The following is a 115343-nucleotide window of genomic DNA, read 5'->3' on the forward strand; positions in this document are numbered from 1 at the left end:
GTGAAACGATGCATCGCCGATGGTAGTGTGGGGTTTCCCCATGTGAGAGTAGGTCATCGTCAAGATTAAATTCCGAAACCCCTATCTGCGTATGCAGGTAGGGGTTTTGTTTTGTCCGCAGGAAAGTTCGTACAGCATTACCGGACAGCTCCCGGCTGTCACAGTCTCCCGACAATGCTAAGGTTCGGCCCTAGCTTTTGTATTTTTCCAAGGAAGCCTTTATGCCGGACGCGACGTCCCTCAGTGCTGGTTTTATGGTGGTTCACGGTAACCGCCTGGACGAGTTGCGCAGCCTGGTGGTCAGCTGGATGCGGCGATACCCGCTGGCTCCCTTGGAAAATGAAATCGCTCTGGTGCAGAGCAACGGTATCGCCCAGTGGCTAAAGCTGGCACTGGCGGAAGACCCGGAAGAGGACGATATGGGCGGCTGCGGAATCGCTGCAGCCATCGACGTGCAGTTGCCGGGCAGCTTCATGTGGCAGCTCTATCGCATGGTGCTTGGCCGGGACGAAATTCCCGCCAAGTCGTTGCTTGATAAGGCCCCGCTGACCTGGCGACTCATGCGACTGCTTCCGCAGTTGATAGATCAGCCACACTTCGAGCCTCTGCAACGCTTTCTCACCAATGACACCGATTTGCGCAAACGCTATCAATTGGCCGAGCGACTGGCTGACCTGTTCGACCAATATCAGGTGTACCGAGCCGACTGGCTTGAAGACTGGGCTGAAGGTCGTCATCAGTTACGCAACGGTCGGGGTGAAGCGAAACCCTTGACCCCGGCCAACTGCTGGCAAGCGGAATTGTGGCGTGCGTTGTTGCTGGATGTGGGGGAACAAGGCATGGCGCAAAGTCGTGCCGGTGTCCATCAGCGGTTTGTCGAGCGCATCAACAACCTCGATGTAGCGCCCGCCGGATTACCGTCCCGGGTTATCGTTTTCGGGATTTCTTCGCTTCCCGCTCAGGCTCTGGAAGCTCTCGCCGGGTTGGCTCGTTTCAGCCAGGTTTTGCTCTGCGTACACAACCCATGTCGTCACCATTGGGCGGACATCGTCGCCGATAAAGATCTGTTACGGCATCAATACAAACGTCAGGCCCGCAAGAGTGGTATGCCGGTCGTGCTGGATCCGCAAACCCTGCATCAGCATGCCCATCCGCTGCTGGCTGCTTGGGGTAAACAGGGGCGGGACTACATCAACCTGCTGGACAGTTACGACGATCCCAACAGCTATCGCTCGGCGTTTCGTGACGGGCGCATTGACCTGTTCAGTGACAGCGAGCCACAAAACCTGCTGAACCAACTCCAGGACGACATCCTCGAATTGCGTCCTCTGAATGAAACGCGCGAACGCTGGCCAGCAGTCGATCCAGACGCAGATCAATCGATCCGTTTTCACATTGCCCACAGTGCCCAACGAGAAGTAGAGATTCTCCACGATCAGTTGCTCGCACGCTTTAGTGCTGACCCTGACTTAAGACCGCGCGACGTTATCGTGATGGTCCCGGACATCGACAGTTATGCGCCACATATTCGCGCTGTATTCGGCCAGCTTGAACGCCATGACCCACGCTTCATTCCGTTCACGCTCGCCGATCAAGGCCAGCGCGGTCGTGACCCACTGCTGATTGCTGTCGAACACCTGCTAAAACTGCCCGACAGTCGTTTCCCCGTCAGCGAGATCCTCGATCTGCTGGACGTTCCTGCATTGCGTGCTCGCTTTGGTGTGGAAGAGCGAGACCTGCCGACCCTGCATCGCTGGATCGAAGGCGCTGGCATCCGCTGGGGCATGAGCGCCGAGCAACGAGCGGGGCTTGGATTGCCGCAGGAACTGGAGCAAAACAGTTGGCGTTTCGGTTTACGGCGGATGTTGCTGGGGTATGCAGTCGGCAGCGCCAGTGCCTGTCAAGGGATCGAGCCCTACGACGAGATTGGTGGTCTGGATGCCGCGCTGATAGGTCCTTTGGTGGCGCTCCTGGATGCACTTGAAATTGCTCACCAGGAACTCACGCGCCCTGCGCCACCCAACCAATGGGGGATGAGGCTGCAAGCGTTGGTGCAGTTGTTTTTCCAGGCCAGTAACGAGCATGACGACTACTTGCTCGCTCAACTCGAAGAGTTGCGTGAAACCTGGCTTGAGACCTGTGAGTCGGTCGGTTTGCACGATCAGTTGCCGTTGACCGTGGTTCGTGAAGCCTGGCTGGCCGGTCTCGATCAGGGGCGTTTGTCCCAGCGTTTTCTCGCGGGTGCGGTGAACTTCTGCACCTTGATGCCCATGCGCGCGATCCCGTTCAAGCTGGTCTGTCTGCTCGGCATGAATGATGGTGATTATCCGCGTGCGCAACCGCCACTGGACTTCGACCTGATGGGCAGCGATTACCGACCGGGTGATCGCTCACGGCGCGAAGACGATCGCTATCTGTTGTTGGAAGCGCTTCTGTCAGCACGTAATCAGCTCTACATCAGTTGGGTTGGTCGCAGCATTCGCGATAACAGCGAACGCCCGGCTTCTGTGCTGATTGGCCAACTCCGCGATCATCTGGCCAGTGGATGGCGACTGCACAATGCCGATGAGAATTTGCTGGAGGCAATGACTCAAGAGCACCCATTACAGCCTTTCAGTGCCCGCTATTTCCATGAAGGCGACGACTTGTTCAGCTACGCCAGCGAATGGCAGGTGCTTCATCAAGGCATTGAGTTGGTAACCGATAATGGCATCCTCGCCCCCTATGTCCAGGAAGAGCCGCTCAGCCTCGGCCAACTGCAGGATTTTCTGCGTAACCCGGTGCGACACTTCTTCAGCCAGCGGCTGAAGGTATTCTTTGAAGCGGCTGAAGTGCCCTTGGCCGATGAAGAGCCATTTGTCCTCGACGCACTGCAACGTTACAGCCTCAGCGACAGTTTGCTCGGCGCCGCGCTGGAGCACTTGGATCAGTCCGATCAGGCTCTGGCGGCGCAGGCCAAACGTCTGCAAAACAGCGGCCTGTTGCCTATGGCGGGTTTTGGCGAATGTCTGCAGCGGGAGTTGATCGAGCCCTTGCCGGATCTGCTGCAGCGCTATCAACAGCTTCTAGCCTTATGGCCGACACCGCTCACCAGCGCTTTGCCTGTGAGTCTTGAGCTGCAGGGCCTGCGGCTTGAAGGTTGGCTCAGCAGTTTGCATCAGCGAGCTGACGGTGGATTACTGTCGATCACCACGATTCCCAATAGCATCGGTTCTATCAAGTCTCGCAAATGGCATCGTCTGACACGGTCATGGGTCAATCATCTAGTTGCCAGCGCCAGTGGAATGGCGATGACCACTGCACTGGTGGCCAGTGACGACACCCTGCTGCTCGGTCCCATGGAGAAGGACGTTGCATTCCGTACCTTGAGTGACCTGCTGATGGCCTGGCAAACAGGCATGCGCCAACCGCTACCCATTGCAGTCAAAACCGCATTTGCATGGTTAGCCCAGACTGATCCAGCCAAAGCCGACGCCGCCGCTCGCAAAGCCTATGAAGGCGACGGTCTGACCACCGACGGCGAACGCCGCGAAAGTCCTGCGCTCGCGCGTCAGTTCGCTGACTATGACGCATTGATTGCCGATGAGACCTTCGCCGATTGGTGCAACGCCTTGTACAAGCCGATGCTGGAAGCTTCCTGGCGCTCATTGACCCGCGAGGAGGCACGCTCATGACCTCCCAGACACCGTTGGCCCTGGCGTTTCCACTGCGCGGCAGTCAACTGATCGAGGCCAGTGCCGGGACCGGCAAGACCTTCACTATTTCCGCGTTGTACCTGCGACTGGTCTTGGGCCACGGCGGGGAGTCGAGCGGTTTTGGGCGTGAGCTGTTACCACCGCAAATCCTCGTTGTGACCTTCACCGACGCCGCGACCAAAGAGCTGCGCGAACGTATTCGAACGCGTCTTGCCGAAGCTGCACGGTTTTTTCGCGATGAAACACCGTCGCCGGATGCCCTGATTGCAGAACTGCGCGAACAGTACCTTCCCGAGCAGTGGCCCGGATGCGCAAACCGTCTGGACATCGCCGCCCAGTGGATGGACGAAGCGGCTGTCTCGACCATCCACAGTTGGTGTCAGCGCATGTTGCGCGAACACGCGTTCGACAGTGGCAGCCTGTTTACCCAGACCCTGGAAACCGATCACAGTGATTTGCTCGGCGAGGTGCTGCGCGACTACTGGCGATTGTTTTGTTATCCGATGCAAGGTGATGCCCTCAATTGGGTGCGCGGTAATTGGGGCGGTCCGGCGGCCCTGTTGCCGCGAGTTCGTGGTTTGTTCGCCAGTGAGCGCAACAGCGCTGAAGGAAAAGAACCGGTTGAACTGATCACCGAGTGTCTGCAGGAGCGACGGGCTGCGTTGCTCGAACTCAAAATGCCTTGGCGTCAATGGGCGGACGAGTTGCTTGCCATCTGTCATGAGGGCGTCGCGAGCAAAAGCGTCGACGGTCGAAAGATGCAGGCACGCTATTTCGAACCCTGGTTCGAAAAGATAAAAGCCTGGGCTGGAGATGAATTACTCGAGCAGTTGGATATTGGCACCGGTTTCACTCGCCTGACGCCTGACGGAATGGCTGAGGCCTGGAAAAAGGGCGAGGTGCCCAATCACCCGGGGCTGGACGCAATGCCTGGCCTCAAGGCCAGTCTCGATGGTTTGCCGACCCCTGATGCGGCAGTCCTGCAACACGCCGCTCAGTGGGTGGGCGCGCGATTTGAGGAAGAAAAGCGTCGCCGCGCGGAAATGGGTTTCGATGACATGCTGCTGCGCCTCGATGGCGCATTGCAAGCCGAGGGCGGCGAACGTTTGGCAACCCTGATCCGCGAACAATTCCCGGTGGCATTGATCGACGAATTCCAGGATACCGACCCGGTTCAATACCAGATATTCGAAAGCATCTATCGCATCGAGGACAATAATCCTGAATGCGGCCTGTTCCTGATCGGCGACCCGAAGCAGGCGATTTATGCCTTCCGTGGCGCCGACATCTATACCTACCTGCGTGCCCGTCAGGCCACCACTGGCCGGCTGCATACCCTGGGCACCAACTTTCGTTCCAGCCATGGCATGGTCGATGCGGTGAACCATGTGTTCGAGCGCGCCGAGTCGCGGGAAGCGGGGCGGGGTGCATTTCTGTTCCGTGAAAAAAATGGCGAAACCCCCGTGCCGTTCCTGCCGGTCGCCTCCCAGGGACGCAAAGAAGTGCTTCATGTTGATGGTCAGGTTGTACCGGCTCTGAATATCTGGCATCTGTCCGCCGATCAACCATTGTCTGGCGCCGTTTACCGACAACAACTGGCCGCGGCTTGCGCCAGCGAAATCACCGCTCTGCTCAATGGCGGGCAACAAGGCAGGGCGGGTTTCATCCAGGATGGCAAGGATTTCAAAGGCTTGCTGCCCGCGGATATTGCAATCCTGGTGCGCGACGGTAAAGAGGCCCAGGCGGTGCGCGCCGAACTCACGACCCGTGGCGTGCGCAGCGTGTACCTGTCGGACAAGGACTCGGTGTTCGCCGCACAGGAAGCTCACGACCTGCTGAGCTGGCTCAAGGCCTGCGCCGAGCCGGATGTCGAGCGTCCGCTGCGAGCGGCGCTGGCCTGCATCACGCTGAATCTGTCGCTGGCTGAACTGGAGCGCTTGAATCAGGACGAGTTGGCGTGGGAAGCGCGGGTCATGCAGTTCCGCGGTTATCGCGAACTCTGGCGCAAACAGGGTGTGCTGCCAATGCTGCGTCGCTTGCTGCATGACTTCCAGCTACCTCAGGCACTGATCGCGCGAAGCGACGGCGAGCGTGTGCTGACCAACCTGCTGCATCTGTCCGAATTGCTGCAACAAGCGGCTGCCGAACTCGATGGCGAGCAAGCGCTGATCCGCCATTTATCCGAACATCTGGCGTTGTCCGGTCAGGCTGGGGAAGAACAGATCCTGCGTCTGGAGAGCGACGAGCAACTGGTCAAGGTCGTGACCATTCACAAGTCCAAGGGGCTTGAGTATCCGTTGGTGTTCCTGCCGTTCGTGTGTTCGGCGAAGCCGGTCGACGGCAGCCGTTTGCCGCTGCATTACCACGACGAGACCGGCAGGGCTCAAGTGACGTTGAAGCCAACGCCCGAGTTGATCGCACTGGCCGATGATGAGCGACTGGCCGAGGATCTGCGTTTACTTTATGTGGCCCTGACCCGTGCACAACATGCCTGTTGGCTCGGTGTTACGGACCTCAAACGCGGCAATAACAACAGCTCGGTGCTGCACCTTTCGGCATTGGGTTATTTGCTGGGCGGTGGTGCGCCATTGGCTGAATCAGCGGGTTTGACGCGTTGGCTTGAAGACTTGCAGCAGGACTGTCCGGCGCTGGACTGCAGTGAAATGCCTGAAGAAACCGCCGAGCATTACCACCCGCCGCAGAACGATGCGACATTGCTTGCTCCGCTGATCCCCAAGCGCAAGGCCAGCGAAAACTGGTGGATTGCCTCCTACAGCGCCTTGCGCATTGGCGACAGCCTGAGCGTGGGCAGTGGCGAAGCCCCGGAAAATCCGCAAGCGCAAAAGCTGTTTGACGACGAGCGCCTTGATCCGGAGGCGCCGCGAGAAGTGGTCGCCGGCGGTGCCGATATCCATCGCTTTCCTCGGGGGCCGAATCCCGGCACCTTTCTCCATGGCTTGCTGGAATGGGCCGGTAACGAAGGTTTTGCCGCCACGCCACAATCCGTAGAAGACGCCATTGCCCGTCGCTGCAACCGTCGTGGCTGGGAAGGCTGGATCACCACGCTGAGCGATTGGCTGCAGCACCTGCTCAAGTCCCCGCTGCACATCGGCGCCGGAAAGGCGCCCGTGATATTCGAGCAATTGACCCAGTACCGCGTCGAGATGGAATTCTGGTTCGCCAGCCATAAAGTCGATGTGCTCAAACTTGATGAACTGGTCCGCCAATACACCCACAACGGCGTTGCCCGTGTTGCCGCCGAACCGGTGCTGCTCAACGGCATGTTCAAAGGTTTCATCGACCTGACATTCGAGCATGACGGTCGCTACTACGTCGCCGATTACAAATCCAACTGGCTGGGCGTCGATGACATGGCCTATACCGAGCAAGCCATGGAACAGTCGATTCTGGACAACCGCTACGACCTTCAATATGTGCTGTACCTGCTGGCCCTGCACCGCCAGCTCAAGGCACGGCTTGCCGATTACGATTACGACCGGCATGTCGGTGGTGCGCTGTATCTGTTCCTGCGTGGCACCCGCGCATCCAGTCAGGGCGTGTATTTCGCCCGTCCGCCAAGAGCGCTGATCGAGCGTCTGGATCGCCTGTTCCAGGGCAAGCCAGAACCCAAGGCCGAACCCGCCTGGGAACAGGGAGTACTGCTATGAGTCGCACCTTCGCCGATTTGCTGCCGACGCCATTGGCAGCGGAAAGTCTGGCGAGTCTGGCACCGTTGAGTCGCGCCGATGACTTGTTGCTGTTGCTCACCCGCTGGGTCGAACGTGGCTGGTTGCGAGCGCTGGACAAGGCCTTCGTTGCGTTCTTGCACGAACTCGCTCCCGACGATGATCCACTGGTGCTGCTGGCTGCGGCATTGACCAGTCATCAATTGGGCCACGGCCATGTCTGCCTGGACCTGTTCGAGACCCTGAAGGAGCCGGACTTCGCGTTGTCCTTGCCACCGGAAGGCGATCTGCAAAGTGGCGCGATGCTGCTGCCATCACAATTGCTTGAGGCGCTGGACGGCGCCCATTGGTGCAAGGTGCTGGCCGCCAGCAATCTGGTCGCGTTGTCAGCCGATAGCAGTGAAGCAGCCCAACAACGGCCGTTGGTACTTTCAGGAAAACGCCTTTATCTGCGACGCTACTGGACCTATGAGCGGCGTATCGATGATGCCCTGCGTCAGCGTCTGGCCGAACACGAAACAACGCCGGACGATCTGTCCCAACGTCTTGCCGGTCTGTTCGGTCCGGCCAGGCCTGGCGAGGTAATCGACTGGCAGAAACTCGCGTGTGCCTTGGCGACTCGCAGTGCCTTCAGCATCGTCACCGGCGGCCCGGGGACGGGCAAGACCACCACGGTCGTGCGCTTGCTCGCATTGCTTCAGGCGCCAGCGGTGGAGGCTGGCAAACCACTGCGTATCCGTCTCGCTGCCCCCACCGGGAAAGCTGCGGCACGGTTGACGGAATCGATCAGCCAACAAGTCCGGACGCTGGAAGTCGCTGAAGCCGTACGAGATAAAATTCCGTCAGACGTTACCACCGTGCACCGTCTGCTCGGCAGTCGGCCCGGTACGCGACATTTCCGGCATCACGCCGGTAATCGTTTACCGCTGGATGTGCTGGTTGTGGATGAAGCCTCGATGATCGACCTGGAGATGATGGCCAATCTTCTCGACGCGATGCCGGCCCATGCCCGCCTGATTCTGCTGGGTGACAAGGACCAACTGGCCTCGGTGGAAGCCGGCGCCGTGCTGGGGGATCTGTGCCGCGACGCCGAGGCCGGTTGGTACAGCCCGCAGACGCGTCAATGGCTGGAAACAGTCAGTGGTGAAAACCTTGCAGCCAGTGGGTTGCACGAAGACACTCACGGGACTCATCCACTGGCCCAGCAAGTGGTGATGCTGCGCCATTCGCGCCGGTTCGGCGAGGGCAGCGGGATTGGCCAACTGGCGCGCTGGGTCAACCGGCAACAACCCGAAGAAGCTCGCCAATTGCTGGCGGCTCGAAGCCACGGCGATGTATTTTCCCTGCCCCTCAAGGGTGAACAGGACCGGGCGCTGGAGCGCTTGTTGCTCGAAGGCCATGGTGATGGGCCGCAAGGCTACCGGCATTACCTCAGTCTGCTGCGCCACCTGCGGCCACCGCTCGACAGCTCGCTCGATGATTCACGCTGGACCGATTGGGCGCGTCAGGTGTTGCAAGCCTTCGACGCCTTCCAGCTGCTGTGCGCCGTACGCAAAGGGCCGTGGGGTGTGGAGGGCTTGAATCAGCGCGTGACCGACGCGTTGCTCAAGGCCCGATTGATCGACAGCAATCAGCAGTGGTACGAAGGCCGGCCGGTGCTGATGACCCGCAACGACTATGGCTTGGGTTTGATGAACGGCGACATCGGCATTGCCCTCAAGCTGCCTGAGCGCGATGGCCCCGAGGCGGGTCGTCAGGTCTTGCGCGTGGCTTTCCCGCGCAATGATGGCCAGGGTGGCGTGCGCTTTGTCCTGCCGAGCCGTCTCAATGATGTCGAAACCGTGTACGCCATGACCGTGCACAAATCCCAGGGCTCCGAGTTTGCCCATACGGCGTTGATTCTGCCGGACGCCCTGAACCCGGTTCTGACCAAGGAGCTGATCTATACCGGCATAACCCGAGCGAAGGACTGGTTCACGTTGATCGAACCGCGGACGGGAGTGTTTGAAGAGGCGGTGCGGCGCAAGGTCAAGCGGTTGAGCGGGTTGATGCTGGAATTGGACGAGGCTGTCGAGCCGAGGCAATAAAGGGCGACGGCACCGGACGTTGGAAACCGTCCAAAGCGCCGTCGTACGTGGCCTCGCGGGTGTTTCGACGCTGTGCTATCGTTGTGGCACCCTCCCGTTAAGATCGAAGAGAATCCCTGCATGAAGGTGGCTGTCTGGATGACAGAGTGCGTCGCTGGCTGCAAGCAAGCCGTACTTGCAGGCTTTCTCTGTTTGCTGAGCGGCTTCGTTTTCGCTCAACCGCAAACCCCTCCAGGCATGGCCGACCAGCGTGCCAAATCCGTCACACAGGTGGTACTCGGGATACTCAGTTATGCCCGTTGGCCTGTTGAACCCGCACAACTTCGTTTGTGCGTCGTTGGCCCCACCGAATACACCGATGACCTGGTCAAGGGCACCACCCAGGCCACGGGCCGACCTGTTGTCGTACGCCGCCTGCTCGCCGACAACCCATCCATTGTCGGTGAGTGCGACGCGGTGTACATCGGCAAATTGACCCGCGAAGAGCGCAGCCGGCTGTTCGCTTCGCTGACCGGGCACCCCGTGTTGAGCATCAGCGAAAGCGACGATCAATGCACCGTCGGCAGTCTGTTCTGTTTGCGCGTCGGCGATGAACAAGTGTCCTTCGAGGTCAACCTCGATTCCGTGGCCCGCAGCGGCGTGCGAATTCATCCAAGTGTGCTGCAACTGTCCCGCCGCAAGCCGGCGGCGCCATGAGGTTATTCAAGCCGGGCAGTCGCCCGACCTTGCGTTCGGTCATTGGCCGCGGTCATTTGATCGTCGCGCTGGTCGGCGTGGCCATGGCCAGCATCTCGCTGACGCTGCTCGGCGTTCTGGCGTTGCGGGTTTATGCCGACCACAACCTGCACCTGATCGCGCGCTCCATCAACTACACCGTGGAAGCGGCCGTGGTGTTCAACGATAAAGCCGCTGCCACCGAAGCGCTGGCACTGATCGCCTCTACCGAAGAAGTGGCGGATGCCCAAGTGCTGGACGAGCAAGGCAAGTTGTTGGCACGTTGGCAGCGGCCCGAAACCGGATTGTTCTCTGATCTCGAAATGCAGATGGCCAAAGCCTTTCTGGAAAAACCCATCAGCATGCCGATCATCCACCAAGGTCAGGACATCGGCAGCATCCTGTTGATCGGCCACGGTGGCAGCCTGATGCGCTTCTTGCTCAGCGGTCTGGTGGGCATCGTTCTGTGCACCGCCGCCAGTGCCTGGGTGGCGCTTTATCTGGCTCGCCGACAACTGCGCGGGATCACCGGCCCGCTGCGCAGTCTGGCTTCCGTGGCGCACGCCGTGCGCAGCGAACGTGCCTTCGACCTGCGTGTGCCACCCGCCGACATCGCCGAACTCGACAACCTGGGCAATGACTTCAATGCCCTGCTCGATGAACTCGAATCCTGGCAGACTCACCTGCAAAGCGAGAATGAAACCCTCGCCCATCAGGCCAGTCATGACAGCCTCACCGGGTTGCCGAATCGTGCGTTTTTCGAAGGCCGATTGATTCGCGCGCTGCGCAACGCCAACAAGCTCAACGAGCGAGTAGCGGTGCTGTTTCTGGACAGTGACCGGTTCAAGCAAATCAACGACACCTTCGGTCACGCCGCCGGCGACGCAGTGTTGGTCGCGGTCGCCAATCGGGTTCGTGCTCAATTGCGCGAAGAGGATCTGGTGGCGCGTCTGGGGGGGGATGAGTTTGCTGTCCTGCTGACACCGCTGAACAAGACCGAAGACGCCGAGCGGATCGCCGATAAAATCATCGCGAGCATGGACGTGCCGATTCCGTTGCCGGGTCATACTCAGGTTTTGACTACTCTGAGCATTGGCATTGCTGTGTACCCGGATCATGGTGCTACACCGGGTGCTCTGCTCAATGCTGCTGATGCGGCCATGTACCAGGCCAAACGTTTTTCCAGAGGTGCACAGCACACGTCAGGGTCGGAGCACCCTGTCGCCGATGTTCAATCCAGGAGCTGATTTTCGTGTTCTCATTCAATCTGCGATTTCTCTCGATCCCCTTATTCATCGCCTTGCTGGCACTGACCGGTTGCCAGACGGCGCCACAAAAAGGTCTGAGTCCGGCACAGGTCGCAGTACTCAAACAGCAAGGTTTCGAGTTGACCGACGAGGGGTGGGCGTTTGGCTTGTCCGGCAAAGTGTTGTTTGGCAGTGATGTCGAAAGCCTGAACCCGCAGAGCACCGAGATCGTCGAGCGCATTGGCAAGGCGTTGCTGGGGGTCGGAATCGATCGGGTTCGTGTCGATGGTCACACCGACGCCTCGGGCAAAGAGACCTACAACGAACAGCTGTCTCTGCGCCGCTCGAACAGCGTCGGCAAAGTACTGAGCGCGGTCGGCATGAAAGAGCAGAATATCCAGGTACGAGGCCTTGGCAGCAGTGAGCCCGTTGCCTCCAACGACACCGCGACCGGTCGAACCGAGAACCGCCGGGTGTCGATTGTGGTCAGCGCCGATTAGTCGGTGAACACCATGTCCCGCCGTTCACCCATCAACAGCCCCTGATTCAACTCAGTCACCTCCCGGATGTAATCCCACAACAGGGTAATCCGCTTGAGCTTGCGCAGGTCCTCCCGGCAGTACATCCAGAACTTCAAGGAATACAGGTTTCTCCCAATGTTTACGGGGTTAAACCTTTATGAATCGCCTTTTAGAATGCTCTGCTGTTACAAGTCCTGTACCAATTCTTGTAGGTTCTTCGAGACCCACCACGAGACTCGCTAAACCGTATCACTACAGACGCAACGGCATTTACTACATACGCCTCAGGGCTACTGGCAGTACCACTGAGTACGCTTCGGTTTCCCTCAAGACCAGCAATAGGCGTGACGCATTAGACGCTTCAGAACAGCTCGCGGGGTCTGTCAGGACGTTCCATTTGGCAAACCCAGAATCCTCTTGGGGGAAGCTGAAAGAGCATTTCCGTTTGGCCTCAGCGGAGCTGTTTGAGTTTGGACGTGATGGCGACGTCACGCAGGTGTGGGGTGGTCTGCATGACAGCAACACTGGCCCTGTGGGCGGCTCGCTCAGTTACCCCAAGTCCGCAAAGAGCGCTCCGCTATCCCTATCTGTAATCACCCCAGCAGTGACCTTTGAGGCGCTTTCATCGCTCTACTTGGCCGACCGTGGGCAAGATCAGAAAGCATCGACCCTGAAGGAAACCAAGATTTGCCACGGCACCATCTCTGCGGCCCTCGGTGAACTGGATATGCGGACTCATTCACGGGCTGACCTCGTCGCGCTGCGTGATCGTCTTGGAGATGGTCGCATGCCCTCAACGGTCAATAAGCTGATCGTGAAGCTATCAGCTGTCCTCGCATGGTCAGTTGAAAACGGTCACATATCCAAGTCATACGATAAGAAACTGAAGCTCACTAAGGGCCTTGCGTCGAGCCGTAAGGCGTTTACACAGGATCAGGTGAGCATGCTGGTGACTTATTCCAACACGCTCCCTGAGTCCTCATGGAAGCGCTGGCTATTGAGCCTTGGTGCCATCACTGGCGGGCGCCTCAATGAAATCTCACAGTTGACGGTAAGTGACGTGCAGACCCTTGCTTCAGGTATCACGGCTATACACATCAACGAGGTAGGTGAGGGGAAGTCGATCAAGAACAAACGCAGTGAACGGTTGGTGCCACTGACTGACGGTGCCTATGGGTTCAACCTCACAGCATTCTTGCGGTATGTCGATGCGCGCAAGGTCAGTGGGTCGGACTCATTAGCTCAGATTGGCTACAAAACAGCCGGAGAGTGGGCAAATCAACAAGCAATCCCTGCGGCTCTTGGTGACACCTATGGGCCAGGCTTGGTGTTCCATTCGTTGCGCCACTCGTTAGCTTCGCTAATGCAGGTCAAAGGAGTTCCCACTACGCATGCTCAGGCTGTGATGGGTCATGCTTCTGGCACGATTACTTTCGATACATACGGCTCTGGTGTTCCCGTTGAAACCATCGCTGAGGTACTCAGGGGGCTTTTTATCAGTGGCAACCACCGGCCCCGGATCGAAAATGGTTTGCAACCGTGAGGCATATCTCGCGCTCGCGGCGGCGGCTGGTTCCCCCATGCCGGGGGGCAGTGTGTGCCTGTGCAGCAGCGGGGAGGGCAGGAGCATGCCTTACCTCTGGCGCTAGCTGTGGCTGTAGTTGTCTCTGGCTGGAAACGCGCATGCCTCTACGCAACGCCAAGGGTAGGGTCTCTCTCAATGCAGGCGGTGTCTCATGGGGCTTAAGGTCTGTGCGTCCGTGGCTCGCTGTGTTCCTGCCTGCCGGTCGATGCATCGAGCTGGTGTCAGCGGGTCTACCCTCTTGCCCTGTCGTTGGCCGTGCGTTCTCTGGCGGGCTGTACGGCTGACCGTGCCGCTGATGACCGGTCATTTAGTGCCTGTCTATGTGGGTTGTAGGCGGTGACATCAAACGATCGATTGTCGTCACCTGAAAATGAGGTCGTAAAGGGGTGACATCAAAATAGGCTTTGACACTTGTTGGCACCACTCGTATTGTTGTCACCATTACTTGGCACCATATGCCAGCTAGGCAGACCAGAGGTGACACCATGACCGCACGTACTTACGCCTATTGCCGGGTATCCACTACCGAGCAGACCACTGACAACCAGATGCACGCGATCAAGGAGCGGGGATACATCATTCCTGCGAATCGGGTACACAGCGAGACTATCAGCGGCTCAGTGCCAGCCTCAGAACGTCCAGTATTCGCAAGGTTGGTAGATCGTCTAGAGAGTGGCGATACGCTGGTAGTGCTGAAACTTGACCGCCTTGGTCGTGACAGCATCGACGTACAGGCCACCATCGATAAATTGATGGCTCTGGGCATTCGGGTTATCTCGCTCGACCTGCCAGCCTCAGACCTGACCAGCGTAGAAGGTCGATTCATCATGCAGGTAATGGCGGCGCTGGCTGAGATGGAGCGTGGCCGTATCCGGGAACGTACCAGTGAGGGCCTAGCCCGTGCCAAGGCTGCTGGTGTGAAGCTAGGTCGTCCTGTAGCTGATGACGTCACGTCTCAGGTGCGCGAGCTGCGTGCCAAGGGTATGAGTCAATCTGAGGTTGCCGAGGCTCTGGGGCTGTCTCTGCGGACCGTGAAGCGCCATTGCGCCAAGGAGTCTGCCTGAGTCGTAACGCGGGGGCTTGAGCTTGAGACCCAGCATTTACACGCGGGCATGCGATCACTTGCATCACCGGTTATTCCAGTTGCAAGCCGTCTAGCGGGGTTATGTCTTGATCGATCCTATGTTGACCGTGGAAGGCCACCAGAGCGCGCAGACGCTACATCGATCCACGGGGCAGGCCAATACCGATCACCGGCCTTCACGGTTGCGGTATCGCACCTGACAGCGGCTGTCCTACTAGTCGAGGGCTGAGAGGTTCAGGGCAAGCGCCGGGATAGTTATGCGCGATGTGCTGCTAAAGCTCCGGGCAGTGAGCTGTCTGCTTCGCTTGCGGCTGTCACATGAAACCCCAGGACGATGTGACGGGTACGGGCAAACGAGCCTCAGGCGCGCTCTCAGGGCCTCACGGGTTCAAACCGGGTTTAGGCTTTGAATTGCATTATAGGGTGGCCAGTAGCTTAGAGTTGCTGAGTCTCACAGTGTTAGACACTTGAAATCCCACAGTTTTCGAATTCCAGAGCGGCCAGCGGCAAACGTGACCGGATTGCCAATTCTGGTCACAAAGTCTCACAGCGCTACAGCCCTTATAAACCGGGGCTTTCAGAGTCTCACAGCCTTTAAGTTGCATTATAGGAGAATCCCCAAGTAGCAACAGTAGTGTAGTAGTGATGGTAGTTACAGTAGCACTCAGTATTGTCTATTAGGGAGAGTAGGTTAAGTAGTCTACAGTGGGAGATGTAGTGTAGTAGCCCAGTATTGTCTAGTTGCTCAAGTAGTGATAGTTGTTCCCTCCCTTCTTCTCCTTAATGGAGAGAGGGAGAGCTAATAGACGCTATGAGTATCCAACCCAGCCAGCCCCAGACCGCGCGCAGACCGCAACGGGGCAGAGCACTGACCTACGCGTCCCACAAAAAGCTCAGGCGCCCATAGCGAGCCTCAGGGGCTTTCTCGTTTGGGCCGAGAGTCCCAGAAAGTCTCACACCGATAGCCCCGGTAATTAAGTTGCATTATAGAAGAGCGAGTCGAGTATTCGCCAAATCGCGATTTATATAAAAGTTCAAGCGCTTTTTCAATTGCACAGGCCGATGCCCTAGATGAGAATTATTATCTGGTTCATCGGTCTGCGATCCCAATGGAATTGGTAGGACAAGAAGAACAGTAGCAACAGTAGTAACAGTAGCTACAGTATAAATTCTCCTTTTCTCTTATGAGAAAAGACCCGTTAGGGAAGTGACAGTAGCAACCAATAGCAACCCGTTTCTTTAGTGGGGCGTTTATTGCTCTGTCCTCCTATACCCTCTAATCAGCAACTATAGCGAGGTACAGACTATGGCAACCCCTATTGCAGGCGATATGGCATCCACCGTTCCGGTCAAGCAGCAGCAAGGCGTTACCCTGCACAACATGCCGCAAGTTGGCTATAGGGATATCTCAGATGCAAGTCACCCTATTAACCAGAGTAATCTTTCGGGCAAGCGACTAGGTGCTTTGGTTGTAGCTGTGGATGAGGGTGATATCAGTGCAGGCCGTATGAGCTTAATGATTGCTCATGGTAGCGGACCAACTGATGGATGGTCGCCGTTGGTATCACGTTTTATAAGTGAGCCACAGTACCAACCTGTTTACTCTGACATTGATAGCGTTTCAGTTTGAGGATGCGGTGGCAATAGTATTCTAGTAGGTACAAAACAGTGCTGCTTAGGGCACGAGTTCTAGGGCTTGCCACCAGTGCGCATTGATAAGCAGCGGATCGTGAAGCGCAAGCAACCCGTGAAAGCACTATTAAAGGCTGACGACAGCTACGGCTTTTAAGTTGCCTTATAGATAGATCGACTTTCAGTGTCCCATCTAAACCCCGAGTAACCCTGCACCTCTGGCATACGTGCCATGTGTAGTAGTACGCATACAGTAAGCCCATTCCCACCTGTATCAACGGTCTGGTCCCCTTCCTTCACGGGTGGCCGAGTGGGCTTTCTTATGCGTGCCATCCCTGAGTTCCTACAAGTGAGTTACCCGTCTGCCCGGTCCTCTGGGTTTGGTCGCCTGTCATAGCGGGTCGGCTGGTAGCTCACTTGTAGCAATTCATCCCCTTAATGTGAGAGACCTGAAACTATGAACACGACCAATGCATTACCCGTTTTGCTGCAAAATGCAGACGGTAATAAGTATTCCTTTGTCCCCAATGATGAGGGCATGTTTAACCTGACAGAGATGTGGCGGATGCTAGAACTACCTGCATCCAAGAAACCCAGCCAGTGGCGCAATAGTATTGCGCGTGATCTAGAGAGAGATGCAAATTTGCATTTCACTCAAGGTAAGGATGCTTATACCCTCGCAACTGAGACAGCTTGTATTGCTTATGCAATGTGGGTTTCGGTCTCTTTCTATCGTATGGTTGTCTCTACCTTCATCGCTGTGCGAAATGACGACCGGTTGGCGGCAATGGTCTATCGCAACATGGAGTCTGAGTATCAAGAGATGCTTGATAATAACTGCGCTAAGCTTAATGCATACAACCGTCTTGATAAGTCCTATCAAGGTTGGCACAACAGTTGCTGTCTAGCTGGTATCGAAGACTCCCGCAAGGCTCGTTTTTATCTATGGACTAAGTACCTTATGTGGAGTGAGCAGACGATTAAAGGTAAGACAAGTATCACCATGAGAGCTCCGGGCATTGATGCGGGCTTTATAGTTAACCGAGGTAATGGAAAGATAGACGACTCTATCTGCATGAAGGCATATGGGCGTAAATGGCTAATTGAGCATGCCGCTGAGATAAACGCCGCAACCAAGATGATGCGCAAATGTTCCACCTGACGGGATATAACCCATCGTTCAACTACGGCGGGGTAGTGGCCTCAGCAGACGAAGACGACACCGTAAATAGCCTACCGCCTTATCTATCCCACCTAGTCACTAATATCACCAGCAGCTTCAGTCCCGCTCGTGGTTGCCAACTGGCATCTAAGTCCAGACCCAGATAACCCCCCGAAAACCCTAAGTAAGCACCAGCAATTCTGTTGGTGTTTCTGCATGCCGTTAATTCACAACCTGAGAGGTAAAGAGACCATGAACACCGCTACCAGCATCACCCTGCACACGATTTACCAGATGCACGTTCCGACCGCCAATGCGCTGATCGAGAGCTACGGCACCAACAAGATCAAATCCCAGCTCGCCACACAGTCGGTGGGCGCGATCCTTGAGGACGTTACCCTGCTGTTCCGTGCGTATCTTGGCGACCTGATTCCCGGACGTTCGGAGCATGATGCCAAGCTGCGTGAAATCTCCATTTGCAAAGACCTCGTGCGTCAGCATATCGAGAGCCTGCGTGACACTGGCCGCACCATTGGCCAACTGCCTGAGAGCTTGCCGGTTGCCGAGGACTACACGAACGCTTTCACCTACCTGATTGCGCTGGTCGATTCCATCAACACGCAAGCCCCTGATAACACCATGTTGAAGAACTCCTATCACACGATGGGCTGGGATTATCCAGAGTTCCAGACATTCCTGGCTGAACGTCATGGCGCTGACCTACCTGCGTTCCTCGGCGTTTTGGCGGCATCCATTGCTGGTTCTGACTACAGCCGCATGCAAGCCATGACCCCTGCTAACTATCGTAGCTGGACGTCAACCGGCGAAGCTGTCTATGCCCTGCTGTTCAATGCCGAAGGTCGTGGCCCTGCACTGGTCAAGGCGCTGCGTGCCGAACTCGATCTGATCTTGGGTCCGTATTACAGCCGTCGCACCTGCATCGACATGTTGCCGATCATGGCTAACACCCTGCTGCGCATTGAAGACGCTGAAGCCCTTGTAGCTGCTGGATGGACTGAAAAGCACAGTGACTGCATCTATGCTGCGCTCGGTGACTCCGCAATGTTCCGCGAGGGGCGTGGTCGTCGTGTCGCTGCCGTCGAGGTGCAGACCGTGCAGTTCAACCTAGCGCGGCTGGGTGCTGTCATTTGTGATAAGCAATCCAAAGCCAAAGCAGAGACAGCACGCAAGTTGAAGGAAGAGCAGGACGCTATCGATCTGGAAACCCGTAAGGCTCAAGCCGCTGCACGTCTGGCACTGCTGGACAAGATCAAGGCCGGTACTGTCACCGCTGCCGAGTTGGATGCAGCCGGTTACTGAGTCACCCTGTAGCAATCCCCGGTATCACAGTTAGGCCATCGCGCACGCTGTAGGTACTGGGGTAGAGGGCTAGTAGGGAGTTGTAGCACGTCAACTCCCCTTGTCGGGGCTGCATCTGTCTTTTTGCAACCTGGCTCAGCGCTCCGTACTTCGCTATATCCCTTAGCCGCTGATGGTAAGGAGGCACTCGAATGTCTCTTAAACCTCGACCCACCCTGTGCGAGCAATCAGCTACTGGCCGAAACTTCGTTGATATTTCGTCTCGGATTCAAGGGTGATGTTCGATCCTTGGCAGGCGAAGATTTTGGAGGGCTTGGCTACCAGTGGATTTCAAAGGGCGGCTTACGGCCAAAAGCAGTCGTTTGGATGTGTTAGGAAATCAGAGGGTTCAAGAACCCGATAGCGGATAAACCAGATGTCATCCACCTGGCCAGGCATCCAGCGTGGATGAAATGCCAGTAGCAGAATTGGATTTAGGCATAGTAGCGTTGCGCCTCTACGACCCCGAACGGGTGAACGTGCAACGGAGCAGGGAAATGGATTTTGCAGAACGCTTGAACGCAATTTCAGCGAAGGTTAATCAGTTACACGGTCGGTAGTAGAGCGCAGCTTGGAAGATCAGCATTGTGAGATCGATACCACAATATTAAACATAGGGATTGCCTCATGCGACGCGCATGAGCTAATACATTTTATCTTAGTCCGCAGGTGCTTGAGATATGTCTGCTACATGGAAGAACCTTGAAGAATACGTTCGCTCGATCGCCTCTCTAAAGTGGGGCGCACCTTGCAAAGCAGAGCATATTGACGGGGTGGATTTTGATAGTGTTATTCGCATCTCCGATGATGAAGTGATTATTATAGAAGTCACTACTGAAAGAACCCTTCAGAAGGTGCGTGATGACCTCAATAAGATAAAGCCTACGAAAATGAGGCTCGCAGTTGAGGGTATAATTTGCCGAGCTTACATTGTATTGGAGGATGAGCCTACGCTCAGTATGGTTGAAGCTGGCAGAAGCAGCCATATAAAAGTATGTTCGGCCGCTGAGTTTAGCAAAGATTTTTTTGATTTCGCTTCCTACGACGCGTTGCGAAAAAGATCTCCTTTTGGGAGTGCCGTGGATTCAAAGACAGGTGCGAATGATCCTCGCGAATTCATTCATGTTCGGTACTCTGAAACAGATGGCTCAAAAAAATACACGCTAGAAAATATTGCCTCAAGCCTGCAGCGCGGTCAAAACATCGTACTTACCGGAGATTATGGAACTGGTAAAAGCCGGTGCGTCCGTGAGGTGTATGAAATACTTAGAACGCGCACTAGAGAATCAGGCGCTTACCCTCTGGCAATAAACCTACGGGATCACTGGAGCAGTTCAAGCGCGTTAGAAGTTATAGCAGGGCACCTCGGTATAATCGGCATCGGTAGCTCTATAGACAATGTCATTCGTCTTCTGAACTCAGGGAAGCTAATTCTCCTATTGGACGGGTTTGATGAGATCGGCACTCAAGTTCATGACGCGAGAGTTGAAGACAGAAAAAGCCTTCGACGGAGAGCAGTACAAGGCGTTCGCGATTTAATTACTCGTGGAAAAACTGGGATACTAATAACCGGCCGTTCTCATTTTTTCGACAGCAGCGAGGAGATGCTAGAAAGCCTCGGTTTATCCGCCGGGTCAAACACGGAGTGCATTGAGGCGCCGGAAGAATTCTCAGAAGATGAAGGGAATAAATACCTAGAAGCAATTGGTATTAAGTCACTTGTACCTGAGTGGCTACCGAGGAAGCCATTAGTTTTCCAGCTCCTCGTTGAGTTAGACCCAGCAGACGTTGGTACTATATTAAATCGCAAGCATGGCGAGTACGAATTCTGGGGCACCTTCATTCATGCAGTTTGTAGACGAGAATCTAGCGGAGTGGGTGGTTCGATCGCCCCTCAAACCATTCACGCGATTCTTCATAGATTAGCGTCTGTAACCCGTTACTCCGCCACAGCCAATGGCCGGCTTTCCCCTTCTGATATTGATACAGCCTACCAAGCAGTAGTAGGATCAGTTCCAGATCAAAGTGGTCGCCAGCTCCTTTCAAGAATGTGCACTCTCGGCAGGATAGAGCCAGAGTCTCCTGACCGACATTTTCTTGATCTTAATGTTCTTGACATCCTTCGGGCGGAAGCGCTTGTTGTAGACGTGATTAATATGAAGGATATACACGATCAAGTTCAATGGTGCCAATCACTTCGGCATCTTGGTGCATTTCACGCCGCACAAACAATTAGAATTTTTGACTTGGAGCAGCATTGCTTTTCATATATAAAGAAAAATGGCAACAGCCGAAATACAAAAAAGCTTGGCGAGATAGTTTCAATCCTAACAATTTATGGTGGCGACCCTTTGGACTTTCAGTCCCTGCAGCTGTCTGGCTCAGTCTTCCCAGTTTTAAATCTTAGTGCTAGAGTAATAAAAAATCTGGTGGTCAGGGATTCCGAGATTGAACATTTATTTCTTGGCGCAACGCCAATTACAGTACAAGATGGCATGGTGATTGATGGATGCATTGTTTCACAGGTATTTGGAGTTTCAGATTCCCAAGGCTTTCCAGCCTGGGTCACACATACTGAGGCTTTCAACTATGAGCGCATCTCCAATGCTTCAAGAATTAAAGAAAGCATCCTACCTCCAGCTCAAAAATTGTTTCTTTCTATAATTCATAAGATTTTTTTCCAGCCTGGTGGTGGAAGAGAAGAAGCATCCCTTCTAAAAGGAGGCTACGGCCAGAAATTTAGCCCAAAACTAGTAGATTCGATTATCAAAATGCTTTTGCGGGAGGGCCTTATAGATAGGGCCAAGGGAGATGATGGCTGGGTATATAAACCTATTCGAAGATATACAGACAGAATGAACAAAATTCGTTCTGAGCTTACCCTTTCCGAAGACCCGGTCTGGAAAGAGGCGTCTACTCTAAAGCAATAGAGGAGCGATTACCTGTATACCGTGGTGCGCCGGTCGGAAGACGGAATAAGCCCGTCGGTGACTCTGGGACTGCGCAGCCACGCCATGATTTCCAGGCGCAGCAGTTCGGTGAAGTCGCACGGTTTGCCCAGGCAGTCCTCAAAACCGTCGCGTAGGCCGTCAACGCCGTTGCTTGGAGCGTCGTTGACGGACAGGACCGGTCTAGGTAGGCGGGAGTAGCCGTGACTAAATGAGTTTTAATACTGTCCATCCTCAGTAGTATGGGCAGTTTCGGGAAGGGTGGCTGTGCAACTAAGAGTGACAATCACTTGCGGATTTCCGCAGGCGCCTGTCGATTTTTGAAATATCTCGACATCGGCGATACCCACCTTTGCGTGAGTTGTTTCGAAGCCTTTGCTGCCGCCGTTATACGGCAATAATCGGCTACCCAGCCTCTCGGGAAATTCGCCACGATTCTCAGGAGAGTTGATGGGATGTCGCGGCTTCAATGAGTGTTCGTGTCGCAGTCCTTATAGCCTACACACTCTACAGTATTACGATAACAACCAATCTGGCTGACTGCTTGTGGCCGTTGGCTACCGGTCACGGAGGGCCGCACCGCACATAATCAGGAAGCGTGCAGGTCAAATCCGATCCCAAGGAAGGTCAAATCGAACGCAAATGATTGGGCAGGCCTGAGCAGTTACCAGCAAGCCCCAGCCAGCTGTAAGGTGAACTAAGATTCCCGTATTACCACTCAAGGACGATAGCCATGCCGAATGACCCAGAAGCCAAGATCGCAACGGCGGACGCACTCACGTTGCTTTTGCATAACCAGCATGCCATCGCTGCGGCTATAGAAGAATTGACCAAGTGGCTCTCAGAGAATGGAGTATCGAGTGTTGCTGCCAACGCAGTTGGTGCGTTGGAAACGCTGGACACAAATGCTCAAGGGATTACTGACGCCATTATGCGACTACGTCAGTCGTAAACCTGCACTTTGGCTACCCACCGTGTCACCTGCCAATTTCTTGGTCTACTCCTTGTTACTCTTGGAGCTAGTCAAGGTGGTCCTCAGGGCGATGGCTTTTGGGAACGTCGTCTGTCGTCTACTCGGTGACTGTGCTGAGTGACCTCATAACCAGCCTCGCATCATGCGCAGACAGAGGCTCTGATAGACTCGAAGCGAAGCTATGAGCGAGAGCAGGCGTATGAGAATGGACGATGAAGCGTATTACTTTCTACGCATGTACTCGATTGACCTCAACACAGCCCGTCAGGCAATCAAAGTCCTTCGCCGCTACAGACGACCAGATGTCCGTTACGCTCTTCTACGCGACCTAACTGTGGCCTATGTGCGGCCTTTCTCAACGAATAGGGGAAGACAACAAGGCACCCATGCACTGAGTGTCAAGAAGCATGTTCCGAAGGAAATGAAGCGACTTCACCTTGAACTCGTGCGGGTCAGGATGCAGCAGTTTGCCCACACCGATTTGTCTTATTACAACCCAATTGTGTTTAGCCTAAATGGCTCAAACGGTCACGCGATAATCTTTAAGGGCTTCGACTATGAAGCTCTGCTGCGCAAGCTTGACCAAATTGAAGAATTGATTCGTGCGGTTGAAAGCAGCGTAAACGCCGCAATCGCTGATTACGAATCGGAGTCCTCAGTGCTTTCCGAGGCAATCCCGGCTGGGCCCGAAGTTCGAAGGTTTCTTGAAAAATAGACAGAGAAATCTGAATGACCACCTCAATCCGGGTGTGTCCGTGCATCCCCCCCCTCTCCTGAGCCTTATCGCGTGCCTATGTGCGTCTCTGGGTAAGCTGCTTCGAGGCGCTATTCGCTGTTACAAGTCATGTACCAACCCCTGTTACAAATCCTTGGCAAATGCCTGCTGGCCTCGGTACGATTCCGCTACCTGATTCCTTGAAGAACAGTCAGTCGGCGAACAGCATCTCCCGGCTCTCTCCCATCAACAGACCCTGATTCTTCTCGGTGACCGCGCGGATGTAATCCCACAACAGGGTGATCCGCTTGAGCTTGCGCAGGTCCTCGCGGCAGTACATCCAGAACTGCCGGGTGATGTTGATTTCCTCCGGCAACACCGGCAGTAACCGCGGATCCTGCGCGGCGAGGAAGCACGGCAGAATCGCCAGCGAGCGTCCTTGCTGCGCCGCGACGAACTGCGCAATCACGCTGGTGCTGCGCAAGTTGGCGCTGGCGCCGGGCAGCACGTTCGCCAGGTACAACAGCTCGGAGCTGAAGGCCAGGTCGTCGACATAACTGATGAATGAGTGCTTGCCCAAGTCTGTCGGGCGGCGGATCGGTGGATGTTTGTCCAGATAGTCCTGGGTCGCATATAGCTGCAATTTGTAGTCGCAGAGTTTGCAGCAGACATACGGGCCATGCTCCGGGCGCTCCAGGGCGATGACGATGTCCGCCTCGCGTTTGGACAGACTGATGAAGTGCGGCAGCGGCAGGATGTCCACCGAGATCGCCGGGTAGGCGTCGACGAAATGGCTCAGCTGCGGGGTGATGAAAAAGCTGCCGAACCCTTCCGTGCAGCCCATCCGTACGTGGCCGGACAACGCCACGCCGGAGCCGGAAACCTGTTCGCACGCCATGTGCAGCGTGCTCTCGATCGACTCGGCATAACCCAGTAAACGCTGACCTTCCGCCGTCAGGACAAAACCGCTGGTCCGGGACTTCTCGAACAGCAACGTGCCCAATGCCGCTTCCAGCGAACTGATACGCCGCGACACCGTGGTGTAGTCCACCGCCAGGCGCTTGGCCGCGGTGCTGGCCTTGCGGGTGCGAGCGACTTCGAGGAAAAACTTGAGGTCATCCCAATTCAGCGAACCTAAAGACGTGATGTTTTTTTGCATGATGGACCGGCTTTTATGTGCGTTCTTATTAGAAGTTTGCACATCTATACTCCAAAAACAGTCCGACAACCAATTCGCGACACACGCCTCATCTCAAGGCGACTTAGCCGCCTTGGCTCCCTGCATAACAACAAGTCCAGGAGACCAGCATGAACGCATCGCTCACGCCCAACGAAACCACTGTCCAGAACGTCAAGCTGTTGATCGACGGCGAGTGGGTCGAGTCCCAGACCACCGAGTGGCACGACATCGTCAACCCGGCGACTCAGCAAGTGCTGGCCAACGTTCCGTTCGCTACGGCCTCGGAAGTCGACGCCGCGATCAGCGCCGCCCATCGCGCCTTCCAGACCTGGAAGCTGACGCCGATCGGCGCCCGCATGCGCATCATGCTCAAGCTTCAGGCTTTGATCCGCGAGCACTCCAAGCGTATCGCCGTGGTCCTGAGCAACGAACAGGGCAAAACCATTGCCGACGCTGAAGGCGATATTTTCCGAGGCCTGGAAGTCGTCGAACACGCGTGCTCCATCGGCACCCTGCAAATGGGCGAGTTCGCCGAGAACGTCGCGGGCGGCGTCGATACCTACACCCTGCGTCAGCCAATCGGCGTGTGCGCCGGCATCACCCCGTTCAACTTCCCGGCAATGATTCCGCTGTGGATGTTCCCGATGGCCATCGCCTGCGGCAACACCTTCGTACTCAAACCGTCCGAACAGGACCCGATGTCGACCATGTTGTTGGTGGAACTGGCGATCGAGGCCGGTGTTCCGGCGGGCGTGCTCAATGTGGTTCACGGCGGCAAGGACGTGGTGGACGCCCTCTGCACTCATAAAGACATCAAGGCGGTTTCCTTCGTCGGTTCGACCGCCGTCGGTACTCACGTTTATGACCTGGCCGGTAAACACGGCAAGCGTGTGCAATCGATGATGGGCGCGAAAAACCACGCCGTGGTACTGCCGGATGCCAATCGCGAACAAGCGCTGAATGCGCTGGTCGGTGCCGGTTTCGGTGCCGCCGGTCAGCGTTGCATGGCCACCTCGGTGGTGGTGCTGGTGGGCGCGGCCAAGCAATGGCTGCCAGACCTGAAAGCGCTGGCGCAGAAACTCAAGGTCAATGCCGGCAGCGAGCCGGGCACTGACGTCGGTCCAGTGATTTCCAAGCGCGCCAAAGCGCGGATTCTCGATCTGATCGAAAGCGGCATCAAGGAAGGCGCCAAGCTTGAGCTGGATGGTCGCGAGATCACGGTTCCTGGCTACGAGCAGGGTAACTTTGTCGGCCCGACCCTGTTCTCCGGCGTGACCACCGAGATGCAGATCTACACCCAGGAAATCTTCGGCCCGGTGCTGGTAGTGCTGGAAGTGAATACGCTCGATGAAGCCATCGCACTGGTCAACGCCAACCCGTTCGGCAACGGCACCGGCCTGTTCACCCAGAGCGGTGCGGCGGCGCGCAAATTCCAGAGCGAAATCGACGTGGGTCAGGTCGGCATCAACATCCCGATTCCAGTGCCGGTCCCGTTCTTCAGCTTCACCGGTTCGCGCGGTTCCAAACTCGGCGACCTCGGCCCGTATGGCAAGCAAGTGGTGCAGTTCTACACTCAGACCAAGACCGTCACCAGTCGCTGGTTCGATGACGACAGCGTCAACGACGGTGTGAACACCACCATCAACTTGCGTTAAGGAGCCGGACATGAAAATCGCTTTTATCGGTCTCGGCAACATGGGCGCGCCGATGGCGCGCAACCTGATCAAGGCTGGTCACGCACTGCGACTGGTTGATTTGAACAAAACCGTTCTGGCCGAGCTGGAACAACTGGGCGGCAGCATCAGCGCGACAGCCCGTGAAGCCGCTCAAGGCGCAGAACTGGTCATCACCATGCTGCCCGCCGCTGTGCACGTGCGCAGCGTTTGGCTGGGCGAGGACGGCGTGCTGGCGGGGATCGCCAAAGGCGTGCCGGCCGTGGATTGCAGCACCATCGATCCGCAAACGGCGCGTGATGTGGCCGTTGCGGCAGCCAAACAAGGCGTGGCCATGGCCGATGCGCCGGTATCGGGTGGCACGGGCGGCGCGGCGGCCGGGACGCTGACCTTTATGGTCGGTGCCACCCCCGAACTGTTTGCCACCCTGCAACCGGTGCTGGCGCAGATGGGGCGCAACATCGTCCACTGCGGCGAAGTCGGCACCGGGCAAATCGCCAAGATCTGCAACAACCTGCTGCTGGCGATCTCCATGGTCGGCGTCAGCGAAGCCATGGCGCTGGGCGATGCACTGGGGATCGACACTGGCGTGTTGGCCGGGATCATCAACAGTTCTACCGGGCGTTGCTGGAGTTCGGAGATGTACAACCCGTGGCCGGGCATCGTCGAAACGGCGCCGGCATCGCGCGGCTATACCGGTGGTTTTGGTGCCGAGCTGATGCTCAAGGATCTCGGACTTGCCACGGAAGCGGCACGTCAGGCGCACCAACCGGTGGTACTCGGCGCGGTGGCCCAGCAGTTGTATCAGGCGATGAGCCTGCGCGGGGAGGGGGGTAAAGACTTCTCGGCGATCATCAACAGCTATCGCAAACCGCAGTAAAACCTGGGTAAACCCTGTGGGAGCGAGCCTGCTCGCGATAGCGTTTGATCAGTCACCGTCAATGGTGACTGTGCTGATCCAATCGCGAGCAGGTACTGCATGTACGCATCGACATTTACCGGGAAATCACGTCGGGTGATCTCCCGGTTTTTTTGCATCAGGCAAACACGAAATACTTGCGCACGGTTTCAACCACTTCCCATGTGCCTTTCATGCCCGGCTCAATGACGAAAATGTCGCCCGCGCGCAGATGGATCGGCTCTTTGCCTTCCGGGGTGATGATGCAGTAGCCCTCGCGGAAATCGCAGTATTCCCACTTCACGTATTCCACATACCACTTGCCCGGCGTGCAGATCCAGGTGCCCATGATCTTGCTGCCGTCTTCGCTGGTGTAGGCGTTGAGGTTGACGGTGTGCGGGTCGCCTTCGAGTTTTTCCCATTTGCAGGCATCAAGGACCGGCAGGGGGTGAGTGTCGCGAAGAACGGTAATCGGTGCGGACATGATGACTCCGAGCGTGAGGGAGAACTGAAGTCGCACCGTATAGGGCTTGGTGGGGCATCAGTTGTCTGTGCTCGACATCGAGGTATCCAGAAACGCTGGTTCCACTGCGCGCTCAATAAAACGCCCCGGCATTCATCGAATGCCGGGGCGTTTTTTATGCGGTTACTGAGTCACTGACAGCTTTCGGTGCCTGGCCATGCGCAGGCGGTAGCACCCGTAGATGACCAATACCCACACCGGCATGGCGTACACCGAGGCGCGCACGGGTGGAATCATCCAGATGACGCAGATGATCACGGCCATGAACGCCAGGCACAGATAATTGGTGTACGGCGACCAGAACGCCTTGAAGCCAGGCACGACGCCGCGCTGAACCATGGCCTTGCGAAACTTCAGGTGCGTCAGGCTGATCAGCGCCCAGTTGATCATCAGCGAGGCGACCACCAGCGCAAACAACAACTCAAGCGCTTCGTGCGGCGCGACGTAGTTGACCAGCACCGCCAGCATGGTGATCAGCGCCGAGACGCCCAGTGCCAGCAACGGAACGCCTTGCTTGTTCAGTTTCATCAGCACTTTGGGGGCGTCGCCTTGTTCCGCCAGGCCGTAGAGCATGCGGCTGTTGCAGTAGACGCCGCTGTTGTAGACCGAGAGCGCGGCGGTGAGTACCACGAAGTTGAGGATCTGCGCGGCGGTGTCGCTGCCGATCAGGGCGAAAATCTGCACGAACGGACTGCCGCTGTAGGCATCGCCCGAAGCGCCCAGTGTTTGCAGCAGTTGGTCCCACGGGTACAGCGACAGCAACACGGTGAGTGCGCCGACGTAGAAGATCAGCACCCGATAAACCACTTGGTTGATGGCTTTGGGAATGACCTTGCGCGGCTCGCTGGCTTCAGCGGCGGTGATGCCGACCAGTTCCAGGCCGCCGAAGGAGAACATGATGAACGCCATCGCCATCAGCAGACCGCTGTAACCATTGGGAAAGAATCCGCCGTGGCTCCACAGGTTGCTCACCGATGCTTGCGGCCCGCCGGTGCCGCTGAACAGCATGTAGCAGCCGAGGAGGATCATGCCGATGATGGCCACGACCTTGATGATCGCGAACCAGAACTCCATCTCGCCGAAGACTTTGACGTTCAGCGTGTTGATCAGGTTGACCAGCACGAAGAACACCGCTGCGCTGACCCAGGTCGGCACCTCCGGCCACCAGAACTGCACGTACTTGCCGACGGCGGTCAGCTCGGCCATGCCCACCAACACATACAGGACCCAGTAGTTCCAGCCGGACAAGAAACCGGCAAAACCGCCCCAGTAGTTGTGAGCGAAGTGGCTGAAAGAGCCGGCCACGGGTTCCTCGACAATCATCTCGCCCAGTTGGCGCATGATCAGGAATGCGATGAAACCGGCAATCGCATAGCCGAGGATCATCGATGGTCCGGCGGATTTGAGCACTCCGGCAGAGCCCAGGAACAGCCCCGTACCAATGGCTCCGCCCAATGCGATCAGTTGAATGTGACGATTTTTCAACCCCCGCTTGAGCGTTGCCTGTTGCAAGATTTCATCCGCCATCTGGTTCCCTTTTGGTTGTTGTGGTCAGGCCTGATTTGAAAGGGCTGATATTACTCTGCGCGGTCCTCGTCATACAGGTGCCAGTTGGGCCAAACACTGGTGTTCAAGGCGCGCGCAACGCGTGGAGCAAGGCTCTGGCGTAAGCGGGCAGGCCAGTGAATGAGCGGGCGCACAACAACAGTTTGCGCTGCGCCCAGTCTTCCTTCAGGGCGAAGCGCTTGAACGAATGATCGACAGCCCGGCGCTGGATCGCCGCCAGCGGCACAATCGCCAGCCCGGCGCCGCGAGCGACCATGCGCATCACGCCGTCGAAGCCTTCTGCACGGATGCGGATTTGCAAGCGCATCCCCGCGTGCAGCGCCTGTTCTTCGAGGTACACCGCCAGCGCGCTATTGGCGTTCAGGCCCACGTAATCGTGATGCAGGGTGTCGCTGAAGTTGGGTGTCGCGCCGTTCGCCAGGGGATGGTCGGGCGGCATGATCAGCACCAGCGGATCATCGCGAAAGGGCAGGGTTTCGAGGGCGTGGGTGTCCACGGCGTCGGAGACGATGCCAAGGTCGGCCGCGCCCTGGCGCAGGGCGTGAGTGATACGGGCGCTGGGCAATTCCTGCAGGTCAATGTCGAGGTTGGGATGACGGCAGAGGAAGTCCGCCAGCACTTCCGGCAGGTACTCGGTGATTGCCGTGGTATTGCACAGTAAACGCACCTGACCTTTGACGCCTTTGGCGTATTCAGCCAGGTCCTGTTGCAGGCGGTCGGCGTGTTGCAGCAGCAGTCGGGCGTGTTGCGCCAGGGCTGTTCCGGCGGGCGTGGGGGTGACGCCGCGACGACCGCGCTCCAGAAAGTCGATGCCGAGCGAAGCCTCCATCGCACGGATTCGTGCGCTCGCCGCCGCCAGGGATAAATGGCTGCGAGCGGCGCCGGCGGTGATGTTGCCGGTGTCGAGGATGTTCAGGTAGAGGCGCAGGTCGGTGAGGTCGAAGTGCATCGGTACAGCCTCGGGAGGTGCGTTGTCGGGGCGGACGCCATCGCGGGCAAGCCCGCTCCCACAGGTTTTGCGTCGTTTCGCCCATTTTGCGACCCGCACAATACTGGTGGGAGCGGGCTTGCCCGGGATGGCGTCAGTTGCATCAATACATTCTTAAGCCTCTACCAAAACAAGAGGCACCCTCAGTATATGGCAGATTTCCAACCGACCCGTCCGGGCCCACCATAGCCCCATGAATACACTCTCTGCGTTTTACCAAAACCTCGGGTTGACCCTTTCATTGCTGGTCATCGTCACCTTCCTCCTGGCCGGCATGATCAAAGGCGTCATCGGCCTCGGCCTGCCAACCATCGCCATGGGCCTGCTCGGTCTGGCTATGGCACCGTCGCAGGCTGCGGCGTTGCTGATTATTCCCGCGACCCTGACCAACATCTGGCAACTGGCCTTCGGCGGGCATTTGCGCGGGCTGGTCAGACGGCTGTGGCCGATGCTGCTGGCGATCCTCATCGGCACCGGTGCCGGTACGGTGTGGATCGGCATGGCCGGTGGTCATTGGGTGGTGCGAGGGTTGGGCGCGGCGTTGCTGCTCTACGCGTTGAGCGGACTGTTTCTGCCGACCTTGCGTGTCGGCAGTCAGACCGAGCGCTGGCTCGGTCCACTGTGCGGCGTGCTCACCGGCGTCATCACTTCGGCCACCGGCGTTTTCGTGATTCCTGCGGTGCCGTATCTGCAAGCACTGGGTTTGAACAGGGATGAACTGGTGCAGGCGCTGGGCCTGTCGTTCACCGTGTCGACCCTCGCACTCGCCGCCGGCCTGTTGTGGCGTGGGGCGCTGGGCGGTGGTGAGTTGAGCGCGTCATTGCTGGCGCTGATCCCGGCAGTGCTGGGCATGTTGCTTGGGCAATGGCTGCGTCAGCGGATCAGTGCCGTACTGTTCAAACGCGTGTTCTTCATCGGCCTCGGTGTGCTCGGCGGCCACCTGCTGATCAGCGGGTAGCGGACGACGGGCTAAGCATCTCGACGGCGCGGATATCGAAATCACCTTCCAGGTATTCCTCGCGTTGTTCGAGGAACTGCTTCATGTGCGGCAGGTTCGAGTGCACGTCGAGGTGCGCCTGGGATTGCCAGATCTCGAAGAAGATAAACAGCGTCGGGTCCTGTTTGTCGCGCAGCATGTGGTACTCGATGCAGCCGGGCTCGGCACGACTCGCTTCCACATAGCCACGGAAGAACGCTTCGAAGGCGTCGGATTTTTCCGGGCGAGTCTTCGCGTGCAGGATGAAGCCTTGTATTTCACTCATCAAAAAATCTCCTCAAGTTCAGAATCGGCGCAAGTTTATGGCAACAATCGCGTGTCGATTCGTGCGTATGAGTCAAATGAATTTTGCGAGTTCAGGGCTTATTCCGCGCGTGGCTGATCGCTAACCTGCCGCCATGCACTTTCTGACCCTTCCGAGATTTCTCATGAAAAAAGTCTTGTTGCTCAATGGCGGCAAACAGTTTGCTCACTCCGATGGCCGCTACAACACCACCCTGCACGAAGCCGCGTTGAGCGTGCTGGATCGCGGCGGCGTTGATGTGAAAACCACCTTCATCGACGAGGGGTACGACGTCGCCGAAGAGGTCGCCAAATTCCTCTGGGCCGATGTGATCATTTACCAGATGCCGGGCTGGTGGATGGGCGCGCCATGGACCGTGAAGAAGTACATCGACGAAGTCTTCACCGAAGGCCACGGCAGCCTCTACGCCAGCGACGGCCGCACCCGTTCCGATGCCTCGCAAAAGTACGGCAGCGGTGGTCTGGTGCACGGCAAGCAATACCTGTTGTCGTTGACCTGGAACGCGCCGCAGCAAGCCTTCGACGACCCGACCGATTTCTTCGAAGGCAAGGGCGTGGACGCGGTGTACTTCCCGTTCCACAAGGCCAACGAGTTCCTCGGCATGACCGGTTTGCCGACGTTCCTGGCCGTTGACGTGATGAAGCGCCCGAACATCGAAGCCGATGTGGCGCGTTATGAGCAGCATTTGACCGAGGTGTTTGGCCTCAAGGCTTGAGGCTCGGCTACTATCGATACTTCGCGCAAGAACCTGGAGCCCGGCTTGCCGGCGATGGCGATCTTGAATACGCCATCGCCGGCAAGCCGGGCTCCTACGAAAAGCGATTTAAGCGCGGCAATGAATTATCGATAAGGGGCATTCGTGAAAGCCAGATCCGATGAGTTGCAGATTTTCGTCTGCGTGATTGAGTGCGGGTCGATTTCCGCTGCGGCCGAACAAGTCGGCCAGACGCCTTCGGCGGTCAGCCGCACGTTGTCGCGGCTGGAGGCCAAGCTCGATACCACGCTGATCAACCGCACTACGCGGCGCATGGATTTGACGGAGGAGGGCAAGTATTTCTTCGAGCACGCCAAACTGATTCTCGATCAAATGGCGGAGCTTGAAGAGCGCCTCAGTTCACGTCAGCAAACCCCGTCCGGGCGTCTGCGGATCAACGCAGCGTCACCGTTCATGCTGCACGCCATCGTGCCCCACATCGATGAGTTCCGCCGGCTCTACCCGGACATCCAGCTCGAACTCAACAGCAACGACCTGATCATCGACCTGCTCGAACAAAGCACCGACATCGCCATCCGCATCGGCGCCCTGGCCGACTCGACCCTGCACGCCCGTTCACTGGGTTGCAGTCCGCTGCACATCGTCGCCAGCCCGGCCTACCTTGAGCAACATGGCACACCACTGGTGGTCGAGGAGCTGACGGGGCACGCGCTGCTGGGTTTCACGAATAACGAAGGCCTCAACCAATGGCCGCTGCGCTATGTGCATGGCGACCGCTGGCCGATTCAGGCGTCGATCAGCGCGTCCAGCGGCGAGACGATCAGGCAGCTGGCGCTTAAAGGTCAGGGCATTGCCAGCCTGTCGCATTTCATGACCATCGACGACATCCGGGCCGGGCGCCTGAAGGTGCTGCTGGCGGATTTCAACAGCGGTTATCGCCAGCCGATCAACGCGGTCTATTACCGCAACTCGCAATTGGCCCTGCGGATTCAGTGCTTCCTGGACTTTATCCAGAGCAAATTGGCGGTGTATGCGAATGCGGATTTCGAGGGTTGATTCGTGATCCCTGCGCAAGAGTGAATTGGGTCAACGGGGATTTTTCAGCGGTGATGACTGCTTGATACTCGTTGCATCACTTATTCACGCAGGGAGTTTCTCCATGAACGTATTCGTTACCGGCGCTGCAGGTTTCATCGGCGGCTCCATCGCCACCGGCCTGATTCGCGCAGGCCACAAGGTCAACGGCCTGGTGCGCAGCAGCGAGCAAGCCAATGAACTGAGCGCGTTGGGCATCACCCCGGTCATCGGCACTCTTGACGACAGCGCACTACTGGCTGAACAGGCCCGTGCTGCGGACGCGGTGATCAACGCCGCCAGCAGCGACCATCGCGGTGCGGTGGAAGCGTTGCTCAATGCCTTGCGCGGTTCCAACAAAGTGTTCCTGCACACCAGCGGTTCGAGCATCGTCGGCGATGCGTCGGGCGGCAAGTTCAGCGACGTCATCTATCACGAAGACACGCTGCCGGAACCGACGGTCGACAAGGCTGCTCGCGTGGCCATCGACAACCTGATCCTCGCGGCGGCGAACGACGGGGTGAACTCGGCGGTCATCTGCAACACGCTGATCTACGGCCACAGCCTGGGCGTCAAGCGCGACAGCGTGCAGTTGCCGCGCCTGCTGAAGCAGGCACGCAAAAGTGGCGTGGTGCGCCATGTCGGCACCGGCCAGAACATCTGGTCCAACGTGCACATCGAAGACGTTGTTTCCCTGTACCTGCTGGCGCTGAGCAAAAACGTACCGGGCACCTTCTACTTCGTTGAAAGCGGTGAAGCGTCGTTCATCGACATGACCACGGCGATTGCCGAAGCGTTGAAGCTGGGTGAGCCGCAGGACTGGCCGCTGAAAGAGGCCGAAGCCGAGTGGGGTTATGAAATGGCCAACTATGGTTTGGGTTCCAACAGTCGGGTGCGCGGCAAGCATGCGCGGGAACTGTTGGGTTGGGCGCCGAAGCGGACGTCGGTGGTTGAGTGGATTCGGGACGAGATGGTTTGAGTTCGCTCTAGACCGCGTCGCTGCCATCGCGAGCAAGCTCGCTCCCACATTCGACCGTATTCCTCCAGATGGAATGCGGTCGAATGTGGGAGCGGGCTTGCCCGCGAAGGCGTTTCTGGAGTCTCGACAACTGGCCGGGTCGCCCTCAATTCCGTAACATCCGCCCCCTCTTCCCCTGCTGTGTCCTGTTCCCATGAAAGCAAAACGTCTGCGCGCCGATGTCCTGGCCGGACTCACCACCTCGTTTGCCTTATTGCCCGAATGCATCGCCTTCGCGCTGGTGGCCCACCTCAATCCGTTGATGGGGCTTTATGGCGCGTTCATCATTTGCACCCTGACCGCGCTGTTCGGCGGCCGGCCGGGCATGGTGTCGGGTGCGGCCGGTTCGATGGCCGTGGTGATCGTCGCGCTGGTGGTGCAGCACGGTGTGCAATATTTACTTGCGACGGTGTTGCTGGGCGGGTTGATCATGCTGGCGTTCGGGTTGCTGAAGCTCGGCAAACTGGTGCGCATGGTGCCGCACCCGGTGATGCTTGGCTTCGTCAATGGCTTGGCAATCATCATCGCGCTGGCGCAACTGGAACACTTCAAGAACGGTGACAACTGGCTCAGCGGCTCACCGCTGTATGTGATGAGCGGGTTGGTGGCGATGACGATGGCGATTGTCTATCTGCTGCCGCGCCTGACACGTGCCGTACCTCCGGCATTGGTGGCGATTCTGGGCGTAGGACTTGCTGTTTATCTGCTCGGTCTGCCGACCCGAACGCTGGGTGACATGGCGCACATCGCCGGTGGCTTGCCGACGTTTGCCTTGCCGGACATTCCCTGGACGCTGGACACCCTGCGCATCATCGCGCCTTACGCGATCCTGATGGCGCTGGTCGGCTTGCTGGAAACCCTGCTGACCCTGAACCTCACCGATGAAATCACCGAAAGCCGCGGCTTCCCGGATCGCGAATGCGTGGCGCTGGGCGCGGCCAACATGGTTTCTGGCGTCTTTGGCGGCATGGGCGGTTGCGCGATGATCGGCCAGACCGTGATCAACCTCAGCTCCGGTGGTCGTGGTCGGCTGTCTGGCGTGGTGGCCGGCGTGCTGATTCTGCTGTTCATTTTGTTTTTGTCGCCGCTGATCGAGCGTATTCCGCTGGCCGCATTGGTTGGCGTGATGTTTGTGGTGTCGCAGCAGACGTTTGCCTGGGCCTCGTTGCGGGTGGTCAACAAGGTGCCGCTGAACGACGTGCTGGTGATCGTCGCCGTCACGGTCATCACGGTGTTCACCGATCTGGCCACCGCCGTGCTCTGCGGGATCATCATTGCCGCGCTGAACTTCGCCTGGCAGCAGGCCCGCGAGTTGTATGCCGACAGTCACTTCGAAGCCGACGGCAGCAAGCTTTACCTGCTGCATGGCACGCTGTTCTTCGCCTCGACAACACCGTTTCTCAACCAGTTCGATCCCGCGAATGACCCGCCCTTGGTGACGATTGATTGCCGTCACCTGAGCTTCGTCGACTACTCGGCCATCGCCGCGCTCAAGACCCTGCGCGAACGCTACGCCAAGGCTGGCAAGCACCTGCGTGTGCTGCACTTGTCCGAGCGTTGCAAGAAGTTGCTCAAGCGTGCGCGGGTGAGTCACGACTGAATAACACCGGGCAGGCGCGATGAAAGTCAGCCTGCCCGATTTTCATATTGACCGACCTCGCATACCTCTCAGCGACAACCCTTACCCCTCTACGAAAATTACTTTCACCTCGTTTGAAAATCACCTCTCGAAATGTTTTAAGAGTTTCACAACCCATTCGACGTGACCCTTTCGAGGAGTACCGCATGACCCTGTCCTTCGGCTATTGGCTGCTGGTGTATGCCGCCATCGCCATCATTGCCCTGATCGTTCTGATCGCCCGTTACCGACTCAATCCCTTCATCGTGATTACCCTGGTCTCCATCGGCCTGGCGCTGCTGGCCGGCATGCCGCCATCCGGGGTGGTCGGCGCCTACGAGGCCGGCGTGGGCAAAACTTTGGGGCACATTGCGCTGGTGGTGGCGCTGGGGACGATGCTCGGCAAGATGATGGCCGAGTCCGGCGGCGCCGAGCAGGTGGCGCGCACCTTGATCGACCGTTTCGGCGAGAAGAACGCGCACTGGGCGATGGTCTGCATCGCGTTTCTGGTCGGGCTGCCGCTGTTCTTCGAAGTCGGTTTCGTGTTGCTGGTGCCGATCGCCTTTACCGTGGCGCGCCGCGTTGGCGTGTCGATCCTGATGGTCGGTTTGCCGATGGTCGCCGGGCTCTCGGTGGTGCATGCCCTGGTGCCGCCGCACCCGGCGGCGATGCTCGCGGTGCAGGTGTATGGGGCGTCGGTCGGGCAGACCTTGATGTACGCGATTCTGATCGGCATTCCGACCGCGATCATCGCCGGTCCGTTGTACGCCAAGTTCATCGTGCCGCGCATTCAACTGCCGGCGGAAAACCCGCTGGAACGCCAGTTCCTCGACCGTGAACCGCGCGACAGCCTGCCGGGTTTCGGCATCACCATGGCGACCATTCTGTTGCCGGTGGTGCTGATGCTGATCGGCGGCTGGGCCAACCTGATTTCCACGCCGGGCAGCGGCTTCAACCAGTTTTTGCTGTTCATCGGCAACTCGGTGATCGCCTTGCTGCTGGCGACCTTGCTCAGCTTCTGGACCCTCGGCATCGCCCAGGGCTTCAACCGCGAATCGATCCTCAAATTCACCAACGAATGCCTGGCGCCGACCGCCAGCATCACCTTGCTGGTGGGCGCCGGCGGCGGCTTGAACCGGATTCTGGTGGACGCCGGGGTCACCGACCAGATCGTCAGCCTGGCCCATGAGTTTCACTTGTCGCCGCTGATCATGGGCTGGCTGTTCGCCGCGTTGATGCGCATCGCCACCGGTTCCGCCACCGTGGCCATGACCACCGCCTCGGGCATCGTCGCGCCGGTGGCCATTGGTCTGGGTTATCCGCATCCGGAGTTGCTGGTGCTGGCGACCGGCGCGGGGTCGGTTATCTTTTCCCACGTCAACGACGGCGGCTTCTGGTTGATCAAGGAATACTTCAACATGACCGTCGCCCAGACGTTCAAGACCTGGACCGTGCTGGAGACCATTATTTCGCTGGTCGCCTTCGCGTTGACCGTGGGTCTTTCTTACCTGATTTAACCGGAGCCGCCTGCCATGGACATCCTCTACCAGATCCGCGCCCGTCAGGATTCCTTCAGCGCCGGCGAAGGACGCATCGCACGGCTGATGCTCGACGACGTAGGATTTGCCTCTGCCGCCAGCCTTGATGAATTGGCGCTGAGAGCGGAAGTCAGCACCGCCACGCTGTCGCGTTTCGCCCGCACGGTGGGTTGCCGCGACTTGCGCGACCTGCGCCTGCAACTGGCCCAGGCCAGCGGCGTTGGCAGTCGTTTTCTCGACCCGGCGGGCACGCCCGATCAGTCGGCGTTCTACGGGCAGATTGTCGGTGATATCGAGTCGACGTTGCGTCAGCACCTGTCGGCGTTCGACGAGTCGCGCTTCGCCGACGCGGTGAAGCTGTTGGGCAAGGCGCGGATGATTCACGCCTTCGGCATGGGCGGTTGCTCGACCTTGTGCAGCGATGAACTGCAAGTGCGGCTGGTGCGCTTCGGCTACCCGATTTCGGCGTGCCACGACCCGGTGATGATGCGGATCACCGCGGCCAGTCTAGGCGCCGAAAACGCAGTTATCGTCTGTTCGCTGACCGGCATCACTCCCGAATTGCTCGAAGCCGTCGAACTGGCGCGCAACTACGGCGCACGGATTGTCGCCATCACCCGGGCCGACTCGCCGTTGGCGCAATTGGCCGATGTGCTGCTGCCGCTGCAAGGCGTCGAAACCTCGTTCATCTACAAACCTACGGCGGCACGCTACGGCATGTTGCTGGCCATCGACGTGCTCGCTACCGAGCTGGCGCTGGCCAATCCTGAAGACAATCAAGAACGTCTGCGGCGGATCAAACTCGCCCTCGACGATTACCGCGGCGGCGACGATCACTTGCCGCTGGGAGACTGACATGCTGTACGACACGCTGATCCGCAACGCCCTGATCATCGATGGCAGCAACGCCCCCGGTTACCCCGCCGACGTGGCGATTCTGCACGGTCGCATCGAGTGCATCGGCGACCTTCGAGACGCCACCGCCAACGAAGAAATCGACGCTGCCGGCCGAGTGCTGGCACCGGGTTTCATCGACGTGCACACCCACGACGACACGGTGGTGATCCGTCAGCCGCAGATGTTGCCCAAGCTCAGCCAGGGCGTGACCACGGTGATCGTCGGCAATTGCGGGATCAGCGCTTCGCCGGTGAGTTTGAAGGGCGATCCGCCAGACCCGATGAACCTGCTCGGCACCTCGGCGGCCTTCGTTTATCCGACCTTCCGCGATTACCGGGCGGCGGTCGAAGCGGCGAACACCACGCTGAACGTCGCCGCTCTGGTCGGCCACACCGCGTTGCGCAGCAATCATCTTGATGATTTGTTTCGCACTGCTACGGCGGATGAAATCAGCGCGATGCGTGAGCAACTGCGCGAAAGCCTTGAGGCCGGCGCGTTGGGTTTGTCCACCGGCCTGGCATACGCCAGCGCTTACTCGGCGTCCACCGATGAAGTGATGCAATTGACCGAAGAACTGACCGCCTTCGGTGCGGTGTACACCACCCATTTGCGCAGTGAATTCGAGCCCGTGCTGGAGGCCATGGACGAGGCGTTCCAGATCGGCCGCCACGCACAATCCCCCGTGATCATTTCCCACCTCAAATGTGCCGGCGCCGGTAACTGGGGTCGCAGTCCGCAACTGCTGGCGTCGCTTGAAAAGGCCGCGAAAACCCACCCGGTGGGCTGCGATTGCTATCCCTACGCCGCGAGCTCTTCGACCCTGGACCTCAAGCAAGTCACCGACGCCCATCGCATCACCATTACCTGGTCTACGCCACATCCGGAACTCGGTGGCCGCGACCTGATGGACATCGCCGCCGAATGGGGCGTGCCGTTGCTCGAAGCCGCTCGCCGCCTGCAACCGGCGGGCGCGGTGTACTACGGAATGGACGAGGCGGACGTGAGAAGAATCCTCGCGCATCCGCTGTCCATGGTCGGCTCTGACGGCTTGCCGGAAGACCCGTTCCCGCATCCACGCTTGTGGGGCGCTTTCCCACGGGTGCTCGGCCATTTCAGTCGCGATGTCGGGCTGTTTCCGTTGCACACCGCGGTACACAAAATGACCGGTTTGTCCGCAGCGCGATTCGGCTTGAAGCAGCGTGGCGAAATCCGTGAAGGGCACTGGGCGGACCTGGTGTTGTTCGATCCTGCGACCATTCGTGACGTGGCGGATTTCAATGATCCGCAACGGGCGGCTGAAGGCATCGATGGGGTGTGGGTCAACGGTGTGTTGAGTTACAGCGATGGGCAGGCGAACGGCAGAAGGGAAGGGCGGTTTCTGGCGCGGGAAGGGGACTTGCGTGGCGGGTTTCAGTAATGATTCCGAGTGCTGCGTCACAGTGATGGCACATCGCAACTAAAGAAAGCCATCGCCAAGCCGAAGCGCTGACACTAGCCCGGCTACACTCTGGGCCTTTCCAGTCTGGGAGCAACTTCATGAGCTTCGGCAAAACCACCCCGATCCTGCGGATTTTCGACGAACAGAAGGCCATGGAGTTCTACGTCGATTTCCTCGGTTTCAAGATCGACTGGCAGCATCGTTTCGAGCCGAATTTTCCGCTGTACCTGCAAGTCTCCCGTGGCGAATGCGTGCTGCACCTGTCCGAACACCACGGCGATGCCACGCCGGGCTCGGCATTGCGCATAGAGACGGATGAGCTGGAGGCGTTTCAGCAGCAATTGCTGGCCAAGGAATACAAGTTCTCGCACCCGCAGATTCAGGCCATGCCGTGGGGCAGCCAGGACATGACCATTGCCGACCCGTTCGGCAATCGATTGGTGTTTACCAATGCGATCAGTGTGTAAGGCGGCGGGGTCGAGTTAGATCTGCCTTGGCGCCAGGTAGAGCGGTGAATACCAGGCCAGGCGGATCCGAATTATCTGTTGCTTGTTCGAAAGCCATCGCGGGCAAGCCCGCTCCCACAGAGTTTCATGTGTGCCGCAGAATGTGGCATCGACACAAAACCTGTGGGAGCGGGCTTGCCCGCGATGGGGTCAGTGATTCAACGCTGACCGAACGTCAAACCCTGAAATGGCTCACCATCATCTGCAACTGATTGCCCAACCGCGCCAGTTCAACACTGGATTTAGCGGTTTCGTCGCTGGCCGCGGCGGTCTGTTCGGACACGTCGCGCACGTTGATGATGCTGCGGCTGATCTCTTCGGCCACGGCGCTTTGCTGTTCGGCGGCGGCAGCGATCTGCTGGTTCATCGACTGGATGTTGGACACCGTGCGGGTGATGTTTTCCAGTGACACACCCGCCTTGCGGGTCAGGGCGACGCTGCTGTCGGTGAGGACGCGGCTGTTGTTCATCACGGCGGACACTTGTTGCGTGCCGTTCTGCAAACCGGCCACCAGGCCTTCGATTTCTTCGGTAGATTTCTGCGTGCGCTGGGCCAGGCCGCGGACTTCGTCGGCCACCACGGCAAAACCACGACCGGCTTCACCGGCACGCGCTGCTTCGATCGCGGCGTTGAGCGCCAGCAGGTTGGTCTGTTCGGCCACAGCCTTGATCACGTCCATGACGCTGCCGATTTTGTCGCTTTCCTGTTGCAGCACGCTCATGGCTTCGGTGGAACGCACCACTTCGCTGGCCAGACGTTCGATCTGGGCGATGGCTTCGTTGACCACTTTGTCGCCTTCGCGGGCTTCGCCGTCGGCGGCGGCTGCGGCTTGCGAAGCTTCTTCGGCGTTGCGCGCGACTTCCTGCACCGTGGCGGTCATCTCGTGCATGGCGGTGGCCACTTGATCGGTCTCGATCTTCTGGCTGTTAACGCCGGCGCTGGTCTGCCCGGTCACGGCGGACAATTCTTCGGCGGCGCTGGCGATCTGAGTGACGCCGTCGCGGATACCGCTGATCAAGTCACGCAGGGTCACGCCCATGCGTGCGATGCCTTGCTGCAACACGCCGAGTTCATCGCGGCGAGTGACTTTGACGTCTTGGGACAGGTCGCCGCTGGCGATGCGCTCGACCACTGCCAGCGTGTCGCGCAGCGGGCCAGTGATCTGACGGGTGATGATGACGGCGGCAATGATCCCGACCAACAACGCCAGCAAGGTGCTGATCAGTTGCAGGGTGCGAGCCTGGTCGCTTTCGGCGTCGCGGCGGTCGAGCTGGATCTGATACAGCTGCTCGCTGAGGGTCACGATAGCGGCGCCCTGATCGGTCATTTCCTTGCGCGCCTGCACGGCATCGCTGCTCGCGACTTTATAGGCCTGCAAGGCGCTGCGGTAGTTGCCCAAAGCGGTTTCCAACTGACGCAACTCGTCCAGCTGAGTGTCGGCGAATTGCGCATTGAGTTGTTTCAGGCTGGCGATGGCTGCGTCGAGTTGGCCGACGGCTTTCTGCTCGGTCTCGGCGTTGGTGGTCGCGGTGTAGCCGCGCACTTCGTAGCGGGCCAGCATGAACGCTTCCTTGGCGGCGGTGATGGCCTGGAATTGTTCGAAGCGCTGATCGCTCAACGGCATTTGTTGTACGCGGGTACTGATGGCGTTGATCAGCGAGTACGCGGTTTCCGCGTTGGCGCCCATGGCGTCGCGCGCGCTGTTGCCGGCGCGGTAGGCGCTGCGCATTTTGTTCAGGGACGTTTTGTACGCGTCAATTTGCGTACCTTGCTCTTTGAGCAGCTTGAGGTTTTCCGGGCTCTTGAATTTCACCAGCAGCGCTTGTTGCTGAGCGGCAAACGCATCCAGGGTGGTCTGGACGTTCTGCGCAGTGGTTTCATCGCCGTTGGTCAGCATGTATTGCAGGCGAACCACACGCAGCTTGGTCAGGCCGGCATTGAGCTGGGTGATGTCGCTCATCCAGTTGCTGCGGTCAATCAGGCTGCCCAGGCTGGTCCAGCCGGTCAGGGCGAGGATGCAGGTCAGTGCCAGGACCAGGCCAAACCCGAGGCCCAGTTTCATGTTCACGCTGATGTTGCCGAACCAGCTATTCATCAAATTCCTCCAGGAACGTTGCGCTTTCGGTCGTCGGTTGGCTGGAAGATTGTTGTTTTTGGTAGCCAAGGGTGTGTAGCAGGTCTGTATCGGCAGCATTCGCGAGAGCTGAAAGGATTTTGTCAGGCCGTTCTGTAACAAGATTTTTGCGCGGCTTAAGCTTTTTTTCACATGGGTTTCACCGACTGCCGACGCGAGGCTCTCTACCCTCGCGGCATCGAATGTAAGTGATGCATGCCGGTGAGGCGGCCTGATGTGGAATTGAGACTGAGTCTGTTCGGGATCAAACGCTCGATTGATCTGAGCCGTTGGGCCCGCTATCGAAACTCCGCAGTGGTGCTGGCCTCGGCACTGCTGGTCATACCGCTGACCGTCTGGATGTTGCGGCCGGCTGCCGTGCCGGACCTGGCCCATGGCAATGTGGCCGGTGCGCAGGCGTTGCTATCCGGCTGGGCGAAAGGCGAGATGATTGTGCTGGTGCGTCATGTCGAGCGCTGCGATCACTCCAGAGCCGCGTGCCTGGCCGGCAATGACGGCATCACGGATCGTTCGCGCAGCGTCGCGGTGAGTGTCGGCGCGCAGTTTGAACAGCTGGGGCTGGAGAGGGCGGACATCTACAACAGCCCGATGATTCGCACCGCGCAGACCGCCAGCTATATGTTCAACAAGGTGGGTGCCGATGAAGACTGGTTGATCAGTTGCAAGGGCACGATGCTGCGCGATGCTTTGGCGCACAAAGTGGCGGGTCGCAATCTGATTCTGGTGACTCACAGCGAATGCATGGCGCAGATAGAGAAAGACCTCAAGTTGCCAACTGCCTCCCTCGGTTACGGTGCCTCTTTGTTTATCTCCGCCGCCACACCACAAACACCGAAAATGCTCGGTTTCATTGAAGCTTCCGACTGGCGCACGGTGACCACCCGATGAGTAATGCTATGCGTTTTTACGGCTTGAATTTTGGTATCCCCCTGTTTTGCGCGGCGGTGGTGTTCCTGCTGTTCGACATGACCACCATCGATATCGCGTTCAGCAATCTTTTTTTCGATCCGGTCACCCAGACCTTCCCGCTCGATCAAGTGCACTTCTTTGAAAAGCTCACGCACAAATGGGCGCGGATCATTCCGAACTGGACCGGTGAAGTCGCCGTGATCGGCGCGATAGCGTCGTTTGTCTGGCCGCTGATCAACACGACAAGGCATCCGCGTCTAGGGCGCTTCCTTGAGCGCAGCAAAGCTGCACCTGTGCTGCGGTTTGCCAATGACCATCAACGGGATTTTCTGTTTGTGGTGGTTGCGTTTGCCATTTGCACCGGCGTGATCCATTTCCTCAAGTCGCACACCAGCGTGTATTGCCCGATTGAAACGACCCTGTACGGCGGGAAAATTGCCCACATGGAGTGGTACAACAATTTCCAACTGTTCAGGGAAGCCGGCGATGGCCGCTGCTGGCCGGGCGGGCATGCATCGGGCGGGTTCACCATGCTTGCGCTGTACTTCGTCGCGCGCCGTTACCGCTGGCGCTATTCGAAAGCGCTGATGTACGGCTCGCTGCTGCTCGGTTTTGTCTATGGCACGACGCGGGTGCTGCAAGGCTGGCACTACATGTCCCACACGTTCTGGGCGGGGATCTTCGTGTGGCTGGCGTGTTTGCTGACAGCGTTGGCGTTTTATGGGCGAGCGCGGCTTGAAAAACCGCTATCGACTGACCTGCCGTCATCAAGAGCAGGCTCGTTCCTACAGGAGACTGCAGTCGTAAGCGCAATCCGTGAGCAACAATGAACCTATGCAGGAGCACGCTTGCTCGCGATAGCGGTGGGTCAGGCGAAATTGTTGTCGACGGGGGCGCAGTCATCGCGAGCAGGCTCGCTCCCACAAGGGAACGCGGTCCAATGTGAGAGCGAGCCTGCTCGCGATGAACGATGACGCGGTATGCCTGCCTAGTCCTGCGGATCAACGTTATCCAGTGCCTGGTTCACTGCCAGCTCCGCGAGCATGATGATCTGCGCAATGGCCAGCGCGGTGTTGCGCTGCGAACCGTTCAGGTAGGTGGCTAAATCGCTGGTCATGACGCTGGCGGATGCCAGTGACTCGCAGGCATGGGCGAGGAGGTTTTCGGTGCCGATGTCGGGGAGGATCGTGAAAAAGGGGCTGGGGCGGTAGGGTTTGTTGGTGGGGGGATCAGGGATTAGCTTATCCATTTGAAGGTTCCTTTCGTATTCGGAGCCATCAATTCCCGATCTCACTCGGCGAAGAGGTGGCAGCTATGTGCGGAGTGAGATCACCGGCAAAAGGAACCCGGCCAGACCAAAGTCTGCCCGCACACAGCCGCCATAAAGTATTGCGGACAGCGAAAAGCTGGCGGCAATTATGGGGGGACTGGCGCTCGTTTCCAATTGCTGAGCCGGGGATCTCACACCCGATCACTGAGTTTTCAGTGACAAGCAAAGACTAAAGAGCGCGCTTCCGAGCAACAACCCTAAAAATCTGTGGGCGTTTTCTTTGTTTTTGGTAGGACATGTCCTGCAATGAAGACCGCCTCACTGCCCGACAAAGTAGTAATCCTGACGACCCACCCGCATCACTTTCAGCACTTTCAAGGGCGCCACCGGTTCAGTGTCGCCCGCCAGGATCGCCACGTTGGACGCAGAAGTGCTCAGAAACTCATGCAACTGCGCTTCGGTATCCAGTCCCTTCAGTACGCTTTGCGTATAGAACACGCTCGCACCGCCCACGCGTTCATTGGCCTGGAACAGCGCAACGTGCTGCCCGTTGGCCTGCATCGTCTGAATCTGCTCGGTCAGCGGCAGGAAGGACAGTTTGCGATCCGCATGGGGCAGCGCCCATTGTGCGGCCGCCAGGTAGCTGCCGATCACCATGGCCAATGCGCTCATGGCCAGCCCCTGACGATGGCGAGCCAGACGACCCAACAGATTCGAGGCGCCTTCGTAAGCCTTGGCGCGTTCGAACAGAACGCTCGCATACTCCGCCGCAATCACCGCCGCCGCGGGCGTCATGGACATCAGGTAAACCGTGCGCTTGCTCGACGCCAACGTCAGCATGACGAATTGCGCCAGCACCCACAGGCTGAAGAACAACAAGTAACGATTGGCCATCAGGCTTTTGCGGAAATGCCACAGCCCCAGATACACCAGAATATTCCACGGCAAAAAGGCTTGCGGCAGTTTGGCGAGGTAGTAGTAGAACGGTTCGTAATGCCCTGCTTCGACAAACGAACCGCTGAACCGCCCGACACTGTTGGTCAGCAGCACTTGCGCCAGTGCCGGCGCGCCGCCGCGCTGATACAGCACCGCCAGCCAGATCATCAATGGCACCAGCCCCAGCAGCGTCAGCAGCCCGGGGCGTAGCCAGTCCGAAACTTTCAGCTGCCGGTCGAGCACACTCTCGGCCAACAAGTACGCGAAGATCACCACGCCCGGCATCGCCAGGCCCAACACGCCTTTGCTCAACGTCGCGATGGCAATCCCCGCAGCAAACAGCAAGGCGTTGCCGACGCTCGCCTGGCGATGGCCCTGAAAAAATGCGAGCAGCGCCATGCTCACGCCGAGGGCGAGCAACGCGTCTTCGCCAACGCCGCGCACGTTGCTCCAGTAGCTGGCCATGGTTGCCAGCAGGATGCCTGCCATCCAGGCAATCGCATTGGGCCGCCCGAACCGGCGCAGCATCGCGAACAGCAGCATGACACTGAACAATCCGGCAAACGCCGACGCCAGCCGCACGGCCCACGGTGTACTGCCGAATGCGCGGATGGCCCCGGCGTCGAGCCACAGGCTCAGGGGCGGTTTCTCCAGAAACGGTTCGCCGAACAACCGTGGCGTCACCCAGTCATTATCCAGGTGCATTTGCATGGCAATCCCGGCGACCCGCGCCTCGGTGGAGCCTTGCAGTTGGTGATTGCCCAGGGCAAAGAAAAACAGCAGGGCAGTCAGCAGAAACAACGAAGAGGCGGGACGCGACATGGTGTCTGGCTGCCGAGAAGGGATCCCGCGAGCATACGGCGCGAATGCTTAACGAATTGTGAATGCCTTGCGAAAAATTCAGACCGCCAGCGGCAAGGTCACGATGAAGATACTGCCCTGGCCGGTGCCGTCGCTGATGCCGATCACTTGGCCGCCATGGGCTTCGACCAGCTCACGCACCACCGTCAGGCCAATGCCCAGGCCTGCGCCATAGAAGCCCACCGCATGAACATCCTGCACAAAGGGCTCGAAGATAAACGGCAGTGTCTCAGGGGAAATACCGATGCCGTTATCGCCAATGCTTATTTTCAGCCGATCGGCTTCGGTGGTGACCGACAGCGTGACCGTGCCACCCGCCGGCGTGTATTTGGCGGCATTGCCCAGCAGATTGCCGAGAATCTGCGCGAGGCGCGAAGGGTCGCCGTTCACCGCCAACGCACACTCGGGCAGTTCTGCGCTGAATTGCAAATGGTGAGCGGTCATCACCGGATCACAGATTTCTATCGCCTCGTGGATGATCTGCACCATATCGACGAGGCGGCAATCGAGGCGAAACTTGCCGGTGTCGGCGCGGGCGACGTCAAGCAAGTCTTCCACCAGCCGAGACATGTGCTGCACCTGACCTTCGATCAGTTGCTGCATGCGTGGCAATTCCTCACTGGGCACCCGTACCAGTCGACCGGCAATCATGCTGATGGGCGTCAGCGGATTTCGCAATTCGTGGGCCACCAGCGTGAGCACCTTGCGTTGCTGTTCCAGCGCGCGTTCAGCCGCGACCTGCAGGCGTTTGGCGCTCAGTGCGGCGATCACCAGTTGCTCGTTGGCTTCGCGTATCTCCAGGTACAGTCGCTGTTCTGCCTGCGCGAGTTTCGGCCTGTCGGCCTCAGATTGCGCCGACAGAATCGCCAGCACCAATTGCTGATTGGCCTCGATCAGTTGCTCGACCTGTTGGCTATCGACGAGCTGGGTGTTGGCGTCGCTCAGTTCTTTGTTCAACGCCGCCAGCACCGCGCGCGCTTCGACGGTTTTCTGGCCGAGCAGGAACAGTTCGCGTGCCGCAGTGGCTATCGCTTGCTCGTTCCCGCCATTGGCCTCGTTCATGATGTTTGACTCATCCTTGGTCGTTGCCCAGTCGGTGTCGGGTAGGTCGGCCGCCGAGCAGGCCTTCCTGGTCCGGTAGCATTTCGCCGATCTGCAAGCCTTTATCATCGATGCGGTACACGCGCAGTTCATCGGAGTGGGCGCTGGCCCGCACTTTGACCACGGCCATGATGCGCAACAGGCGGCTCTGCACTTCAATGTAGCGCTGAACGATGATCGCGTCGGTGAGAAATGCCGTTCCATAGGGGCTGAAGCGCAAATCGGTGTAGCGGTCTTCCAGCTCCGAGGTCATCAACACGCTGACCCCGACGCTGGTGAGGGCGGTGACCATGCGCGACAGCGACTCGCGAAAGTCTTCGCGGAAGGTCGGGGCCAGCGCCAGTTCGAAACCTGACAAAGAGTCGATCACCACGCGGGTAGCCTTCAGTCGGGCGATTTCACTCAACAGCAACTGCACGATCTCGTCGATGGACAAGTCCGGTGCGCGGCTGTCCACCAGGCCGACCTGTCCGCTCTGAATCAGACCGGCAAGGGTGGCGTTTTGCGAGTGATTGGGCCGTTGCTCGAACACCGCAATCACACCGGTTTCGCCATTGCGCGCGCCTTCAGCGAGGAACGTCGCGGCGAGTATGCTTTTGCCCGAGCCCGAGGGGCCGGCCACCAGCAGCGAATACCCACGCGGCAGGCCACCGCCGAGCATCTCGTCGAGCTGGGGCACGCCCATTTTCAGGCGTTTGATCGGGAACTCCAGCGGCGCTTCAACCGGGTTGAGTGCCGCTGGCGCGAAGACTTTGATCCCCGACGTGGCGATGCGGAACGTGTGCAGCCCCGGCAGCGTCGGCTGGCCACGCATCTTCATGATTTCCATCTTGCGCACCATGGAGTTGCGCTGAACGCTCTGGCGCAGCCAGATCAGGCCGTCGGCCACAGTGAAAATCGGGTTGGTGTCGGTTTCGGTGAAATACTCGCCAATCAGGAAGGTGGTCGCCTGCCAGGTGGTCATCAACATGCCCAGTTGTTGAACAAACTGCGGCAGGTTGTTGTTCGGGTTGTCCTGAGTCTGGCTCGCCAGCACCACGGAGCGGAAGGAATCGACGAACACCAGCGCCGGGGAGTGCGCCTCCACCTCGCTGACGATGCGCCGCAGTACTTCGTCCAGATTCCCGGCGAGGGTGTCGTCGGCCAGGTTGATGTAACGGATCGACTGATTGATCGCTTCGCTGTCGAAAAAGTCGAATTGCTGCTGATAACGCAGCATCTTCAGCGGCGGCTCGCCGAGCACGGTAAAGAACAGCGCCGGACGCTCGGGCGTCGCCAGGGCAAACATCATCTGATGCGCGAGGGTGGTTTTGCCGCAGCCTGGGGGGCCGGCGATCAGGTTGAACGAAAACTCCGGCAAACCTCCGCCCAGCACCTCGTCCAGTCCTGGCACGCCGGTGGCCAGGCGGTTGATAGTTACTTTGGTGCTCATGGCGAATTTTCCTGCGAAGAGGTGTCGCTCAAAGAAGGTTCCCACACGCCACGAAGCAAACGTGCGGTGAGCGAGGGCCCGATCAGCGTGGTCAGTAACTCGTAAAAGGTTGTCAGCAACACTTCACCGAAAAACAACGCATCGGCGTTGCTTTGCTCAACGAGTACGGCCTTGAGGGCGTTCAGATTCGGGAAGGCCTGCACACTGTCATAAGTGCCGGCCAGGTGTGGATGGTTGGAGACGCACAGATGAAGGCTGCGGCGATAAAGCGCGGCTACCCCATGCTGGCCGATGATGGGCGAGAGGGCCGCATCCATGGCCTGCAATATTGACTCGATCGCTTGCGCGACGGTTGCAACGTCAGCGTTGGGGCCAACGCAGTGCGTCAGAGAAGCTACGATCTGACGGCTCTCTTCGCTAAGCGTGGACATGGCTAACTGATATCCGAAGGACTGGCTTTGATGGTACACCCTATGGGCGTCGGGGTAGGGATTTGTGTCAGATGGGCTGGTTTGCCGGAAAACAGACAAAAAAAAGCCCGCGGGAGGGCGGGCAAACCGTAGTTTCTTGAATGAGCGAGCGCAATGTACCGGTTGCCGGGGCGCGATGGGGTGAAGAAAAATTCATCTGCGCCGCGTGCGCTCGCTCGTCTGCTTCTGCTGTGTCAGAAGGTGTGCTTGGGCCTGGTAATCCGAGGCTGGCTGAACGGCTGTCTCGCTTTCAACGGTTTGAATCACACGTCCTTCAGCGTCCTTGGTAACGGCGATCGTCCAGGCACAGGTCTCGCTCAGGGATTGTTCAATACTCCGTCACCCCATCAACCCTCAACACCCACCCGGCCTCCCCAGGCATCAACCTGTACTGAATCTGCCGCATTCGCCCCGTCCTGCCCGCTCCGGCATCACTGCTGTCATACACCGGAAACCGCCGCACCAGTGCGTTCTCCAGCACGGCAAACTCATCCTCGCCTTGATAACCCTCCGCTGTTGTCGCGTTTTCGCTGACATCCGGCAGATAAATCTCGCTGAGTGATTTCTTCCGATTGGCTGCGTAGGCAATCAACTCACCCGGCAACCTGGGGCCAGGTGATCTGGCGAACACGTAAACCTCCGGTGAGCCATCCTGATCAAGGTCTGCGACTTCCGCCCGGACGATGTCGCCGGTCAGCGGGCGAGTAATGTCCGAGTTGTCGATTTCCAGCCCTTGAGGGGAAATACGTAATGCCCGACGTCCACCCACCAGCTCGCTTTTCACCTGAAAGTGAATGCCTTGCAGTTCGAGCGTCTGGTCAAATGGCGCAGCGCCGTGCGTGCTGTCCACGGGGCTGAGGTGCAATGAAAGGCGGTAATTAGCCACTTCATTGCGCCGCGCGGCGTTGCGCATGAGGTAGACCTGGACCGTGTACTCGCCATCGGCGGGCAGCGGTCCGAGGAAGTGATTACCCATGACCGAGCTGTTGAACAGCGCAAAGTCGGCGCCTTTGGCGGTGATGTTGAAGTAGGCCGAGGTGTTGGACGGCTCGAGGTCGACGGTCAGGATCTGGCCCGCCTTTGCGCTCAGACGGTACTGAGCGGTGAGTTGACCTTTGATCGAGTCGGAGCGCTTGACGGTGTCAGAGTCGCTCTTGAAATCGATCTGTTCGACGCGCGTCGCGACCTCGGTGGCGGCGTGTGTCGGCAGGCAAATCATGGTCGCCAGAAGGGCAGTGACCCAGATGTTCATGTTGATCTTCCTGAGTGCTGCAGTTCGCTGTGTCGCCGCTGCATCTGACACATCAGCATAGAGCCTGCGGCGCGGTGGTCAGGTAAAACGTCAATGACCGAAAGACACATCGGTGGACACCGAACCGGGTTTAAGCAAATCCGGTGGTGGGGATTTCAGCTGGCGAAAAAAAAGCCGTGAAGCTTCGATTTCTCGACGCTCTACGGCTTTGTTCAGTCTGCGCAGCAAGAAACTTTACGAGCCAGATTACTTGGCCTTCGCGCTCTTGATGTCGCTGATGATTTGCTGCGCAATCGCCTGAACCTGCTTTTTGGTCATGGCCGACATCACACCTTCCCATGCCGTCGATGACGTGTCATAGGTTCGAGTGCCGATCAGGCTCCCCGACTTCAAGTCAGAAAAATCGGCACTGGAATTGACCCAGGCGTTACCCACCATAATGCCAGCGGCAACACGTGACCCGGTCGTCAGGTAGCGGAAGTTGCTCACGTTGATGGTGATGCCGACGCCATCCTTGGTGTTCGAACTCGAAGTCTGAGCCTCAGTGAGGCCGTAGCCGGCACGAGTGGCTTCTGCTTGCAGAGCCTCATTCCAGTCACGCTGCAAAAGGGGCCAGTCTTCATTCTGCTGGACCTTGCTGTTCCCTTTGAAATTGACCACCAGGTTTTGCTTTGCCGACTCCTGGATCGCCAGTGCTTCAGAGCCGCCACTTTTTACCGACGCTGCGCAACCGCTCAGAAGAGACGCGGCCAGGAGGAGTGAAAGGGAGAGCAAGAACTTTGGATTTTTCATTGAATTTCCATATCCAGAACGATTGGGAGGGCGTTAACGGCGAATGATGTCGATTTGATGGCGAAAGGCGCGATCCTGAGGTGAAGCGAATGATTTCGTCAAGCGACGCGGGAGCAATCAACATATCGACGACAATCATTCAGGCACAAAAAAGGCACTGGCGATCATCACCAAGTGCCTTTTTTCGCCTGCCGGCTTCCGACTGACGTCACTTGAAAGGCCAAGGTGCGCTGCTAACCTTGATCATTCGGAGCTGCCGACGACAGACGATCTGTTCCGGGCCACCTCTTGATGCGAGTGTCACTCGATCGATCAAGCCGCCCCTCGCCCCAACCGCCCATCGACTCCTGGCGATATCTCCGACACGTGTCTTTCGATAGCACTCGATAGCACTCTGGAGATACCCCATGAAACTACAGTTGCTCAGTGTTGCGCTCATGTTCGCGGGTATGGCGACGGCCAGCCTGACCTTCGCCGGTGAAACGGCCCCAGCCACCCCCTCGAAATCAGCCACGCCCGCCGTTAAACAGGAGATCAAACTCACGCGCGTCACGCCGGAGTACTGGCGCGTCACGTTCCACAATCCGCCGTACAACATCTACGGCCCGGAAACCATGCCGCAATTGAATGAGGTCATCACCGCGCTCGAGACCGACCCGAAGGTCAAAGTGGTGGTGTTCGACAGCGATGTTCCGGATTTCTTCCTTACCCACTATGACTTCGTGCCGCCACTGACGGATACGACGAGTCTGCCCAACGGCCCTACCGGGCTTCCGCCGCTGCCCGACATGCTGGTGCGATTGAGCAAGGCGCCAGTTGTCTCGATCGTATCTATTCGCGGTCGCGCCACCGGCGTCGGCAGTGAGTTGTCACTGGCCAGCGACATGCGCTTTGCCAGTCGCGAAAAGGCCATTCTCTCGCAATGGGAGATCGGCGCCGCGCTGGTGCCGGGTGGTGGCCCCATGGCTCGATTGCCTCGGCTGATGGGGCGTGGGCGCGCACTGGAAGTGTTGCTCACCGGTAACGATATCGATGGCGATCTGGCTGAACGCTATGGCTACGTCAATCGTGCGCTACCCGATGCCGAACTCGATGCGTTCGTCGACACCATGGCCCGCCGTATTGCCCGGTTTGACAAGCAGTCGATCACCGAGATCAAACGCCTGGTCGATGCCTCGAGTTTGCCACCCAACGAGGCTATCGCCGCCGAATGGGACGGGTTCATCGGCTCGGTGAAACGCCCGGCGGCGCAGCAACGGATCAAGCAATTGATGGAGCTTGGCTTGCAGAAGAATGCGGATGTTGAAAAACGCCTGGCGCATCACACCGGCACCCTCGGCGACTGATCAACAACCCCCCACCTATCAGGAGTTATTGTCATGAGCACTGCATTGGAAACCGTCCTGTACACCGCAAAAACCCACACCGTCGGCGGCCGAACCGGCACCGGAAAATCAAGCGATGGCGAGCTCGACGTAAAATTCAGCTCCCCCGGCTCGGGCAAACCGGGGACCAACCCGGAGCAACTGTTTGCACTCGGTTATTCAGCCTGCTTTATCGGCGCGATCCAGGTGGCGGCCGGTAAATTGAAAGTCAAATTACCGGAGGATACGTCGGTGGATGCCGAGGTTGATCTGGGCAAAACCAATGGCGGGGATTTTCAGTTGGCGGTCAGATTGAACGTCAATATTCCTGGCCTGGAGGAGGGCGTTAAAAGAGAACTGGCGGAGGCGGCGCATCAGATCTGCCCTTATTCGCGGATGACGCGGGGCCACGTGGCAGTGGAGTTGAAAGTCGTTTGACCGGGCATCTGGAGGAACGAGCGGTGCGTCAGTCGACTCGTTATCGAGTGCTGGCAGCCTTCTCATTACTAACTCCCAGATGCAACAAAACCCGCTTTTGGCGGGTTTTGTTTTGCTTCTTCAGCAAGCTGATGTGGTTGACCGGGCGTTTGATGCCGGACTACGCCTACAACTTGAACGTATCTACCACGTTTCTGAGTCGCCCGACTTCTGAATCCAAATCTGCACAGGCTCTGAGGGTAGAGCCAAGATTGTCAGTGGTCTGGCGATTCAACTGGCTGATCTCATGCACATCCCTTGTCAGTTGATCGACGGCTGTTGTTTGCTCTTCAGTCGCTGCAGCGACTGTAAGGCACATCTCATCAATCTCGCCGATTTTCGAGACTACTTTTACAAGGCTGGCCTTGTACCTGTTAAAACATCGCGTCAGGATAGAAGCGCCCCTGCGGCGGCCAACTTCATGGCGAACCAGATACTTTGACTTGCGTTATTGGTTGGTAAATTTGTAAGACGTCCAGCACAGGTTGTGGCTGAAAGTTGTCTGGGTGTTTTGCCGTTACCACAATGCCAAGGTGTAACTAAGGATCAGGCGTGTTTCATCCAGGTCATTACCAAAGTTTGACCTGACGGTGGCGTTTCTGACTTTCAGGCCGACGTTTTTCAGCGAACCTGACTGTATGACATAACCAATGTCGGTGTTGCGCTCCCACTCTTTACCGGTGTTGCTGCCAGCGACCAACGCGTTGTCTCCCTGGACATAACGACTCATGAACGTCAGCCCCGGGAGGCCCAGCGCGGCGAAGTTGTAGTCATAGCGCAACTGCCAGGAGCGTTCCTGGGTATTGGCGAAGTCATTGATCTGGACGAAGTTGACCAGGTACGGATCGCTATTGGCAATGTAGGGGAAGGGGTCGTCACCGCTCATGCGTTGATAGGCCGCGGTGAATACGTTGGAGCCCAGGGTGTAGGACACCAGGCCGTTCGCTGCCCGGTTATCGAGGGGGCGGAAGTTACCGTCGTCGGTGCTTTTCGAATAGCGCAGGTCGAACTTCAGCGACTGTTGCTCGGCGAGGGGGATCTCGTAGACAACGCCACCAAAGTACTGCCGATAGACGTTTTCCAGGTTGCCGTAGTACAGGCTGGTGCTCAGGGCCTTGTTGAAACTGTAGGTGCCGCCGGCAAAGCGAAAGTCATCGCTGACGCCGCCAATGCGGTTACCCGTGAAGTCTTGATAATTTGAAGAGCTGTTGAACTTGATTTGCTCCAGCTTGCCGCCTTGCAACATGAGCTTGTCGATGTCCTTCGACGTCAGCAGTGCGCCTTCGAACGTCGCCGGCAGTAAGCGCGTGTCATTGCTCGAGACCACGGGCGTACGGAAGGCGAGTGAGCCGACCTTCAGAATGGTTTCCGATACCTTCGCCTTGGCCGTCAGCTCGAGTTTGGAGTATTCGTCCTGTGAGCCTCGGCCGTTTTTCGAACCAAGGTCCGCCGGCAGCAGGCCCGTGCCGCCGGAACCATCACCGCCGTCAAGCTTGATACCGAGCATGCCGACAGCGTCGACGCCCAGGCCCAGAGTACCTGCGGTATAACCCGACTCGAATCGCAACATGGCTCCCTGCGCCCACTCCGCTGCAGAGTCACGTTGGGTGGTGGGCGGTCCGTTACGAAAGTCACGGTTGAAGTAGAAGTTGCGCAGTTCAACGCTAGCCTTGCTGTCGGCAATAAAATCTGCAGATGCCGTGAATGGGAAAACCAACGCGCAAGTACCCGCGACAGCGAAAGTCGTTTTGATCAACATGCTCTTTATGCTCCAGATAACGGCAGATTTATTGGTTGAGTTTTTATCGTTATTTTGAATGCGCAGTTACATCTACAGTTTTCTGCAGGCAGCACGCGGCAACGGAGTTATTACCCCGTTGTGCGTACTACCGGCGAAAAGAAGAGTGTTTAAATCAATTAACGGTCTTGATGCGGCCAATCACGGAGCCGGCTTCAAAATAGTCACCGGCCTGTTTGGCGATCTGCACCTGACCTTCACAAGGTGCCAGGACCGAGGTTTCCATTTTCATGGCTTCTACAACCGCGATCACTTGCCCGACGCTCACCGACTCGCCGTCTTCGACGACCCAGGTATGCAGATTCCCCGCTACGGGCGTCAGTACCGCCTGCGGATCAGTGACCTCGGAGGGGGTCGTGCTTTCGCTGACGGTGTCCGCTGCGTTCAGGCTGACGCCTCGCAGCAGCGCAGCCGGAAGGCCGAGTTCGTGGCGCTTGCCGTCGATCTCGACAAACGTGCGCAGGATGCCAGGGTCGGCCGATACAACGGCACGTGGGGCGAGAGTGATCTGTTCGGCGAAATCGGTCTCGATCCAGCGCGTGTGCACGGCGAATTTATCGGCACCGGTGAAGTCGTCATGGTCCATCACGGCTCGGTGGAACGGCAGCACCGAGGCGATGCCCTCAATGTTGAACTCAGCCAGCGCGCGCCGGGCGCGGACGATAGCCTGTTCGCGGGTGGCGCCGGTGACGATCAGTTTGGCCATCATCGAATCGAAGGTACTGGGCACTCGCGAGCCGCTTATCACGCCGCTGTCCAGACGCACACCCGGGCCAGACGGTGGCAGGAATTCAGTAATCTGACCGGGGGTGGGCAGGAAGCCCTTGCCCGGGTCTTCTGCGTTGATGCGAAATTCGAAGCTGTGGCCACGTGGAGTCGGCGTCTCACTGAAGGACAACGGGAAACCGTCGGCGATCCGCAGTTGTTCGATCACCAGATCGACCCCAGTGGTTTCTTCGGTCACCGGGTGCTCGACCTGCAAACGGGTATTGACCTCAAGGAACGACAGGGTGCCATCCTGGCTAAGCAGGAACTCCACCGTGCCGGCACCGACATAGCCGGCTTTGGCGCAGATATCCTGAGCAGATTGATGAATACGCTGGCGTTGTTCGTCGCTGATAAAGGGCGCTGGCGCTTCCTCCACCAGCTTCTGATTTCGCCTTTGCAAGGAGCAGTCCCGCGTGCCGACGACGACGACCTTGCCGTGCTTGTCGGCGAGGATCTGCGCTTCGATGTGCCGAGGACGGTCGAGGAACTGTTCGACATAGCATTCGCCACGACCAAAGGCCGCTTCCGCTTCGCGCACAGCGGAGGCGAACAATTCAGCCACTTCATCCATGCGCCAGGCGACTTTCATGCCGCGTCCGCCGCCGCCAAAGGCCGCCTTGATGGCAATTGGCAGACCATGCTGTTCGGCAAAGGCCAGTACTTCGGCGGCGCTTTCGACCGGGCCAGGCGTACCGGCCACCAGAGGCGCACCGACCAGTTGGGCAATTTTCCGCGCCTCGACCTTGTCGCCGAGCACGTCGATGGTCTCCGGGTTGGGACCGACCCAGATCAACCCCGCGTCGATCACCGCCCGGGCGAAGTCGGCCCGTTCAGACAAAAAGCCATAACCGGGGTGCACGGCATCGGCGCCGCTGCGTTTGGCGACGGCGATAAGTTTGCCGATATCCAGGTAAGTCTCGGTCGGGCGCTGGCCATTCAGTGAGTAGGCTTCGTCGGCTTGGCGCACATGCAGGGCGTCGATGTCCGCGTCGGCATAGACCGCGACAGACTGCACGCCGTAGTCGCGGCAGGCGCGGGCGATGCGGACGGCAATTTCACCACGGTTGGCAATCAGTAATTTTTTCATGGAAGTTTTTTCACACCGGCAGTTGAAGAAGAGGCTTCCGTAATGGCTTGAATCTCTTTGAAGCCGTCCAAAGGGTTGAAGCGGATCTGCGCGTTGACAGGTATCTGGCCAGCCAGGTCGAGATGGTAGCTGGCGACTGCGGCGATCACCGGATAGCCTCCGGTCAACGGGTGATCGGCGAGAAACAGAACCGGTTGGCCGCTGGCCGGAACCTGAATGGCTCCGACGGAAGTGCCTTCGCTGGGCAACTCTTGGTGGTTGGTGCGCTCCAGCGGGGTTTCACCGGCCAGACGAATACCGACGCGGTTGGACTGTGAGGTGACGCGCCAGAGTTGGCTGCTCAGGCGCTGGATAGCTTCTTCGGTAAACCAGTCGGTGCGCGGCCCCATCACCACGTCAAGGGTGACGATGTTAGCCGCCGTCGGTAGTTCAAAGGCCGGGGCTTCGTTCAGCGATACGCTGGTGCCGGTGGTCAGCGTGGTAAAGCCCAGTCGGTCGCCGACGGCGAGCGCCGGGGGGCCAACCTGGGCCAGTGTGTCTGTGGACAGGCTGCCGAGCACCGGTGTGACCTCAAAGCCGCCTCGAATCGCCAGGTAGCTGCGCAGCCCCGCCAGAGGTGAGCCCAGACTGACACGGTCACCCTCATCCAGCTCGATGGGCTGGTAGTTGCTTGCCTGCCATTGCAGGCCACTCGCGTTGGTGATTGTGACCGGGGTTTGCGCACCGGTGACGGCGATCACGGCACGGCCATGGCAAACGAAGCTCAGGCCGCCGAGTACCGATTCCACACAGGCCATGTCCGAGCGGTTGCCGACAGCGCGGTTGGCTGCCCGCAGGGCGCCCAGGTCCAGCGCGCCGGAACGGGATACGCCTTGGCCGGTCTGGCCGGGACGGCCCATATCCTGCAGTACGCTGTGCAAACCGGGGGTCATGATTTCCAGATAGGCACCGGTGGGCGTAGCGGCACTTGCCGGTACCGAGGGGGCGGGCAGGCCGCCCGCCGGGAGCGGGCCAGCATCGGTGAACCGCACTTTATAGCCTGGGCGCAGCAAGGCCGATTCAGCGCGGTTCAGGTCCCACATCTGCAAAGGCGTTACGCCGATGATCTGCCAACCACCGGGGCTGGCTTGCGGATAAACACCGCTGAATTCCCCCGCCAGAGCAACCGCACCTGCGGGTATGCGGGTGCGTGGAGTTTGTCTGCGAGGCACTTGGAAATCGGCACCGCCGGTGAGGTAGGCGAAGCCCGGAGCGAATCCGCAAAAGGCCACGCTGTAGTCATGGGCGGTGTGGCGTCGGACCACCTCGGCGCGGCTGATCCCCAGCAGCGTGGCGACCTCGTCGAGGTCTTCACCATTGTAGTGGACCGGAATTTCCACCCGGCGATGTTCGATCGCGCGGCGCTGGCTCAGGTCCTGGCCAGCGATACAATTAACGAGCGCCTGCTGCGCAATGGCGCTGGGGCGGAACTGGATCAGCAGGGTTCGTGCGGCAGGAATGATTTCTTCCACGCCCGCAATAGGCTCCGCGATCAGGGCGTCGAACAGCGCCAGGGTCTCGTCGAGGTCTTTCAATTCGACGAGCAGGGCGTCCAGGTTGACCGGTAGAAAGCGCACGGGAGACTCCTAGACGTGGTAAGTGCTGTCGGGCACATCGGTGATGAACATGTGGCCGGGCGCATGAGTGATCGCAAAGGGCACACCCGAAGCCGCTACCGCAGCCTGTGGCGTCACACCGCAGGCCCAGAAAACTGGAACCTCGCCAGGCTCAATGCGCACGGCGTCGCCAAAATCGGGTCGGCTCAGGTCCTGTATGCCGAGCAGCGCAGGCTCACCGATGTGCACCGGGGCGCCGTGGACGGAGGGATAGCGCCCGGAGATTCCACTGGCCTCTGCCACGCGATCGGGCGGGATCGGGCGCATGGACACGACCATTTCTCCCTGTAGGCGTCCCGCCGGACGGCAGGCGCGATTGGTACGGTACATGGGGACGTTACAGCCATCTGCGATATGCCGCACTTCGATGCCCGCTTCTTGCAAGGCGGTTTCAAAGGTGAAGCTGCAGCCAATCAAAAACGCCACCATATCGTCGTGCTCAGCCCAGGCTTGGGTGGCGTCGCTGACTTCCTCGACCATTTTTCCGTCCCTCCAGATGCGATACAGGGGGATATCGGTACGCAGGTCTGCGCCTTCAGCCAGCAGTGTTCTCGGACTGCCCGCATCGCTGACGTCGAGGACCGGGCAAGCTTTCGGATTGCGCTGGGCGTATAGCAGAAAGTCGTAGGCCCATTCGCGCGGCAAGGCGATCAGGTTGGCCTGGGTCATGCCCGGGGCGATACCGGCTGTGGGGGTTACCAGTCCGCCACGGTAGGTTTTGCGTGCTTCCTGGGCGGCGGCAATGGCCGACTGGCGGGCGCGGGCGAAAGCATTCATGGACGATCTCCAGCAAAAGGCCGCAGGGACAGGTTGGCGTGCTCCAGGACTCGGCGCAGTTCGCGAGCCATTTCCACGGCAGCGGGGCTGTCGCCATGAACACAGATTGAGTCAGCCTGGATTCGGGTTCGACTGCCATCAATGGCCTCGATGGTGCCGTCTTCGACCAGGCGGAGCATGCGTTGGGCCACTAGCTGGGGATCGTGCAGCACGGCCCCCGGCTCGCGTCGTGAAACCAGGGTGCCTTGCGGTGTATAGGCACGGTCGGCGAAGGCCTCCGCGACACACTGCAAGCCCTCGTTACGCGCCAACTCAATCAGATCGGAGCCGGCCAAAGCCACCAGTATCAGCGTGGGGTCGATGGCGCGGATAGCTGCGATCACCGCCAGCGCCTGGCGGCGGTCGTGGGCGATGGTGTTGTACAGGGCGCCGTGGGGCTTCACATAGCGCACCGAGGTGCCCGCGGCCTTGGCCAGGCTTTGCAGCGCGCCGATCTGGTAGATCACGTCGGCAGTCAGCTCATCGCTGGCCAGGTCCATGTTTCGTCGGCCAAAGCCCACTTTGTCCGGGTACGCGACATGGGCGCCAATGGTGACGTTTTTGGCTGCTGCGGCTTTCAGTGTCCGCAGGATGCCCGCCGGGTCTCCGGCATGAAAACCGCAGGCGACATTGGCGCTGGTCACGATATCGAGCATCGCGTCATCGTCGCCCATGCTCCAGGCGCCGAAGCTTTCGCCCAGGTCACTATTGATATCTATCGTTGGCATTCACGTGACTCCTTTTTCGTTATCAGGCTCAGACGACGTTGAGGAAGGCAAAGATCGGCCCGACGGATTTGATTGCCATGTACCAGGTCAGCATGCAGGTCAGGACACCCAGCACCAGGAGCCAGCGTGGGTAATGGTAACCGTCCATGAGGTCGGATCGGCGCCAGCCGACGTAGATGAAGATGCTCAGGCCGATTGGCAATATCAGGCCGTTGAAACCGCCTGCGAAGAGCAGCAGTGCGGCAGGAGCAGTACCCATCAGGACAAAGATCAGCAGCGATAGGGCGATGAACACTGTGGTGGCGCGGTTGCGCCCCTGCTCAGTGATGTTCGGCTTGAACACGGTGATAAAGGAGATGGAGGTGTAAGCGGCGCCGATCACGCTGGTGATACTGGCGGCCCAGAGGATGAGACCGAAGACGCGCAGGCCGATCTGCCCGGCCGCTGCCTGAAAGGCTTGTGCGGCCGGATTGGCGCCCTGACCCGAGGTGTCGATGATTACGCCGCTGGCAACAACGCCGAGGATGGCGAGAAACAGGATGTAGCGCATGAGGCCGGTGACCAGGATGCCGCTCAGGGCTGCTTTGGTCACTGCCTGGAGATTTTCAACCCCGGTAGTGCCGCGATCCAGCAGTTTGTGAGCCCCCGCATAGGTGATGTAACCACCCACCGTGCCTCCGACAATGGTGGTAATGGTGGCGAAGTTGATCTGGTCCGGAAGTACGGTCTGGTAGAGGGCTTCACCCAATGGCGGGTTGGAGGCGAAGGCTACGAACAGCGTCAGGCCAATCATCACCAGGCCCAGCACGACGATCAGCCGGTCGACCGCCAGTCCGGCGCGGTGGGAGAGGAAGATGCCGATGGCCAGCAGGGCGCTCAGACTGCCGCCCCATTTTGCATCAAGCCCCAACAGCGCGTTCAGACCCAGCCCGGCACCGGCGATGTTGCCGACGTTGAATACCAGCCCGCCGAAGATCACCAGCACCGCTAGCAGGTAACCACTGCCTGGAATCGCTTTGTTGGCCACATCTGCGGCACGCATTCGGGTCAGGGAGACGATACGCCATACGTTAAGTTGAACCACGAAGTCGATCAGAATCGACGCCAGGATACCGAACGCAAATGCCGCCCCCATCTTGGCTGTGAACGTGGCGGTCTGGGTGATGAATCCAGGACCGATGGCAGAAGTCGCCATCATGAAAATCGCGGCGATCAAAGAAGCGCGCCGCGCTTTTGTAAACTCTTGAGTGGTCTGTGTCACGGCATCCACGGCATCATTCCTACGGTGAGAGATACCTTGACAGAGCAATGAGCATGCCAAGAGTCAAGCAAACCTGGCGCAATGTAGGTGGATCAACGCTTCTTTGTTGAACAATCCTGTTCTTGTGGTTGAGCGAATGGCACCAAATTGTTACCTCACCCTATAAAAGTGCTACTTAATGAAGCGCGCTACCCGTTTCGTCCTTGTGCCATGCACTAAGCTCTGATGGAATAATCGAGCGGTTTTTCTCACCTTGGATTTTTTATGAATGACGCCTCTCCCGCTCTTCCTCGAACACTGGGAGAATCCATCACCCAAGAAATACGCAGAATGCTGGTCGAGGGTGAACTCGTGCCCGGCCAACGCCTTTCAGAAGCCGCACTGGCCGAAAACCTGGACATTTCGCGGAACACCTTGAGAGAGGCATTCAGAGTCCTGACGCGTGAAGGGTTGCTCAAACACGAACCCAACCGTGGAGTAACAGTTGCGGAGCCTGACATGTCGTCGATTATCGACATCTACAGGGTGCGCCGTTTCATCGAATGCAAGGCGATCGCCCAAGGCTACCCCCAACACCCAGGCACCCTGCACATGCAAGAGGCGGTCGAATTAGGCGTCCGCGCGCGCGAAGCGAAAGATTGGGTAGCGGTCGGCACTGCCAACATGATGTTCCACAAATCAATCGTCGAACTGGCCGACAGTCCGCGCCTGCTCGTTTTTTATGGGCAGATATCGGCAGAATTGCGGCTGGCCTTTGGACTGCTCAACGATCCCCAATTCCTGCATTTGCCGTTTCTCGATATGAATGCTTCGATACTTCGATGTGTTGAGGAAGGCCGCTCAGACGAGGCGACTATTATGCTGGATGCCTACCTGGTCCAATCGGAGCGAACTGTCTTGGCAGCCTATGAGCGCAGCAGGAACCGATAGTCGACTTGATATGCGGTGCAGGTAGGCCTGAAACACCTGTATTCACTGGATTTCAGGCACAAAAAAAGACGTCCGTAGACGTCTTTAAATGATTATTTGGTGGAGCCGGGGGGATTTGAACCCCCGTCCGCCAGTACTCCGCTGTCGGTACTACATGCGTAGCCGTGTCTATTAAGTTAACCCTCAGCGACCCGACGGGCAGGGTGCTTTGGGCGAGTTGTGTAAGTTTTAGCCGCTTCGTCCACAACGTACTGCACGGCGATTCTGTTCTATATGACAATCACTTTGGGTTTACAGACATCCCCTGATGATTGCTGGACCCGAAGGTACCAGGAGGGAAGGGCTAAGGCTGCTTACGCAGCGAGAGCGTATTCCCCGTAGGTTTCGTCATTGGCAACTATAGAAAGTTGCAACAGTGGATTTACGAGTTCTGTTACCAACTCGGCATGCACCTAAAGTTTCGCGACCGGCGTCGAATCCTAAACGGCCCCGAGCCTGTTGCTCTGTGAATCAAAGTGAGCAACAAGCCTGCGCAGTGTACGCCAACGCAGCTCAGAAGGCCAACCCGAAGGTTGGCCACCACAAATTATGGGTTGGATTCGTTGCGCTGTTTGTCAGCGAGTGCCGATGCCTGGGTGGCCTCGGTGACGCATTTTTTGTCGTCCCCGGAAGCTTGGGACGCTTCGGCGCTGGACATCAGTCTTTTGACCTCCATTGCGGTGTTGCTGGAGCTCGCCGGCAGTGAATTCACTTTGCTTTTGAGCTCTTGCAGCTTGCTCGTACAAAGGTTGTTGTCCGCAGCAAAGACGGGAGAGGCCAACATTGCAGCAGAAATGAACAGACCAGCGAGTGCGGTACGTTTCATGGATATCTCCTTGAACTGATGGTCTCGGTGCTGCCGTATGAGCGTGCGGCTCGGCCGAGGTCGGAAAATAAGCCACGATTGATCAGGCCTACTTAAAAGACTACGGCGCTGCGCAGGAATTCGGTTTTCGCAAAAAAGGGTATAGGAAAATTTTTTAATAGAACCCAACCCCTGCAGCAACAAAACCCGCACTTGGCGGGTTTTGATGTGCTTCATATGGGGTGACGTCGGGCCGGGTTACTTCCCGCCTTTGTTCGCGTTCTTGATTTGCTGGATAGTCTGTTCGGTCTCGGCGATGCAATCATCAATCCCTTCCTTGGTGCCTTTTGCCTGATGGGCTTGGGCTTTCTTGACGCTGTCCATTACCTGATCAGCCATCTCCGGAGGAGTCTGTGCCTTGGCATTTTCAATGGTCTTCAGATTGCTCGCACAGAGGTCATCAGCGGCAAACGAGGGGGACGCCATCAGTGAGGCAGTAACGAACAAACCAAACAGTACAGAACGTTTCATGAGTATCTCCTTGAACTGAAGGTCCAGGTATCGCTGACCATCAGGACGGGCTGCCGAGTATGGGAAAGTCCCACGTTTGCGGGACTTGATCAGTGGACTGCGGCAACACGGCAGGGTTCTATTTTTCTACGATAGCGCTGTCGATTCCGGCAAGAAGCATTAAAAAGGCGCACAAATTCGCCTTCTTTGAGGTCTTGCTTTCAGGTCACCCTGGCCTTGGTAACGCGATCCACCAGATAGACTAGCCCGTGGTAGTCAATTCCGCCGTGTTGCGTCAGACCGATCTCACACGTGCGGCTGGTAGAAATCCCCTCACTGCATTGCCGAACCGCGTCCTTGAGCGTTCTTAACGAATGAGCGTTCAATTCCGGCGTAGTGAATCCCTTGTCCCCGGCAAATCCGCAACAGTGAATGCCCTCGGGAATGACCACGTTCTTGCTGCATTTACGCGCAAGATCGATCAGCGCCTGGCTTTCCCCCAGATGCTGAGTGCTGCACGTGACGTGCACCGCGATGGGCGCTTCCTGCGGCGTGAAGTCAAGACGATCCATCAAATGCGTACGGATGAAACGCACCGGGTCGTACAGGTCCAGTCGAACATCCCCCAGGTCCTGAACCAGTCGCAGAGTGCATGGGCTGGTGTCGCAGTAGATCGGATCGAGCCCGCCACGGCTGGCGTGCAGTAATGCGCCAATCAGTTCCTGGCGTTTGTGCTCGGCTTGTTCGGCGTAGCCCTTGGAGGCGAACGGCTGGCCGCAGCAGAGGCTGTCCTGATTGTCTGGAAAGACGACCTGGTAACCGGCTTTTTCCAGCAGTCCGCGGGTTTTGTCGTACAGCGACATTTGTTCTTTATCACCGGCTGCCGGGCCCATGACCCGCGACACGCAAGCCGCCAGATACACCACGCGAGGGCGCTCGTCCGACACGCTCGGGCTGAAGCGAATGGCTTTTTCCGGCTGCGGCATGGCGTTGGTCCATTGTGGGACTTGGCCCTTGGACAACTTCGTCAGCGTTGCCGAAAGCTTCGCCAGACGTGGCGCCCCCAGCAGCATCCGCGCGCCGTTGGCCACGTGCAGGGTGAAACGGGCGCCTTGCAGTGCGGTGGCGAAGTTGCCTTCCAGCCAATTGGCGGTTTTCGTATGCGTCGCGTTACGGCTGCGAAGCTTTTTCACCAGCTCGCCGGTGTTGATTCCTACAGGGCAACGTTGTGCGCACAACCCGGTCGCGGCGCAGGTGTCGATGCCTTGGTATTCGTAAGCGGCTTCGAGTTCAGTGGTGTCCACGCCGGCGCGTTTTTTTGCCTGAATGTCTCGCCAGATCACGATGCGCTGGCGCGGGCTCAGGGTCAGGCCTTTCGACGGGCAGACCGGCTCACAAAAGCCGCATTCGATGCACTTATCCACAATCTCGTCGGCGGCCGGCAACGGCTTCAGATGTTTGAGGTGGATCTGCGGATCGTCGCTGAGCACCACGTCCGGATTGAGAATGCCGTTGGGGTCGAGCAGGCGTTTGAGCTGCCACATCAACTGGTAGGCATCGCTGCCCCATTCCAGCTCAACGAACGGCGCCATGTTGCGACCGGTGCCATGCTCGGCTTTCAGCGAACCGCCGAACTCCACCGCGACCAACTGCGCCACGTCATCCATGAACGCCTGGTAGCGTGCGACTTCTTCCGGGTTGTTGAAGCCTTGGGTGAAGACAAAGTGCAGATTACCTTCCAGCGCGTGTCCGAAAAGGATCGCTTCGTCGTAGTGATGCCTGTCGAACAACTCGATCAGACGATTCACGCCGATGGCCAGTTGTTCCACCGGGAAGGTCACGTCTTCGATGATCACCGTAGTGCCGGTTTTACGCACCGCGCCGACCGCAGGAAAGGTGTCCTTGCGAATGGCCCAGAGGCGGGCGTTTTCGATCGGGTCTTCGGTGAAATCGACCTGTTTTTCCACCGGGAACGACGTCAGCGACGCCATGATGTGCGCCAGTTGCTCGTGCAGCAAAGTCGACGACGCGGCGCGGGATTCGATCAGCAGGGCGCAGGCATTGTTCGACAGATGCTGTACGAAATCCGGCATACCGGGTTTGTTCTGCACTGAGCGCAGGCTGCGACGGTCGAGCAGTTCCACGGCGGACACCGGTTGGCTTTTCAGCACGGTGACGGCGTTGCAGCAGGTTTCCACGTCCGGGAACACGATCAGCGCCGAGGCCTTGTTCGGATGGTCGATCACCGTGTCGTAGGTCACCGCGCTGATGAAGCCGAGCGTGCCTTCCGAACCTACGAGCAAGTGGCTCAAGATATCCACAGGCTCGTCGTAATCCACCAAGGCATTGAGTGACAGGCCGGTGGTATTTTTCAGACGGTATTTGTGGCGGATTTTTGCGGCTAATTCGGAATTGTCGCGGGTCTCGCGGCCCAGTGTTGCTAAACGCTCAAGCAACGCTGCGTGGCTTTCACGAAACGCCGCGACACTTGCCGCGTCTTCGGTGTCGAGACGGCTGCCGTCGGCGAGCACCAGGCGAATACCTGCCAGTGTGTGATAGGTGTTTTGCGCCGTGCCGCAGCACATGCCGCTGGCGTTGTTGGCGACGATACCGCCGATTTTGCAGGCGTTGATCGAGGCCGGGTCGGGCCCGATCTTGCGTCCGAACGGCGCCAGCCATGCGTTTGCCTGCGCGCCGATGACGCCGGGCTGCAAACGGATTTGCGTGCCTTGCCCGCGGATTTCGCGCCCGTTCCAGTTATCCCCAAGCACGATCAGCACCGAATCGCTGATGGCCTGGCCGGACAGGCTGGTGCCGGCGGCGCGGAAGGTCACTGGAACCTGATCCCGTTGCGCCAGTTTCAGCAGCGCCACCACTTCATCTTCAGACTCGACGCGGATCACCAGTTGCGGAATCAACCGGTAGAAACTGGCATCGGTGCCGAACGCCAACGTCGACAGCGGGTCATCGAACCGTCGTTCTTGGGGGATCAATTGCTGCGCATCTCGCAGGAAAGCCGCGGGTAGAGTCATTGGTCCTCCAGGATCAATACCACCAGATCTTTCGGGCCGTGGGCACCGTAAGCCAGGACTTGCTCGATGTCGGCCGTTTTCGAAGGGCCGGACACTAACAGCGCGTTGGTCGGCATGCCTTGCGCCCAGTTGAACTCCTGCTGCACCTGATAAAAGTTGTTGCGGATTTCACTGGCCTTGAGCAGGGCGAAATGCACCGGCGGCACCAGGCTCATGAGGCGTGGTTCTTCCCGCGTCGGCCAGAGAATCAGACTACCTGTGGCGGCGATTGCGCCGAGCGTGGTGGTGAGGCTGGCCGGGGTGTCGTTGAACAACTCGGCTTTCCACTCTTCCACCGGACGGTCGTATGACTTAAGCGTCGGCAAACCAGGATTATTCGCCCAGTGCTGAGAGACACGTTGACCGTGCGGCGTCGTCGGCGCGATCAACAGGCTCGGCAATTGGCGATCCCGCAGCAACTGAGCAAGCAACGAGGGCCAGGCTTCGGCGGACGTCAGGTGGATTTCCGTGTGCACCGCTTCCATCAGTTTGCGCAGCTGCGGGATGCGTTGCTCGGGCGCGTAGGTGTAGGGCGCTGTTACCAATTCGACGTCGAACTCGTCAGGCACGGGCGTGGTGCCGGTCAGACTTTTCCGTAACTTGGCGAGGATATTTTGCTTGGCGCTCATCAGCGATCTCCCTGTTTGGCCAGATGCTCGCGGGCCATGTCGTGCAGTGAGCGCGCGGCGGGTTTCGGGGCGCTGTGGTTCTGCGTCCACGGGCCGACGTTGCTCGGTGCGAGGGCGCGCAGGCGCGTGGCGACAAAGCCGAACAGCCGATACAGCGTTGGCGAGCTGTTGAGTTTCGCCCAGGCATTCCAGATAAAACGCTCCTTGCGCGAGTACTTGCTGCCCTGGCCGCGCATCACTTGATGCGGACTGTCCGGAGCTTTGACGTTCTCTTCCCGTAGGCGACGCAGCAATGCGGGGATAGGAATTTTTACCGGGCAGACTTCGCCGCAAGCACCACACAACGATGAGGCACTCGGGTGGTCCGGAACATTCGCCAGACCGACCATGTGCGGGGTGATGATTTTTCCGATAGGCCCAGGGTAAACCTCCCCATAGGCGTGACCGCCAATTCGAGTGTAGACCGGGCAATGATTCATACAGGCGCCGCAGCGAATGCAGTTCAGGGTCTGGCGCAATTCACTGTCGGCGAAGGCCTGGCTGCGACCGTTGTCCAGCAGCACCAGATGCACTTCCTGCGGACCGTCGAGTTCATGGGCCTTGCGCGGGCCGGAGATCATGTTGACGTAGGTGGTGATCGGCTGGCCGAGGGCCGAGCGGGTCAGCAGCGACAACAGCGGCACCACGTCACGCAGGTTTTCCACGACTTTTTCGATGCCGGTAACGGCGATGTGCACCGGCGGCACCGTAGTCGTCATGCGCCCGTTGCCTTCGTTTTCAACCAGCAGCAGGGTGCCGGTTTCGGCCACGGCGAAGTTGACGCCGGAAACGCCGATGTCCGCTTCGAAGAATTTCTGACGCAAGACTTTGCGACCGATCTGAATGAGTTGGTCAACGTCCTTGGTGTACTCCACGCCAAGTTTGTCGTGGAACAAGGACGCGACCTGACCGGCATTCTTGTGGATCGCCGGCATAATAATGTGTGAAGGCTTCTCGTGGTCGAGCTGGACGATGTACTCGCCCATGTCCGATTCCAGGCATTCAATGCCCCGATCAGCGAGGAAATGGTTCATCTCCATTTCTTCACTGACCATCGATTTGCCCTTGATCACTTGCCGCCCCTCGTGAGCGCGGATGATCGAGAGGACGATGCCATTGGCTTCGTCCACCGTTTCCGCCCAGTGCACTGTCACACCGTTGCGGGTCAGGTTCTGTTCAAGTTGCTCGAGCAGGTCGGGCAACTTCGATAGCGCACGGGCGCGGACAGCATTGCCGAGCGCTCGCAAATGTTCTCTTTCGTGGGCATCGCTGAAGGACGCTGCCCGTTTTGTCATCAGTGAGTCCATCGCAGTGCGAAAGTTGTTTCGCAGTTGCTTGTCACCCAACGCGTTGTGCGCACGGGCGCGGAAATCTTCTTCTACGGCAACCGTAGGAATAATCGCGGAAGCGTTCATTGAACACCTCCGGTTCGCTGCCAAAGGAAACTGGCCAGGTGTTGGCCGCGCAACGCTTCCTTCTGTTTTTCCAGCGAGCCGTTGATGTTCATCAGGCAACCGCAATCGGCACTGAGTACCTTGTGCGCACCGGATTCCTTCAACGCCCGGGTCTTGTCAGCCACCATCGCGCCAGAAATGTCTGGCATACGGACGCTGAAAGTCCCACCGAAGCCACAGCATTCACTTTCATGGCTGTGGTCGACTCGCTCCACATTCCCCAACTGCGCCAACAACTCGCGGCCGTGCAAGTGGGTGTTCATCTCGCGACGTGCCGAGCACGAGGTGTGCAGCGCCACTTTGACCGGTTCGCCGCTGTCCTTGAGCTGCACTTTGCAGACGAACAACAGGAATTCGGCCAACTCATAAGTCCGGGCTGCCAGCGCCTGAACCTGTTTCAGTGTTTGCGGCTCGTCCTTGAACAAGTCGGCATAGTGCTCGCGCAGCATGCCGGCACACGATCCCGACGGCACCACCACCGGGTAATCCCCGGCGAACAGCGCCAGTTGCGAGCGCGCCACGGTCCGGGCCTGATCGGTGTAACCGGAGGTGTAGGCCGGTTGCCCGCAGCAGCTCTGCCCTTGCGGGTACTCGACCCGAATGCCTTCGCGCTCCAACAAGTGGATCGCATCCATCCCGGCTTCGGGGTAGAACAAATCCACCACGCAGGTTCCGAACAGGTAGACCTGTTTCGGTTTTTCGCTGGGGTATTGCCGAGGCTCTGGCAGTGGCGGGGCGACGCGGGTCGCGTTCGGCACGGCGTTGTAAAAAAGCTCGCTCATCAGGCGTGTCTCCGGGTGGGCCCGGTTATCCGTCCGCTGAGGCTGCTGAATATAGTGAGTGATGCTTTCAGCAGCCTTACAGACCGGGTTGTGAATAGCTGACGCCGGAATCGTGGTCCGGCGTCGGTTTTTTCGATGCTGCTTGTAGGTCTTAGTGCACCAGCATGCCGGTGAGCCAGTAGGCCTGGACGTAGGTGATCAGGCCGACGATCGTTGCAAAGAACAGGCTGTGCTTGAGGGTGAAGCGGAACAGATCCGATTCCTTGCCCACCAGGCCGGTCGCGGCGCAGGCCACGGCGATCGATTGCGGCGAGATCATCTTGCCGGTCACACCGCCACTGGTGTTTGCCGCTACCAGCAGCACATCGCTGACGCCGATCTGGTGTGCGGTGGTCGCTTGCAACGAACTGAACAGCGCGTTGGACGACGTGTCGGAACCGGTCAGGAACACGCCCAGCCAGCCGAGGAACGGCGAGAAGAATGGGAATGCCGCGCCGGTGCCAGCCAATACCAGCGCCATGGTCGAAGACATGCCCGAGTAGTTGGTGACGAAGGCAAATGCCAAGACCATGCCGATGGACAGAATCGGCCAGCGCAGTTCGTAGAAGGTCTCTTTCAAAGTGGTCAGACCAGTTTTGATATTGATCTTCAGCACCAGCATCGAGATCAGTGCGGAGAAGAAAATCGCCGTGCCGGTCGCGGAAATAGGATCGAGTTTGAACACCGCCGGGATGGCGGTCGGCGCGGTCACGATCGGTGCGACCTTGATCACCATCTGGTCCAGGTGCGGGATGGCGAAGTTGAACACCCAGCTGTACATCGAACCGCCGGCAGCGAACATGGCTTTGAACGGTTTCAGGGTCCAGATGGTGACCAGCACCGTGAGAATCAGGAACGGCGACCAGGCTTTGATGATTTCGAACAGGCTGTAAGGCGACGCCACGCTGGTGCGCGGCTGGCCGAAACCACCGGCGCTGGCAGTTACCACCGAGGCCGAGACGGCACCGGCGATGTGTTGGCCGGCGGCGCGTTTTGGCTGCCAGACTTTCAGGAACAGCGTCAGGGAAATCAGGCTGGCCAGGGCCGAGGTGATGTCCGGCAGTTCAGGGCCGATGAAGTTCGACGTGAAGTATTGGGTGATGGCGAAGCTCAAGCCGGCCACCAGCGCAGCAGGCCAGGTCTCACGAACGCCGCGCAGGCCGTCCATCATGAACACCAGCCAGAACGGCACGAACAGCGACAGCAGCGGCAGTTGGCGGCCGGTCATGGCGCCGATCTTGAACGCGTCGATACCGGTCACTTGGCCGGCCACGATGATCGGAATCCCCAGTGCACCGAACGCCACTGGCGCGGTGTTGGCAATCAGGCACAGGCCCGCTGCGTACAGTGGGTTGAAGCCAAGTCCTACGAGCAGTGCGGCGGTAATCGCTACCGGCGCACCGAAACCGGCTGCACCTTCAAGGAATGCACCGAAGCAGAAGCCGATCAGCAACACCTGCAAACGCTGGTCGTCGGTAATCGACAGGACGGAGCTGCGAATCACTTCGAACTGACCGCTCTTGACCGTCAGCTTGTAGAGGAACACGGCGGCGACGATGATCCACGCAATCGGCCACAGGCCGTAAGCGAAGCCGTACCCGGCGGCGGCGAACGCCATGTCGACCGGCATCTGGAAGGCGAAGATGGCCACGGCGATGGACAGCGCCAGCGTAATGCTGCCGGCCACGTGCCCTTTTAGCCGGAACACGGCCAGCGCCAGGAAGAAAAACACGATGGGGATTACGGCCGCGAGCGCGGAAAAGCCGAGGCTGCCGAGCGGGGTATAGAGCTGTTGCCAGGTTTGCATATGGGGTGGCCCCTAATTGTTGTTGGTCAGGCACTGATCAGCGTTCTTGGGTAATTGGTAATACCAATTTACAATCGCTGTTCGCTAGGGTAAAAGCCTTGTAGGCGGCGTGTCAATTTGTCGCCCTAAAACTTTTGTCGAACATGCGCCGTGGCGCGTGCTTGATCCGCTCGAACAAATGCCGTCTGGTAGGTGCTGGCACAGCGCTGATAGGCCAGAATAGAGAGCCCGGCGAGCCGTCGGGGTCGTGGAGAATTGAGTTATGGGGTTTGATCAAATTCGTCAGCGCCGTTTGTCTGACGATATTGTCGAGCAGCTCGAGGGGATGATCCTCGAGGGAACGCTGAAGGCGGGTGAGCGCTTGCCGGCCGAGCGTGCGCTGGCTGAGCAGTTCGGCGTATCACGCCCTTCGTTGCGCGAAGCGATTCAAAAACTGGCGGCCAAGGGCTTGCTGGTCAGTCGCCAGGGGGGCGGCAACTATGTGGTGGAGTCGCTGGGCACAACCTTCAGTGATCCGCTGCTTCATCTGCTTGAAAGCAACCCCGAGGCTCAGCGCGATCTGCTGGAATTTCGCCATACCCTGGAAGCCTCCTGCGCCTATTACGCGGCATTGCGGGCGACAGATGTCGATCGCGAGCGACTGACTGCAGCCTTCAATGAATTGCAGGACTGCTACACCCGTCACGATGAAGTGAGTCGGGCGGAAGAGGGCGCGGCGGATGCGAAGTTTCACCTGGCCATCGCCGAAGCCAGTCACAACGCGGTATTGCTGCACACCATTCGCGGGCTGTTCGATTTGCTCAAGCGCAACGTGGTGACCAACATTGGCGGCATGTACAAACAGCGCACGGAAACCCGCGACATGCTGATTACGCAGCACCGGGAGTTGTACATGGCGATTATTGAGGGAAGGGCGGAGCAGGCGCGGGAGGTGTCCAGTCGACACATTTTGTATGTGCAGGAAGTGCTGGAAGAGGTGCGTCAGGAAGTGCAGCGCATGGCTCGGGCGGAACGGCGCAAAGGGATGTAGTCAGTGAGGTTTTTGGTGTTGGTTTGATCGCAATCGCCAGCAAGCCGGTTCCTACAGATCCAGTTCGCCACAAAATCCAGTGGCGAGCCGCAAAAACTGTAGGAGCCGGCTTGCCGGCGATTGCGCTCCCAAGGAAAGGAATTACTCTTCCTTGCCCTTGTTGCGCACCGCTCGCTGCAGCTCGCGACCGGCGTCGCGTTCGCGTTCGGTATCACGCTTGTCGTATTCCTTCTTGCCCTTGCCCAGAGCGATCTCGCACTTGACCATGTGCTTGCTCCAGTACCAGGACAGGCACACGCAGGCGTAACCCTTTTGTTGCACGGCGGCGGCCAGCTTTTCCAGCTCGCGGCGGTTGAGCAGCAATTTTCGGGTGCGGGTCGGATCAGCGATGACGTGAGTGCTCGCGGTCATCAGCGGCGTAATGTGGCTGCCAAGCAGCCAGGCTTCGCCATCCTTGAGCAGCACGTAACTGTCAACCAGTTGCAGCTTGCTTGCCCGCAGACTTTTTACTTCCCAGCCGGCCAGGACCAGACCAGCCTCGAACCGATGTTCGATGAAGTAATCGTGTCGCGCCTTTTTATTTTGCGCGATGGTCCCTGTTGGGTGTTTCTTCTGTTTAGCCATAGGGGCGGCATTATAGGGAGTTGCACGCGAGTCGGCTACGGTGATGCTGCGTGCTTGAGCAGGTTGATTGAATCCCGGACAATGCGCCCTCTTTTTTCAATGCTTGGACGTGGTAACGATGTCGACAGACAAGGTTTCTGTCCACGGCAGTTGGGCTAGCCGCTGGGTCTTCATACTCGCCGCGACCGGTTCGGCCGTGGGCCTGGGTAGCATCTGGAAGTTCCCGTACATGGTCGGCGTTTACGGCGGCGGTGCGTTTGTACTGATGTTCCTGGCGTGTATCGCACTGATTGGTGTGCCGGTCATGCTGGCGGAGACCCTGATCGGTCGTCGCGCCCGGCAAAGTCCGGCCAATGCCTTGAAGGTATTGGCGCTGGAGGCCGGGCATTCGGGCAAGTGGTCCTGGGGCGCATTTGCCGGGATGATCACGGCGTTGCTGATTCTGTCTTTCTATAGTGTCGTCGGCGGGTGGTCGCTGGATTACATCATCGACATGGGGCGCGGCGACTTTCAGGGGGTGACCCCAGATCAGGTCGGTGCGTACTTTGGCAAGGTGATTGCTGATCCATGGCGCCTGACACTTTGGCATACGATTTTTATGCTGCTGTCAGCCGTCGTCATCGCCAGAGGTGTCGTCGCCGGCCTTGAGCGCAGCCTGCGCATCATGATGCCGCTGCTGTTTGTGATGATTCTGGTGCTGCTGGGTTACAGCATGACCACCGGCCATTTCATGGAAGGCGTGCATTTCATGTTCGACTTCCATCCGGAAAAGGTCCTCGACGGCTTGTTGCCGGCCATGGGGCACGCGTTCTTTTCCCTTAGCGTAGGCGTTGGTTCGATCATGATCTACGGCGCCTACATGCCGAAACACTCGTCAATCTCTGGCACAGTTGTTGGCGTCGCGCTGCTCGATACCTTTGTTTCGCTGGTAGCGGGTCTGGCATTGTTTCCGATTGTGTTCGCCGCCGGCCTGAATCCGAGCGAAGGCCCTGGCCTGATGTTTGTCAGCCTGCCGTTTGCCTTTGGTAACGTAGTCTTCGGCCAGTTGATGGGGGTAGTGTTCTTCGTCCTGGTCGCGATTGCCGCCTGGAGTTCGGCTATTTCACTGCTCGAACCGATGGTGGCTTACTTGGTTGAGCGCACTAAAGTCAGTCGCGCGTGGGTGACTTTCTGGCTGGCATTCACCTGCTGGTTCGTGGGGCTGGGCACGGTGTTTTCCTTCAATATCTGGAAGGAAGCCAAATTTTTCGTGAACGAAGGCGGGATGTTCCATCTCTATCAATGGGGCGCGGCCGGCGGTCTGGATTTCTTTGGCGTGATCGATTTCTTCACCTCGCGGATCATGTTGCCACTCGGTGGTTTGTGTTTCGTGGTGTTTGCGGGCTGGGTGATGGGGCGTGATGCGGTGCGCGACGAGTTGTCGATCCGCAGCCCCAAGCTGTTCCATCTGTCCCTATTTTTGATGCGCTATGTGGCGCCCATCGGCATTCTTGTAGTGTTTGCCGCCCAGCTGTGGAAGTGACGCTGACATGACGACACACATTCAACGTTCGGCTCTGCTGCCGTATCCGGCGCAAGCGCTGTATGACCTGGTCAATGACGTGGCACGTTACCCGGAGTTTTTACCCTGGTGCTCGTCGGCCGAAGTCCTGGAAAGTTCGCCCGAGCACATGCGGGCCAGCGTTGGTGTGGCCAAGGGCGGGCTTAGTCAGCATTTCGTGACGCGCAACACTCTGGTTCCGGGGCAATCGATCGAGATGAACCTCGAGGAGGGCCCGTTCACTCAGTTGCATGGCATCTGGGTGTTCAAGGCGCTGACCGATAAAGCCTGCAAGATAAGCCTGGACCTTTCGTTCGATTATGCGGGGCCGATTGTTCGAGCGACCTTGGGGCCGTTGTTTAATCAGGCGGCCAATACACTGGTCGATGCGTTCTGCCAGCGCGCCAAACAGATGCATGGTTAAGCCCGTGATCGAAGTCGAGGTGGTGTATGCCGCCGTTGATCGTCAGGTGCTTCGCTGTGTGACGGTGCCCGCAGGCACAACAGTGAGGGCCGCGCTGCTTGATTCGGGAGTAGGCGAAGAGTTTCCAGAGCTGGATCTGGGTGATTGTCCTGTCGGGATATTCGGCAAGGTGATCGCTGATCCAGACACTCATCAGGTTCGGGCAGGGGATCGTATTGAGATTTATCGTCCTTTGCTGGCTGATCCGAAAGAGGTTCGCCGGTTGCGCGCGGCCAAGGCTGCCGAGGCAAAAGCGCGAAATCAGTGACCTGATTAAATGCCAGACAATAAAAAACCCGGACATTCCGGGTTTTTTATTGCGTCGCAAATTATTGCGGCGAGGTTTCCAACGGTTCTGGCGTCGGGACTGGAACGGTTTCTACGCCGTCCACATCCTTCTGGATCTGATCCAGCAACGAACCTGGCTTGACCGGTTTTTCCGGTTTCGGCTTCTCGGCGTTTTCAGCAGGTGCGGTCACGTTAGTGCCACTGTCCTTGCCGAGAATGGCTTCGTCCCGGCTCACGCCTGGCATGAAATCACCTGAGAGGCTGACAAGTTGATCATTTGGGTTGAAGATAACGCTAATGCGTTCCTGTTGGCGTTCACCGCCACCCGGTTGCAGGCTGTACAGATAATCCCAGCGATCGGCATGGAACGTGTCGGTCAGCAGAGGGTTACCCATGATAAACCGTACTTGCCGGCGGGTCATTCCCGGGCGTAACTGGTCTATCATGTCCTGCGTGACGACATTGCCCTGCTGGATGTCGATTTTGTAAACCCCGGGGAATGAACAACCGGCGAGTGCGAGCAGTCCCACAAAGGTGAAACTGGTTAGCAAGAGCTTGGTGTTTTGCATCGGTGGGCGACTTCCACTATCTTGGCTGGGACAACGTAAACGCCGATCATACCCGCATTAAGAGAAGCTGCGAAGCAGCATCGCGAGAAAGCTGACCATGGTTGAAAATAGCGAACTACGCAAAGCCGGCCTCAAAGTGACCCTTCCACGGGTCAAGATTCTGCAAATGCTCGATTCCGCCGAGCAACGCCACATGAGTGCCGAGGATGTATACAAGGCGCTGATGGAGGCTGGTGAGGACGTCGGTCTGGCCACGGTTTACCGTGTACTGACTCAGTTCGAGGCAGCTGGCCTTGTGGTGCGGCACAACTTCGACGGAGGCCATGCGGTCTTCGAGCTGGACGATGGCAAGCATCACGACCATATGGTCAACGTCGAGACCAGTGAGGTGATCGAATTCTTCGACGAAGAAATCGAGCGTCTGCAGAAAGCCATCGTCGACAAGTATGGCTTCGAGATGGTTGATCACAATCTTGTGCTGTACGTACGCAAGAAAAAGTAAGCATGTCGCGCGAACTTCAGGTTCGCGAAACGAGCGAAGGCGACCCCAGGGTCGCCTTCGTGCTTTCTGCCGTTCCTAAATTTTTGCGGTAACGACCATTTTTTTCGCGTGGGCCAGGGATTCCTTGGTCAGGTCGATGCCGCCCAGCATCCGTGCAACTTCTTCGACACGATCATTCTTGCTGAGCTTGGAGACGGCCGTGTGGGTCGCATCCTCGCCACGCACCTTGTGCACAAACAGATGCTGATGCCCTTGCGCCGCCACTTGCGGCAAGTGAGTCACCGTCAGTACCTGTCCGCGTTCACCGAGGCGGCGCAGTAACTGACCGACAATCTCGGCCGTCGGGCCGCCAATGCCTACGTCCACTTCGTCGAACACCAGGGTGGGCACGCGCGAGGTTTGTGCGGTGATCACCTGAATCGCAAGGCTGATCCGCGACAGCTCACCCCCCGAGGCTACTTTGGCCAAGGCTTTCAAGGGTTGGCCGGGGTTGGCGCTGACCAGCAGTTCTACCTGTTCGAGCCCGTTAGGCAGCAACTCATCACTGCTGTTGGGGCGCAGCTCGATGGTGAAACGACCGCCAGGCATGCCCAGGCGCTGGATTTCCTGTTCCACGGCACTGGCCAGGCTGCTGGAGGCTTGGTGGCGCAAATCGCTCAGTTCCCGTGCCTTCTCCTGATAGTGGCGGGCATAGGACGCCAGCTCATCGCTTAGTCGTTCGATGGATTCATCATTGGCGTTCAGGGTTTCGATTTCATCCAGCAAGCGCTGCTGCATCTCCGCGACCTCGGTCGGCTGGATGCGGTGTTTGCGCGCCATGGTGTAGATCGCATCGAGGCGTTCTTCGAGGTACTGCAGGCGCGCCGGGTCGGCATCGAAGTTATCGAGAAAGCGATTGAGCTCACCCACGGCCTCTTCAACCTGGATCTGCGCACTGGTCAGCAAGCTGCTGGCTTCGCCCAGCGCACCAATGGAGTTGTTCACACTCGACAGGCGATTGAGGCTGGCGGTCAGGGCATTCAGCACATTGCCGGAATCACTTTCGCTGCACTGTTCGACCACTTGTCGGCAGATGCCCAGCAAGGTTTCGGCATTGGTCAGGTTCTTGTGTTCCTGTTCCAACTGCTCCAATTCGTTTTCGCCGAGGCCGAGGTTTTCCAGCTCTTCGAGTTGATAGCTGAGCAATTGATGGCGCGCGCGCTGCTCATCGCCAGAGTTGGACAGGCGCTCCAGCTCCTGACGGGTCTGGCGCCAGCGTTGGGCGGCCAATTGCACCTGGCGGGCAAGGTCGGTGGCGCCGGCGTATTCGTCGAGCAGGCGGCGGTGAGTGTCGGTCTTGAGCAGGGATTGGTGCTCGTGCTGGCTGTGGATATCGATCAGCAACTCGCCCAGGGCCTTGAGATCGCCGAGCGGACAGGGGGTGCCATTGATATAGCCGCGAGAACGCCCTTCAGCGGTAATCACCCGGCGCAGGATGCACGGGCCGTCGCTTTCAAGGTCGCGCTCGGCAAGCCAGGCGCTGGCCTCGGGAATATCGACCAGGTCGAAGGTGGCCAGGATGTCAGCCTTGTCGGCGCCGGGACGGACCACGCCACTGTCGGCGCGATCGCCCAGGGTCAGGCCGAGGGCGTCGAGCATGATCGACTTGCCGGCGCCGGTTTCCCCTGTGATCACACTCATCCCGCGATCGAGTTCGAGATCGAGATGTTCAACGATGGCGTAATTGTGTACGGACAGGTGCACCAGCATAAAGGCCGCTCCCAAGCTTTAGGTCTGGTTATTTATACAGTGTTTTCTTTGCGGCTGACAATGCCCTCGCTTAGCTCGATTGGCTTGATCCGACGAAATCGTTAGCGTGTCGAGGAATGACAATGCAGCTGTTTTTTGTAGGGTTAATCACAACCAACCCCTTGAAGCTGATTTTTGCGGCCCCATATAGCTGGGCAGAAGCGCGAGTTGAGCTCGCGGACGATATTGAAAGGAGAAATCTATGGCTGACGAACAGACAGTGGATACGCAAAATCAAGATGCCAACCAGGGCTCCGCTGCGTCGGGTGAAGACCTCGCGGCTCGTGTACAAGTGCTCGAAGAGCAACTGGCAGGCGCGCAGGATCAGGCTTTGCGTGTTGCCGCCGATCTGCAGAACGTCCGCCGTCGCGCCGAGCAGGATGTAGAAAAAGCGCACAAATTCGCCCTGGAAAAATTTGCAGGCGATTTGCTGCCGATCATCGACAGCCTGGAGCGTGGTCTGGAGTTGTCCAACCCGGACGACGAAAGCATCCGCCCAATGCGCGAAGGCATCGAGCTGACCCTGAAAATGTTCCAGGACACCCTGAAGCGTTATCAGCTGGAAGCGATCGATCCGCATGGCGAACCGTTCAATGCCGTTCTTCACCAGGCAATGGCCATGCAGGAAAGCGCTGACGTCGAACCGAACAGTGTGCTCAAGGTGTTCCAGAAGGGCTATCAGCTCAATGGTCGTCTGCTGCGCCCGGCCATGGTCGTGGTCAGCAAGGCCCCGGCACCTGTTTCGCCTTCTATTGACGAGCAGGCTTGAAATTAGCCGCAAGGCCCCCATTTAGAAGTCAAGCGTTTAAGTGCTACCGCAGTTAGCCACCACTGCTGCGGCAACCAAATCCAAAGTTTCGGGAGAGTTAACATGGGCAAAATTATCGGTATCGACCTGGGGACTACCAACTCCTGCGTCTCCGTGCTTGAAAACGGCGTAGCCAAAGTTATTGAAAACGCTGAAGGCGCGCGTACCACGCCGTCGATCATCGCTTACGCCAACGACGGCGAAATCCTCGTTGGTCAGTCGGCCAAGCGTCAGGCAGTGACCAATCCGCACAACACCCTGTATGCGGTGAAGCGTCTGATTGGTCGTAAGTTCGACGAAGAAGTCGTACAGAAAGACATCAAGATGGTCCCTTACAAAATCGCCAAGGCTGATAACGGCGACGCATGGGTAGAAGTGAACGGCCAGAAAATGTCGCCGCCACAGATCTCGGCTGAAATTCTGAAGAAAATGAAGAAGACCGCCGAAGACTACCTCGGCGAGCCAGTGACCGAAGCGGTGATCACCGTTCCGGCCTACTTCAACGACAGCCAGCGCCAGGCGACCAAAGACGCCGGCCGCATCGCGGGCCTGGACGTTAAACGTATCATCAACGAACCAACCGCAGCCGCTCTGGCTTACGGTATGGACAAGGCGAAAGGCGATCACACCGTGATCGTTTACGACCTGGGCGGCGGTACTTTCGACGTTTCCGTGATCGAGATCGCTGAAGTCGATGGCGAGCACCAGTTCGAAGTATTGGCCACCAACGGTGACACGTTCCTGGGCGGTGAAGACTTTGACATTCGTCTGATCGACTACCTCGTCGACGAATTCAAGAAAGAAAGCGGCATGAACCTCAAAGGTGACCCGCTGGCGATGCAGCGCCTGAAAGAAGCCGCTGAGAAAGCCAAGATCGAACTGTCTTCGAGCAATTCGACCGATGTGAATCTGCCGTACATCACTGCAGACGCCACCGGTCCTAAGCACTTGAACGTGAAAATCTCCCGCGCCAAGCTGGAAGCGCTGGTAGAAGACCTGGTTCAACGCACCATCGAACCTTGCCGCATCGCTCTGAAAGACTCCGGCATCGACGTTGGCGCCATCAACGACGTGATCCTGGTCGGCGGTCAGACCCGTATGCCACTGGTTCAGAAGCTGGTGACCGAGTTCTTCGGTAAAGAAGCGCGTAAAGACGTGAACCCGGACGAAGCCGTTGCCATGGGTGCTGCTATCCAGGGCGCCGTATTGGCCGGTGACGTGAAAGACGTTCTGCTGCTCGACGTCAGCCCGCTGACCCTGGGTATCGAAACCATGGGTGGCGTGATGACCGCGCTGATCGAGAAAAACACCACGATTCCTACCAAGAAATCGCAAGTGTTCTCGACTGCCGACGACAACCAGGGCGCCGTGACCATTCACGTGCTGCAAGGCGAGCGTAAGCAAGCTTCCCAGAACAAGTCCCTGGGCAAGTTCGACCTGGCCGAGATTCCACCAGCACCACGTGGCGTGCCACAAATCGAAGTGACCTTCGACATCGACGCCAACGGCATCCTGCACGTAGGCGCCAAAGACAAGGCCACCGGCAAGGCTCAATCGATCGTGATCAAGGCTAACTCCGGTTTGTCTGATGAAGAGATCGAGAAAATGATTCGCGACGCTGAAGCGAACTCCGAGGAAGACCGCAAGTTCGAAGAGCTGGCCGCTGCTCGCAACCAGGGCGATGCGCTGGTTCACTCGACTCGCAAAATGGTCGCAGACGCTGGCGATAAAGTGACTGCTGAAGAGAAGACTGCAATCGAAGCGGCAGTGGTTGCCCTGGAAGCCGCCGTTAAAGGCGACGACAAGGCTGCCATCGAAGCGAAGGTTGAAGAGCTGTCGAAAGTCTCCGCTCCAGTGGCGCAGAAGATGTACGCCGAACAGGCCCAGCCTGCTGAAGGCGCTGCACCGCACGACGAAAAAGCTGAAAAGGCTGACGACGTTGTCGATGCCGAGTTCGAAGAAGTCAAAGACCACAAGTAAGTTAGTGGTCGCCCGGTTGACTGCCTTGAGGCGGTGACTGGTAGGATGTCGCCGCGCGGGAGCTTGCTCCCGCGTTGGCGTGTCTGGAGTACACGAATTTTTACAGCATGCGACAGCGTTCGTGTGTTGGCGGTATGGCCGAAGATGCTCCTGCTTTTCGAGTCGAAAGTACTGCAATGAATCAAAGACCAGGATCGTTGAATTGACGTGAGTTGGGTCCGGGCCTGTATTGGGGCTCAACGAGTTTGGCGAGGCTCAGGAGGGGTTTGCCGAACGTCCTTAAGAGTGCAAAGACTTATGGCAAAGCGTGACTATTACGAAGTATTGGGTGTTGAGCGTGGTTCTAGCGAAGCAGACCTGAAAAAGGCCTACCGTCGCCTGGCGATGAAACACCACCCGGACCGTAATCCCGATGACAAAGCGTCGGAAGAAATGTTCAAAGAGGCCAACGAGGCCTATGAAGTGCTGTCCGATTCCAGCAAACGCGCGGCGTACGACCAGTATGGTCATGCCGGCGTCGACCCAAGCATGGGCGGCGGCGGTGCCGGGTTTGGTGGGCAGAACTTCTCCGACATCTTTGGCGATGTCTTCAGTGACTTCTTCGGTGGCGGTCGCGGCGGTGCTCGTGGCGGCGCTCAGCGCGGCAGCGACCTGCGCTACACCTTGGAACTGAATCTGGAAGAAGCGGTACGCGGCACCACCGTGAATATTCGCGTTCCGACACTGGTCAACTGCAAGCCGTGCGATGGCTCGGGTGCCAAGAAAGGCTCCTCGCCGGTCACCTGCCCGACGTGCGGCGGTATCGGTCAGGTCCGCATGCAACAAGGTTTCTTCTCGGTGCAGCAAACCTGCCCGCGCTGCCATGGTCAGGGCAAGATCATTTCTGATCCATGCACCTCCTGCAATGGTGACGGTCGCGTTGAAGAATACAAAACCCTTTCCGTAAAAGTGCCGGCCGGTGTCGACACCGGTGACCGCATTCGCTTGTCCGGCGAAGGCGAGGCGGGCGCCCAGGGTGGCCCGACGGGCGACCTGTACGTGGTGATCAATGTGCGCGAGCACGCAATCTTCCAGCGCGACGGCAAGCACCTGTTCTGCGAAGTGCCGATCAGCTTCGTCGATGCGGCGCTGGGCGGCGAGCTGGAGATTCCGACCCTTGATGGTCGGGTCAAACTGAAAATCCCCGAGGGGACTCAGACCGGCAAGCAGTTCCGCGTTCGCGGCAAAGGCGTTGCGCCCGTGCGTGGCGGCGGTGCTGGCGACTTGATGTGCCGTGTGGCAGTGGAAACCCCGGTCAATCTGGGTCGTCGTCAGCGCGAATTGCTGGAAGAGTTCCGTAGTTCGCTGGCAGACGACAATAGCCATTCGCCGAAAACCACCGGTTGGTTCGAAGGCGTGAAGCGCTTCTTCGGCGATCTGTAAGGAGTGAGCATGCGACGTATAGCTGTGATGGGCGCTGCTGGCCGCATGGGCAAAATCCTGGTCGAAGCCGTGCAGCAGCGTGCACCGTTGACCGGCCTGACAGCCGCCATCGTGCGCCCCGGCAGCACGCTGATCGGCGTTGATGCCGGTGAGCTGGCTTCGTTAGGGCGTATCGGCGTGCCGCTCTCCAGTCATGTGGACGCGGTGGCTGAAGAATTCGATGTGTTGATCGATTTCACGCTCCCGGAAGTCATGCTGAAAAACCTGGCGTTCTGTCGTAAGGCAGGCAAGGCCATGGTGATCGGTACGACCGGGCTGGACGCTGCGCAGAAGCAATTGCTGGTCGAGGCGGGCAAGGACATTCCTATCGTGTTCGCGGCCAATTTCAGCGTCGGCGTGAACCTGTCGCTGAAGCTGCTCGATATGGCTGCTCGCGTGCTGGGTGATGAGGCGGATATCGAAATCATCGAGGCTCATCATCGGCACAAGATCGACGCGCCTTCAGGCACGGCCCTGCGCATGGGTGAAGTGATTGCCAGCGCGCTGGATCGTGACCTGCAGAAGGTCGCGGTCTACGGGCGTGAAGGTCACACCGGTGCGCGTGAGCGTGAAACGATCGGTTTTGCCACTGTGCGCGGCGGTGATGTGGTGGGTGATCACACCGTGCTGTTCGCCTGTGAGGGCGAGCGCCTGGAAATCACGCACAAGGCGTCGAGTCGTATGACTTTCGCCAAGGGTGCTGTGCGTGCGGCGTTGTGGCTGGAGGGTCGCGAGCCGGGCCTCTACGACATGCAAGACGTGCTCGACCTGCGTTAAGATGCAGCCGAAACCGGGTTCCAGCATTGTGTTTGGGCCCGGTTTTATTACGCCAAGCGACGTCCTGTCGCATTCTCCGGCCTTTAAGGCTCATTGGCGGTAGACCAAAAATGCCTTTTTCTGTAAGCTACAGCTTTAGTGTGTTCACTAAAAGCGCGCAGAATAATTCAGTGAATGAGCGGGGTGACGTGTCCATACGTCACTCCGCTTTTTTACACCTGCGATCGCCCTTTCAGGCTTTATTTACGGGAGGTCTTCTTGACTAAGCCAGCCATACTCGCCCTTGCTGATGGCAGCATTTTTCGCGGCGAAGCCATTGGAGCCGACGGTCAAACCGTTGGTGAGGTGGTGTTTAACACCGCAATGACCGGCTATCAGGAAATCCTTACCGATCCTTCCTACGCCCAACAGATCGTTACCCTGACTTACCCGCACATCGGCAACACCGGCACCACGCCGGAAGACGCCGAGTCCGATCGCGTCTGGTCCGCTGGCCTGGTCATCCGTGACCTGCCACTGGTTGCGAGCAACTGGCGTAACACGATGTCCCTGTCTGACTACCTGAAAGCCAACAACGTTGTGGCCATCGCCGGTATCGACACCCGCCGCCTGACACGCATCCTGCGTGAAAAAGGTGCGCAGAACGGCTGCATCATGGCCGGTGACAACATTTCCGAAGAAGCGGCCATCGCTGCTGCTCAGGGCTTTCCTGGCCTCAAAGGCATGGACCTGGCGAAAGTCGTCAGCACCAAGGAAACCTACGAGTGGCGCTCGACTGTCTGGGACTTGAAAACCGACAGCCACGCGACCATCGAAGCCTCCGAGCTGCCGTACCACGTGGTTGCCTACGACTACGGCGTCAAGCTGAACATCCTGCGCATGCTGGTCGAGCGCGGTTGCCGCGTAACCGTGGTGCCGGCGCAAACGCCTGCCGCTGACGTGCTGGCGATGAAACCGGACGGTGTGTTCCTGTCCAACGGCCCTGGTGATCCGGAGCCTTGCGACTACGCGATCCAGGCGATCAAGGATGTGCTGGAAACCGAGATTCCGGTATTCGGCATCTGCCTCGGTCACCAACTGTTGGCCCTGGCTTCCGGCGCCAAGACCCTGAAAATGGGCCATGGCCACCATGGTGCCAACCACCCGGTTCAGGATCTGGACAGTGGCGTGGTGATGATCACCAGCCAGAACCACGGTTTTGCGGTAGACGAAGCGACCCTGCCAGCCAACGTTCGCGCGATTCACAAATCGCTGTTTGACGGCACCCTGCAAGGCATCGAGCGTACCGACAAGAGCGCCTTCAGCTTCCAGGGTCACCCGGAAGCCAGCCCTGGCCCGAACGACGTAGCGCCTCTGTTCGATCGCTTCATCAACGAAATGGCCAAGCGACGCTGATCGCTAGCCTTGATGCAGCAAAGCTTGAGGGCGGTCCCGACAACGGCGACCCCCTCAAGGCTTCACAGATTGAACAAGACGGCTTGCCGACTGACCTGCGGATTTGAGTGACAAACCCATGCCAAAACGTACAGACATTAAAAGCATCCTGATTCTCGGCGCTGGCCCGATCGTTATCGGCCAGGCCTGCGAATTCGACTACTCCGGCGCCCAGGCCTGCAAAGCCCTGCGCGAGGAGGGTTACCGCGTCATCCTGGTGAACTCTAACCCAGCGACCATCATGACCGACCCGGACATGGCCGACGCCACCTACATCGAGCCGATCAAATGGCAGACCGTTGCCAAGATCATCGAGAAAGAGCGTCCGGACGCGCTGCTGCCAACCATGGGCGGCCAGACCGCGCTGAACTGCGCACTGGACCTGGAGCGCGAAGGCGTCCTGGAGAAATTCGGCGTAGAGATGATCGGCGCCAATGCCGACACCATCGACAAGGCTGAAGACCGTTCGCGCTTCGACAAGGCGATGAAATCCATTGGCCTGGACTGCCCGCGTTCGGGTATCGCCCACAGCATGGAAGAAGCCAACGCAGTGCTCGAGAAGCTTGGCTTCCCGTGCATCATCCGTCCGTCCTTCACCATGGGTGGCACCGGTGGCGGTATCGCTTACAACCGTGAAGAGTTCGAAGAAATCTGCGCCCGCGGCCTGGACCTGTCGCCGACCAAAGAGCTGCTGATTGACGAATCCCTGATCGGCTGGAAAGAGTACGAGATGGAGGTTGTCCGCGATAAGAAGGACAACTGCATCATCGTCTGCTCCATTGAAAACTTTGACCCGATGGGCGTGCACACCGGTGACTCGATCACCGTTGCTCCGGCACAGACCCTGACGGACAAGGAATACCAGATCATGCGTAACGCCTCCCTGGCGGTACTGCGCGAGATCGGCGTGGAAACCGGCGGCTCCAACGTCCAGTTCGGCATCTGCCCGGACACTGGCCGCATGGTGGTCATCGAGATGAACCCGCGGGTATCCCGTTCTTCGGCGCTGGCCTCGAAAGCCACTGGTTTCCCGATTGCGCGTATCGCTGCCAAGCTGGCGATCGGCTACACCCTGGACGAACTGCAGAACGAAATCACCGGCGGCGCTACGCCTGCATCCTTCGAGCCGTCCATCGACTACGTCGTGACCAAGCTGCCACGCTTCGCCTTCGAGAAATTCCCGAAAGCCGACGCACGCCTGACCACTCAAATGAAGTCGGTCGGTGAAGTCATGGCCATCGGCCGGACCTTCCAGGAATCCCTGCAGAAAGCCCTGCGCGGTCTGGAAGTGGGCGTTTGTGGCCTGGACGAGAAGCTCGACCTGAGCAACCCGGAAAGCATGAGCATCCTCAAGCGCGAACTGACCGTGCCGGGTGCCGAGCGTATCTGGTACGTGGCTGACGCGTTCCGCGCCGGCCTGTCGGTCGAAGACATCTTCGGCATGAACATGATCGACCCGTGGTTCCTGGTGCAGATCGAAGATCTGATCAAGGAAGAAGAGAAGGTCAAGACCCTGGGTCTGGCCAGCATCGACAAAGACATGATGTTCCGCCTCAAGCGCAAGGGCTTCTCCGACATGCGTCTGGCCAAGCTGCTGGGCGTGACCGAGAAAAACCTGCGTCGTCACCGTCACAAGCTGGAGATCTTCCCGGTCTACAAGCGCGTTGACACCTGCGCAGCCGAGTTCGCCACCGACACCGCCTACATGTACTCGACTTACGAGGAAGAGTGCGAAGCCGCGCCGTCGGGCCGCGACAAGATCATGATCCTCGGCGGCGGTCCTAACCGTATCGGCCAAGGCATCGAGTTCGACTACTGCTGCGTGCACGCGGCATTGGCTCTGCGCGAAGACGGTTACGAGACCATCATGGTCAACTGCAACCCGGAAACCGTTTCCACCGACTACGACACCTCCGATCGCCTGTACTTCGAACCAGTGACCCTGGAAGACGTGCTGGAAATCTGCCGCGTCGAGAAGCCAAAAGGCGTGATCGTCCAGTACGGCGGCCAGACCCCGCTGAAACTGGCGCGTGCCCTGGAAGAAGCCGGCGTGCCGATCATCGGCACCAGCCCTGACGCCATCGACCGTGCCGAAGACCGTGAGCGCTTCCAGCAGATGGTTGAGCGTCTGAACCTGCGTCAGCCGCCAAACGCCACTGTGCGCAGCGAAGACGAAGCGATTCGTGCCGCGGCCAAGATCGGTTACCCGCTGGTGGTTCGTCCGTCCTACGTACTGGGCGGCCGTGCGATGGAAATCGTCTACGAAGAAGAAGAGCTCAAGCGCTATCTGCGCGACGCAGTGAAAGTTTCCAACGACAGCCCGGTGCTGCTCGACCACTTCCTCAACTGCGCCATCGAAATGGACGTGGATGCAGTTTGCGACGGCACCGACGTGGTGATCGGCGCGATCATGCAGCACATCGAGCAGGCCGGTGTTCACTCCGGTGACTCCGCGTGCTCCCTGCCGCCGTACTCGCTGCCTGCCCACATCCAGGACGAGATGCGCGAACAGGTCAAGAAAATGGCCCTGGAACTGGGCGTAGTCGGCCTGATGAACGTTCAGTTGGCGCTGCAAGGCGAAGACATCTACGTCATCGAAGTCAACCCGCGCGCTTCCCGTACCGTACCGTTCGTGTCGAAGTGCATCGGTGTTTCCCTGGCCATGATCGCGGCTCGCGTGATGGCCGGTAAAACCCTGAAGGAAATCGGCTTCACCAAAGAAATCATTCCGAACTTCTACAGCGTGAAAGAGGCGGTGTTCCCGTTCGCCAAATTCCCTGGTGTGGACCCTATCCTTGGCCCAGAGATGAAGTCCACGGGTGAAGTAATGGGCGTGGGCGACACCTTCGGCGAAGCGTTCGCCAAGGCCCAGATGGGCGCCAGCGAAGTGCTGCCGACCGGCGGTACCGCGTTCATCAGTGTGCGTGACGATGACAAACCGCTGGTTGCAGGCGTGGCCCGTGATCTGATCAACTTGGGCTTCGAAGTGGTTGCCACTGCCGGTACTGCCAAACTGATCGAAGCCGCAGGCCTGAAAGTGCGTCGTGTGAACAAAGTGACTGAGGGTCGTCCGCACGTGGTCGACATGATCAAGAATGACGAAGTCACCCTGATCATCAACACCACCGAAGGTCGCCAGTCGATTGCTGACTCGTACTCCATTCGTCGTAATGCCTTGCAGCACAAGATCTATTGCACCACCACCATTGCTGCTGGCGAAGCCATCTGCGAAGCGCTGAAGTTTGGTCCCGAGAAGACCGTGCGCCGCTTGCAGGATCTACACGCAGGATTGAAGGCATGATCAAGTACCCAATGACCGTCCAGGGCGCGAAAGCCCTGGAAGAAGAACACGCTCACCTGACCAAGGTCGTCCGTCCGAAGCTCAGCCAGGACATCGGCACGGCCCGCGAGTTGGGTGACTTGAAGGAAAACGCCGAATACCACGCTGCTCGCGAGCAGCAAGGTATGGTTGAGGCGCGGATTCGTGACATCGAAGGCCGGATTCAGAATCAGGTCATCATCGACGTCACGACCATTCCCCACACCGGCAAAGTGATTTTCGGCACTACCGTTGAAATCGCTAACGTCGAGACGGATGAGCGCGTTACTTACCACATCGTGGGTGAGGATGAGGCTGACTTCAAACTCGGCAAGATTTCGGTAGGTTCGCCATTGGCCCGTGCCTTGATTGCCAAGGAAGAGGGTGATGTGGTTGCCGTGAAAACGCCGGGTGGCGTTATCGAGTACGAGATTGTCGAAGTCCGCCACATCTAAACGCAGGCACCCGCTTCGTGCGGGTGCCATGCTTTGGCAGTTGACTCAGATGTTGTGGGTAGGCGGCCTGTGGCTGTTACACATTGGTCTGCTGCCGGTGTTGGGCCAAATTGGCCTGGCGCCGCTGCTGATCGACGAAATTGCAGGCATGCTGAATGCGCTGATGGTGGGTTTCGCCTCGGCGTGTGTCATTTTTCAGGCTTTGGTGCTGGTTCAGGCCGAGGGCCTTGTCAGTCTATGGCGCGATATTCGCGGGCAGTTGCTGATGATGGCGCTGTATGCGTGCGCGATGTTTTTCGCGGTTCGTGTCGGCTGGCCGGATGCGGTGCGTTGGCAGGTGTTCAGCTATCTTGTTCTGGGTTTTTCCGGGCTGGTGCTGGTTTTGCAACCGGTGCCAGGATGGAGCGGCAGGGTGCGCGAAGCACACCCTTGACCCTTGTCATCACTTGAAGCGATGCACGTTCGACAGCTGCTTGTTGACGCTGAAGTTCTTGCGGTAAATCAGAGCCATCTTGCCGATGACTTGAACCAGATCCGCTTTGCCGACCTTGCAGAGTTCAGCAATGGACGCCAGTCGCGATTCGCGATCGAGGATGTTGAGCTTGATTTTGATCAGCTCGTGATCCGCCAAAGCGCGTTCAAGTTCGGCTAACACACCTTCAGTCAAACCGTTGTCAGCCACAATCAAAACTGGTTTCAGATGGTGGCCAATGGATTTGTACTGTTTCTTCTGCTCTTGAGTGAGCGGCATAATCTGACCCTTTAGTCTGGATTCTGTAAAATGGCGGCCATTTTACCCGAGGGTTCGTGGATCCGCCCAATTAATCACGACCCTTATCATCGAGGTGCCCAATGGCGCGTTCCAAGACAAGCCTTGGTTGGCTGAAAAGACATGTCAATGATCCCTATGTGAAGCAGGCGCAGAAGGATGGTTACCGCTCGCGTGCGAGTTACAAGCTTCTGGAGGTCCAGGAGAAATACAAGCTGATCCGTCCGGGTATGAGCGTTGTCGACCTGGGCGCGGCGCCCGGCGGCTGGTCGCAGGTCACTAGTCGGCTGATCGGTGGTCAGGGGCGTCTGATCGCCTCGGACATCCTGGAAATGGACAGCATTCCGGACGTGACTTTCATCCAGGGTGACTTCACCCAGGACGAAGTGCTCGCTCAGATCCTTGAAGCCGTGGGTAATTCGCAGGTGGACCTTGTGATTTCCGATATGGCCCCCAATATGAGTGGTACGCCTGAGGTGGATATGCCAAAAGCCATGTTTCTATGTGAGCTGGCTCTCGATCTGGCGGCTCGGATACTGAAGCCGGGTGGTAATTTCGTGATCAAGGTGTTTCAGGGCGAAGGGTTTGATGCTTACGTGAAGGACGCTCGTCAGAAATTCGACAAGGTCCAGATGATCAAGCCGGACTCTTCCCGTGGCAGTTCCCGCGAGCAATACATGCTGGCTTGGGGCTACCGCGGCCGTAGTGAGTAAATCGAGGTTTTTTTGCGGGTCGATAGGATTTTCGTATTTCGCCCTGTGGGAAATAGCGAATATTGTGTAGGAAGTGTTTCACAAAGGGTTACAGACGGCGCCTGCCAGTGTTGTAGGTAATGTAGTAAGTTAGGCCGGTGAATATCATGCGAAGCGCGCGCCATTAGCGGCGCTTGCTTCAGAGGGTAGTTAATTGAACGATATGGCAAAGAATCTGATCCTGTGGTTGATCATCGCGGCTGTCCTCGTGACAGTGATGAACAACTTCTCCAGCCCTAACGAGCCGCAGACCCTCAACTATTCCGACTTCATCCAGCAGGTCAAGGATGGCAAGGTCGAGCGCGTAGCCGTTGATGGCTATGTGATTACCGGTAAGCGCAATGATGGCGACAGCTTCAAGACCATTCGTCCTGCGATCCAGGACAACGGTCTGATCGGCGATCTCGTGGACAACCACGTGGTAGTCGAAGGCAAGCAGCCTGAACAGCAAAGCATCTGGACTCAGCTCCTGGTCGCGAGCTTCCCGATCCTGGTGATCATCGCCGTCTTCATGTTCTTCATGCGGCAGATGCAGGGCGGTGCCGGAGGCAAGGGCGGGCCGATGAGCTTCGGCAAGAGCAAGGCGCGCCTGCTCTCCGAAGATCAGGTGAAAACCACCCTGGCTGACGTTGCCGGTTGCGACGAAGCCAAGGAAGAAGTCGGCGAGCTGGTCGAGTTCCTTCGCGATCCGGGCAAGTTCCAGCGTCTGGGTGGTCGCATTCCTCGTGGCGTGCTGATGGTCGGTCCTCCAGGTACCGGTAAAACCTTGCTGGCCAAGGCGATTGCCGGCGAAGCCAAAGTGCCGTTCTTCACCATTTCCGGTTCCGACTTTGTCGAAATGTTCGTCGGTGTCGGTGCCAGCCGTGTTCGCGACATGTTCGAGCAGGCCAAGAAGCACGCGCCATGCATCATCTTCATCGATGAAATCGACGCCGTCGGTCGCCACCGTGGTGCCGGTATGGGCGGTGGTCACGACGAGCGCGAGCAGACTCTCAACCAGTTGCTGGTGGAGATGGACGGCTTCGAAATGAACGACGGCATCATCGTCATCGCCGCAACCAACCGTCCGGACGTACTGGACCCGGCGTTGCTGCGTCCCGGCCGTTTCGACCGTCAGGTTGTGGTCGGTCTGCCGGATATTCGCGGTCGTGAGCAGATTCTCAAGGTCCACATGCGCAAAGTGCCAATGGGTGACGACGTCGCTCCGGCCGTGATCGCTCGTGGTACGCCTGGCTTCTCCGGTGCCGACCTCGCCAACCTGGTGAACGAGGCGTCGCTGTTCGCTGCCCGCACCGGCAAACGCATCGTCGAGATGAAAGAGTTCGAGCTGGCGAAAGACAAGATCATGATGGGCGCAGAGCGCAAATCCATGGTCATGTCCGAGAAAGAAAAGCAGAACACCGCTTATCACGAAGCAGGCCACGCCATTGTGGGTCGCGTCGTGCCTGAGCATGATCCGGTCTATAAGGTGTCGATCATCCCGCGCGGTCGTGCGCTGGGTGTGACCATGTTCCTGCCGGAAGAAGATCGCTACAGCCTGTCCAAGCGTGCGTTGATCAGCCAGATCTGCTCTCTGTACGGCGGTCGTATCGCTGAAGAAATGACCCTGGGCTTCGACGGTGTGACCACCGGTGCGTCCAACGACATCATGCGCGCCAGCCAGATTGCACGGAACATGGTGACCAAGTGGGGGCTGTCGGAAAAACTCGGTCCGTTGATGTACGCCGAAGAAGAGGGCGAAGTGTTCCTCGGTCGCGGCGGCGGCGGTCAGAGTGCAAGTTTCTCCGGTGAGACAGCCAAGCTGATCGACTCCGAAGTGCGCAGCATCATTGACCAGTGCTACGGCACTGCCAAGCAGATCTTGACGGATAACCGTGACAAGCTCGATGCCATGGCTGATGCCCTGATGAAGTACGAAACGATCGACGCCGATCAGATCGACGACATCATGGCGGGTCGTACGCCTCGCGAACCTCGCGACTGGTCGGGCGGCAACGGTACCTCCGGAACGCCTCCGGTGGTGCAGGACGAGCGTCCGGAAACACCGATCGGCGGTCCGGCTGCTGACGTTTAAGGTTTGAAATGACTTCTGTTCAGTCCTCGACCCGGTTGCCTTGCGGCAACCGGGTTCTTGATTTGGCCCAGACGCATGTCATGGGCATTCTCAATGTCACCCCCGATTCCTTTTCCGATGGCGGCCAATACAGTCAGCTCGATGCGGCCTTGCGCCACGCCGAAGCCATGGTGTTGGCCGGCGCGACGCTGATTGATGTCGGTGGCGAATCGACCCGGCCCGGTGCCAGGGTGGTTTCGCCGCTCGAAGAGTTGGAGCGCGTAGCGCCGATTGTCGAGCGCATCAACCGCGAGCTGGATGTGATTATCTCGGTAGATACCTCCACGCCAGCGGTCATGCGCGAGGCGGCGCGGCTGGGTGCGGGTTTGATCAATGACGTCCGTTCGCTGCGTCGAGAGGGGGCTTTGGATGCGGCGGCTGCCACGGGATTGCCAGTCTGTCTGATGCACATGCTTGGTGAGCCGGGCGACATGCAGGACAATCCGCATTATCAGGACGTCACCCGAGAGGTTGGCGAGTTTCTTTTCGAGCGCATGGCGCAGTGTGCATCTGTCGGAATTCCGGCTGAGCGGATCATTCTGGATCCGGGTTTCGGCTTCGCCAAAACCTTGCAGCACAACCTGAGCTTGTTCAAACATATGGAAGCCCTGCATGTCTTGGGGCGGCCCCTGTTGGTCGGGGTATCGCGAAAGAGCATGATAGGTCAGGCCTTGAATCGCCCGGTCGGAGAGCGACTGCATGGCGGTTTGGCACTCGCGGCGCTGGCTTCATTCAAGGGGGCGCGTATATTGCGCGTCCATGATGTGGCCGAAACCGTCGATGTGGTGCGGATGATCGCCGCAGTGGAATCAGCCGAATAAGAATGATGGAGCACTTATGACTAAGAAATACTTTGGCACCGACGGCATTCGTGGTCGGGTCGGCGAATACCCGATTACTCCTGAATTCATGCTCAAGCTCGGTTGGGCTGCGGGCATGGCGTTCCGCAAAATGGGCGCCTGCAAAGTGTTGGTAGGCAAGGACACCCGGATCTCCGGGTACATGTTCGAATCGGCGCTCGAGGCCGGGCTGACTTCGGCGGGTGCCGACGTGATGCTCCTGGGCCCGATGCCGACGCCGGCCATTGCCTATCTGGCGCGTACGTTCCATGCCGAAGCCGGGATCGTGATCAGTGCTTCGCACAATCCTCATGATGACAATGGCATCAAGTTTTTCTCCGGAAAGGGCACCAAGCTGCCGGATGAAGTCGAGCACATGATCGAAGAATTGCTCGACACCCCGATGACGGTGGTTGAGTCGAGCAAGATCGGCAAGGTGTCGCGAATCAACGACGCCTCGGGCCGCTATATTGAATTCTGCAAGAGCAGCGTGCCGACCGGCACCAGCTTTTCGGGCCTGAAGATCGTGATCGATTGCGCTCACGGTGCGACCTACAAGGTAGCGCCTAGTGTGTTCCGCGAATTGGGCGCCGACGTCGTTGTGCTTTCCGCGCAGCCAAACGGCCTGAACATCAATGAAAACTGCGGTTCGACCCATATGGGTCAGTTGCAGGCTGCCGTTCTGGCCGAGCATGCCGATCTGGGTATTGCTTTCGATGGTGATGGTGACCGGGTCCTGATGGTCGATCACACCGGCGCTATTGTCGATGGGGACGAGCTGCTGTTCATCATTGCCCGCGACTTGCATGAGCGAGACCTGTTGAAAGGCGGTGTGGTCGGGACTTTGATGAGCAACCTGGGGCTGGAGCTGGCCCTCGCGGATCTGTCGATTCCTTTTGTGCGTGCCAACGTCGGTGACCGTTATGTGATCGCGGATCTGCTAGAGCGCAATTGGCTGGTCGGTGGTGAGAACTCGGGTCATATCGTTTGCTTCAATCACACCACCACTGGTGACGCGATCATTGCTGCGTTGCAGGTGCTGATGGCATTGAAGACTCGTTCCGAGGGGCTGGCTCAGGCCCGTCAGTCGCTGCGCAAGTGTCCTCAGGTCTTGATCAACGTGCGTTTCGGTGGTGGTGCGAGCCCGCTGGATCATCCGTCGGTCAAGGAAGCCAGCGAGCGCGTTACCAAGGCCATGGCTGGGCGTGGGCGCGTGCTGTTGCGCAAGTCTGGGACCGAGCCGTTGGTGCGTGTGATGGTCGAAGGCGAGGACGAAACACAGGTTCGAGGCTACGCCGAAGAGCTGGCAAAACTGGTTACTGAAGTTTCTGCCTGAATTCGGCTTGCCAGCCATGATTGTGTTGGGTAACATCTGCGCCCACTTTGACCGACGAGGTACAGCATGCGTCGCCCTATGGTAGCTGGTAACTGGAAGATGCACGGTACCCGCGCCAGCGTCGCTGAGCTGATCGAAGGCTTGCGTAATTTGGCCTTGCCGAGCGGTGTTGATGTAGTGGTATTCCCGTCTTTCTTGCATGTCAATCAAGTGATTGATGGTCTGGAAGGCAAGTCGATCAAGGTCGGCGCGCAGAACGCTGCGGTGGAATCGAAGCAAGGTGCATTGACCGGTGAAGTTGCGCCGAGTCAGTTGGCCGATGAAGGTTGTTCCCTGGTGCTTGTCGGGCATTCCGAACGCCGCCAGATCATCGGTGAGAGTGATGAAACACTGATTCGCAAGTTCGCAGCAGCACAGGAATGTGGCTTGATTCCAGTGCTGTGTATAGGGGAAACCCTCGAGCAGCGAGAAGCCGGTAAAACGCTTGAGGTTGTTGGGCATCAGCTCGGCAGCGTCATCGAGAAGCTGGGTGTCGGTGTTTTTGCAAAGGCAGTAATCGCTTACGAGCCGGTCTGGGCCATTGGCACCGGGCTGACTGCTTCGCCGCAACAGGCGCAGGATGTGCATGCAGCCATTCGCGCTCAGTTGGCGGCAAAGAATTCTGAAGTCGCACAAGGTGTGCGGCTTCTATACGGCGGCAGCGTGAAGGCGGCCAATGCGGTCGAACTGTTCGGCATGCCGGATATCGATGGGGGGCTCATTGGTGGAGCTTCCCTGAATGCAGATGAGTTCGGTGCGATTATTCGCGCCGCGGGAAACTGAAAAAATGCTGGAAACAGTCGTAGTCGTTTTTCATCTGCTGGGTGCATTGGGCGTAGTTGCTCTGGTTTTGCTGCAGCAGGGTAAAGGTGCGGATGCTGGCGCGTCTTTCGGAGCAGGTGCTTCAAATACTGTGTTCGGAAGCCAAGGTTCCTCTACCTTTCTTAGTAAGTTTACTGCTATACTTGCCGCCGGTTTCTTCATAACCAGCTTAGGGTTAGGTTACTTTGCTAAAGAGAAAGCTCACCAGCTGACTCAAGTAGGTTTGCCAAACCCGGCAGTGTTGGAAGTTCCAAAGCAACAACCGGCTTCTGATGATGTCCCGGTGCTTCAAGAGCAAAAGTCGGCTACTCCAGCGACTGACGTGCCTCCAGCTCAAGAGCAAAAGTAAGAAGGGTTTCAAACGTAGTATTGCCGAGGTGGTGGAATTGGTAGACACGCAACCTTGAGGTGGTTGTGCCCATAGGGTGTAGGGGTTCGAGTCCCCTTCTCGGTACCAATTATCAGGAGAGCCCGCTGTTGCGGGCTTTCTTGTAGGTGGAAGGTTACATTGACCCTGTCAGGGATCGGTCGTATACTTCCGCCCCAGCTTTGTCGCGGGGTGGAGCAGTCTGGTAGCTCGTCGGGCTCATAACCCGAAGGTCGTCGGTTCAAATCCGGCCCCCGCAACCAGTTTAAGGAGCCCCTTTTAAGGGGCTTTTTGTTAGCTGGACACTTTCTACGCCGCTGTTCGACGGCGTTTCAAGGATGGGCGTTTCGCCCATTTTTTTATTTTGCATAGCATGCACATACATGCACGAGGGGGTTCAGGTGTCGAGCAAGCTAGAAGAGTTGCAGGCCTTGTTGGCCCCGGTGGTCGTGGCCCTAGGCTATGAATGCTGGGGTATTGAGTTTTCGGCTCAAGGTCGCCACTCAATGTTGCGCGTTTATATTGATAAGGAAGGCGGCGTGTTGGTGGACGATTGCGCCATCGTCAGCCGTCAGATCAGCGGTGTCCTGGATGTTGAAGATCCAATCGCCGTTGAGTACACCCTTGAAGTTTCCTCGCCTGGCATGGAACGCCCGCTGTTCACTATTGAGCAGTTTGCAAAATTTGCCGGTGAACAAGTGAAGATCAAGCTGCGCTCGCCTTTTGAAGGGCGACGCAACTTTCAGGGCCTTCTGCGCGGTGTAGAAGAGCAGGACGTCGTGGTGCAGGTTGAAGACCATGAGTTCCTGTTGCCGATCGATATGATCGACAAGGCCAACATTATTCCCAGTTTTGACTGAGACGCGGATCCCGCGGATCCAATGGCTTGCGAAAGGCGAGGCGTACGATGAGCAAAGAAGTACTGCTGGTTGTTGAGTCGGTATCCAATGAAAAGGGCGTACCGGCAAACGTGATTTTTGAAGCGCTGGAGCTGGCTCTGGCCACTGCTACCAAAAAGCGTTTCGAGGACGAAGTCGATCTGCGTGTGGAAATCAATCGCCACACCGGTGCTTACGAGACATTCCGTCGCTGGACGGTTGTCGAAGAAGCAGACCTGGATGATCCGGCCATCGAAACCTGGCCTAGCAAGGTTGCCGAAACGCACCCTGGCGCCCAGGTTGGTGATGTAGTCGAAGAAAAAATCGAATCCATCGAGTTCGGCCGCATTGCTGCACAGACTGCCAAGCAAGTCATCGTGCAGAAAGTTCGCGAAGCCGAGCGCGCTCAAGTCGTTGACGCCTATCGCGAGCGCCTGGGGGAAATCATCTCCGGCACCGTGAAGAAAGTGACCCGCGACAACGTGATCGTCGACCTGGGCAACAACGCTGAAGGGTTGCTGGCTCGTGAAGACATCATTTCTCGCGAAACCTTCCGTGTTGGCGTGCGTCTGCGTGCGCTGCTCAAGGAAATCCGCACCGAGAACCGCGGCCCGCAGCTGATTCTGTCGCGTACCGCGCCGGAAATGCTGATCGAGTTGTTCCGCATCGAAGTGCCGGAAATCGCTGAAGGCCTGATCGAAGTAATGGCTGCCTCCCGTGACCCGGGTTCGCGCGCCAAGATCGCGGTCCGCTCCAAGGACAAACGCATCGACCCGCAGGGCGCTTGCATTGGTATGCGCGGTTCGCGCGTCCAGGCAGTGTCGGGTGAGTTGGGCGGTGAGCGTGTGGACATAGTCCTGTGGGACGACAACCCGGCTCAGTTCGTAATCAACGCCATGTCCCCGGCTGAGGTTGCGGCAATTATCGTTGACGAAGATGCCCATGCAATGGACATCGCCGTTGGCGCAGACAATCTGGCTCAGGCCATCGGTCGTGGTGGTCAGAACGTGCGTCTGGCCAGCCAATTGACTGGCTGGACCCTGAACGTGATGACCGAATCGGACATCCAGGCTAAGCAGCAAGCAGAAACCGGCGACATCCTGCGCAACTTCATCGACGAGCTGGAAGTCGACGAAGACCTGGCACAGGTGCTGGTAGATGAAGGTTTCACCAGCCTGGAAGAGATTGCCTACGTACCGTTGGAAGAAATGCTCAACATCGACGGCTTTGACGAAGAAACCGTCAACGAGCTTCGCGCTCGTGCCAAGGATCGTTTGTTGACCAAAGCCATCGCTACTGAGGAAAAGCTGGCAGACGCCCATCCGGCCGAAGACCTGCTCTCGCTTGAGGGTATGGACAAGGATTTGGCGATGGAACTGGCGGTGCGCGGCGTAATTACCCGCGAAGACCTGGCCGAGCAGTCTATTGACGACCTGCTCGACATCGACGGCATTGACGATGATCGTGCCGGCAAGTTGATCATGGCCGCCCGAGCCCACTGGTTCGAGTAATTAGGCGCGGCCTGAGGAGAGAAATGCATGACGCAAGTCACGGTGAAACAACTGGCCGATGAGGTCAAAACACCGGTAGAGCGCCTGTTGCAGCAGATGCGTGAGGCAGGTCTGCCGCACACCGCCGCCGAAGAACATGTGACTGACAGTGAGAAGCAATCTTTGCTGACTCACTTGAAAAGCAGCCACAAGGCGAAAGTGGAAGAACCACGCAAGATCACACTGCAGCGTAAAACCACCAGCACTCTGCGTGTTGCTGGCAGCAAAAGCATCAGTGTTGAAGTCCGTAAAAAGAAAGTTTTCGTACAGCGCAGCCCGGAAGAAATCGAAGCCGAGCGCAAACGCGAACTGGACGAACGTCGCGCAGTAGAAAATGCTGCTCGTCAGAAGGCTGAAGAAGAAGCCAAGCGTCGCGCCGAAGAAGAAGCGCGTCGCCAGCCTGCTGCTGCGCAAACCGGTACCAACGACGCTGTTGCGGCGCCGGTTGCCGTTGCCGAACCAGTGCGTGAAAGCGCTCCGGTTGTTGCAGCTGCACCAGCTCCGTCTGCTGACGTTCGCAACAAGCAGAACGAACAGCGCCGTCCGGACAAACCACGTGCCGACGATAACAATCGTCGCAGCGGTGGTGGCGACGGCGAGCGTAAAAACGCTCCGCATCGTGCCTCGGTCAAAGAGAAAGCGCCTGCTCCACGCGTTGCTCCACGTACTACCGACGAAGAAAGCGATGGCTTCCGTCGTGGTGGTCGCGGCAAGGCCAAGCTGAAGAAACGCAACGCTCACGGTTTCCAGAGCCCAACCGGCCCTGTCGTGCGTGATGTGCAGATTGGCGAGACCATCACTGTTGGCGATCTCGCCAATCAGATGTCGGTCAAGGCTGCTGAAATCATCAAGTTCATGTTCAAACTGGGTACTCCAGCGACCATCAACCAGGTGCTTGATCAGGAAACTGCTCAACTGGTAGCCGAAGAACTGGGCCACAAAGTGACCCTGGTCAGCGACACCGCCCTGGAAGATTCCCTGGCCGAGTCCCTGAAGTTTGAAGGCGAGACGTTCTCCCGTGCGCCGGTTGTGACCGTCATGGGCCACGTTGACCACGGTAAAACCTCGCTGCTCGACTACATCCGTCGTGCCAAGGTAGCTGCTGGCGAAGCCGGCGGTATCACCCAGCACATCGGTGCATACCACGTTGAAACTGATCGCGGCATGGTCACTTTCCTCGATACCCCGGGTCACGCCGCGTTTACCGCAATGCGTGCCCGTGGTGCCAAGGCGACCGACATCGTGATCCTGGTGGTTGCAGCGGACGACGGCGTGATGCCGCAGACCATTGAAGCCGTTCAGCACGCCAAGGCTGCCGGTGTTCCACTGGTTGTTGCAGTGAACAAAATCGACAAGCCGGGCGCTGATCTCGATCGCATCCGTAGCGAACTGTCGGTTCACGGCGTGACCTCGGAAGAGTGGGGCGGCGACACCCCGTTCGTATCGGTTTCGGCGAAAGTCGGTACTGGCGTGGACGAGTTGCTCGAAGCTGTTCTGCTGCAAGCCGAAGTTCTGGAGCTGAAAGCAACTCCATCGGCTCCAGGCCGTGGCGTTGTGGTTGAATCGCGTCTCGACAAAGGTCGTGGCCCGGTTGCTACCGTTCTGGTTCAAGACGGTACCCTGCGCCAAGGCGACATGGTCCTGGTCGGTTCGAACTATGGCCGTGTACGTGCCATGCTTGACGAGAACGGCAAGCCAATCAAGGAAGCCGGTCCTTCCATCCCTGTCGAGATCCTCGGCCTGGACGGTACCCCGGACGCTGGCGATGAGATGAGCGTGCTGTCGGACGAGAAGAAAGCCCGTGAAGTGGCTCTGTTCCGTCAAGGCAAGTTCCGCGAAGTCAAACTGGCCCGTGCTCACGCCGGCAAGCTGGAAAACATCTTCGAAAACATGGGCCAGGCAGAGAAGAAGACGCTCAACATCGTCCTCAAATCCGACGTCCGTGGTTCGCTGGAAGCGTTGAACGGTGCCTTGAACGGCCTGGGTAACGACGAAGTGCAAGTGCGTGTTGTCGGTGGCGGTGTCGGTGGTATCACCGAGTCCGACGCCAACCTGGCACTGGCCTCCAACGCTGTACTGTTCGGCTTCAACGTGCGTGCCGATGCCGGCGCTCGCAAGATCGTCGAGCAGGAAGGTCTGGATATGCGTTACTACAACGTGATCTACGACATCATCGAAGACGTCAAGAAAGCCCTCACCGGTATGCTGGGCAGCGATGTTCGCGAGAACATCCTGGGTACCGCTGAAGTGCGTGACGTGTTCCGTTCGCCGAAGTTTGGCGCGATCGCCGGTTGCATGGTTATCGAAGGTGTTGTTCACCGTAACCGTCCAATCCGTGTACTGCGTGATGACATCGTTATCTTCGAAGGCGAGCTGGAATCCCTGCGCCGCTTCAAGGATGACGCTTCCGAAGTACGTGCCGGCATGGAATGCGGTATCGGCGTGAAGAGCTACAACGACGTCAAAGTCGGTGACAAAATCGAAGTCTTCGAGAAGGTGCAGGTTGCTCGCAGCCTCTAACTCGCGCACTTCAAGGGCCACGATGGGCCGCGGCATGCAAATGCGCGGCACAGCGTCAGGACTCTAAACGCAACGCCCGGTCTGGCTTTTGTCAGGCCGGGCGTTTGCCGCTTTCAGACCCCACGGGTTTCACCGTGAGGCAGTAACAGGTAACAAGACATGGCAAAAGAATACAGCCGTACCCAACGTATCGGCGATCAGATGCAGCGTGAGCTGGCACAACTGATCCGTCGTGAAGTCAAAGACCCGCGCGTCGGCCTGGTCACCATTACCGCTGTTGAAGTCAGCCGTGACGTCGGTCACGCCAAGATCTTCATCACCGTGATGGGCCAGGACAACGCCGAGGACATCGCGCAAAGCATCAAGGTGCTCAACTCCGCCGCCGGTTTCCTGCGTATGCAGTTGGCTCGCGAAATGAAGTTGCGCAGCGTTCCTCAGTTGCATTTCCACTACGACGAAAGCGTCGTGCGTGGCGCGCACCTGTCGGCCCTGATCGAGCGTGCGGTGGCTGAAGACAATCAGCACCCGGTTGCGGCAGAAGCCGAAGACACCAAGGAGTAATCGGTGGCTCAGGTCAAACGTATCCGTCGTAACGTCAGCGGCATCATCCTGCTCGACAAACCGCTGGGGTTCACCTCCAACGCGGCGTTGCAGAAGGTTCGCTGGTTGCTGAACGCCGAGAAAGCCGGGCACACCGGCAGTCTCGATCCGCTGGCCACCGGCGTGTTGCCGTTGTGCTTCGGTGAGGCCACCAAGTTCTCGCAATACCTGCTCGATTCCGACAAGGGTTACGAAACCCTGGCTCAACTGGGCAAAACCACCACCACGGCGGATGCCGAAGGTGAAGTTTTGCAGGAGCGGCCGGTGACCGTTGGTCGATCCGATGTCGAAGCAGTACTGCCAAAATTTCGCGGGCAAATCAGTCAGATACCGCCGATGTACTCGGCGCTCAAGCGTGATGGCCAGCCGTTGTACAAGCTGGCGCGTGCAGGCGAAGTAGTGGAGCGCGAACCGCGTTCTGTTACTATTGCGCGCTTGGAATTGCTGGCCTTTGAAGGTGATACTGCGCGGCTTGCGGTGGATTGCAGCAAAGGCACCTATATCCGCACCCTGGTGGAGGATATCGGTGAGCAACTCGGTTGTGGCGCCTACGTTGCAGAATTGCGACGTACCCAGGCCGGGCCTTTCACGCTGGCGCAGACTGTCACGCTCGAAGAGCTGGAAGCGGTACATGCCGAAGGCGGCAATGAAGCGGTTGATCGCTTCCTGATGCCATCGGACAGCGGCCTGCTGGATTGGCCACTGCTGCAGTTCTCGGAAGCGAGCGCGTTCTACTGGCTCAACGGCCAGCCGGTTCGCGCCCCGGATGCTCCGAAGTTCGGCATGGTACGGGTACAGGATCACAATGGTCGCTTCATCGGTATCGGTGAAGTGAGCGAAGACGGGCGCATCGCGCCACGTCGACTGATTCGGTCAGAATGACCGGACGAGGGTGGCTGTTAACAGGCACGGTCACTACTCATTTTTAGATACAGGGATTTGTCCCTGGCCTGTTGAAACTGTTTTTCTGAAACAGTTTCCTGATAAAAGGATTGCCTCATGGCTCTCGACGTTCAAGAAAAAGCTCAAATCGTAGCTGACTACCAGCAAGCTGTTGGTGACACTGGTTCGCCAGAAGTGCAAGTTGCACTGCTGACCCACAACATCAACAAGCTGCAAGGTCACTTCAAGGCCAACGGTAAAGATCACCACTCCCGTCGTGGTCTGATCCGCATGGTAAACCAGCGCCGTAAGCTGCTGGACTACCTGAAAGGCAAGGATCTGGGCCGTTACCAGGCTCTGATCGGTCGCCTGGGTCTGCGTCGCTAATCAGCGATTGCGCTAGAGGTTGGTTGTTTGCCGTGTGTCAGTGGGATTCCCGCTGGCCCATGGCAGGCTCCCAGCCTCAAGTTTTATCTGGATACACGTTTTACCCTGGACAGGCGTTGGGCCGACTCCCGACATTGCCCAAGAATTTCGCAAGAAGACAAGTTCCCCAAGAGCCACAAAAGAAGGTAGGACACCGTGAACCCGGTAATCAAAAAATTCCAGTTCGGTCAGTCGACCGTTACCCTCGAGACTGGCCGCATCGCCCGTCAGGCCTCCGGCGCAGTATTGGTCACCGTTGACGACGACGTCAGCGTGTTGGTGACTGTTGTCGGTGCCAAGCAAGCCGATCCAGGCAAGGGCTTCTTCCCTCTGTCCGTTCACTACCAGGAAAAAACTTACGCTGCCGGTAAGATCCCTGGCGGTTTCTTCAAGCGCGAAGGCCGTCCTTCCGAGAAAGAAACCCTGACTTCCAGACTGATCGACCGTCCGATCCGTCCGTTGTTCCCGGAAGGCTTCATGAACGAAGTGCAGGTTGTCTGCACCGTCGTTTCCACCAGCAAGAAGACCGATCCGGACATCGCTGCGATGATCGGTACCTCGGCTGCGCTGGCCATCTCCGGCATTCCTTTCGATGGCCCGATCGGCGCTGCCCGCGTTGCGTTCCACGAAAGCACCGGCTACCTGCTGAACCCGACTTACGAACAACAGAAAGCTTCGAGCCTGGACATGGTCGTTGCCGGTACTTCGGAAGCCGTTCTGATGGTTGAATCGGAAGCCAAAGAGCTGACCGAAGACCAGATGCTGGGCGCAGTACTGTTTGCTCACGACGAGTTCCAGGTGGTGATCAACGCCGTCAAAGAACTGGCCGCCGAAGCTGCCAAGCCGACCTGGACCTGGGCTCCACAGCCAGAAGCCACCGCTCTGCTGGGCGCTATCCGTGCCGAGTTCGGCGACGCGATCTCCCAGGCTTACACCATCACCATCAAGGCCGACCGTTACGCTCGTCTGGGCGAACTGAAAGACCAAGTGGTTGCCAAGCTGTCCGGTGAAGAAGGCCAGCCTTCTTCCAGCGAAGTCAAAGCCGCTTTCGGCGAAATCGAATACCGCACCGTTCGCGAAAACATCGTTAACGGCAAGCCACGTATCGACGGCCGCGACACCAAGACCGTACGTCCTTTGAACATCGAAGTCGGTGTTCTGCCAAAGACCCACGGTTCGGCGCTGTTCACCCGTGGCGAAACCCAGGCTCTGGTCGTTGCAACACTGGGTACTGCCCGTGACGCACAACTGCTGGATACCCTGGAAGGCGAGAAAAAAGACCCGTTCATGCTGCACTACAACTTCCCTCCGTTCTCGGTAGGTGAGTGTGGTCGCATGGGTGGCGCTGGTCGTCGCGAAATCGGTCACGGCCGTCTGGCCCGTCGTTCGATTGCAGCCATGCTGCCTGCTGCCGACGTGTTCCCGTACACCATCCGTGTTGTATCGGAAATCACCGAGTCCAACGGTTCGAGCTCCATGGCTTCGGTCTGCGGCGCTTCCCTGGCACTGATGGACGCCGGCGTTCCGATGAAGGCACCGGTTGCCGGTATCGCCATGGGTCTGGTTAAAGAAGGCGAGAAGTTCGCCATCCTGACCGACATCCTGGGCGACGAAGATCACCTCGGCGACATGGACTTCAAAGTAGCCGGTACCGCCAAAGGTGTTACCGCGCTGCAGATGGACATCAAGATCAAAGGCATCACCGAAGAAATCATGGAAATCGCTCTGGGCCAAGCCCTGGAAGCGCGCCTGAACATCCTCGGCCAGATGAACCAGATCATTGGCCAGTCGCGTACCGAACTGTCGGAAAACGCTCCGACCATGATCGCGATGAAAATCGACACCGACAAAATCCGTGATGTCATCGGTAAAGGCGGCGCGACCATTCGTGCGATCTGTGAAGAGACCAAGGCTTCGATCGACATCGAAGACGACGGCTCGATCAAGATCTTCGGCGAAACCAAGGAAGCGGCTGAAGCAGCACGTCAGCGCGTTCTGGGCATCACCGCAGAAGCTGAAATCGGCAAAATCTACGTTGGTAAGGTTGAGCGCATCGTCGATTTCGGCGCATTCGTCAACATCCTGCCTGGCAAGGACGGTCTGGTTCACATCTCGATGCTGAGCGACGCTCGCGTTGAGAAAGTGACCGACATCCTGAAAGAAGGCCAGGAAGTGGAAGTTCTGGTACTGGACGTGGACAACCGCGGCCGCATCAAGCTGTCCATCAAAGACGTAGCAGCAGCCAAGGCTTCGGGCGTTTAATCACCCCCCCACGCCTGACCGCTTCAACGTTATGAAAAATGCCCCGCCGTGAAAACGGCGGGGCATTTTTTTGTCTGCGAAAACTGGAAACGGTTCGTGGATTTGCCCGCTGCCAGTCCCGATGCTAGGTTTAGCTCACCGCCCGTGTAGCTCAGCCGGTAGAGCAGCGCACTCGTAACGCGAAGGTCGCAGGTTCGATTCCTGTCTCGGGCACCATTCCCTGTTATTTCACCTTCCTGCTCAGATCATCAACGGTGCGCTTGAGCTGATCAATCGTTCGGTCCTGATCGCTGACTTCCCGCTTCAGGCTGGACAAGTCATTTGAACTCGAGCTGGAACTTGAACCGGCGCTACGCTTCAGGTCTTCCACTTGGCTGGCGAGTTTTTTCAGGTCTTTATCCTGTTCCTCAACGGTACGCTTGAGGCTGGATATTTCGTTGGAGCTCGAACTGGAGCTGCTGCCGCTGTTGCGTTTGAACTCTTCGATGAGGCGTGCCTGGTCGCTAACGGTTTTCTTCAGGGAGTCGATTTCAGCGGTATTGGTTTTAACCGTGCCCTTTAACTTTTCCAGTTCATTGACACCCAGCTGGGTGTTGACCAGCACGCTCTTGCCATACGAGTTGTGGAGGGCGACGAGCGTATCGCCATAGGACGGATTGTCGAAGCTAAGCTCGATGGCTTGAGCCGTAACGGGCAAGGCGAGAGTGCCGAGCAAAAGGGCGGCCATGCCGGTTGCAAACAGGGTAGACGGAAGCTTCGAGAAATTGCGCATCACCTGAGTTCCTTGTGAAGTGCCTGGATGGCACATCGCTATGACGTTGCGTTTTGAGGCTTGTTCCTGTGTGGCGAGGGAATATTTTCAGAAAGACCGCTCAACGGTTTTTTTGTAGATTTGGTGTAAAAGTCCATATAAATCGTCTTCCAAACGTCCTATATTCGGACCTTGCACGAGCATCACCCTGCAGTTTTCAAATGATCCACGAATGGTTCTGAAGGCCAGACAAACCGGGCTTCACACGGTTTTTTGCGTCAGAGAGATCCTTGATGATCCAGATCCATCTTCCATTCCCCCGATCAGCGAGAACGACATGACCGTTAAAGAATTGACCCAGGAAGCCAGGCACGCCGAAGCGCTGAAGAAGTACGTGCTGGACGCGCCCCAACTGCTGGAAGAGATCAAGGACTTGCCCGCCGACGATCAGAAAGACCAGATTCAATGGGCGTTCGAGGATGAAGCAGAAGCCCAGGGCTTGCAGCCGTGGGAACTGACGCTCAAGTACACCTCGAGCCCGGAAGAATTCGAGGTGGCACGCCTGGCGCTGCACAAGGAGGCGGCCGAGGTATTGGGCGTCGAGTGGGAAGAGTACTGCGAGATGAACAATCTGGTGGTCTGACAAAAACGCCAGCCTCAATGAGGCTGGCGTTTTTCATTCAGCAAGGCGTAATCAGAGGCTTAAACGCATCGACAGATCGACAGCCTTCACATCCTTGGTCATCGCACCTATCGAAATGTAATCCACCCCGGTTTCTGCGATCGGCAGCAACGTGCTTTCATTGATGCCGCCGCTGGCCTCCAGTTTTGCCTTGCCGCCATTGAGGCGCACGGCCTCGCGCATGTCATCCAGGCTCAACTCGTCGAGCATGATGATATCGGCGCCGCCCGCCAGTGCTTCCTTCAGCTCGGCCAGGCTTTCCACTTCGATCTCTACCGGTTTGCCCGGGGCAATCTTGTGCGCGGCACTGATCGCCTCAGGGATGCCACCGCAGGCGGCGATGTGGTTTTCCTTGATCAGGAAGGCGTCGTACAAGCCGATGCGGTGGTTGTGGCAGCCGCCGCAGGTTACGGCGTACTTTTGCGCAAGGCGCAGGCCCGGCAGGGTTTTGCGGGTGTCGAGCAGCTTCACCTGCGTCTGGGCGACGAAATCCGCCAGGTATTGCGCGCGAGTGGCCACGCCGGAGAGCAACTGCAGGAAATTCAGGGCGCTGCGTTCGCCTGTGAGCAGCGAACGGGCGGGGCCTTCGAGGTGGAACAGCGCTTGATTGGGCTTCACCCGTTCGCCATCGCGCACCTGCCAATGCACGGCAACGCGCGGGTCCAATTGCCGGAAAACCGCATCAACCCACGCGGTGCCGGCGATGACTGCGGCGTCACGGGTGATGATGGTGGCTTTGGCCAGGCGTTCAGCCGGGATCAGTTGCGCGGTGATGTCGCCGCTGCCGATGTCTTCGAGCAACGCGCGGCGCACGTTGGCTTCGATTTCGGCGGTCAGATCGGCGAGACGTAGATTCGGCATAACGGACTCCACAAACAAAGTGGCCCGATTATAGGGCTATGGCGCGGGGCAACCCAAGGCGCGCGAGACCTTCCGTGCGCTCTGAAACCTGCATTTGGTCGATTCTCTTGGGCCATCGAGGTTAAGCGGCGGTCCTCTACACGCGTCTATTTCAAAGAGAAGCAAAGAGTCTGCTGGCACCCAGGACATCTTTTGCAAGATAATGTGCCTTGCATTTGACGTCATGACTTTGACGTGTCCTTGGTTCGCCGATTATTGAATGACTGCGCACGGGCATTGTCTTCTGTTGCGCGTGGCTGTGAGGCTGCCGTACCCGATTGTTCTAACCGAACCGAAGAATCACCGTTTCAGGAGGCCAGGATGCACAACGACGGGAATGTAGTGCCTTTGCACAAGGCTGCTACCGATAAGGCGAGTCACTCGCCGCTCGCCCGCCTGCCTGTCATTCTGCTTCAGGTTCGCGACAGGGCTGGTCAACAGCTCAGGCATGCTCTGCAGGAACTGTTCGATAACGCCGACGACACGCTGTTCGAAATGGCTGACCGGGCTCGCGATGACGTCGAGCAGAACATCTTTTTTGAAGCCATGCGCGACTTGCGCCTCAAGCGCAAAAATATCGAGCGGGTGTTTCTCGAGCAATTCTTCGAGGCGTTTGTCGGTCTCACAGGTAATATTCAGACGGTTTTGCCCCAGGCATTCGATACCCCGGCGCAACAGTCCGGCGATGACCTGGAGCGTCGCGTAGCGGTGGAGGCCATGGTCAATAAAGTGCTGAGCCGCGACGGTTTTGCGCTTGATCAATTGACCGCCCGACTCAGCACGTTGCTGAGCAAGACGCTGGTGACTGCGCACAATCCGCTGGGCCCGGCGATGCTCTGTGAGTATTTCATGCAGGCTGGCCGCAACCTGGGGGTCGAGATCAAGGTCAAGCTGATCATCCTGAAGCTTTTCGAACGCTATGTGCTCAGCGATGCCGACCAGCTCTACACCGAAGCCAATCAGATATTGATCGCCACCGGGATATTGCCCGACCTGAAGCCTGCTCCGAATCGGCGTGCCATTGATCGTGCGCAGGCCAGTGCCCGTGCCGACCCCGTCGAGGCTGGCAATCGTTGCCACAGCACGCCAATCGACGACAGCGTGCAGGAAGTGTTCGCGGCGTTGCAGGAATTGCTGTTCCACGTGCGTGGCAGTGTCGCGCCAACGCTGGAGACCAGTGCTCAGGCACTGCCGATATCCACCCGCGACCTGCTGCGACTGCTCTCGCACTTGCAGCAGTACGTGCCGGCCCCGGCGGTGCAGGACGACTTCGACCTGCGAAACCAGCTTGAGCAACTGCTGACCCGAGTCAGCGTCAAAAGCGGCAAGTCGCGCGTGGTCGGTGTCGCTGACGAAGATGTGATCAACCTGATCGCCATGCTTTTCGAATGCATCCTCGATGATCGCAATCTGCCGGACTCTCTCAAGGCGCTGATCGCGCGCTTACAGATCCCGATGTTGAAAGTGGCCGTGCTCGACAAGAGTTTCTTCAGCCGTTGCAGTCACCCGGCCCGCCGTCTGCTTAACGAAATTGCCGCCGCGCCCTTGGGCTGGGGCGAGTGCGATGACCATGAGCGCGACAGTTTGTACCTGCGCATCGAGCAAGTGGTGCAGCGTTTGTTGAACGATTTTGTCGACGATCCGGCGATCTTCTCCGAATTGCTGGCGGATTTTCTCGCGTTCACCAGCGACGAACGCCGTCGTAGCGAGTTGTTGGAGCAGCGTACCCGCGACGCCGAAGAAGGCCGCGCCAAAACCGAACTGGCCCGGCAACGCGTCGAGCTGGCCTTGAATCAGGCACTGTTGGGCAAAGTGCTGCCGCAACGGGTGGTGGCGTTTGTTCAGGACGCCTGGAGCCAGGTGCTGCTGCTGACCTGCCTCAAGCACGGCGATCAGTCCGCCGAGTGGCATGCCGATGTGCAAACCATGGAGCAATTGATCTGGAGCGTGCAGCGTCATGACGACGTTGACGCAAGCCTGCGTCTGTTGGCGCTGGTGCCGGGGTTGCTCAAGTCCTTGCGCGAAGGGTTGAACCGTTCGGCGTTCGATCCGTTCGCCACCGGCGAGTTTTTCAGCGAGCTGGAAGGCTTGCACGTTCAACTGTTCGAGCGAGCGGACCAGGCCCCAACCGCCACCAACCCTGCCGATGCGCCGCTGATGGTTGAAGTGCGCGAAGAAATCGTCCTGCTCACCGGCGACGAAGGGCCGTTCGAAACGGCCTCGGTGCACTTGCCGGCGGATGATCCGGGGCTGCTTCAAGTCGATCAGTTGCACACGGGTTGCTGGGTCGAATTTCAGGAAGATGAGGAAAACACCTTGCGCTGCAAGCTCGCCGCGATCATCGAAGCCACGGGCAAGTATATTTTCGTCAACCGCACCGGCATGAAAGTGCTGGAGCGCAGCCGTACCGGGCTGGCGCTGGATTTTCGTCGTGGCGCGGTGCGCACCCTTGACGACACCTTGCTGTTCGATCGGGCCCTGGAGTCGGTGGTCGGCAACCTGCGACGACTCAATCGCGGCAAGTGATCGCGCGCCGAGGGTCTATCGCGGCATACTGGGCGCCAACACAGTCGTCGTTGAAGGAACCTGTATGCAGTTGGACCCCGCGAGCGGTTGGTGTCAGGGCGTGCGTTTATGCCCCTCACCCAACTTCAATGCGCGCCCCACGGGCGAAATTTCCCTGCTGGTGATCCACAACATCAGTCTGCCGCCGGCGCAGTTCGCCACTGGCAAGGTGCAGGAATTTTTCCAGAACCGGCTGGATGTCACAGAGCATCCCTACTTTGAAGGGATCGCTGACCTACGGGTGTCTGCGCATTTTCTGATTGAGCGTGACGGCACCGTCACTCAGTTTGTCTCTTGTCTTGAGCGCGCTTGGCATGCCGGTGTGTCGTGTTTCGATGGCCGGGAAACCTGTAACGATTTTTCCGTGGGTATTGAGCTTGAAGGCACGGATGATCTGCCGTTCACCGATGCTCAATATGACGCGTTGACGGCCCTGACCTTGCAGCTGCAACGCGCCTTTACGGGCATTACCGCGCAGCGCATCTGCGGGCACAGCGACATCGCACCGGGGCGCAAGACTGATCCGGGACCGGCGTTCGACTGGGCGCGTTATCGCGTGGCCCTGGCTAAAGAGGAAGCACAATGAGTTTTCTGGTGTTGCTGTTGGCGGTCTGGATCGAGAAGTTCTCGGCCCTGCGCCATCGGGTTCAGCGTGATGGTGGTTGGGTGCGCGAGTTGCACAAGCTTGAAGCCAGCCCTCGTCTGGTCAATCGTCCGTGGTTGATTCTGCTGATACTGGTGCTGCTGCCGGTGGCGGTGCTGGGGTTGCTGCTGGTGGTGCTGGAGCCGGTTGCTTACGGTCTGTTGGCGTTGCCGGTGCATTTGCTGGTGGTGATTTATAGCCTGGGGCGTGGTGATCTGCTGGCCGGTCTGGGGCCGTTTCGCGATGCCTGGCGCCGGGAAGACCTGCAAGCTGCCGCTCATGTGGCGAAACGTGACCTGGATATTTGTGCCGACAACGGCGAACAGTTGCTGGAACGGGTTCAGGGGCACCTGTTGTGGGAGGCCTACCAGAGCTTTTTTGCAGTGATTTTCTGGTACTTCCTGCTGGGGCCGGTGGCGGCGCTGAGCTATCGATTGCTGGCTCTGGCTGAAGAACACGGGCAAAACCCGGCCGTCGTCGAGCGCGCCGCTCAAATGCGTCACGCGTTCGATTGGGTGCCGGTGCGTCTGCTGGCGGCGAGTTTTGCGCTGGTCGGCAACTTTGTCGCCGTCAGTCGGGTGATGCTGCACGAATTGCTGAACTGGAACATCAGCGCCGCGCAATTGATCGAGAAGGTCGGGCTGGTGGCCGGTGAAATTCCTGCGCCGGTGGTCGGGCCCGATGGCATCAACAGCCTCGACCGGATCTGGGAGCTGCTGCTGCGTGCGGCGGTGCTCTGGTACGCCGGTTTTGCGTTGTGGACGGTTCTTGCCTAAACACCACCTTCTGTAGGAGCCAGCCGGCTCCTACAGGGACAGGGTTGGCATGGCGTCTTTTGAACGGCAGGACCCTCTCGTCCGATAAGCTGCCGTTAACCTTAAGTTACAAAACCCCCCGCCGATTTGAGCTATACAGAGACAGCACTCAATAGTGGCTATCTGCTGCTTGTCTGTGCCTGCCAATAAAAATAAGAAATCCAAGGGAGACTTCCAGTGAAGAGCTTGCTCTATCCCGCCGTCGCGCTAATGAATCGCCTGAGCTTCGGCATGAAGTTCAGCCTGATCAGCGTTCTGTTCCTCGTGCCCATGCTCGTGACCAACTTTTATCTGGTGCGTGATTCCTATCGCGAATTCCAGGGCACTCGAGTGGAACTGCAGAGCCTTGACCTGCTGGGCAGCAGCCTGACTCTACGACGCGACCTGGAAACCCTGAACAACCTGGTGCAGATCAACGTCATCCTTGGCCAGTCCGGCAAGGCAGGCGGTGTCGAACCCAAGATCACTACCTTGGAGCAAAGCGTTCTGGCCCGTCTGGAAGGGCTCGCGGCGATGACCACCGATCCGGAACAGATCACGGTTTTCGATGGCAAGCGCGACGAAATGATCACCGCGTTCAAGGCCCAACAAACGGAAAACTCCTTGCAAAGCAAAAGTGCGCTGATCGGCAAGTTGCTCGGCAACGCGCAAATCTTCAGCCAGATCATCGCCAGCCAGGCGGGGTTGAGCCGAGACAATCAAAGTGACATGCGTCAGCTCACCGAACTCATCACCAACGTCACGCCGTCTGTCACCCAGACCTTGGGCGATGGCCGCGCCATGGGCTCTTACTCGTTGGGGCAAGGGTTTCTCAATTCGTCGTCGAGCACCCGTTTCGATGAGTTGCTGGCGCAGATCGAAAAGCTGCAGGCCGAGTACGGTCTGAAGTTGCAGGATGCGCTGGGCTCAAGCAACGCGGCACGTGGAACCCTGGCGGCGCAGGCCGAGAGCAGCAAGGCGTCGCTGAAAAAGGCCAGTGAACTGTTCGAAGAACAAGTGGTGATGGCCGACACCCTCGATGCGCCGTGGCAGGCCTTTTACGATCAGGTCACCGGCCTGATGGACCAGACTTACCAACTCAACGAAGCCACCCTGAAATTCCTCGATACCCAGTTGCAACAGCGCCTGACCGAGAACCGTACGCACATGGTCTTGCAGGCCGTCGCGTTGTCGGTGGTGTTTGTGTTGATCTTCTACCTCTACGGCGGCTTTTACGCCTCGACCCGCACCACCCTCAAGCGACTTGGCGCGATGATGGACAAGGTGGCGGCCGGCGACATGACCGTGACCTTCAACGCCAACAGCCGTGACGAGCTGGGCGAGTTGGGCGAGGTGTTCAACGGCACCGTGAAGAAAATCCATGACCTGATCGAGCGTGTCGGCCACACCGTCGGAGAAGTCGAGCGTCAGGCCGGTCAGGTCGAAAACGTGTCGGCCCAAAGCAACCAGGCTGTCGCGGGGCAACGCTCGCAGATCGAACAGGTCGCCACGGCGATGAACCAAATGTCGGCCACCTCGCTGGAGGTGGCCCGCAGCGCCGCCGCTGCGGTCAGCAGCGCCCACAGCGTCAATGACGAAACCATCAGTGGTCGCGGGTTGGTGGAGTCGCAGCAGGGCAGCATTGCGGCGCTGGCCAGCGAAATCGATCAGTCGGTGCGGGTGATCAATCAACTGGCCAGTGACAGTCAGTCCATCAGCCGCGTGCTGGAAGTGATCAAAAGCATCGCCGAACAGACCAACCTGCTGGCGCTCAACGCGGCCATCGAGGCGGCGAGGGCAGGCGAACAAGGCCGAGGTTTCGCGGTGGTGGCGGACGAGGTCCGGACCCTGGCCAAACGCACCCAGCAATCGACCGAAGAAATCGAACAGATGATCGCCAAACTGCACAGCGGTGTCGGCGCCGCAGTGAAGGCCATGGGCACCAGCCATCAAATGGCCAATGGCACGGTGGGGCAGTCGGAAAAGGTCCAGCAGGCGCTGGAAAATATCCTCGGCGCGGTGGGCATGATCGTCGATCAGAACCAGCAGATCGCCGCCGCCGTGGAGCAACAGACTGCTGTCGCCCATGACATCGACCAGAACATCGTCGAGATCAACCGGGCTGGCGAGCGCACCGCCGAAGGTGCACACAAGACCGAAGATGCCAGCCGGGCGTTGTCGGCGCAGGTGGTTGAGCTCAAACAGCTGATCAGCGCCTTCCGGGTCTGAAGAATCGCATAGTCCCTGTAGGCGCAAGCTTGTTCCTACAGGTTTGCGCCCTGTCCGTAGTATTTATTACCTCCACGTGTCGGCAATTTCCGGTTTTCCCCAAGACTCTGGCATTTGCTCTTCAATGAAGGATGATCCACAACCCTGACCTACCCTGAGGAGGCTCGGTTATGTCCTTCGCTACAACTGGAATCCAGGGGCACTGTGCCCATTGCGGGAACGTTCGGCTACTCGAACCCTGGCAACTCAATGCCATCGCAATCAACGAAGCATTCTCTTGTTCGCATTGCCACAAAGCCTTGCAACTGAGCGACCCGAAACAGATCAGGCGCATCAAGTCCATCGACTCACTCGCGATGCTGCGAGCCAGCACATTGGTAACGGTCTGCACCGCGCTGCTGGTGGCGTTGGTGATGGAGTGGGTCGGGTTGATCAGCGTCGTCGAACAGCTGAATTTCTCGCTGGTTGCGATTCTGATCTATTGCGTCGTTATTCAATACGCGAGGCATCGGCAGCACATCACGCTGATTCTTGAAGCGGCGAAGGCTCACGCCGACTGACTACCAGTTGAACAGCTCACAGGCATTGGCCGTGCTGACGGCGGCCAATTGTTGCGGACTGACCGCCATGATCCCGGCCAGCGCCTCGCAAATCGCCGGCAAATGCGCCGGGCTGTTGCGTTGGCCGGGAAACATGGCGGGGGCCATGTCCGGTGAGTCGGTTTCCAATACCACAGACTCCAACGGTAACTCGGCGAGCACCCGGTGCATGCGCAACGCCTGCGGCCAGGTCGCCGCGCCGCCAAGGCCCAGTTTGAAACCGAGCCTGATGTACTCGCGGGCCTCTTCCTTGCTGCCGGCGAAGGCGTGAATGATGCCCGCGCGTTTCAACTTGAAGCGCTTGAGCGTGGCAATCACCGCTGCATGGCTGCGTCGCACATGAATCAGCGCCGGCAGATTGAAGTCCGCCGCCAATTGCAGTTGTGCCTCAAACAGCGCTTGCTGGCGCTCACGGTCGAGGGTTTCGATGAAGTAATCGAGGCCGATCTCACCCACCGCGCACAGCTGTCGATGGCCGGCTAAACGGCTGAGCCAATCGCCGAGTGCGGGCAAATCTTCAGGCCGATGCTGGTCCAGAAAAACCGGGTGCAGACCCAACGCGGCATGCAGATCGGGATCGCTTTGCACCAGATCCCAGACCCGCTGCCAATTGGCCTGATAAACCCCCAGCACCACCATCCGCCGCACGCCAAGGGCGCGGCTCTCGGCGAGCAGCGCCTGACGATCCTCGTCGAAATCCGGAAAGTCCAGATGAGTGTGGCTGTCGATCAGCTCCACGGTTCAGTCCTGGCGAATACGCTGCTTGAAGGTCCGCGCGATGGCTTGCACGCCGGGCTGGTAATCCGATTGCTCAATGGCGGCCAGGGCCAGTTGCAGCGCTTTGTCGGCGATCAACTGGTGTTGCTGGGCCATGGCGTTGACCGGCAGCGGCAGGAAGTCCAGCAACTGCGTGTCGCCGAACGTGCCGAGACGCAGCGGGCGGGTTTTCAGCGGGAAGTCGTGCAACGCGTCGAACACGCCCTGAAGCAGCACGTAGGATGTGGTTACCAGCGCATCCGGCAAATGCCCCAGGCGCTGAAGCAGTTCTTCCATCAACTGCTTGCCGCACTCGCGGCTGAACGATTCGCCGTGTTCGATGAGGATCTCGCCTTTGAACCCGGTCAGCGCTTCCTTGAACCCGGCGGCCCGTTCCTGACTGATGCTCAGTTCGGGGCGTGCGCCGATAAGGGCGATCTGCTTGGGCAACGGCTCGAGCAGGCTACGCGTCAGTTGCAGACTGGCTTCGCGATCATCACTGATTACCGAGCAGAAATGCTCGGGCTCCATGACCCGGTCGATGGCGATGATCGGAATGCCTTTGGCTTGCAGCTGTCGGTAACTGTCGTCACCGGCCGGCAGGCAACTGGCGACGATCAAGGCGTCGCAACGACGGGCGCGGAACAGTTGCAGCAATTGCCGTTCGCTGTCCG

The 115343-nt window shown here is 58.3% G+C and carries 96 protein-coding genes, 3 tRNA genes, 1 other RNA gene and 2 pseudogenes (1 of these 102 running past the window's edge); 65 read left to right on the top strand and 37 right to left on the bottom strand.

The window, feature by feature from the left end; genetic code table 11:
• The first annotated feature begins 221 nt into the window (after nucleotides 1-221).
• The 6 genes from recC (at nucleotide 222) to F8N43_RS22055 (ending at nucleotide 11929) form a co-directional block, all read left to right on the top strand.
• Nucleotides 222-3674 carry an exodeoxyribonuclease V subunit gamma gene (gene recC, locus F8N43_RS22030; protein WP_150654367.1) on the top strand — a complete coding sequence of 1151 codons (3453 nt, stop codon included), beginning with the start codon at nucleotides 222-224 and terminating at the stop codon, nucleotides 3672-3674.
• Nucleotides 3671-7363 (top strand): exodeoxyribonuclease V subunit beta, encoded by a 3693-nt coding sequence (recB, locus tag F8N43_RS22035; protein ID WP_150640050.1) that lies wholly within the window; start codon nucleotides 3671-3673, stop codon nucleotides 7361-7363. The genes recC and recB overlap by 4 nt, the downstream gene beginning before the upstream one ends.
• On the top strand, nucleotides 7360-9468 hold the full coding sequence (gene recD / locus F8N43_RS22040) for an exodeoxyribonuclease V subunit alpha (RefSeq protein ID WP_150640049.1): 2109 nt from the start codon (nucleotides 7360-7362) through the stop codon (nucleotides 9466-9468). The genes recB and recD overlap by 4 nt, the downstream gene beginning before the upstream one ends.
• A 120-nt stretch (nucleotides 9469-9588) precedes the next feature.
• Nucleotides 9589-10164: a YfiR family protein gene (locus tag F8N43_RS22045; RefSeq protein ID WP_150640048.1), complete on the top strand. Its 576-nt coding sequence runs from the start codon at nucleotides 9589-9591 to the stop codon at nucleotides 10162-10164.
• On the top strand, nucleotides 10161-11429 hold the full coding sequence (locus F8N43_RS22050; protein ID WP_150634439.1) for a diguanylate cyclase domain-containing protein: 1269 nt from the start codon (nucleotides 10161-10163) through the stop codon (nucleotides 11427-11429). Before F8N43_RS22045 ends, F8N43_RS22050 begins: the two co-directional genes overlap by 4 nt.
• A gap of 5 nt (nucleotides 11430-11434) precedes the next feature.
• A complete protein-coding gene (locus F8N43_RS22055) occupies nucleotides 11435-11929 on the top strand; it encodes an OmpA family protein (protein WP_150640047.1) in 495 nt (164 codons plus the stop codon).
• Here F8N43_RS22055 and F8N43_RS22060 read toward each other — a convergent pair.
• Nucleotides 11926-12063 (bottom strand): annotated as a pseudogene (locus tag F8N43_RS22060) (LysR family transcriptional regulator); the annotation flags it as partial. The gene F8N43_RS22055 and the pseudogene F8N43_RS22060 sit on opposite strands and share 4 nt — an antisense overlap.
• Before the next feature lie 284 nt (nucleotides 12064-12347).
• Between F8N43_RS22060 and F8N43_RS22065 the strand changes: the two are divergent.
• From F8N43_RS22065 to F8N43_RS22100, 8 genes are all read left to right on the top strand, one after another.
• Nucleotides 12348-13493, top strand: a complete 1146-nt coding sequence (locus tag F8N43_RS22065) for a tyrosine-type recombinase/integrase (RefSeq protein WP_224787849.1) — start codon at nucleotides 12348-12350, stop codon at nucleotides 13491-13493.
• A 527-nt stretch (nucleotides 13494-14020) separates the two neighbouring features.
• Nucleotides 14021-14599 carry a recombinase family protein gene (locus F8N43_RS22070; RefSeq protein ID WP_150654368.1) on the top strand — a complete coding sequence of 193 codons (579 nt, stop codon included), beginning with the start codon at nucleotides 14021-14023 and terminating at the stop codon, nucleotides 14597-14599.
• A gap of 1326 nt (nucleotides 14600-15925) precedes the next feature.
• Complete coding sequence (locus F8N43_RS22075) at nucleotides 15926-16249, top strand: hypothetical protein (RefSeq protein ID WP_150654369.1); 324 nt, start codon at nucleotides 15926-15928, stop codon at nucleotides 16247-16249.
• Between the two features lie 459 nt (nucleotides 16250-16708).
• The gene (locus F8N43_RS22080; protein WP_150654370.1) at nucleotides 16709-17413 is read left to right on the top strand and encodes a hypothetical protein; all 705 of its coding nucleotides are present in this window, start codon (nucleotides 16709-16711) and stop codon (nucleotides 17411-17413) included.
• A 252-nt stretch (nucleotides 17414-17665) separates the two neighbouring features.
• Nucleotides 17666-18733, top strand: coding sequence for a hypothetical protein (locus tag F8N43_RS22085; protein WP_150654371.1), 1068 nt, complete (start codon nucleotides 17666-17668; stop codon nucleotides 18731-18733).
• 719 nt (nucleotides 18734-19452) lie between these two features.
• Complete coding sequence (locus F8N43_RS22090) at nucleotides 19453-21702, top strand: NACHT domain-containing protein (protein ID WP_150654372.1); 2250 nt, start codon at nucleotides 19453-19455, stop codon at nucleotides 21700-21702.
• 751 nt (nucleotides 21703-22453) lie between these two features.
• Entirely contained in the window at nucleotides 22454-22672 is a 219-nt protein-coding gene (locus F8N43_RS22095) for a hypothetical protein (protein ID WP_150654373.1), read from the top strand.
• Between the two features lie 226 nt (nucleotides 22673-22898).
• Complete coding sequence (locus F8N43_RS22100; RefSeq protein ID WP_150654374.1) at nucleotides 22899-23408, top strand: hypothetical protein; 510 nt, start codon at nucleotides 22899-22901, stop codon at nucleotides 23406-23408.
• Nucleotides 23409-23619: 211 nt separating this feature from the next.
• Here F8N43_RS22100 and F8N43_RS22105 read toward each other — a convergent pair whose 3' ends face one another.
• Nucleotides 23620-24567: a LysR family transcriptional regulator gene (locus F8N43_RS22105; RefSeq protein WP_150654375.1), complete on the bottom strand. Its 948-nt coding sequence runs from the start codon at nucleotides 24565-24567 to the stop codon at nucleotides 23620-23622.
• Between the two features lie 149 nt (nucleotides 24568-24716).
• On the opposite strand from F8N43_RS22105, the gene F8N43_RS22110 reads away from it, so the two are divergent.
• Complete coding sequence (locus F8N43_RS22110; RefSeq protein ID WP_150654376.1) at nucleotides 24717-26243, top strand: CoA-acylating methylmalonate-semialdehyde dehydrogenase; 1527 nt, start codon at nucleotides 24717-24719, stop codon at nucleotides 26241-26243.
• 10 nt (nucleotides 26244-26253) lie between these two features.
• Complete coding sequence (gene mmsB / locus F8N43_RS22115; RefSeq protein WP_150654377.1) at nucleotides 26254-27141, top strand: 3-hydroxyisobutyrate dehydrogenase; 888 nt, start codon at nucleotides 26254-26256, stop codon at nucleotides 27139-27141.
• A gap of 157 nt (nucleotides 27142-27298) precedes the next feature.
• Here the strand turns inward: mmsB and F8N43_RS22120 are convergent, their stop codons facing one another.
• The 3 genes from F8N43_RS22120 to F8N43_RS22130 all read right to left on the bottom strand — a co-directional run bounded on the left by F8N43_RS22120 (nucleotide 27299) and on the right by F8N43_RS22130 (nucleotide 30197).
• The gene (locus tag F8N43_RS22120) at nucleotides 27299-27643 is read right to left on the bottom strand and encodes a cupin domain-containing protein (RefSeq protein WP_008024653.1); all 345 of its coding nucleotides are present in this window, start codon (nucleotides 27641-27643) and stop codon (nucleotides 27299-27301) included.
• Nucleotides 27644-27805: 162 nt separating this feature from the next.
• Complete coding sequence (locus tag F8N43_RS22125; RefSeq protein ID WP_150634445.1) at nucleotides 27806-29209, bottom strand: amino acid permease; 1404 nt, start codon at nucleotides 29207-29209, stop codon at nucleotides 27806-27808.
• 103 nt (nucleotides 29210-29312) lie between these two features.
• Entirely contained in the window at nucleotides 29313-30197 is an 885-nt protein-coding gene (locus F8N43_RS22130; RefSeq protein WP_150654378.1) for a LysR substrate-binding domain-containing protein, read from the bottom strand.
• A gap of 232 nt (nucleotides 30198-30429) precedes the next feature.
• Here F8N43_RS22130 and F8N43_RS22135 point away from each other — a divergent pair, with 232 nt between their 5' ends.
• Entirely contained in the window at nucleotides 30430-31194 is a 765-nt protein-coding gene (locus F8N43_RS22135; RefSeq protein ID WP_150654379.1) for a sulfite exporter TauE/SafE family protein, read from the top strand.
• On the opposite strand, the gene F8N43_RS22140 is transcribed toward F8N43_RS22135, so the two are convergent.
• Nucleotides 31184-31498, bottom strand: coding sequence for a putative quinol monooxygenase (locus F8N43_RS22140; RefSeq protein WP_150634448.1), 315 nt, complete (start codon nucleotides 31496-31498; stop codon nucleotides 31184-31186). The two genes, F8N43_RS22135 and F8N43_RS22140, sit on opposite strands and share 11 nt — an antisense overlap.
• A 163-nt stretch (nucleotides 31499-31661) precedes the next feature.
• Between F8N43_RS22140 and F8N43_RS22145 the strand changes: the two genes are divergently transcribed.
• The 8 genes from F8N43_RS22145 to F8N43_RS22180 all read left to right on the top strand — a co-directional run bounded on the left by F8N43_RS22145 (nucleotide 31662) and on the right by F8N43_RS22180 (nucleotide 40302).
• The gene (locus tag F8N43_RS22145) at nucleotides 31662-32252 is read left to right on the top strand and encodes an NAD(P)H-dependent oxidoreductase (RefSeq protein WP_150639766.1); all 591 of its coding nucleotides are present in this window, start codon (nucleotides 31662-31664) and stop codon (nucleotides 32250-32252) included.
• A gap of 144 nt (nucleotides 32253-32396) precedes the next feature.
• Nucleotides 32397-33308, top strand: coding sequence for a LysR family transcriptional regulator (locus F8N43_RS22150; RefSeq protein ID WP_150654380.1), 912 nt, complete (start codon nucleotides 32397-32399; stop codon nucleotides 33306-33308).
• A 103-nt stretch (nucleotides 33309-33411) separates the two neighbouring features.
• Nucleotides 33412-34305, top strand: a complete 894-nt coding sequence (locus tag F8N43_RS22155) for an NAD-dependent epimerase/dehydratase family protein (RefSeq protein WP_150634451.1) — start codon at nucleotides 33412-33414, stop codon at nucleotides 34303-34305.
• A 193-nt stretch (nucleotides 34306-34498) separates the two neighbouring features.
• Nucleotides 34499-35944, top strand: coding sequence for a SulP family inorganic anion transporter (locus tag F8N43_RS22160; protein WP_150654381.1), 1446 nt, complete (start codon nucleotides 34499-34501; stop codon nucleotides 35942-35944).
• A gap of 185 nt (nucleotides 35945-36129) precedes the next feature.
• Nucleotides 36130-37479, top strand: coding sequence for a gluconate:H+ symporter (locus tag F8N43_RS22165; protein WP_150639763.1), 1350 nt, complete (start codon nucleotides 36130-36132; stop codon nucleotides 37477-37479).
• Nucleotides 37480-37494: 15 nt separating this feature from the next.
• A complete protein-coding gene (locus F8N43_RS22170) occupies nucleotides 37495-38355 on the top strand; it encodes a MurR/RpiR family transcriptional regulator (RefSeq protein ID WP_150639762.1) in 861 nt (286 codons plus the stop codon).
• Between the two features lies 1 nt (nucleotide 38356).
• Nucleotides 38357-39814, top strand: a complete 1458-nt coding sequence (locus F8N43_RS22175; RefSeq protein WP_150639761.1) for an N-acyl-D-amino-acid deacylase family protein — start codon at nucleotides 38357-38359, stop codon at nucleotides 39812-39814.
• A 119-nt stretch (nucleotides 39815-39933) separates the two neighbouring features.
• Nucleotides 39934-40302 (top strand): glyoxalase superfamily protein, encoded by a 369-nt coding sequence (locus tag F8N43_RS22180; protein WP_150639760.1) that lies wholly within the window; start codon nucleotides 39934-39936, stop codon nucleotides 40300-40302.
• Between the two features lie 214 nt (nucleotides 40303-40516).
• Here F8N43_RS22180 and F8N43_RS30020 read toward each other — a convergent pair whose 3' ends face one another.
• Both F8N43_RS30020 and F8N43_RS30025 read right to left on the bottom strand, forming a co-directional pair.
• Nucleotides 40517-41380 (bottom strand): methyl-accepting chemotaxis protein, encoded by an 864-nt coding sequence (locus F8N43_RS30020; protein WP_412071082.1) that lies wholly within the window; start codon nucleotides 41378-41380, stop codon nucleotides 40517-40519.
• A gap of 42 nt (nucleotides 41381-41422) precedes the next feature.
• A pseudogene (locus tag F8N43_RS30025) lies at nucleotides 41423-42535 on the bottom strand (methyl-accepting chemotaxis protein); the annotation flags it as partial.
• A gap of 156 nt (nucleotides 42536-42691) precedes the next feature.
• Here F8N43_RS30025 and F8N43_RS22190 point away from each other — a divergent pair.
• Nucleotides 42692-43363, top strand: a complete 672-nt coding sequence (locus F8N43_RS22190) for a histidine phosphatase family protein (RefSeq protein WP_150654382.1) — start codon at nucleotides 42692-42694, stop codon at nucleotides 43361-43363.
• Nucleotides 43360-44214, top strand: a complete 855-nt coding sequence (locus F8N43_RS22195) for a phosphatase PAP2 family protein (RefSeq protein WP_224787850.1) — start codon at nucleotides 43360-43362, stop codon at nucleotides 44212-44214. Before F8N43_RS22190 ends, F8N43_RS22195 begins: the two co-directional genes overlap by 4 nt.
• A 158-nt stretch (nucleotides 44215-44372) precedes the next feature.
• Here F8N43_RS22195 and F8N43_RS22200 read toward each other — a convergent pair whose 3' ends face one another.
• From F8N43_RS22200 to F8N43_RS22230, 7 genes are all read right to left on the bottom strand, one after another.
• Nucleotides 44373-44633: a DUF6124 family protein gene (locus F8N43_RS22200; RefSeq protein WP_150634224.1), complete on the bottom strand. Its 261-nt coding sequence runs from the start codon at nucleotides 44631-44633 to the stop codon at nucleotides 44373-44375.
• Nucleotides 44634-44972: 339 nt separating this feature from the next.
• The gene (locus tag F8N43_RS22205) at nucleotides 44973-46412 is read right to left on the bottom strand and encodes an ArnT family glycosyltransferase (protein ID WP_150654383.1); all 1440 of its coding nucleotides are present in this window, start codon (nucleotides 46410-46412) and stop codon (nucleotides 44973-44975) included.
• Nucleotides 46413-46490: 78 nt separating this feature from the next.
• Nucleotides 46491-47513 (bottom strand): sensor histidine kinase, encoded by a 1023-nt coding sequence (locus tag F8N43_RS22210; protein WP_150654384.1) that lies wholly within the window; start codon nucleotides 47511-47513, stop codon nucleotides 46491-46493.
• A gap of 10 nt (nucleotides 47514-47523) precedes the next feature.
• Complete coding sequence (locus F8N43_RS22215) at nucleotides 47524-48984, bottom strand: ATPase domain-containing protein (protein WP_150639757.1); 1461 nt, start codon at nucleotides 48982-48984, stop codon at nucleotides 47524-47526.
• Nucleotides 48981-49415: a hypothetical protein gene (locus F8N43_RS22220; RefSeq protein ID WP_224787851.1), complete on the bottom strand. Its 435-nt coding sequence runs from the start codon at nucleotides 49413-49415 to the stop codon at nucleotides 48981-48983. The genes F8N43_RS22215 and F8N43_RS22220 overlap by 4 nt, the downstream gene beginning before the upstream one ends.
• 367 nt (nucleotides 49416-49782) lie before the next feature.
• Nucleotides 49783-50706, bottom strand: coding sequence for a hypothetical protein (locus F8N43_RS22225; protein WP_150639756.1), 924 nt, complete (start codon nucleotides 50704-50706; stop codon nucleotides 49783-49785).
• 246 nt (nucleotides 50707-50952) lie between these two features.
• Nucleotides 50953-51498 carry a DUF4410 domain-containing protein gene (locus F8N43_RS22230; protein WP_150634219.1) on the bottom strand — a complete coding sequence of 182 codons (546 nt, stop codon included), beginning with the start codon at nucleotides 51496-51498 and terminating at the stop codon, nucleotides 50953-50955.
• A gap of 407 nt (nucleotides 51499-51905) precedes the next feature.
• On the opposite strand from F8N43_RS22230, the gene F8N43_RS22235 reads away from it, so the two are divergent.
• Nucleotides 51906-52844 (top strand): enoyl-CoA hydratase/isomerase family protein, encoded by a 939-nt coding sequence (locus tag F8N43_RS22235; RefSeq protein WP_191623757.1) that lies wholly within the window; start codon nucleotides 51906-51908, stop codon nucleotides 52842-52844.
• 33 nt (nucleotides 52845-52877) lie between these two features.
• Nucleotides 52878-53300 (top strand): organic hydroperoxide resistance protein, encoded by a 423-nt coding sequence (locus F8N43_RS22240; RefSeq protein ID WP_150634204.1) that lies wholly within the window; start codon nucleotides 52878-52880, stop codon nucleotides 53298-53300.
• Between the two features lie 556 nt (nucleotides 53301-53856).
• Here the strand turns inward: F8N43_RS22240 and F8N43_RS22250 are convergent.
• The 6 genes from F8N43_RS22250 to F8N43_RS22275 all read right to left on the bottom strand — a co-directional run bounded on the left by F8N43_RS22250 (nucleotide 53857) and on the right by F8N43_RS22275 (nucleotide 61452).
• Nucleotides 53857-55098: an OprD family porin gene (locus F8N43_RS22250; protein WP_150639755.1), complete on the bottom strand. Its 1242-nt coding sequence runs from the start codon at nucleotides 55096-55098 to the stop codon at nucleotides 53857-53859.
• A 154-nt stretch (nucleotides 55099-55252) separates the two neighbouring features.
• Nucleotides 55253-56992, bottom strand: coding sequence for an acetyl/propionyl/methylcrotonyl-CoA carboxylase subunit alpha (locus tag F8N43_RS22255; RefSeq protein ID WP_150654385.1), 1740 nt, complete (start codon nucleotides 56990-56992; stop codon nucleotides 55253-55255).
• Nucleotides 56989-58608 carry a 5-oxoprolinase/urea amidolyase family protein gene (locus F8N43_RS22260; RefSeq protein WP_150639753.1) on the bottom strand — a complete coding sequence of 540 codons (1620 nt, stop codon included), beginning with the start codon at nucleotides 58606-58608 and terminating at the stop codon, nucleotides 56989-56991. The genes F8N43_RS22255 and F8N43_RS22260 overlap by 4 nt, the downstream gene beginning before the upstream one ends.
• A gap of 9 nt (nucleotides 58609-58617) precedes the next feature.
• Complete coding sequence (locus F8N43_RS22265; protein ID WP_084321823.1) at nucleotides 58618-59424, bottom strand: putative hydro-lyase; 807 nt, start codon at nucleotides 59422-59424, stop codon at nucleotides 58618-58620.
• On the bottom strand, nucleotides 59421-60191 hold the full coding sequence (locus tag F8N43_RS22270) for a LamB/YcsF family protein (protein ID WP_150634199.1): 771 nt from the start codon (nucleotides 60189-60191) through the stop codon (nucleotides 59421-59423). The genes F8N43_RS22265 and F8N43_RS22270 overlap by 4 nt, the downstream gene beginning before the upstream one ends.
• Before the next feature lie 28 nt (nucleotides 60192-60219).
• Nucleotides 60220-61452, bottom strand: coding sequence for an NRAMP family divalent metal transporter (locus F8N43_RS22275; RefSeq protein ID WP_150634225.1), 1233 nt, complete (start codon nucleotides 61450-61452; stop codon nucleotides 60220-60222).
• Nucleotides 61453-61716: 264 nt separating this feature from the next.
• On the opposite strand from F8N43_RS22275, the gene F8N43_RS22280 reads away from it, so the two are divergent.
• Nucleotides 61717-62382 (top strand): GntR family transcriptional regulator, encoded by a 666-nt coding sequence (locus F8N43_RS22280; protein WP_080995107.1) that lies wholly within the window; start codon nucleotides 61717-61719, stop codon nucleotides 62380-62382.
• A gap of 97 nt (nucleotides 62383-62479) precedes the next feature.
• Here the strand turns inward: F8N43_RS22280 and ssrA are convergent.
• The 8 genes from ssrA to F8N43_RS22320 all read right to left on the bottom strand — a co-directional run bounded on the left by ssrA (nucleotide 62480) and on the right by F8N43_RS22320 (nucleotide 71557).
• Nucleotides 62480-62873: a transfer-messenger RNA gene (gene ssrA / locus F8N43_RS22285) on the bottom strand.
• Nucleotides 62874-62968: 95 nt separating this feature from the next.
• A complete protein-coding gene (locus tag F8N43_RS22290) occupies nucleotides 62969-63247 on the bottom strand; it encodes a hypothetical protein (protein ID WP_150633559.1) in 279 nt (92 codons plus the stop codon).
• Between the two features lie 237 nt (nucleotides 63248-63484).
• Nucleotides 63485-63757 (bottom strand): hypothetical protein, encoded by a 273-nt coding sequence (locus F8N43_RS22295; protein ID WP_150633558.1) that lies wholly within the window; start codon nucleotides 63755-63757, stop codon nucleotides 63485-63487.
• 200 nt (nucleotides 63758-63957) lie between these two features.
• Nucleotides 63958-66768: an FAD-binding and (Fe-S)-binding domain-containing protein gene (locus F8N43_RS22300; protein WP_150654386.1), complete on the bottom strand. Its 2811-nt coding sequence runs from the start codon at nucleotides 66766-66768 to the stop codon at nucleotides 63958-63960.
• Nucleotides 66765-67436: a LutC/YkgG family protein gene (locus tag F8N43_RS22305; RefSeq protein ID WP_150654387.1), complete on the bottom strand. Its 672-nt coding sequence runs from the start codon at nucleotides 67434-67436 to the stop codon at nucleotides 66765-66767. Before F8N43_RS22305 ends, F8N43_RS22300 begins: the two co-directional genes overlap by 4 nt.
• On the bottom strand, nucleotides 67436-68890 hold the full coding sequence (locus F8N43_RS22310) for a LutB/LldF family L-lactate oxidation iron-sulfur protein (protein WP_150654388.1): 1455 nt from the start codon (nucleotides 68888-68890) through the stop codon (nucleotides 67436-67438). Before F8N43_RS22310 ends, F8N43_RS22305 begins: the two co-directional genes overlap by 1 nt.
• A complete protein-coding gene (locus F8N43_RS22315) occupies nucleotides 68887-69711 on the bottom strand; it encodes a (Fe-S)-binding protein (RefSeq protein WP_150633554.1) in 825 nt (274 codons plus the stop codon). The genes F8N43_RS22310 and F8N43_RS22315 overlap by 4 nt, the downstream gene beginning before the upstream one ends.
• A gap of 151 nt (nucleotides 69712-69862) precedes the next feature.
• Nucleotides 69863-71557, bottom strand: a complete 1695-nt coding sequence (locus tag F8N43_RS22320; RefSeq protein ID WP_150633553.1) for a lactate permease LctP family transporter — start codon at nucleotides 71555-71557, stop codon at nucleotides 69863-69865.
• Nucleotides 71558-71819: 262 nt separating this feature from the next.
• On the opposite strand from F8N43_RS22320, the gene F8N43_RS22325 reads away from it, so the two are divergent.
• Entirely contained in the window at nucleotides 71820-72587 is a 768-nt protein-coding gene (locus F8N43_RS22325) for a GntR family transcriptional regulator (RefSeq protein ID WP_150639738.1), read from the top strand.
• Between the two features lie 141 nt (nucleotides 72588-72728).
• On the opposite strand, the gene smpB is transcribed toward F8N43_RS22325, so the two are convergent.
• Entirely contained in the window at nucleotides 72729-73211 is a 483-nt protein-coding gene (smpB, locus tag F8N43_RS22330) for an SsrA-binding protein SmpB (protein ID WP_131060797.1), read from the bottom strand.
• A gap of 118 nt (nucleotides 73212-73329) precedes the next feature.
• Here smpB and F8N43_RS22335 point away from each other — a divergent pair, with 118 nt between their 5' ends.
• From F8N43_RS22335 to F8N43_RS22345, 3 genes are read left to right on the top strand one after another with little or no spacing between them, the layout of a single operon-like run.
• A complete protein-coding gene (locus F8N43_RS22335; RefSeq protein WP_150633551.1) occupies nucleotides 73330-74733 on the top strand; it encodes a sodium-dependent transporter in 1404 nt (467 codons plus the stop codon).
• 7 nt (nucleotides 74734-74740) lie between these two features.
• Nucleotides 74741-75175, top strand: coding sequence for a type II toxin-antitoxin system RatA family toxin (locus F8N43_RS22340; protein ID WP_150633550.1), 435 nt, complete (start codon nucleotides 74741-74743; stop codon nucleotides 75173-75175).
• Nucleotides 75168-75482: an RnfH family protein gene (locus tag F8N43_RS22345; RefSeq protein WP_150654389.1), complete on the top strand. Its 315-nt coding sequence runs from the start codon at nucleotides 75168-75170 to the stop codon at nucleotides 75480-75482. The genes F8N43_RS22340 and F8N43_RS22345 overlap by 8 nt, the downstream gene beginning before the upstream one ends.
• Before the next feature lie 61 nt (nucleotides 75483-75543).
• Here F8N43_RS22345 and F8N43_RS22350 read toward each other — a convergent pair whose 3' ends face one another.
• A complete protein-coding gene (locus F8N43_RS22350) occupies nucleotides 75544-76071 on the bottom strand; it encodes an outer membrane protein assembly factor BamE (protein ID WP_150633548.1) in 528 nt (175 codons plus the stop codon).
• 97 nt (nucleotides 76072-76168) lie between these two features.
• On the opposite strand from F8N43_RS22350, the gene fur reads away from it, so the two are divergent.
• Nucleotides 76169-76573 (top strand): ferric iron uptake transcriptional regulator, encoded by a 405-nt coding sequence (gene fur, locus F8N43_RS22355; protein ID WP_003197684.1) that lies wholly within the window; start codon nucleotides 76169-76171, stop codon nucleotides 76571-76573.
• A 75-nt stretch (nucleotides 76574-76648) separates the two neighbouring features.
• Here fur and recN read toward each other — a convergent pair whose 3' ends face one another.
• Nucleotides 76649-78322: a DNA repair protein RecN gene (gene recN / locus F8N43_RS22360; protein ID WP_150633547.1), complete on the bottom strand. Its 1674-nt coding sequence runs from the start codon at nucleotides 78320-78322 to the stop codon at nucleotides 76649-76651.
• Nucleotides 78323-78563: 241 nt separating this feature from the next.
• Between recN and grpE the strand changes: the two genes are divergently transcribed.
• From grpE to F8N43_RS22400, 8 genes are all read left to right on the top strand, one after another.
• Nucleotides 78564-79130, top strand: a complete 567-nt coding sequence (gene grpE, locus F8N43_RS22365) for a nucleotide exchange factor GrpE (RefSeq protein WP_017336461.1) — start codon at nucleotides 78564-78566, stop codon at nucleotides 79128-79130.
• Between the two features lie 102 nt (nucleotides 79131-79232).
• Complete coding sequence (dnaK, locus tag F8N43_RS22370; RefSeq protein WP_150633546.1) at nucleotides 79233-81149, top strand: molecular chaperone DnaK; 1917 nt, start codon at nucleotides 79233-79235, stop codon at nucleotides 81147-81149.
• 297 nt (nucleotides 81150-81446) lie between these two features.
• Nucleotides 81447-82571 carry a molecular chaperone DnaJ gene (gene dnaJ, locus F8N43_RS22375; protein WP_084321840.1) on the top strand — a complete coding sequence of 375 codons (1125 nt, stop codon included), beginning with the start codon at nucleotides 81447-81449 and terminating at the stop codon, nucleotides 82569-82571.
• Between the two features lie 9 nt (nucleotides 82572-82580).
• Complete coding sequence (gene dapB / locus F8N43_RS22380) at nucleotides 82581-83387, top strand: 4-hydroxy-tetrahydrodipicolinate reductase (protein ID WP_150654390.1); 807 nt, start codon at nucleotides 82581-82583, stop codon at nucleotides 83385-83387.
• Between the two features lie 258 nt (nucleotides 83388-83645).
• The gene (carA, locus tag F8N43_RS22385) at nucleotides 83646-84782 is read left to right on the top strand and encodes a glutamine-hydrolyzing carbamoyl-phosphate synthase small subunit (RefSeq protein WP_150633544.1); all 1137 of its coding nucleotides are present in this window, start codon (nucleotides 83646-83648) and stop codon (nucleotides 84780-84782) included.
• A 118-nt stretch (nucleotides 84783-84900) separates the two neighbouring features.
• The gene (gene carB, locus F8N43_RS22390) at nucleotides 84901-88122 is read left to right on the top strand and encodes a carbamoyl-phosphate synthase large subunit (protein WP_150639734.1); all 3222 of its coding nucleotides are present in this window, start codon (nucleotides 84901-84903) and stop codon (nucleotides 88120-88122) included.
• Entirely contained in the window at nucleotides 88119-88595 is a 477-nt protein-coding gene (gene greA / locus F8N43_RS22395; RefSeq protein WP_150633542.1) for a transcription elongation factor GreA, read from the top strand. Before carB ends, greA begins: the two co-directional genes overlap by 4 nt.
• A gap of 28 nt (nucleotides 88596-88623) precedes the next feature.
• Nucleotides 88624-89028: an MFS transporter gene (locus tag F8N43_RS22400; RefSeq protein ID WP_150633541.1), complete on the top strand. Its 405-nt coding sequence runs from the start codon at nucleotides 88624-88626 to the stop codon at nucleotides 89026-89028.
• Nucleotides 89029-89037: 9 nt separating this feature from the next.
• On the opposite strand, the gene F8N43_RS22405 is transcribed toward F8N43_RS22400, so the two are convergent.
• Nucleotides 89038-89346, bottom strand: a complete 309-nt coding sequence (locus tag F8N43_RS22405; RefSeq protein WP_007942889.1) for a YhbY family RNA-binding protein — start codon at nucleotides 89344-89346, stop codon at nucleotides 89038-89040.
• Between the two features lie 101 nt (nucleotides 89347-89447).
• Between F8N43_RS22405 and rlmE the strand changes: the two genes are divergently transcribed.
• The 16 genes from rlmE (at nucleotide 89448) to F8N43_RS22485 (ending at nucleotide 104966) form a co-directional block, all read left to right on the top strand.
• A complete protein-coding gene (rlmE, locus tag F8N43_RS22410; protein ID WP_007900501.1) occupies nucleotides 89448-90077 on the top strand; it encodes a 23S rRNA (uridine(2552)-2'-O)-methyltransferase RlmE in 630 nt (209 codons plus the stop codon).
• A 202-nt stretch (nucleotides 90078-90279) separates the two neighbouring features.
• Entirely contained in the window at nucleotides 90280-92190 is a 1911-nt protein-coding gene (gene ftsH / locus F8N43_RS22415; RefSeq protein ID WP_150633540.1) for an ATP-dependent zinc metalloprotease FtsH, read from the top strand.
• 8 nt (nucleotides 92191-92198) lie between these two features.
• On the top strand, nucleotides 92199-93050 hold the full coding sequence (gene folP / locus F8N43_RS22420) for a dihydropteroate synthase (RefSeq protein ID WP_150654391.1): 852 nt from the start codon (nucleotides 92199-92201) through the stop codon (nucleotides 93048-93050).
• Nucleotides 93051-93066: 16 nt separating this feature from the next.
• The gene (gene glmM, locus F8N43_RS22425; protein ID WP_150654392.1) at nucleotides 93067-94404 is read left to right on the top strand and encodes a phosphoglucosamine mutase; all 1338 of its coding nucleotides are present in this window, start codon (nucleotides 93067-93069) and stop codon (nucleotides 94402-94404) included.
• A gap of 66 nt (nucleotides 94405-94470) precedes the next feature.
• Nucleotides 94471-95226: a triose-phosphate isomerase gene (gene tpiA / locus F8N43_RS22430; protein ID WP_150654393.1), complete on the top strand. Its 756-nt coding sequence runs from the start codon at nucleotides 94471-94473 to the stop codon at nucleotides 95224-95226.
• Nucleotides 95227-95230: 4 nt separating this feature from the next.
• Nucleotides 95231-95614, top strand: a complete 384-nt coding sequence (gene secG, locus F8N43_RS22435; protein ID WP_017336473.1) for a preprotein translocase subunit SecG — start codon at nucleotides 95231-95233, stop codon at nucleotides 95612-95614.
• A gap of 22 nt (nucleotides 95615-95636) precedes the next feature.
• A tRNA-Leu gene (locus F8N43_RS22440) sits at nucleotides 95637-95722 on the top strand.
• A gap of 96 nt (nucleotides 95723-95818) precedes the next feature.
• Nucleotides 95819-95895, top strand: a tRNA-Met gene (locus F8N43_RS22445).
• A gap of 138 nt (nucleotides 95896-96033) precedes the next feature.
• Nucleotides 96034-96492, top strand: coding sequence for a ribosome maturation factor RimP (gene rimP / locus F8N43_RS22450; RefSeq protein WP_010463487.1), 459 nt, complete (start codon nucleotides 96034-96036; stop codon nucleotides 96490-96492).
• A gap of 47 nt (nucleotides 96493-96539) precedes the next feature.
• Nucleotides 96540-98021, top strand: a complete 1482-nt coding sequence (gene nusA / locus F8N43_RS22455; protein WP_150654394.1) for a transcription termination factor NusA — start codon at nucleotides 96540-96542, stop codon at nucleotides 98019-98021.
• 27 nt (nucleotides 98022-98048) lie between these two features.
• The gene (infB, locus tag F8N43_RS22460; RefSeq protein WP_150633536.1) at nucleotides 98049-100580 is read left to right on the top strand and encodes a translation initiation factor IF-2; all 2532 of its coding nucleotides are present in this window, start codon (nucleotides 98049-98051) and stop codon (nucleotides 100578-100580) included.
• A 159-nt stretch (nucleotides 100581-100739) separates the two neighbouring features.
• The gene (gene rbfA / locus F8N43_RS22465; protein ID WP_008149016.1) at nucleotides 100740-101141 is read left to right on the top strand and encodes a 30S ribosome-binding factor RbfA; all 402 of its coding nucleotides are present in this window, start codon (nucleotides 100740-100742) and stop codon (nucleotides 101139-101141) included.
• Nucleotides 101142-101144: 3 nt separating this feature from the next.
• A complete protein-coding gene (truB, locus tag F8N43_RS22470) occupies nucleotides 101145-102062 on the top strand; it encodes a tRNA pseudouridine(55) synthase TruB (protein WP_008024455.1) in 918 nt (305 codons plus the stop codon).
• 117 nt (nucleotides 102063-102179) lie between these two features.
• A complete protein-coding gene (gene rpsO / locus F8N43_RS22475) occupies nucleotides 102180-102449 on the top strand; it encodes a 30S ribosomal protein S15 (protein WP_003176135.1) in 270 nt (89 codons plus the stop codon).
• A 195-nt stretch (nucleotides 102450-102644) separates the two neighbouring features.
• Nucleotides 102645-104750, top strand: a complete 2106-nt coding sequence (gene pnp / locus F8N43_RS22480; protein WP_007942868.1) for a polyribonucleotide nucleotidyltransferase — start codon at nucleotides 102645-102647, stop codon at nucleotides 104748-104750.
• A 140-nt stretch (nucleotides 104751-104890) separates the two neighbouring features.
• Nucleotides 104891-104966: transfer RNA gene (locus F8N43_RS22485), tRNA-Thr, on the top strand.
• A gap of 7 nt (nucleotides 104967-104973) precedes the next feature.
• Here the strand turns inward: F8N43_RS22485 and F8N43_RS22490 are convergent.
• Entirely contained in the window at nucleotides 104974-105522 is a 549-nt protein-coding gene (locus F8N43_RS22490; RefSeq protein WP_150633533.1) for a hypothetical protein, read from the bottom strand.
• A gap of 316 nt (nucleotides 105523-105838) precedes the next feature.
• Here F8N43_RS22490 and F8N43_RS22495 point away from each other — a divergent pair, with 316 nt between their 5' ends.
• Nucleotides 105839-106144 carry a DUF6388 family protein gene (locus tag F8N43_RS22495; RefSeq protein WP_150633532.1) on the top strand — a complete coding sequence of 102 codons (306 nt, stop codon included), beginning with the start codon at nucleotides 105839-105841 and terminating at the stop codon, nucleotides 106142-106144.
• Between the two features lie 51 nt (nucleotides 106145-106195).
• Here the strand turns inward: F8N43_RS22495 and nadC are convergent, their stop codons facing one another.
• Nucleotides 106196-107044, bottom strand: a complete 849-nt coding sequence (nadC, locus tag F8N43_RS22500) for a carboxylating nicotinate-nucleotide diphosphorylase (protein WP_150633531.1) — start codon at nucleotides 107042-107044, stop codon at nucleotides 106196-106198.
• 360 nt (nucleotides 107045-107404) lie between these two features.
• On the opposite strand from nadC, the gene F8N43_RS22505 reads away from it, so the two are divergent.
• From F8N43_RS22505 to F8N43_RS22525, 5 genes are all read left to right on the top strand, one after another.
• Entirely contained in the window at nucleotides 107405-109609 is a 2205-nt protein-coding gene (locus tag F8N43_RS22505) for a DUF1631 domain-containing protein (RefSeq protein WP_150654395.1), read from the top strand.
• Between the two features lie 64 nt (nucleotides 109610-109673).
• Entirely contained in the window at nucleotides 109674-110234 is a 561-nt protein-coding gene (gene ampD / locus F8N43_RS22510; RefSeq protein ID WP_150639728.1) for a 1,6-anhydro-N-acetylmuramyl-L-alanine amidase AmpD, read from the top strand.
• Entirely contained in the window at nucleotides 110231-111067 is an 837-nt protein-coding gene (ampE, locus tag F8N43_RS22515; RefSeq protein WP_150654396.1) for a regulatory signaling modulator protein AmpE, read from the top strand. The genes ampD and ampE overlap by 4 nt, the downstream gene beginning before the upstream one ends.
• 1542 nt (nucleotides 111068-112609) lie before the next feature.
• Nucleotides 112610-113314 carry a methyl-accepting chemotaxis protein gene (locus tag F8N43_RS30030; protein WP_412072600.1) on the top strand — a complete coding sequence of 235 codons (705 nt, stop codon included), beginning with the start codon at nucleotides 112610-112612 and terminating at the stop codon, nucleotides 113312-113314.
• 170 nt (nucleotides 113315-113484) lie between these two features.
• Nucleotides 113485-113874, top strand: coding sequence for a hypothetical protein (locus F8N43_RS22525; RefSeq protein ID WP_150633526.1), 390 nt, complete (start codon nucleotides 113485-113487; stop codon nucleotides 113872-113874).
• Here the strand turns inward: F8N43_RS22525 and F8N43_RS22530 are convergent, their stop codons facing one another.
• The gene (locus F8N43_RS22530; RefSeq protein WP_150654398.1) at nucleotides 113875-114651 is read right to left on the bottom strand and encodes a TatD family hydrolase; all 777 of its coding nucleotides are present in this window, start codon (nucleotides 114649-114651) and stop codon (nucleotides 113875-113877) included.
• Nucleotides 114652-114654: 3 nt separating this feature from the next.
• Nucleotides 114655-115343 carry the 3' portion of a catabolite repressor/activator gene (gene cra / locus F8N43_RS22535; RefSeq protein WP_150633570.1) on the bottom strand. Its footprint extends 307 nt past the window's final position, so only the last 689 of its 996 coding nucleotides appear in the window; the start codon falls outside the window, past its right edge — the gene reads right to left on this strand; its stop codon occupies nucleotides 114655-114657.

The sequence above is a fragment of the Pseudomonas fluorescens genome, assembly GCF_902498065.1.
GTDB lineage: Bacteria > Pseudomonadota > Gammaproteobacteria > Pseudomonadales > Pseudomonadaceae > Aquipseudomonas > Aquipseudomonas fluorescens_BJ.

Coding starts and splice junctions, on each gene's coding strand:
- recC (WP_150654367.1), top strand. CDS start 222: ATGCCGGACGCGACGTCCCTCAGTGCTGGTTTTATGGTGGTTCACGGT.
- recB (WP_150640050.1), top strand. CDS start 3,671: ATGACCTCCCAGACACCGTTGGCCCTGGCGTTTCCACTGCGCGGCAGT.
- recD (WP_150640049.1), top strand. CDS start 7,360: ATGAGTCGCACCTTCGCCGATTTGCTGCCGACGCCATTGGCAGCGGAA.
- F8N43_RS22045 (WP_150640048.1), top strand. CDS start 9,589: ATGAAGGTGGCTGTCTGGATGACAGAGTGCGTCGCTGGCTGCAAGCAA.
- F8N43_RS22050 (WP_150634439.1), top strand. CDS start 10,161: ATGAGGTTATTCAAGCCGGGCAGTCGCCCGACCTTGCGTTCGGTCATT.
- F8N43_RS22070 (WP_150654368.1), top strand. CDS start 14,021: ATGACCGCACGTACTTACGCCTATTGCCGGGTATCCACTACCGAGCAG.
- F8N43_RS22075 (WP_150654369.1), top strand. CDS start 15,926: ATGGCAACCCCTATTGCAGGCGATATGGCATCCACCGTTCCGGTCAAG.
- F8N43_RS22080 (WP_150654370.1), top strand. CDS start 16,709: ATGAACACGACCAATGCATTACCCGTTTTGCTGCAAAATGCAGACGGT.
- F8N43_RS22085 (WP_150654371.1), top strand. CDS start 17,666: ATGAACACCGCTACCAGCATCACCCTGCACACGATTTACCAGATGCAC.
- F8N43_RS22090 (WP_150654372.1), top strand. CDS start 19,453: ATGTCTGCTACATGGAAGAACCTTGAAGAATACGTTCGCTCGATCGCC.
- F8N43_RS22095 (WP_150654373.1), top strand. CDS start 22,454: ATGCCGAATGACCCAGAAGCCAAGATCGCAACGGCGGACGCACTCACG.
- F8N43_RS22100 (WP_150654374.1), top strand. CDS start 22,899: ATGGACGATGAAGCGTATTACTTTCTACGCATGTACTCGATTGACCTC.
- F8N43_RS22105 (WP_150654375.1), bottom strand. CDS start 24,567: ATGCAAAAAAACATCACGTCTTTAGGTTCGCTGAATTGGGATGACCTC.
- F8N43_RS22110 (WP_150654376.1), top strand. CDS start 24,717: ATGAACGCATCGCTCACGCCCAACGAAACCACTGTCCAGAACGTCAAG.
- mmsB (WP_150654377.1), top strand. CDS start 26,254: ATGAAAATCGCTTTTATCGGTCTCGGCAACATGGGCGCGCCGATGGCG.
- F8N43_RS22120 (WP_008024653.1), bottom strand. CDS start 27,643: ATGTCCGCACCGATTACCGTTCTTCGCGACACTCACCCCCTGCCGGTC.
- F8N43_RS22125 (WP_150634445.1), bottom strand. CDS start 29,209: ATGGCGGATGAAATCTTGCAACAGGCAACGCTCAAGCGGGGGTTGAAA.
- F8N43_RS22130 (WP_150654378.1), bottom strand. CDS start 30,197: ATGCACTTCGACCTCACCGACCTGCGCCTCTACCTGAACATCCTCGAC.
- F8N43_RS22135 (WP_150654379.1), top strand. CDS start 30,430: ATGAATACACTCTCTGCGTTTTACCAAAACCTCGGGTTGACCCTTTCA.
- F8N43_RS22140 (WP_150634448.1), bottom strand. CDS start 31,498: ATGAGTGAAATACAAGGCTTCATCCTGCACGCGAAGACTCGCCCGGAA.
- F8N43_RS22145 (WP_150639766.1), top strand. CDS start 31,662: ATGAAAAAAGTCTTGTTGCTCAATGGCGGCAAACAGTTTGCTCACTCC.
- F8N43_RS22155 (WP_150634451.1), top strand. CDS start 33,412: ATGAACGTATTCGTTACCGGCGCTGCAGGTTTCATCGGCGGCTCCATC.
- F8N43_RS22160 (WP_150654381.1), top strand. CDS start 34,499: ATGAAAGCAAAACGTCTGCGCGCCGATGTCCTGGCCGGACTCACCACC.
- F8N43_RS22165 (WP_150639763.1), top strand. CDS start 36,130: ATGACCCTGTCCTTCGGCTATTGGCTGCTGGTGTATGCCGCCATCGCC.
- F8N43_RS22170 (WP_150639762.1), top strand. CDS start 37,495: ATGGACATCCTCTACCAGATCCGCGCCCGTCAGGATTCCTTCAGCGCC.
- F8N43_RS22175 (WP_150639761.1), top strand. CDS start 38,357: ATGCTGTACGACACGCTGATCCGCAACGCCCTGATCATCGATGGCAGC.
- F8N43_RS22180 (WP_150639760.1), top strand. CDS start 39,934: ATGAGCTTCGGCAAAACCACCCCGATCCTGCGGATTTTCGACGAACAG.
- F8N43_RS30020 (WP_412071082.1), bottom strand. CDS start 41,380: ATGGGCGTGACCCTGCGTGACTTGATCAGCGGTATCCGCGACGGCGTC.
- F8N43_RS22195 (WP_224787850.1), top strand. CDS start 43,360: ATGAGTAATGCTATGCGTTTTTACGGCTTGAATTTTGGTATCCCCCTG.
- F8N43_RS22200 (WP_150634224.1), bottom strand. CDS start 44,633: ATGGATAAGCTAATCCCTGATCCCCCCACCAACAAACCCTACCGCCCC.
- F8N43_RS22205 (WP_150654383.1), bottom strand. CDS start 46,412: ATGTCGCGTCCCGCCTCTTCGTTGTTTCTGCTGACTGCCCTGCTGTTT.
- F8N43_RS22210 (WP_150654384.1), bottom strand. CDS start 47,513: ATGAACGAGGCCAATGGCGGGAACGAGCAAGCGATAGCCACTGCGGCA.
- F8N43_RS22215 (WP_150639757.1), bottom strand. CDS start 48,984: ATGAGCACCAAAGTAACTATCAACCGCCTGGCCACCGGCGTGCCAGGA.
- F8N43_RS22220 (WP_224787851.1), bottom strand. CDS start 49,415: ATGTCCACGCTTAGCGAAGAGAGCCGTCAGATCGTAGCTTCTCTGACG.
- F8N43_RS22225 (WP_150639756.1), bottom strand. CDS start 50,706: ATGAACATCTGGGTCACTGCCCTTCTGGCGACCATGATTTGCCTGCCG.
- F8N43_RS22230 (WP_150634219.1), bottom strand. CDS start 51,498: ATGAAAAATCCAAAGTTCTTGCTCTCCCTTTCACTCCTCCTGGCCGCG.
- F8N43_RS22235 (WP_191623757.1), top strand. CDS start 51,906: ATGAAACTACAGTTGCTCAGTGTTGCGCTCATGTTCGCGGGTATGGCG.
- F8N43_RS22240 (WP_150634204.1), top strand. CDS start 52,878: ATGAGCACTGCATTGGAAACCGTCCTGTACACCGCAAAAACCCACACC.
- F8N43_RS22250 (WP_150639755.1), bottom strand. CDS start 55,098: ATGTTGATCAAAACGACTTTCGCTGTCGCGGGTACTTGCGCGTTGGTT.
- F8N43_RS22255 (WP_150654385.1), bottom strand. CDS start 56,992: ATGAAAAAATTACTGATTGCCAACCGTGGTGAAATTGCCGTCCGCATC.
- F8N43_RS22265 (WP_084321823.1), bottom strand. CDS start 59,424: ATGAATGCTTTCGCCCGCGCCCGCCAGTCGGCCATTGCCGCCGCCCAG.
- F8N43_RS22270 (WP_150634199.1), bottom strand. CDS start 60,191: ATGCCAACGATAGATATCAATAGTGACCTGGGCGAAAGCTTCGGCGCC.
- F8N43_RS22280 (WP_080995107.1), top strand. CDS start 61,717: ATGAATGACGCCTCTCCCGCTCTTCCTCGAACACTGGGAGAATCCATC.
- F8N43_RS22290 (WP_150633559.1), bottom strand. CDS start 63,247: ATGAAACGTACCGCACTCGCTGGTCTGTTCATTTCTGCTGCAATGTTG.
- F8N43_RS22295 (WP_150633558.1), bottom strand. CDS start 63,757: ATGAAACGTTCTGTACTGTTTGGTTTGTTCGTTACTGCCTCACTGATG.
- F8N43_RS22300 (WP_150654386.1), bottom strand. CDS start 66,768: ATGACTCTACCCGCGGCTTTCCTGCGAGATGCGCAGCAATTGATCCCC.
- F8N43_RS22305 (WP_150654387.1), bottom strand. CDS start 67,436: ATGAGCGCCAAGCAAAATATCCTCGCCAAGTTACGGAAAAGTCTGACC.
- F8N43_RS22310 (WP_150654388.1), bottom strand. CDS start 68,890: ATGAACGCTTCCGCGATTATTCCTACGGTTGCCGTAGAAGAAGATTTC.
- F8N43_RS22315 (WP_150633554.1), bottom strand. CDS start 69,711: ATGAGCGAGCTTTTTTACAACGCCGTGCCGAACGCGACCCGCGTCGCC.
- F8N43_RS22320 (WP_150633553.1), bottom strand. CDS start 71,557: ATGCAAACCTGGCAACAGCTCTATACCCCGCTCGGCAGCCTCGGCTTT.
- F8N43_RS22325 (WP_150639738.1), top strand. CDS start 71,820: ATGGGGTTTGATCAAATTCGTCAGCGCCGTTTGTCTGACGATATTGTC.
- smpB (WP_131060797.1), bottom strand. CDS start 73,211: ATGGCTAAACAGAAGAAACACCCAACAGGGACCATCGCGCAAAATAAA.
- F8N43_RS22335 (WP_150633551.1), top strand. CDS start 73,330: ATGTCGACAGACAAGGTTTCTGTCCACGGCAGTTGGGCTAGCCGCTGG.
- F8N43_RS22340 (WP_150633550.1), top strand. CDS start 74,741: ATGACGACACACATTCAACGTTCGGCTCTGCTGCCGTATCCGGCGCAA.
- F8N43_RS22345 (WP_150654389.1), top strand. CDS start 75,168: ATGGTTAAGCCCGTGATCGAAGTCGAGGTGGTGTATGCCGCCGTTGAT.
- F8N43_RS22350 (WP_150633548.1), bottom strand. CDS start 76,071: ATGCAAAACACCAAGCTCTTGCTAACCAGTTTCACCTTTGTGGGACTG.
- fur (WP_003197684.1), top strand. CDS start 76,169: ATGGTTGAAAATAGCGAACTACGCAAAGCCGGCCTCAAAGTGACCCTT.
- recN (WP_150633547.1), bottom strand. CDS start 78,322: ATGCTGGTGCACCTGTCCGTACACAATTACGCCATCGTTGAACATCTC.
- grpE (WP_017336461.1), top strand. CDS start 78,564: ATGGCTGACGAACAGACAGTGGATACGCAAAATCAAGATGCCAACCAG.
- dnaK (WP_150633546.1), top strand. CDS start 79,233: ATGGGCAAAATTATCGGTATCGACCTGGGGACTACCAACTCCTGCGTC.
- dnaJ (WP_084321840.1), top strand. CDS start 81,447: ATGGCAAAGCGTGACTATTACGAAGTATTGGGTGTTGAGCGTGGTTCT.
- dapB (WP_150654390.1), top strand. CDS start 82,581: ATGCGACGTATAGCTGTGATGGGCGCTGCTGGCCGCATGGGCAAAATC.
- carB (WP_150639734.1), top strand. CDS start 84,901: ATGCCAAAACGTACAGACATTAAAAGCATCCTGATTCTCGGCGCTGGC.
- greA (WP_150633542.1), top strand. CDS start 88,119: ATGATCAAGTACCCAATGACCGTCCAGGGCGCGAAAGCCCTGGAAGAA.
- F8N43_RS22400 (WP_150633541.1), top strand. CDS start 88,624: ATGCTTTGGCAGTTGACTCAGATGTTGTGGGTAGGCGGCCTGTGGCTG.
- F8N43_RS22405 (WP_007942889.1), bottom strand. CDS start 89,346: ATGCCGCTCACTCAAGAGCAGAAGAAACAGTACAAATCCATTGGCCAC.
- rlmE (WP_007900501.1), top strand. CDS start 89,448: ATGGCGCGTTCCAAGACAAGCCTTGGTTGGCTGAAAAGACATGTCAAT.
- ftsH (WP_150633540.1), top strand. CDS start 90,280: ATGGCAAAGAATCTGATCCTGTGGTTGATCATCGCGGCTGTCCTCGTG.
- folP (WP_150654391.1), top strand. CDS start 92,199: ATGACTTCTGTTCAGTCCTCGACCCGGTTGCCTTGCGGCAACCGGGTT.
- glmM (WP_150654392.1), top strand. CDS start 93,067: ATGACTAAGAAATACTTTGGCACCGACGGCATTCGTGGTCGGGTCGGC.
- tpiA (WP_150654393.1), top strand. CDS start 94,471: ATGCGTCGCCCTATGGTAGCTGGTAACTGGAAGATGCACGGTACCCGC.
- secG (WP_017336473.1), top strand. CDS start 95,231: ATGCTGGAAACAGTCGTAGTCGTTTTTCATCTGCTGGGTGCATTGGGC.
- nusA (WP_150654394.1), top strand. CDS start 96,540: ATGAGCAAAGAAGTACTGCTGGTTGTTGAGTCGGTATCCAATGAAAAG.
- infB (WP_150633536.1), top strand. CDS start 98,049: ATGACGCAAGTCACGGTGAAACAACTGGCCGATGAGGTCAAAACACCG.
- rbfA (WP_008149016.1), top strand. CDS start 100,740: ATGGCAAAAGAATACAGCCGTACCCAACGTATCGGCGATCAGATGCAG.
- rpsO (WP_003176135.1), top strand. CDS start 102,180: ATGGCTCTCGACGTTCAAGAAAAAGCTCAAATCGTAGCTGACTACCAG.
- F8N43_RS22490 (WP_150633533.1), bottom strand. CDS start 105,522: ATGCGCAATTTCTCGAAGCTTCCGTCTACCCTGTTTGCAACCGGCATG.
- F8N43_RS22495 (WP_150633532.1), top strand. CDS start 105,839: ATGACCGTTAAAGAATTGACCCAGGAAGCCAGGCACGCCGAAGCGCTG.
- nadC (WP_150633531.1), bottom strand. CDS start 107,044: ATGCCGAATCTACGTCTCGCCGATCTGACCGCCGAAATCGAAGCCAAC.
- F8N43_RS22505 (WP_150654395.1), top strand. CDS start 107,405: ATGCACAACGACGGGAATGTAGTGCCTTTGCACAAGGCTGCTACCGAT.
- ampD (WP_150639728.1), top strand. CDS start 109,674: ATGCAGTTGGACCCCGCGAGCGGTTGGTGTCAGGGCGTGCGTTTATGC.
- ampE (WP_150654396.1), top strand. CDS start 110,231: ATGAGTTTTCTGGTGTTGCTGTTGGCGGTCTGGATCGAGAAGTTCTCG.
- F8N43_RS30030 (WP_412072600.1), top strand. CDS start 112,610: ATGTCGGCCACCTCGCTGGAGGTGGCCCGCAGCGCCGCCGCTGCGGTC.
- F8N43_RS22525 (WP_150633526.1), top strand. CDS start 113,485: ATGTCCTTCGCTACAACTGGAATCCAGGGGCACTGTGCCCATTGCGGG.